Here is a 113,031-nt window from a genome sequence, read left to right as displayed (position 1 = left end):
TGGAGTCCGGCTATGTGGAGCGTGGCGCCCTGACCCTCGAGCAGTTGGACGAGGCGCTGGACGTGTTGCGTATGACGCACCCGTGACCCGATTCGCAGCGACGCGGGCGCCTTCCTCCTAAGATCTGCCCATGACAGGCACGGAACGCATCGCACGCTGGAGGCCGGGGGACCAGATCCTCTGGCGCTATCGCGGCCATGCCCCGGATCTGGACGGCTGCAGCGTGCACATCTGCCGGCCGGTGACGGTCGTACAGGACACCGCGGACCTGCTCGCGGTCTGGATGGCGCCGGGGACGGAGTGCGTGAAACCGGTCCTGGTGGACGGCACGCCCGTCCACCGGGAGCCGCTCGCCACCCGCTACACGGCCCCGCGCACGCTGACCCGGGACCGCTGGTTCGGCTCGGGGGTCCTCAAGCTCGCCCGCCCCGGGGACCCGTGGTCGGTCTGGCTGTTCTGGGAGACGGGCTGGCGGTTCAAGAGCTGGTACGTGAACCTCGAGGAGCCGCGCACCCGTTGGGCGGGCGGGGTCGACTCGGAGGACCACTTTCTCGACATCTCGGTGTATCCGGACCGAAGTTGGCTGTGGCGGGACGAGGACGAGTTCGCCGAGGCACAGCGCGTCGGCCTGATGGACGCCGAGAAGGCGGCGCGGGTACGGGCGGCGGGCCGGGCGGCCGTTGCCTCGATCCGGGCCTGGGAGACGCCGTTCTCGGCCGGCTGGGAGCACTGGCGGCCCGACCCGTCCTGGCCGGTCCCGAAGCTGCCCGCCGACTGGGCCCGCACCCCGTCCGCCCGCCTGGCATCGTGACGGGCACCGGGGGCGGGGCGGGGAAGGATCGATGGGGAGTGAAGCCGGCCGAAACATTGCGCTTCACCGACCACTCCGCCCGATCTCTCCGGCCCTGGGACACCGCGGGTTCCGTCCCGGTGTCCGATTCCGGTCAGTGATCGGGCTCCGGCGTATACGACCTCGTGAGACTCTTGATGCGCCCCCTGGGTGCAAACGTAGGATCGTCGTCCGCGAGGCTGCACCCTACGAGGGAGAGCTGAGCGCAGACCGAGGACCGCACGTCAGCACGAGTCAGTACGAGTCAGTACGAGTCATACAGGGGGTTGAGCTGTGCCGGATGCCCGCCACCCTGTCGACGCCGCCTCCAGAGCGGGTATACCGCCTCACAAGGCGTTCGCACCGCACAACCGGCCCGGACGGACGGAATCCCACGCGTGACGGAGCATCCCACCTCCCACGAAGGCAGGCAGCCCCTGGTTGCCCGGTCGCAGGAACGCACCCGGCCGCGGGCGGAGGCGGCCGGGCCGGCAGCCGTGCCTTCCGGACCGCCGCCGAAGCCGAAGCCCCAGCCCCAGACGCACTCCGTGCAGGCCCAGGCGCAGGACATCGCCGGGACGGCGCGCCGGGAGGGCGACCGGCTGCGCTTCGTGGGGGCCGCGACGCGGCGGATCGCACGCGGCATCGACCTCGACGAGATCGTCCTCGGGCTCTGCCGGGCGACCGTGCCGACGTTCTCCGACGCGATCCTCGTCTATCTGCGCGACCCGCTGCCCGTGGGCGACGAGCGCCCGGTGTCCCCGTTCGTGCTCCGGCTGCGCCGCAGCGACCGGCTGCGTTTAAACGCCGATGACGCCGAGCAGGGCCGGGTCCCCGCCATGCCCCTGCTGGACCCGGGGACCGACCTCGCGCCCGCCTCCGAGCTGTGCGAGGTGCGCTCCGGCGGTGCCCTGTCCGAGGTGCTGCGCGGAGTGCGGCCCGTCTTCGGCGACTCCGCGGCCGCCCGCGCCGCGCTGCCCGAGCTGCTCGGCGACGGACGCAGTGTGCCAGGCGGCCATCGCGCGATACTCGCCCCGCTCCGCGGCAGGCGGCGCGTGATCGGTGCGGCGGTCTTCCTGCGCCGCCCGGACCGCCCGGCCTTCGAGCCCAACGACCTGCTCGTCGCGGCGCAGCTCGCCACGCACACCGCGCTCGGCATCGACAAGGCCGTGCTCTACGGCCGCGAGGCCTACATCGCCGACGAGCTTCAGCGCACGATGCTGCCCGACTCACTGCCCCAGCCGACCGGCGTCAAGCTCGCCTCGCGCTACCTGCCGGCCGCCGAGACCGCCCGGGTCGGCGGCGACTGGTACGACGCGATCCCGCTGCCCGGCAGCCGGGTCGCGCTCGTCGTGGGCGATGTGATGGGCCACTCCATGAAGTCCGCGGCGATCATGGGCCAGCTGCGCACCACCGCGCAGACCCTCGCCGGTCTGGACCTGCCGCCGCAGGAGGTCCTGCACCATCTCGACGAGCAGGCCCAGCGGCTCGGCGCCGACCGGATGGCGACGTGCCTGTACGCGGTCTACGACCCGGTCGCGCACCGCATCACCATCGCCAACGCCGGACACCCGCCGCCCATCCTGCTGCACCTGGGCGGGCGGGCCGAGGTGCTGCGCGTGCCGCCCGGGGCGCCCATCGGTGTCGGCGGTGTGGACTTCGAGGCGGTGGAGCTGGACGCCCCCGCCGGGGCGACGCTACTGCTGTACACCGACGGTCTCGTCGAGTCCCGGCTGCGGGACGTGTGGACGGGCATCGAGCAGCTGCGGGAGCGGCTTGCCGCCACCGCCCAGCTGACCGGCCCCGACCACTCGCCCCCGCTGGAGGCGCTCTGCGACGACGTGCTCGACATGCTGGGGCCCGGCGACCGCGACGACGACATCGCGCTGCTCGCCGCCCGATTCGACGGGATCGCGCCCAGTGATGTCGCGTACTGGTTCCTGGAGCCGGAGGACGCGGCGCCGAGCCGGGCCCGCCGCCTGGCGCGGCGCGCGCTCGCCCGCTGGGGCCTGGAGGAGCTGTCCGACTCGGTGGAGCTGCTGGTCAGCGAGGTCGTGACCAACGCCGTGCGGTACGCGGAGCGCCCCGTGACGCTGCGACTGCTGCGCACGGACGTGCTGCGCTGCGAGGTCGGCGACGACTCCCCGCAGCTGCCGAGACAGCGCCGCGCCCGGGACACCGACGAGGGCGGCCGCGGCCTGTTCCTGGTGAACCGGCTGGCCAGACGGTGGGGGGCGACCCGGCTGTCGACGGGCAAGGTCGTCTGGTTCGAGCTGCCCGCCCGCCCGTAGCGGACCGGCCGTCCACGAGAGCCCCGTCCACCCTCCCGCGACACGTGCCCGGCATCCCGGTGGAGAGCGACGAGCACGTGCTCAGCGTGGATGCCGACGGTCCGACCCTGCTCCAGGACCACTGCCTGGTCGAGAAGATGGCCCGGTTCCCCCCGCGAACGGGTCCCCGAGCGGGTGGTGCACGCCAAGGGTTCGGACGCGTACGGTTTCTCCGAAGTTACCGACGATGTCAGCCGGTTCACCGAGGCCGATCTCTTCCAGCCGGTCAGCGGGAGATCTTGCCGTTCGCGGACGCGGTCGACTACCGCTTCAGCCCGTTCGACTTCGGCGATCCGGCCGGCCGGCACGCCGCGGGCGAGACGGTGCGCGAGGTGTACGAGCTGCACCGCGAGGACGGCGACTTCGGGCAGGCGGGCACCCACCATGGTCCGCGAGGTGCTCGACGACGCCGCCCGTGAACGGCTCCCGTCCGCCAAGACGGTGCCGGAACGGGCCCTGCGGGACCGGAGGTTCGTCGGCAAGCCGCTCGGCGAACGATCGCCACGAAGGTCAACAGCGGCCGACGTCCGCCGTATGTGCACGGCCCGGCGGTACGGGCACGGGCCGCGTCTAGTCGTTGGGCCTCAGCTGATCGTTGCGTCCGCCGTCCGTGCTGTCGCCGGGCTCGACCGGCGGGCTGATCGTCGGGCTGTCCGTCACCGTCTCGGTCTCCGTCGGCGTCGGGTCGCCCGTCGGCGGCGTCGGGTCCTGGGTCTCGGTCTTGGTCGGCGTCGGATCCGGGTCCTCGGTCTCGGTCCGCGTCGGCGTCGGATCCGGGTCCTCGGTCTCGGTCTGCGTCGGCGTCGGATCCGGGTCGGGGACCGCGATCTCGGCCACGTCCAGGTCGAACCGCGCGTCCGAGCCGCCGTTCAGCGCACCCAGGGTGTACTCGCCCCAGATCCTGGCCGGGAAGCCGCCGCCGCTGGCGCGGCCCGAGTTCGCCGTGCCGGTCAGCGAGACCTGGCCGCCACCGTCCTTCGGGGACTCTCCGAACAGGGCCACGACGGTGACCAGTTCGGGCGTGTAGCCCGCGAACCACGCCGAGCGGTTGTTCTCCGAGGTGCCGGTCTTGCCGGCCGCCTCGTAGGCGCTGCTGGCGGCCGCCTGGCCGGAGCCGTTCCTCACCACACCGGTCAGGCCGGCGGTCACGGTGTCGGCCGTCTCCCGGCTGATCACCCGGTCGCCGACCGGGTCCGGCAGGTCGATTTGACGGTCCTTGTGCTCGGCCTCGGCGACGATCGTGGGCGTGACCTTCTTGCCGTGGTTGTCGAGGGTGGCGTACACCCCGGCCATGTCCCACGTGGAGGCGCCCATGGTGCCGAGCGAGATCGCCGGCCGCAGCGGGAAGTTCTTGTCCGGCACGCCCAGGGCGAGCGCCGTCTCCTTCACCTTGTCGAGGCCGACGTCGACCGCCATCTGCGCGAAGGCGGAGTTGATCGACTTGTTCAGGGAGGTCTGGACGGTGACCTGGCCGTGGCTGCGGCCGAGGTCGTTCTGCGGGGCGAACGGGGTGTCGCTGCCGACGACCGGGCGCTTGCTGGTGCCGTCGTAGACGGTGTTGAGGCCGATCGGGACGCCGTCCTGGGTCTCGGAGCCGTTCTCCAGGGCGGAGGCGAAGACGACCGGCTTGAAGGTGGAGGCGGGCTGGTAGTCGTCCCGGGTCGCGTTGTTCCAGTAGTGCTGCACGTAGTCCACACCGCCGTAGAGCGCCAGGACCTTGCCCGTCTTCGGGTCGACGGAGGTGGCGCCGGCCTGCACGGTCGCGTCGACCTTGCTGCCCTTGCGGTCCAGCTCGTCCTCGAGCTGTTCCTTGACCGCCTTCTCCAGTGTCTTCTGCTTCTTGGAGTCGATGTTGAGCGTGATGGTCCAGCCGCCCGCCGTCAGGTCCTCCTCGCTGAGCCCCTGGCGGGCCAGCTCCTTCTTGGCGGCGTCGACGATGTAACCGGCCTGGCCGCTCATGCCGGGCGCGGCCTTCGGCGCCTTGGGTACGGGGAACTTCAGGCCCGCGCGCTCGCCCGCGTCCAGCCAGCCCTCCTCGACCATGTTGTCGAGGACGTAGTGCCAGCGCTCGGTCACCAGGTCCTTGCCGGTCTGCGAGGCGATCGCCCAGTCGTACTGGTTGGGCGCCTGGAGCAGCGCGGCGAGGTACGCGCCCTGGGCGACGGTCAGCTTCTCCGCGTCGACGCCGTAGTACGCCTGCGCGGCGGCCTGGATGCCGTAGGCCCCGCGGCCGTAGAAGCTGGTGTTGATGTAGCCGGCGAGGATCTCCGGCTTGCCCTTCTTCTGGTCCACCTTCAGCGAGATCACCAGCTCCTTGAGCTTGCGGGTGACCGTCTGGTCCTGGTCCAGGTAGTAGTTCTTGACGTACTGCTGGGTGATGGTCGAACCACCCTGCTTGCCCTTTCCGGTGAGGGTGTTCTTCACGCCGCGCAGGGTGCCCTTGAGGTCGACGCCGGAGTCCTCGAAGAAGGTCTTGTTCTCGGCCGCGACGAACGTGTACTGGACGTCCCGGGGTATCTCGTCCAGGGCGACGATCTCCCGGTTGATCTCGCCGGTGCGGGCGAGGATCTTGCCGTCGCTGTACTTGTAGACGTTGCTCTGCATCTTGGCCTGCGCGTTGGCCTCGGGCACCGGGACCATCAGGTAGATCACGAAGAACGCGCCCATGGCCAGCAGACACAGGCCGAAGAAGGTGCCCAGCAGTTTCCGCCAGGTGAAGAAGCGGCGTATGCCCGTGGGCCGCGTTTTCCTCGCCCGGCGCGCACCGCGCTGCCGAGCCTGTCGCTCTTCCGCTCGGCCCATCGCTTCGTCGCTCCGCTCGTCGGTCGTCGGTCGCCGGTCCCGGCCCTTGCCCGCAGCGCGTGCCCGGCCGGAATCAGCTCAGAAAGGTAACACCGGGCGGACAGACAAAGAGGAATTGATCCGCCTTTTCCGGACGTGAGAATCAGCACCCCGCCCGAAGGAACGACTCATCAGGGGGCCGGAAGGTTGCCTGCGCCCGTACGAGATCATCTCGTCGAAGCTGCGGCGCCACCTCGGCAAGGGCCGGGCCCGGCGAGGCGGGGCCGTCCCCCGCGCGGCAGCTATGCACGCCATGTATACACGACATGTACAGTGACGGGCATGTCCATCGGTCACACCCTCCTTGCCCTCCTCGAATCCGGTCCCCGCCACGGCTACGACCTCAAGCGCGCCTTCGACGAGCACTTCGGGCAGGACCGGCCGCTGCACTACGGGCAGGTGTACTCCACCATGTCCCGGCTCCTGAAGAACGGGCTCGTCGAGGTCGATGCGATCGAGGCGGGCGGCGGACCCGAGCGCAAGCGGTACGCGATCACCGACGCGGGGGTCACGGATGTCTCCCGGTGGCTCACCCAGCCCGAGAAGCCGGAGCCGTACCTGCAGTCGACCCTCTACACGAAGGTGATCCTCGCACTCCTCACCGGCCGCGACGCCACCGATCTGCTCGATGCCCAGCGTGCCGAGCACCTGCGGCTGATGCGTGCCCTCACCGAGCGCAAGCGGCACGGCGACCTCGCCGACCAACTGATCTGCGACCACGCGCTGTTCCACCTCGACGCCGACCTGCGCTGGCTGGAACTGACCGCCAAGCGCCTCGACCAGCTCGCCGCGACGGTCACTGTATGACCGTCGCCCCGGGCCCGCCGGCTCTGTCTCCCACCGCTACCGGACCGGCGACGGTCCACGCCGAACTCCCCAACAGCTAATGGCGGGTAGAGCATTTGAGCCATTCTTCGTTGACGATCCATACTGACGCCCGGCCCCTGGGACCACGGGGAGCCGGCCGGACCGGCCCTCACGTCACCACCCGCACGGGCAGTCCCGCCACCGCCCCCCTCAACGCCCCGGCCAGCTCCTCGAACTCATCGCTCCGCGCCGCTCCCGACCGCATCGCCAGGGCGATCCGGCGCGACGGGGCCGGGGAGGAGAACCATCCCGTGCGAAGACGGGGGCCGCGGGACGTCTCGACCTCCACCGCCGTCCGCGGGAGCAGCGTCACCCCCAGGCCGCCCGCCACGAGTTGGACCAGCGTGGACAGGCCCGCCGCCGTGGTCGTCACGGCGGCGCCCTCCGAGCGGCCCGCCTCGCGGCAGACGTCGAGCGCCTGGTCGCGCAGGCAGTGACCCTCGTCCAGCAGCAGCAGATGCAGGTCCCGCAGCGCCTCCCGGGGGATGTCCGTCCGGTCGGCCAGCTCGTGGTCCTCGGGCGCGACGAGCACGAAGTCCTCGTCGAACAGCGGGAGTTCGCTGACGCCCGGCACGCCCAGCGGCACCGCGAGCAGCAGCAGGTCGAGGCGGCCGGCCGCCAGGCCCTCCAGCAGGGAGGACGTCTGCTCCTCGTGGACCTGGAGATCCAGCTCCGGATAGCGCTCATGGACCAGCCGCAGCACCGTCGGCAGCAGGTACGGCGCCACTGTCGGGATCACGCCGAGCCGGAGCACCCCGGTGAACGGGGCCCGCACCGCCTCCGCCTCCTCCATCAGCTCGCCGACCGCGTCGAGGACGGCCTTGGCCCGCACCGCGAGCCGCTCCCCGGCCGGGGAGAGCAGCACCTTGCGCGTCGTACGCTCCAGGAGCTGGACACCCAGTACCTCCTCCAGTGCGGAGACGGCCCCGGACAGCGCCGGCTGGCTCATCCCGATTGCGGCTGCCGCGTCCCGGAAGTGCAGATGTTCCGCCACCGCCGCGAAGGCGCGCAGCTGGGCCAGGCTGGGCTGCTTGGACCGCCCGCCGACGGACCTGGCGCCCGTATTGCCGGGCTGAACGGTATGGGGCATCGACACTGATAGGTACCTCCGATCGGGATGACCGAGTCTAGCTATTTCCGCGATCAATGCACTCTGTGCCACTATCAAGATCCGTCCAACCCCATTGGAAGACCCCAAAAGGGACCTTCCTGCATGCAAGGAGAGCGCGTGCTCACTGTCGGTGACCAGTTCCCCACGTTCGAACTGACTGCCTGCGTCTCGCTGGAGAGTGGCAAGGAGTTCGAGCAGATCAACCACAAGTCCTACGAGGGCAAGTGGAAGGTCGTTTTCGCGTGGCCCAAGGACTTCACCTTCGTCTGCCCGACCGAGATCGCCGCGTTCGGCAAGCTGAACGACGAGTTCGCCGACCGTGACGCCCAGATCCTCGGCTTCTCCGGTGACTCCGAGTTCGTCCACCACGCCTGGCGCAAGGACCACACCGACCTGCGTGACCTGCCCTTCCCGATGATGGCCGACTCCAAGCACGAGCTGATGCGCGACCTCGGCATCGAGGGCGAGGACGGCTTCGCGCAGCGCGCCGTCTTCATCGTCGACCCGAACAACGAGATCCAGTTCACCATGGTGACCGCCGGCTCCGTCGGGCGTAACCCCAAGGAGGTCCTGCGGGTGCTGGACGCCCTGCAGACCGACGAGCTGTGCCCGTGCAACTGGACCAAGGGCGAGAACACCCTCGACGCCGTCGCGCTGCTGTCGGGCGAGTGATCTGACATGTCTCTCGACGAACTCAAGGCCGCCGTACCGGACTACGCCAAGGACCTGAAGCTGAATCTCGGCTCGGTCATCGGCAACAGCGAGCTTCCGCAGCAGCAGCTGTGGGGCACCGTGCTGGCCTGCGCGATCGCCTCGCGTTCGCCCAAGGTGCTGCGCGAGCTGGAGCCGGAGGCCAAGGCGAACCTGAAGCCCGAGGCGTACACGGCCGCCAAGTCCGCCGCCGCGGTCATGGCGATGAACAACGTCTTCTACCGGACCCGGCACCTGCTGTCGGACCCCGAGTACGGGACGCTGCGCGCCGGTCTGCGGATGAACGTCATCGGCAACCCGGGCGTGGAGAAGGTCGACTTCGAGCTGTGGTCGCTCGCCGTCTCCGCCATCAACGGCTGCGGCCAGTGCCTGGACTCCCACGAGCAGGTGCTGCGCAAGGCCGGTGTGGACCGCGAGACGATCCAGGAGGCCGTCAAGATCGCCGCGGTGATCCAGGCCGTGGGGACGACGCTGGACGCGGAAGCCGTCCTCGCCGAGTAGTCCTCGCACACATGACCGCGAAGGGCCCCGCCGACTCCGGTCGGCGGGGCCCTTCGTCACTTCTTCCCGGCGGGGCCTTCCTCAGTCCGTCTCGGGGGCCGTTCGCAGTGCGGCCAGGAGCGCCGTGACGTCCTCCATGAGCAGCGGTTCGAGCTCCTTCAGGTCCCTCGCCGGCCCGTCGCCGCCCTCGTCCCACTCGACGGACGTGGTGATGCCGACCACCGCCTGGCCGTTCAGCGCCTCCACCGTGATGCGGCTCAGGTCCTCCTCCACGATGACGAACGCCTGCTCCCCCACGCCGTCGACGCTCGTGATCACCGCCTCGGAGGCGAACACCTCGGTCGGCCGCGCCCTCACCATTCCCTCGAACTCGGGTCCCGGGTCGGTCTTCTTGTGCAGCGTGTACGTGATCTCGACGCCGGGAAGGGACCACACCTCGTTCCCCTCCTCGTCCGTCTCGGGCTCGTAGTCGATCGGCTTCAGCGACACGAAGCAGGTGGCGCGGTGCACGGACCCGTGGTCGCGGCGCCATGCGTCGCCGGGCCCTTCCCGCTTGCCGACCCCCTTCGCAAGGCCCTTCAACTCCGCGTCGGCGCAGAGATCCTCGCTCGCCCGGTAGCCGCCGAGGTCGACCTCCTGCTGCGCGTACGCGTAGAGCCCGCCCGCCCAGAGCGCGGACGCGACCAGAGCGCCGCCGATCGCCCACGGCCATGCGCGGTACCGCCGCTTCGGCGAGGGGTGATCCCCTGCGCCCGAGTCGGACGGGACCTCTGCGCGCATGATCCCCCGGCCCGCCGTCTCCGGAGCGCCGAAAGGCTGCTCCTCCCCCACCAGCTCCGGCTCGGAGATCACTCCTGCTCCTCGGCGTCGGAAGGCTGCTCCGAACGCTGCTCGGGCTTCGGCGCGGACCCGGGCTCCGCGGGCGGGGGCTCGGGTGCCGGCCCGGCCGAGGGGGCTGCGTCCAGTGCCGTGGAGCCATGTGGCGGCGGGGCGTTGCGCATGGTCTGCTCCTTGCCGTACGCCCGCAGATAGCCGACGACCGTGTTGGTGACCGCGACCAGGGGCACGGCGACGACCGCGCCGCCGATGCCGGCGGTCAGGCCGCCGGCGGCGACGGACAGGACGACGGCGAGCGGGTGGACGCGCACCGCGCGGCCGAGGATGAAGGGCTGGAGCACATGCCCCTCGATCTGCTGGACGGCGAGGACCACGATCAGCACCATCAGCGCCGTGAACACGCCCTGCGTCACGAGCCCGACGACGACTGCGAGGGCGCCCGAGACGACCGCGCCGACGAGCGGGATGAAGGCGAAGAGGAAGATGAACACGGCGAGCGGCACGGCCAACGGGACCTCGAGGAACCAGAGGCCGAGGCCGATGAAGATGGCGTCGATCAGGGCCACCAGGACGGTGCCGCGCACATAGGCGGTGAGCGTGCGCCACGCGCGGGGCCCTGCGCCGGCGACACCCGCGCGTGCCTCGGACGGCACGAGTTTGAGCGTCCACTCCCAGATGCGCTTCCCGTCGTAGAGCAGGAAGAGCGTGGAGAACATCGCGAGCAGTATTCCGGTCAGCACCTCCACCATCACGGTCACACCCTGCAGACCGGCGGAGGTGATCTCCTCGGTGTTGGTGCTGATGGTGTCGCTGAGGTTCTGCGCGATGTCGTTGATCTGGGACTCGGTGACATGGAACGGGCTGTCCAGCAGCCAGCGCTTGAGCTCCTCGATGCCGTCCCTGACGCGGTCCGACAGATTGTCGAGGTTGTCCATGACCTGCCAGACCACGAACCAGCCGACGAGGCCCATGATGACGAAGCCGAGGATCCCCGTGCCCGCGGTCGCGAGCCCGCGCGGCAGGCCCAGCTTCCGCAGCCGTGCGACGGTGGGCTGGAGCATGGCGGTGACGAGCAGCGCGGCGGCGAAGGCGAGCACCACGAGCTGTACGGCGCTGATGACACGCATCAGCACCCACAGCGTGCCCGCGAGGACGAGCAACCGCCAGCCGGCCTCGGCCGCGACACGGATGCCCCACGGGATCGCGGCGACCGGGTCGGGGCGGGCCGCGACGGCGGGCGCGTAGGCGGGCGGTGGGGGGACACTGTCGGGCACCGGCACGACGGCGGGCGGCTCGTCCTCCGCCGCAGCCTCCTTGCGCCGCTCGTCCAGGCGCTCTCCAATCCGGGTCAGCTCGGCGCCCACACGGCCGAGCCACCCTGGAACCTTCGACATGATGCTCCCTTTTGTCCCCACCATTCTCCCCTGCGCCCCAAGGGCGCGGGCGGTGCCCTCACCCGGGAGTAATGGGACACCGACCGTACACGCACGGAGCCCCTCACCGTAGGACGGTGAAGGGCTCCGGAAAGTTGAGCGCCGGGCGAATCTAATACCAGTGGTTCGCCTGCCAGAACGACCACGCGCCACAAGGGCTGCCGTAGCGGCTGTCCATGTAGTTCAGGCCCCACTTTATCTGGGTGGCCGGGTTCGTCTGCCAGTCGTCGCCGGCCGACGCCATCTTGGAGCCCGGCAGCGCCTGGACAAGGCCGAACGCGCCCGAAGACGGGTTGGAGGCCTGGTAGTTCCAGCTCGACTCGTGGTCCACGATGTTGCTGAAGCACTGGAACTGGTCAGCCGGGACCATCTGGCGTGCCATCGCCTGGACTTCGGCGACCGTGTAGGAGGCCTTGGCGGAGAAGCTGGAAGCCGAGCGGACCGCGTCACGGTTGGCGCGTGCCTCCGCCTCCTCACGCTCGCGCTCCGCCTTCTCGTCCGCCGCGGCCTTCTTCGCCTCGGCGGTCCTGGCGGCCTGGATGCGTGCCGATTCCTCAGCGGACTTCTTCGCGGCCGCGTCCGCGGCAGCGGCCTGCGCTTCGGCCTGCTGCGCGAGGGACGAGACCTGGACCTGGGCCTGCTCGCCCATGGGAATGTCCGCGAGAAGCGTCGTGTCGGCTGCCGTCGCCTCGAGGGTGTCCCCCGCAGGCTGGGTGTTGCCCGACGCGACGCCGACGACGGCGCCGACGGTGGTGACCGCAGTTGCCGAGGCGACTGCGAATCCCCGGACCGAGATCCGGCTCACACGGTTTCCTTCCAGCATCGCCCGCATAGGTGACCTCGCGAGCGCAATCGTGCCCCTGGCGCTGGCCTCCGCACTGATTGGGTCACGGGAGGCGCGGGCCCGGCGGGCAACTGCCTGGGGGCAGCTGCCACGTGGTGCTCGCGGGCGGCATGCGGCGGCAGGTCTTGAGTTGTGTGTTGCTGTGCACCACTGACGGTGCGGGTGTGCCGCATGCGGGGCCTGACGGAAGCAAGACTCTGCCGGAAGCCGACACCGCAAGGCAATTCTTCGTTGCGTGTGAAAGCTCACACCCCGTTTACACCAGGGGTTTTGAAGGAATCGCGGACAGCGCGACGCCGCCCGGCTAAGCTCCTGCGCTTCGCCGGGCGGCGTCAACTGGCTTGTCCCTTTTGCCGGACAGGCCCCTTGGGGCGGATCCGGTTAAATGTGCACGTCCTCCAGCATTTCGGTCACGAGCGCCGCGATCTGCGAACGCTCGGAGCGGTTGAGGGTGACATGCGCGAAGAGCGGATGGCCCTTCAGTTTCTCGACGACGGCGACGACTCCGTCGTACCGGCCGACGCGAAGATTGTCCCGCTGCGCCACGTCATGAGTGAGGACGACCCGGGAATTCGCCCCGACACGGGACAGAACAGTCAGCAGGACGTTCCGTTCCAGCGACTGGGCCTCGTCGACGATGACGAACGCGTCGTGCAGGGAGCGGCCCCGGATGTGGGTGAGCGGCAGCACCTCCAGCATGCCGCGGCCGAGCACCTCCTCGATCACCTCGCGTCCCGCCACCGCGGAGAGGGTGTCGAAGACCGCCTGCGCCCAGGGGCTCATCTTCTCGGCCTCGGTGCCCGGCAGATAGCCGAGCTCCTGGCCGCCCACCGCGTACAGCGGCCGGAAGACCATCACCTTCTGGTGCTGCCTGCGCTCCAGCACGGCCTCCAGGCCGGCGCACAGCGCGAGGGCCGATTTGCCGGTGCCCGCACGCCCGCCCAGAGAGACGATGCCGATCTCCTGGTCGAGCAGGAGATCGAGCGCGATGCGCTGCTCAGCGCTGCGGCCGTGGATGCCGAACGCCTCCCGGTCCCCGCGCACCAGCCGCACGCTGCCCTCGGCGGTGATACGGCCGAGGGCCTTTCCGCGCTCGGACTGCAGCACGAGGCCGGTGTGCACGGGCAGCTCGGCCGCTTCGGGGACGTACAGCGTCTCCTGCCCGTACAGCAGGTCCACCTGATCGGCGGACAGGGGCAGTTCGGTCATACCGGTCCAGCCGGTGTCGGTGATGGCCAGCTCCGCGCGGTACTCCTCGGCGAGCAGACCGACGGAGGACGCCTTGATGCGCAGCGGCAGGTCCTTGGAGACGACCGTGACGTCGTACCCCTCGGCCTGGAGATTGCGCGCCACCGCGAGGATGCGGGAGTCGTTGTCCCCCAGCCGGAAGCCGGCCGGAAGCACGCCGGGATCCTGGTGATTGAGCTCCACCCGCAGCGAACCGCCGAGATCGCCGATCGGCAGGGGTGCGTCGAGACGGCCGAACCGGATGCGGAAGTCGTCCAGGAGACGCAGGGCCTGCCGGGCGAAGTAACCGAGCTCCGGATGGTGCCTCTTGGCCTCCAGTTCCGTGATCACCACGATCGGCAGCACGACCTCGTGCTCGTCGAAGCGGCTCATGGCGTGCGGGTCGGCCAGCAGGACGCTGGTGTCGAGAACGTAGGTGCGCCGGTCGGGCATGCGGCGCTTTGTGCTGTTCACCACGGAAGGACGTACCCCCTCGGACGAGGTCGGGGTGCGACGGCGTCGCGGACCATTGCGTCATCCGCCGAAGCGGACGACGGGCCGGGCCGGCCTGCTGCACGGGCCGAGCGCCGGCCCTCCGCGTGGTCCGCACCAGAGGTGCAGTCCTTCGTGTGCAAAGGGCCTCCCGGGTGAGCGGTGTCGGCCGCTCACTGAGATACGACGTTCGTGGATCGGACGTCGACCTGAAGGGGGTATTCCCTCGAACGCGTGCGGCCATGCGTTGGCATATGACGTCGCACCGGTGAACAGGGGATGACGGGAGGCCAGAAGGGGGACCCTGGGCCCCGGAGGATCAGGTGCCGTAACGGCGGTGGCGCGCGGCGTAGTCCCGCAGCGCCCGCAGGAAGTCCACCTTGCGGAACGCCGGCCAGAAGACCTCGCAGAAGTAGTACTCCGAGTGTGCGCTCTGCCAGAGCATGAAGCCGGAGAGCCGCTGCTCCCCGCTCGTACGGATCACCAGGTCCGGGTCCGGCTGCCCGCGCGTGTACAGGTGCTCCGAGATGTGCTCGACGTTCACGATCTCGGCGAGCTCCTCGAAGCTCGTCCCCTTCTCCGCGTGCTCCAGCAGCAGCGAACGGACCGCGTCGGCGATCTCCTGCCGGCCGCCGTAGCCGACCGCGACGTTCACCAGTATTCCGTCGTTGCCGAGCGTCGCCTGCTCGGCCTCCTTCAGCACGGACTGCGTATGGGCCGGCAGCAGGTCGAGGGTGCCGACGTGGTGCACGCGCCAGCGGCCGTCGGCGGCCAGGTTGCGCACGGTGTTCTCGATGATGCGCAGGAGCGGGGTGAGCTCCGCCTCGGGACGGTCGAAGTTGTCCGTCGAGAGCAGCCAGAGGGTGACGACCTCGACGTCGGTCTCGGCGCACCAGCCGAGAAGTTCGGAGATCTTGTCGGCTCCCGCCTGGTGTCCCTGTGCGGCTGTGCCGCCGGACGCCTTCGCCCAGCGGCGGTTGCCGTCGAGGATCACGCCGATGTGCTTGGGCACCTGGGCGTGGTCGAGGCGGCCTTCCACCCGGCGTGCGTAGAGCCCGTACACCAGGTCGCGCAGGTTCACTGTTCTTACACCCTCCATGCGGCAGTCCCCGAAGGCGCCACACTACTGCGGACGGCCCACAGCGGCCCAACCCGGTCTGTCACAAGTACGTGATAAGGAGGGAGACGTGACTGATTCAATCTTCTACCGTGCCGCCGATGACCGTTACGCATCCATGGAATACCGGCGCAGCGGCCGTTCCGGGCTCAAGCTGCCGGCGATCTCGCTCGGCCTGTGGCACAACTTCGGCGACGACCGCTCGCTCCACACTCAGCGCGCGATCCTGCGCCGCGCCTTCGACCTGGGCGTGACGCACTTCGACCTGGCGAACAACTACGGTCCGCCGCCCGGTTCCGCGGAACTGAACTTCGGCAAGATCTTCGCCCAGGACTTCGCCCCTTATCGGGACGAATTGGTCATTTCAACCAAGGCGGGGTATCTGATGCACCCCGGGCCGTACGGAGAGTGGGGCTCCCGCAAATACCTGCTGTCCTCGCTGGACGCGTCCCTGAAGCGGATGGGCCTCGACCACGTCGACATCTTCTACTCGCACCGCTTCGACAAGGACACCCCTCTCGAGGAGACGATGGGTGCGCTGGCCTCGGCGGTGCAGCAGGGCAAGGCCCTGTATGCGGGCGTGTCCTCCTACACCGCCGAGCAGACCGCGGAGGCGGCCCAGCTGCTCAGCGAGATGGGCGTCCCGGCCCTCATCCACCAGCCGTCCTACTCGATGATCAATCGCTGGATCGAAAACGACGACCTGCTCGACACGCTGGAGACCGCCGGCATGGGCTGCATCTCCTTCGCGCCGCTGGCACAGGGGCTGCTCACCGGCAAGTACCTGAAGGGCATCCCGGAGGGCTCGCGCGCCACGCAGGGCAAGTCGCTCGACCCGGGTCTGCTGTCGGGCGAGGTGCCGCGCCGGCTGAACGGTCTGAACGACATCGCGTCCCGGCGCGGCCAGTCGCTCGCCCAGCTGGCGCTCACATGGGTGCTGCGCGATCCCCGGATGACGTCGGCGCTGATCGGCGCGTCCAGCGTGCCGCAGCTGGAGGAGAACGTGGCGGCGCTGGCGGGCCCGCCGCTGACCGACGCGGAGCTGAAGGACATCGACACTTTCGCCGTGGACACGGCGGGGACGAACATCTGGGCGGCACGGAGCTAGGTGTATTGCCCTGTGAGTTTGAGGACGCGGTTGCCGGGTGTAGCCGGTGCGTGACCGGCGCGATGCCCGCGACGCAGCCGGTGCCGTGACCCATCAGGTCCGAACCCGTGACCATCGGGTCCGAACGGTGGCCCGTCGTCGGGCATGAAAAACGGGCCGGTCCGTGGGGGGGGATACGGACCGGCCCGAGGGGGGGTTTCCACCATAACGCTTTGTAAGTGGTGCTGAGTGCCACGCCATGCCGCAGCCGCGCGCCGGATCCGCCGTAGGGCGCGGCGCCGACCGCGCGGAAGGCCGAACCCCGGGTTCATCGGCCCGGCCGGGGCCCGGTCCGCTACTCCGACGGGTGACCCAGGAGGACGGGCGCCGCATTGACGAACACGTGACGCAGCGTCAAGCGGTCCGGCCCGCCAGAGCCGGTTACCGTCGATTCCGCAGGCAGGAGCGCTTCCAAGGCAGCGGATCGGGGCGCACATCGACGCGCCTGGAACACCTGCGGCGGAGCGTCGGGCGATCCACTCGCCGACCACGTGCGGACGACCTCGTCCCGGCCAGTACCGCGCACGAGGTGAGCACGAACACGAGCACGACGACCAGGGCGTGCCGCACTCCGCGCGGATCACGCGGGTCAAAGCCGGTGCATGTCACGTTTCTCGGGTGACCACCGAGTCGGCAGATCGCCACGAACCGGACGTCCTGCGGCGACGCAGAAGCCCTGACCGGAATCCACTGCTGCGTCGACAACGTGACTGGGTGCGCCGAGTGCTGCTCCGGGGTGTGGGCATCGTACGCACGGGCCAACCCAAGCCGCCCTGCCCCACCCACAGAAGCGACTGCCTGCTCAGTTCGGACTTGAGCAGGCCGAGTCCTGCGAGGCATGCCCGAGATCCACGCCACGCAGGTGGCACTCCCTCCACACCCCAGGGCACGAGGGTCAGAAGCGCTGGATCTCCTCACCGTCGGGGATCTGGTAGCAGCCGGAGAGAACGGTGAGGCCGAGACGTGGCGGGTTCTCCTTGGCGTAGTGGACGATGTTGACGCTGTGCTTCTTCCCGTCGTTGTCGGCCGTGAGGCTGACGTTCTTGTTCTTGCTGGTGTCCGGGCCGTAGTCGACGACCTTCCAGCCGTGCTTGGGCAGCTCCTCCTTGAGGCGCTCCATGACCCCGGAGAGGTCCGCTGCCGACGCCGGGACAAGACTCCACGGATGGAAGATCTGGAAGTACTTGTCCCGGTCCTTGTCCTCGCATTCGGTGACCCCGGGTCCGGTCTCGGAGGCCTTCCCCTTGACGCCGATCAGGTCGTACAACTCGCTGGAGACCTTCTCTGCCGTGTCAGCTGCGGCGAGCGAGGTGCTGGTGCCGGCGAGCGGGATGTCCGCGGAGTCATTGGTTTCAGTCATGCTGCATCCGGTGAGGGTGGTGAGGGCGAGGGACAGGAGGAGCGCCGGGGCGCCGGGTTTGACTTTCACGTCGAGGGGCCTCGATGGGTCGGACCGGAACACGGGCCGGTCATGTCGTCTGGTACGTCGTGGTTCGGTCGTCGAAATGGCGCAAACGGCGATCCATGGGGCACGGTCACTTCTATCTCATATGCGCCCAGCGGTCCGGCGGCTCCTCCAGCGTCACGCTGTCACCGTGCCCTGCCACGACAAGGCCTTGGTTCAACAGACTGGTGCTGTTGTCGTTCCAGTACTCGCTGTGGCCCTCGGCCTTGCCGGTCTTCACCCCACCGCGTTCGGCCTCACCTGTCTCCATCTGTTGGGCACCGAACCGTTCGTCACTCGGAATCGTCCAGGGACCGTCCCAGTCGGTCCCGCCGTGACCGAAGCGGCCGACGTCCGGGACGGGGTCCCCGTCCGCCTCCAGGTTCCAGACATGTCCCTTGGGAACATCCAGATCCTCTGCCTTGGGCACTTGCACGCCGGGGCTGCCCGCCAGGATCACATCGTCCGCATTCAGCTCCCCCTGCCGAGCGGCGGAGCCTATGAGGGTTGTTCCGTACGAGTGGCCGATCGCGGTGCGGTGGGGGTCCGACTCGCCCGAGTGCGACGTTTCGAGACCGTCCATGAACCGGTTGAAGGCGGGCGCGCCGTCGTCGGCGTAATGGCTGAACGGCGAGTCCTTGACGATGTTCTGCGGGGCGTCGTAACCGAGCCACGTGATCGTGGAGACGGCCCCGCCCGGGTTGTTCGCTTCGGCCGTACGCCAGACGTTCACCATGCGGTCGATGTCTCCGCCGATGCCGCCCAGATTCGACGTCGTACCCGGTACGTAGACCGCTTGGTGGCTCGCCGTGTCCGGGTTCCCGTTGGCGACGATCGCCCGACCGTTGCCCTCCGCGCTGAATCCGAGCAAGTACGCCTCGGGCAGGCCCTTCACGCCTGTGGCATCGAAGCGGTCCTGGATGCTCTGCATACCCTTCAGGGACTTCGTGAGCTGCTCATACCGGTCCCCGTACTGCCGGTGCCAGTCCATCCATTCGTCGGTGTGCACCTTGGACGGATACATGCCCGCAGTGATCCATGTCCACTCGTTGGCAGGTGGCTTCGGCATCGAGTCCAGTTCCATCTGGAGCTGGCCCCGCTTCTCGTCGAACACGATGCGGTTCGCCTCGTCCCTGATCGTGGACGGCACCCCGTCGAGCGCCCCCACGACTTCGGGACGGGCGGAGAGCCAGGCTGCCTGCTCCTCCGGGCTGAGCCCCTTCCACCAATCGGCGTTGTCCTGCGGGCTTCCCCCCTTGGGCGGCTCCGGCAGCGATTCCAGATAGTTCTTGCCGGCCTCACGCACACCGGCCATGTCCGAGTGCGCGTCGGCCCAATCCCGATTGGAGACCACGAGGTCGTCGTCGGCCTTCAGCGCACGCAGCTTCGGCGCCCACTTCGCGTCGGCCTGCGTCGCCTCCTGAAGCGCGTCGGCGATCCGGTTCGCGTAGCCCAGCGCAGCACCGTAGTACGGGTTGGGGTGGATGTTCACGGCCTGGCGCTCCAGGGCATCGGACGTTTCGCTCCCGCCGGCACTCCCATTCACCGTGCCGCCGTCAGTGTCCTTCTCGGCCCCCGGCTTCCTGCCCGCCGGATAGTTGACCGACCCGTTCGCGTTCACGGTGCAGTTGTTCGCAGCGGCGTCTTCAAGCGCGGCGTCCAGCTTCCGTTTGGCCACGGCCATGTCGAAGGCGAAAGCATTCAACGCGGTACTGATCAGCCCGCACTCGGTCTGCACGTAGTGGAAGTTCTTCGACAACTCGCCCAGCTCCCGCAGGGCCGCCTTCGCGGTCTCGCCCTCGAGCTGGTTACGGATACCGGCACAGACCACATTGTCGATCGTGTCCTTGGCCGCACTGGCCATGTCACCTGTTGCGCGGTACCCGTCAGCGGCGTCTTCGAACTCCGTCGGCTTGAACGCCTTCAGCGTCGCCAGATCCATTCCCGGGTCACTGTCCCTTCGCCTGGCCGCCGACAGCCTCGGTGTCCTTGTACTTGGCCTTGATCGCGTCCAATTCGCTCTTCAGCGACCCATCGGTCTTCGACAGGTCGTGCCCCGACGACTCCAACAGCCCGCCCAGGGACTTGCAGCGCTCTCGCACATCCTTCACGTATTTGTTCCAGGAGTCGTACAACTCCTTCTGCGCCGCCACGCTCTGGCATCCGGCGGATTCGCCCAGCCCCGCCTGCCCGTCCTCGAGTTTGGTCAGCGCCGTGCCGATCGGTTCCTCCAGGCGCTTGGTGCCCTCGCCCGCCTTCACCCAGGCCTTCTTGTCCGACTTCAGCCTGTCCGAAGCCCCTGGCCCGCCCCCATCGGCCGGGTACTGGTTCAACTGCATCTGCGCCGACTGCCGCTGAGTAGCCTCAGCCTTGAGCTGCTCCCACTCGTCCCACGCCACCCCGTTGTCCTCCCCGTTGCCCGTGCCCCCGCCTGTTAGGGGCCCTCAGGTTGAACCGCCATGATTCCCGAGCCCACAGGGCCAAATCAAACGCCTGTCGGATGTCTGCGTTCCACTGGCTGTGCCTCGGCGACGCCGCTCTCAGCTGTATCGGAGGACGTGAGCGCGAGCCTTTGTCGTCCGGCCTGGCCTGTTGCCTCCTCACCCCGAGACCATCACGTCCCCTCGTTCATTCCGTTCCGGTTGTGCTGCGTGGTGTGGGTCGGCATCGGGGGCTGCGCGTCATACGGCCGCCTTGCTCGGTACGGGTGTGGCGTCGCGTCGGCAGCCGGTGCCGGTGGTGCTGTGCGGCGGCGGTTTCGGATCGTGGGTATCGCGATCGCCGCGCCGAGGCGACGGCGGCACCCATGCGGCAGTGATCCAGAGGCGCGCCGCATCGCCATCGTCGCTCGGCGCCGGGGCCGTCGTCGCCTCTTTCGCCGCGTACTTCGCCGCATCGCTCTTGCTCCGCATGCCGCCCGACTTCGCGTACGGCATCTTGGGAGGAGAATTTTTGGTGCCGGGAGCGAGGCCGAATCCTCCAGCGGCCTTGCCCTGCCCCAGTGGTCGCAAATCCGGCGGTACGGCGGCCGACGGGAACCGGGCACCGCTCACGACGTGCCCAGCGCCCCCAGCAGCACCCCGAGAAGCGCGCCGCAGATCATGAACGGGCCGAAGGGGATCGCCGTCTTACGGCCCGCGCGGCGCAGGAGCATCAGGGTCAGTCCGTACAGCGAGCCGAGCAGGAATCCGGCGAAGGCTCCCATGAAGAGCACCACCCAGCCGTACCAGCCGAGCACCACCCCCAGCGCCAGCGCGAGTTTCACGTCGCCGAAGCCCATGCCGTCGGGGTTGATCAGGAACAGCAGGAAGTAGACCGCGCCGAGCACGAGTCCGCCGAGCAGGGCGGCCGGCCAGGAGCCCGCTTCGTGCGGCAGCAGTTCGGCCAGGCCGAGCAGGGCGGCGGATGCCGCCGCGAGCGGCAGGGTGAGCTGGTCGGGCAGCCGGTGGACGTTGCGGTCCACGAGTGCGAGCAGGACCCCGGCCGGGGTGAACAGCAGCCAGACCGCCAGTTCGGGTCGTGGTCCCGTCGAGGCCGCGACCGCCAGGCAGACCAGGGCCGTGACCACGGGCACGAGGACGGACGGGCGGTACGTGACCGGCGGACGGCCCCCGGTGTCCGGCTGGGCCCTGGGCGCGCCCACCACCGCCGGAACCCCCGCGGCGCAGCTCGTGCAGCGGGCCGCCCCCACCCAGCCGCGCAGCGGGCCGCCGATCGGATGCCCGGCCGGGCAGTCGGCGCGCCAGTCGTCCTCCGGCTCGACGGACAGTCGGTACGCGGCCCGCGGCACCAGCACCCCGGCTACGGCCCCCCACACGGTGGCTACGGCGATCAGCGTCACGTCCACGTGCCGACCCTAGGCCCGGTCCGCGCGGTGGTCATGGGTCCAGGGGCCCACAGTCGTTGGGCCGAGGCCCATTGGCGCACGGATGCCGCCCGCCGGGTGCCGGCCGGCGCTACGGTCGGGGCCATGGGCAGATGGCACGACGGAACAGCCGAGTTGACGGTCCCCGGGCAGGACGCCCCGGTGCCTGTGGAGATCGCCGCCTCGTACCGGGCTCGTACCCGGGGCCTGCTCGGCCGGGACGGCATCGACGGCGCGATCATGCTCACCCCGGGCAGCAGCGTGCACACCTTCCGGATGCGTTTCGCGATCGATGTGGCGTACCTGGACAGCGAATTGAGGGTTCTGGACGTGGTCACGATGAGGCCCGGGCGGCTGGGGACGATCCGTTTCCGTTCCCGGCACGTGCTGGAGGCGGAGGCGGGGGCGATGGCGCGGTGGGGGCTGCGGCCGGGCGTACGGCTGGGGATCGCGCCGCGCGCGGGGCGGTAGATCCGGCCTGTCCGGGATCAGGGCAGCTTCGCCGTCTGCTCGCGGATCAGCTCGGCCGGCACGTCCGGGGTCTTCGCGTCGAGGAAGTTGGCCGTGTAGAAGGTGGCGACGCTCGCATCCCGGCGTACGACGTGGAACACGAGCGGCACCTTGGCACCCGTCACCGCACCCGTCACCCGGTAGGCGACGGACTCGTCCCCGGCCTGCGGTGCGGGCAGCTTCTGAACGTCGGAGTAGGTGGAGACCGAGTCCGCGCTGTGGGTGGTGAAGCCCCCGGCACAGGCGTCCACCGCGGTGCGCAGTGAGGCGAGGAGCTGCTCAGCGCCGCCGTCGCTGTGGGAGGTGAGGATCAGGGTGACCACCGTCTGCGTCTCCTTGCCCTCCTCCGTGGAGTCGACCGCCGTGCGGTACACGGTGGCGGCGGCAGCGGGTTCGGGCGCTCCGTTGATCACCGCGGCCAGTGGGGCGCACGCCGGTTTGTCGGCTTTCTCCGTGCCGGGCTCGTCGCCGCCTTGCAGGGGCGTGACCTCGTACCCCGGCACGTCGCCGGTCACCAGCGCCGCCCTGGTCAGCTCGGCCTCGGTGAGGGTCCTGCCGCTGCTCGGCCTCTCGGCCGGTCCCGGTTCGGCGGATGCGGTGGGCGCGTTCGTGGTGGGCGCGTCGGCCGGGGACGCGGACGTGGCGGCATGCTTGCCGTCGGGCGTACCCTCGTCGTCGTCCTCGCAGGCGGTGGCGCCGGCGCAGGTGAGCGCGACGGCTGCCGCGGCGGTCGCGATGCGCCGTGCTGTCCCGCGGGTCCCCGTGTTCATCCCGTTCCCGTCCCCCTCGCCGATGTGCGTCGCACGCTAACAACGCCGGTCCTCACGGCGCATGGGCCCGGGGACCCAATCCGGCCACGGGAACAGGGCCTGCACCCGGCCGCGCCCCCGGCCGGTGGGCGATGAGGCAGGCGCACCTCAGAGGTGAGGCGTCTGCTGGTGCACCGGCGCCGTCGGGCGCAGCGCCTCCAGGACGGTGGCGTTGCCGTGCTTCGCCACCCAGTCGGCCTCGTCCGCCCTGTTGCCCAGGCGGATGCCGAAGGTCCACACCGGGTCGAGGAACAGGCTGTGGCCGCCGGTGAAGTCCAGCGCGAGGCTCCTCATCACCGGGGCCGGGGCCCCGGCCGCCGTGGCGGCGCCGGCTCGGACACCCGACACATACGCACGCACCGCCGTGCAGCTCCACTCGTCGCGCCCGTCGCCGAACAGCTGCTCGCCGCAGGACGCCAGCACGACCTCGTCCTCCGCCTCGGCCAGCAGCTCGACGTCGGACCAGTCGGCCGCCGTGACCTGCCGGGCGGTCAGGTGGTCGTACTGGCCCTCCGACGCGAACCGCACCAGGCCCTCGTCCAGCCGCAGCCACACCACCAGCGGCTGCGGCCGGAACTCGGGGACGTCGTCGTCCCGGTCGATCCACCCCGGGACGAGGACGTCGCGCACACGGCGCCCGGCGACCATCCCGGCGACCTCGCGCGCCCTGCTGCTCATGAGGTCAGCCCTTCTTCTTCGGCACCTTCTTGGTGATCTCGATACTGGTGTCCAGACCCTCGCCCGACGTGAGGGCGGTCCAGAAGTCACCGTTCTCCCGCAGGACGATCGTCACGCCCTTGCCACGATAGATCAGCCCCTCCGGCTCGCCCTTCTTCAACGTGCCCTTGCCGACGAGTTCGAATGTGCCGTCCTTGATCGCGTTCGCGATGTCCTCCCGGAAGCGCGGCCCGTCCTCCTTGAGCTTCTTGTACTTGGTGCCCAGGGCGTCCTCGACGAGCTTCTTGTGGCGCAGGAAGTGGTCCTTGAACTTCTTCGGGTCCCCCTCGCCGACGTCCGGCTTCCTGGCAGCCTCGACCTCCTCGGCCGACATGTCGCAGTCGTTGTTGTGCACCAGGGCGTTCGCGGAGCCGACCCCGACGAAGTAGGTGTGCACGCCGGCCACGGCTAGGTCGTACGTCGTCTGCCGCTGCGCGTAGTGCCGGGCCGCGACCACGGTGAGGCTGCCGCCTGCCTCCGTACGGAGCCGGGCGCCGGGCCGGATGTCACCGGCGTCCTCCCAGCGGCGCTCCCCGGTGAGCCAGAACGGGTGCGTGTCGGTCGCCGTCACGACGGCCGTACCGGACGCCGTCCGCACGCTCAGGCGGGTGAACTCCTTGTCGTCGTACGTCGTGAACGTCCGGGTGACCCGCCGCCCACCGCTTCGCCCCGTACCGGGGTCGGCAGCCGCCACGCGCATCCCGACCCGCACGGTCTCGATCGGCACCCGGCGTCCGTCGGCGAGCAGTACGGGTGTGCCGGGCAGGAAGCTGTGCCGGACGGGGCAGGTGGTCGGTTTGTCGTCGGGCTTGTCCTTGTCGGGTTTCTTCTGGTTCGGGTCGTACTTCTTCTTGGCGTCGTCGAGCGCCTTCTCGGCGTCCTTGACGCGCTTGCGGTTCTTGATGAGACCGGTCAGGCCGTCGTAGAGGTCGCCGCCGTGTTTCTTGAGCTTCTGGATGAGCTCGTACGCCTTCTTCCACTTCCACGGCGCTCCGTACTTGGCGGCGAGTTTGCCGACCGCGCCGCCGACGAGGCTCAGCAGGACATTGACGAGCGTCTCGGTGCAGGCCCCCATGTCGCCCTTGGTGATGCAGTCGAGGGCATCGGTGATCCCGAGCTCCTCGGCGAGGATCTTCGCCAGCTCCTTGGCGGCCTGGATCGCCTTGTCCTGGTCGGCCTTCTCGGCGGCCTGGGCGTCCTGGAGGTCCTTGAGGGCCTTCTCGTAGGCGATCTGATCCGGAGACTTGGGCGTACCGGGATCACCGGCCGGCCGGTCGGCCGGGCCGTCGTCCGCGGGCTTGCCGTCCTGGGCCTCGTTCTGCCGCCCCCCGTCGCCGCAGTCGCCGCCGCCCGAGATCCGGCAGACCTGCGCGCTGATCTTCTGCGTCAGCTCGGCACCGATCCCGGTGGCCACCAGCGAGCCGATGATCGCCACGACGACCAGGCCCAGACCGACGTACTCCAGCGGCGTCTGGCCACGATCGTGCCGCCGGCGCCTGCGCAGGCCGAGCAGCCTCGCATCGGTACGCGGAGTGATTCCCCGCAGCCACCGGCGACCGTGTCGGCGCACATCCCCCAGTACAGACATGACTTCAAGCTACGGATGCCGGGAGTGCCCGTCATGGGCCCACGGGCCCATCGCAGGGCTCAACGAGCATGCGCGGCAGGGCTGATGGGCACAGGCGTGTATCGCTGCCGCCCCTGCCTACGGCACACGAAGGCCGGGCCGCCTCCAGCCACACGGCCCGGCCACCTGTACGACGATCCCGGGCCTCAGCCCTGCGAGCCGCCACTGCGCGGGTAGGAGACCTCCACCCGCCGGTTCTTCTTCCGGCCCTCTTCGTTCGAGTTGTCGGCGATCGGGAACTGCTCGCCGTAGCCCCGGACTTCGTACGTGATCCCCGCATCGCTGAGCGCCTTGGCCAGGACCGAGTGCACGGCGTCCGCGCGCTGCTTCGACAGGACGTCGCCGTGGGCGGAGGAGCCGAGATTGTCGGTGAACCCGAAGATGCGGACCTGCTTCGCGTTCTCCCTCTTGACCTCGTCGGCGATGGCCTGGATGCGGCCGTTCGCCGCGGGGCTGAGCTTGGCGCTGTCCTTGCCGAAGAGGACTTCGGCCTGGAGGGCGTACTTCACGTCGGAGTTGGTGTCCTCCCGGCGCTCCTCACCGCCCTCGGACTCGATGACGGACTTGATGTCCAGCACCTTGGCGGGGGCGAGGGTGGCGCCGTCGACCATCTTGAGACCGGGGTCGTCGGCGTCGACCTCGACGGGTGGCGAGGCGGACGCCTCCGTGCCGGGTGGCACGCTCGGCTTGTCCTCGGCCCGCGCCTCGGCAGCGGACAGGAAGTGGGAGCCGACCAGGACGGCCGCGGCGGCGAAGGCCGTGATCGCGAACCGGACGGAGGGCAGATGCATGCGGCTTCGGGACATGGCGTCACTCACCCGGAGATCTCGACCGAGACGGTTGGGAACGTGGGCAGCTGGAAGTCGATCTCGGTGGTCGACTCCGGAGGTGCCGGGAACTGGAAGAACACCGGAATCGACTTCCCCGGATCGATCTTGTCGAGTCCGGCAGTGCAAAGGCAGCGGCCGTCGGTGTCGCGGAGGATGTAGTAGCGCTTCTTGCCCGCCTTGTCGACGAGGGTCGCACCGGCCACCGAGATGCCTCCGGCGAGAACTTCCTGCTCCGTGCCGCGCCACGGCGACATGTCGTAGAAGGCCTCGGCCCCGTTGTTCTTCATCTGGGCGTTGACCGTGACGAAGCCGCCTGACTCACGCTTGACGGAGTTGATGACGAGATCGATCTCCTTGGGGCCCTTAACGGTCGCAAGAGTCGTACCGGTTTCCGGGACGACCTTTCCGGAGTCGTTGTTCTCCGAGCCGGGCTTCGCCGACGCGGTCTTCTCCTTCTCCGGCTTCTTGTCCGAATCCCCGCCGCAGCCGGCCACGGTGAGGGCCAGGGTGGCGGTGATCACCACCGCTGCCGCCCCCCTGCGGGCCTTCAGGATGCGCCGAATGCTCATGAGTGGAGTTCCTTTTCTCGTCGTTCGCTGTCAGTCGACCAACCGGACGTCGAAGAGGGCCTTCGCGTCAGGCAGATCCGTCGGGTCGTCCTCAAGGTCCCAGCTCTTGGTCTTGCAGGTGAGCCGGGGAAGGATCTCGGCGTCGTCGGGGAGCTCGAAGGTGCAGAGGGGCTTGACTGCCGCCTTTGCGTCGGCTGTGCCGAACTTGCTCTCCGTACCCGGGATGATCGAGTCACCGACGGGCTTCTGCGTCCTGACGCTTGCGGTGAACGTCGGCCACGGCTCGAACGTCCGGTAGCACCGCTCCCCGTCGAGAACGGCGCCGTTCCTCTCGGCGAACTGAGCGGCAGCCCCGCACGACGGGGTGATCTCCACCTTGCCGTCGAAGATGTCCTGCCACTTGGTCGGATCCTTGAGGGAGTCGAGCCAGGCGCCTGCGAGCTTGGCGCGGGCGTCCTGCGCCGCGGCGAGCGCCGCGGCGTCCGCCGCGCCCTGCGCGCTGTTCCGGGTGGCCGACGCCTGACCCACTGCAAAGAAGGCGAACGCGAGGAAGAGCAGGCTCCCCACCATCACCACGTAGATGGGGAATGCCTGCCCTTGGTCCTTCGGACTGCGATCCAGCAAGCGGCTCAGCCGGCCTTGATCTTGTCGATCTGCTCGTTGATCTTGGTGGTGATCTTGCCACCGATGCCCGTACCCACGATCGCTCCGATGATCACGACGACCACCATGATGATGCCCAGGTACTCCAGCGCGGTCTGGCCCTTGGAGCGCTCGCGGTCGGTCATCCGGCTGATGACGGTGTTCTTCCAGCCGTTGACGCGGACCTGCGTGTCGACCGCGGCCTTCAGCAGAGTGTCGTTCGACATGTCGTCCCCCTTCGGGTTCGGCCGACCGATGGCCGGCCGGCTCGTAAGTCTCCTGGCTGTCTTCGGCGTTACCGGCTTCGTACTCGCCGGTCCCGCTGTCGACGCCGGAAACGTACGGCGGACGTACGGCCCCCGCAGAGGGTCCCAGGGCCCAATCCGGGGCCCAATCCCCGTGGTGGGCCCTGTGGCCCAGGCGTGCGTTCCCCCGTTCAGCCACGACCCGTCGTCCCCCTCCCGGAACCGCGATCGGTGCGTGCCGTGCCGATCCACACGGCGATGGCCTCGCTCCTGCTGACACTGTGAAGCTTCGCGAAGATGCGATTGATGTGGTTCTTGACCGTCTTCTCGCTGATGAAGCAGGTGGCGGCGATCTGCTGATTGCTCATGCCCGACGCGATCAGGTCCATCACCTCCACCTCCCTCGCACTCAGGCCGAACGCGTCCTTGTCGCGGGCGGGTTGGGACGCACCGGCAGGCAGGCCCGCGTCACCCCCGTGCCGCACGGACGACTGTCCCACATTCGATTGCAGATGCGAAGCATCTTCGCCCGGATTCCATGAAGTCGAGACAATCGGAGTGGGCGCCTGCGGCCCGGCAGCCGGATGGCCCCCGGTGGGTGGGAGCGCCTGATACGCCGCGCCGAGGCCGTCCGGAAGCGGTCGGCCGACGTCCGTCGCATGCCCGACCCGGAACTCCGCCAGGAGCGCGTTCGCCGCTGTCGCCGTGAAGTGTGCGCGGCCCTCCTTCACGTCCCGTACGGCGGCGACCAGCTGGTCCGCCGTGAACTCGCCGTGCACCAGGTAGCCGCCCGCGCCCAGCCGCAGGGCCTCCTGCACGATCTCGTTCTCACGGCTGTACGTCAGCATCATCACCGGCGCGGCCCGCACCAGATACGGCAGGGCCGAGATGCCGTCGACGCCCGGCATGCGGACGTCCAGCAGGATCACGTCCGGCCGGTGCGCATGGGCCGCTTCCATCGCCTGGCGGCCGTCGGCGGCCTCGGCGACGACGAGGATGTCGTCGCGTCCACCGAGCAGGACCGTCAGTCCGGCTCTGACGACCGGGTTGTCGTCGGCGACGACCACCCGCAGGGGTGAGGCGGGCGGTGGGGGGAAGGGCGGGGCCGACTGGGGGACAGGACCGTGCGCGGCAGGTGGGTCCGAGTGGAGCGGAGTGGCGTGGGACGACGTGTGCTGTGAGGCGTGGGGGGCGATGAACTGCTGACCCGACGTGCGTGAGCTCTCGTCCGGCATCGTGCGGCCTCCTCTCAGGAGTTGGTGCGTCGTGGGGACAGATGCGGGAGATGTCAGGGGGCGGCCCGGTCCGTGGCGGGCGGCCGGCCCGGGCCGGCGGGCAGGATCGCGGCCAGCGGCAGGTCGAGGCGCACCTCGGTCCCCGCGGCCGTCCTGCCGCGTCCGATGCGGATGCGGGCGCCGATGCCCGCGGCGCGCTCGACCATGCCGACCAAGCCGAAGTGGCCTGCCTTGCGCAGTGACTGGAGGGTGGTGCCGGGCGGCAGTCCGCTGCCGTTGTCGAGGACGCTGATGCGCAGCATGCCGTCGACGATCCCGGTCTCCGTCCTCACATGAGTGGCACGGGCGTGGCGGCCGCTGTTCTCCAGCGCCTCGGTGGCGATGGTGAGCATCTGGCGGGCGACGGCGCGGGGCACGGGCGGTACGGGCGGGCCGCCGATCCTGCGGAACTGGGCGGCGATGCCGGTGCGCCGGGCGAAGTCGTCGACCTTGGCGTGCAGCTCTTCGATGACGTCCACCCCGTCCGAGCGGAGGTCGTCGCTGCGGCGCAGGTCGCTGAGCAGTTCCCGGGACTCGGCGGCCGCGCGGCGGGCGGAGCGGGCGACCAGTTCGGCCTGGTGCTTGACGGTGAGCGGGTCCATGCGGTCGGCCGTGGAGGCGAGGCCGTCGGCGGCGAGGGCCAGGCCGTGCAGGGTCTTGGCGACGGAGTCGTGCATCTCGCGGGCCAGTCGTGCCCGTTCGCCGCCGACGGCCTCGTTGACGGCGAGCCGTGCGCGGGCTTCGGTGAGTGCCTGGCTGGCGGTGCCGAAGCGCAGTAACAGGTTCCGCAGCGTGACGCCTACGGCACCGGCGACGACACAGAATCCGGGCAACAGCAGGGAATTGCTCGCGGTGGCGACGGCGTCGGAGTCGGCGCCGTACACGGCGAACAGGATCAGGGCCTGGAGGCAGGCGAAGAAGGCGGCGCCGCGCCACCCGTAGGCGAGGCCGGCGAGCAGCGGCGTGCAGATCGTGACGTAGCCGAGGGGGCTGTCGGGTCCGGCGGTGATGAGCAGGAGGGCGCCGAAGAGGGCGTCCACGGCGAGCAGCGCCGGGTGTTTGAGCAGCAGCGGGCCCCAGCGTTCCCAGTCGCGGAAGAGTCCGTACGAGAACATGAAGGTGACCAGCACGCCGGATGCGACGAGGTAGGTGGGCAGGCCCGCGTTGGCCGCGCCGAGCGCGAGCGGCGCGGAGAGGCCGATCATCGCCAGTCGGAAGCCGAAGACCTGGCGGCACAGCGCCTGGAGGGCGTTGACCTGGATGGCCAGGGTGGGCGTCTGGTCCGGGTCGGCCGCGGCGCGGGCCAGGGAGGTCGGTCCGAGGCCGCCCGTTATCCTCCCGATGTGCAGGGCCACTGCGTCCCCCCCTCTGCCGGCACGGTGTCAGCCTCCGACCGAGCTGAAGTCGGCGTCGGCGCCGAAGACGAAGGCCGCGACGAGGAGGATCATGGTCGCCGGGACCATGATCGACGTGATGGTCAACGTGGCCTTCGGAACCGCCTTGGACGCCCGGCGGCGGGCGTTCTGGGCGTCGGTGCGGCGCATGTCGTTGGCGATCTGGATGAGCGTCTCGGTGATCGGCGCACCCAGTTCCTCGCCCTGCTGGAGGGCGGTGACGAACTGGGCGACCTGTTCGGACTCGTTGCGCCGGCGGAGTTCCTCGAAGGCCTTGCGGCGGCCGACGCCCATGTCCATCTGGCGCAGGGTGATGCGCAGTTCGTCGGCCCAGGGGCCCTCGTACCTGTCGGCCACACGTTCCAGGGCCTCGCGGAAGCCGAGGCCGGCGCTGACGACGACGGCGAGGACGTCGAGGAAGTCGGGCAGGGTGCGTTCGATCTGCTCCTTGCGCTGCCGGATGGCGGCGAAGATGCCGACCTCCACCCAGAACAGCCCGAAGGCGACCATGAACAGGGCGAGGAAGGGCTGGCCACGAAGGATCATGGCTAAGGCCCCGAAGAAGCCGAGGAATCCGTAGACGGCGCGGCGTGCCGCGTACCGGTCGATGGTGAGACCGCCGGGGTTTCCGGCGAGGTCGATCCTGCGGCGGACCTTGTTGACCCGTGCGGGCCCCATCATCCGCAGCACCGCGGGGGCGTAGCGCATGCCGAGGCGGTCGACGGCGGAGCCGACCGCGGTGGTGCGGGTCGCGCCGACCTCCAGGGCGACGGCGAGGTCGCCGGGGAGCTTGGCGTCGGCGCGGTACATGCGGATGCCGTGGAAGGCTCCGGCGACACAGAGTGCGACGGCGAGGGCGAGGCCGAGTCCGGTCATGGCTGTGCGCTCCTCCTCAGACGTCGATCTTGGACAGGCGGCGGATGACGAAGACGCCGAGCCCGTAGAGCACGAGGGCGACGACGACGGCGGCCTGGCCGATGAACGAGTTGGTCATGCGGTCGATGGCGCCCGGCATCACCCGGTCCAGCAGCAGCAACGCGCCCAGGCCCATGGCGGGCACGGCGTAGGCGGTCATGTTCACCTGCGAGAGCTGGGTGCGGACCTCGCGCCGGGTCTCCTTGCGCTCCTCCAGCGTCTCGGTGAGGTTGCGCAGGGAGCCGACCACGGTGCCGCCGGCCCGGTTGGACAGGACCAGGGTGGTGACGAGGACGACCAGCTCGCGGGAGGGCAGGCGGTCGGCGAGCTCGCCGAGGGCGTCGTCGATGGAGTGGCCGACGGCCAGCTTGTCGGCGACCCGGCCGAGCTCCTCGCCGGCCGGCGCCTCCAGTTCCTCCGCGGCCATGGACAGGGCGGTGCGCAGGGCGAGGCCGGCCTGGGTGGCGTTGGCCAGGATGCGGGAGAGCTCGGGCAGCTGGTTGATGAACTTCTCGATGCGCTTGTTGCGCTGCCAGTTGAGGAAGGCGAACGCGCCCCAGATGCCGAGCAGTCCCGCGATGGGCCCGAAGAAGGAGGCGAAGAGCGTCTGCGCGACGATCCAGAGTCCGGCGACGCCCACGACCATGGAGACGAAGAACTCGCCGGGCGTGAGGTCGAGGCCGGTCGCGGCCAGACGCAGCTCGATCTTCTTGCCGAGTCCGGTCCCCCGCAGCCTGCGGTCGACGGCGCGAAAGCGCCGGCGGCGGCCCGCGAACTCCTCCACAGGGCCGGTATGGGCGAGCCGGTCGAGCAGCGCCTGGTGCTGCGAGCGGCCCGAGGACCACGCGTGGACGCCCATCACCCCGAGCACGCCGAACAGCAGCGTGCCGCCGATCGTCAGCATTGCGGTATTCGTCATGCGCGCTACCTACTTGGCCTCTCGGACGGCGAGCTGGTCCTCGTGTGCGGCGACGCCGAAGGCCTGCGGAACGGGCTGACCGGCCATGAAGAGCCGGTCGGCGAGACGCCGCGGGAGCGGGAGGTGCTCGTACTCTCCGTGGACGCGTCCATCCGCACTCATCGGCCGGGCGTCGAAACGAGCCACGGAGGCGAGCCGGTACGGCTCCTGGCCCCGGGAGTCGAGGACGGCGATCTCGCTGATCTTCCGCGCGCCGTCGGCGTGCCGGGTGAGCTGGACGACGCAGTCGACGGCGCTGTTGATCTGGTCGCGCAGCGCCTCGAAGGGAATCTTCACCTCGGACATGGAGGCCAGGGTCTGCAGGCGCATCAGCGCGTCCTCGGCGCTGTTGGCGTGGACGGTGGCGAGCGATCCGTCGTGACCCGTCGACATCGCCTGGAGCATGTCGAGGGTCTCGCCGCCGCGGACCTCGCCGACGACGATGCGGTCGGGGCGCATGCGCAGCGAGTTGCGCACCAGGTCGCGAATGGTGATCCGGCCCTTGCCCTCGACGTTCGCGGGGCGGGACTCCAGGCGGATCACGTGCTGCTGCTGGAGCTGGAGCTCCGCGGAGTCCTCGATGGTGATGACGCGCTCGCCCTCCGGGATGAGCCCGGACAGCGCGTTGAGCAGGGTCGTCTTCCCGGTGCCGGTCGCGCCGGAGACGATGATGTTCAGCCTGGCCTGGACGAGGGCGGAGAGCAGATACAGCATGTGCTCGTCGAGCGAGCCGAAGCCGATCATCTCCGAGAGCGTGAAGGCGCGGGGGAAGCGCCGGATGGTGAGCGTGGCGCCGGACAGGGCCAGCGGCGGGATGATGACGTTGACACGCTCGCCGGAGGGCAGCCGGGCGTCCACCATCGGGTTGGACTCGTCGACCCTGCGGTTGACAGTGGACACGATGCGCTCGATGGTCTGCATCAGCTGTTCGTTGGAGGCGAAGCGCAGCGGCAGCAGTTCGACGCGGCCACCGCGCTCGACGAAGATCTGGTCCGGCCCGTTCACCATGATCTCGGTGATGGACGCGTCCTCCAGCAGCGGTTCCAGTACGCCGAGGCCGAGCGCCTCGTCCACGACGCGGCGGATCAGCTGCGAACGCTCCGACGCCGACAGGACCGGGCCCTCGCGGCTGATGATGTGCCCGAGCACGCGTTCCAGCCGCGCCCGGCGTTCGGCCGCGGCCAGCGCCGACATCTCCGCGAGGTCGATCTCCTCGAGCAGCTTGGTCCGGTACGTGGCCACCAGATGGCCGTCGTCCCGTCCTCCCCCTCGGTCCTCGGGGGCGGTGATGCGTGCCCGCAGGCTCATGTGCGACTCCTTGGCGTACCGCGGCGGTGGGGCTCAGCCCTTGGGCATGGTGGAACTGCGCTCGGCGTGTCCCCAGTCGCCGATGCCGGGAACGACGGAGGGGATCAGGATCCGGACGGTTACGGTCACCTCGCTTCCTCCCGGTCGTGCGCTGTAGTCGAAGTCCCTCGGACCATCGCTCAGCCAGTCGCTGACGGCGCTGCGGCCCGCGTGGCCGCCGTTCGTCTGCCAGTTGTCGTCACTCTCCGCGCGGGCCGCGGCCCGCGCGGCCGTGCCCGCCTGCGCGGTGGCGTAGGCGGCGACGCCGAGCTGTACGGCGGCGAGGGCGAGGATCAGCATCAGGGGCAGGAACCCGGCGAACTCCAGGGCCACCTGCCCCCGGTCGCGCCTGTTGTCCGTGGTCACCGCGCTCACCCCTCCGCCACCGCACTGGCATGGCCCTCGACGTCGAAGGGGAAGTCGATGAAGCCGGGGAAGAGGACGGGCACCTTGAGCGTCACATCCGCCTCGTACATTCCGCCGGACGCCGGGCCGCAGTCGACCCGCGCGGGCTGCCAGGCGCCGAGGTCGTCCTCGGCCGCGGCCCGGCACCGCCCACCCGGATCGGCGGCGTCGGCCGCCCCCTGCCGGGCGCCCTCGTCCGCCGCGTTTCCCGCGCGGACGTAGGTGTAGCCGAGGAGGGCGGACTGCCACAGCAGGACGCAGACGACCGCGATGAGCGGCAGCATGCCGAGGAACTCGACGGCCACCTGCCCCCGGTCCCGCCCGGCATCCCGGGCCCGGCCGACAACCCGGTCGCGCCCGGCATCCCGGGCCCGCCCGGCCTCCCGGTCCCGTAACCGGTGCGGGTCACGGCCCGGCGAGGTACCGGCCCGTCCCGTGATCGGTGGTGCGCTCAGCACGCGCATCGCTCAACTCTCCCCCTTGAGAGCGCCGCCTCGCCGGCGGCGTACGCCGATGGAGCCCCGGTCGCCCCGGAACCTACCGGCCTTGTCATTCCCTTCGGGCGCTTTCACGATTCCCAGTTCGCCCGCGAAGCCCCACAGGGCCTGTTTCACCGTGGACTTGGCCTCCAGGTCCTGCATCCGGCCCGCGTCGACGGCGGACTGCAGCTCCTTGAAGTTCGCCGGGACGAGGGAGCGCGCGACACGGGTCCCGGTGATCCGCGCGATCAGCGCGGGCTGGATCTCGGTGTTGCGGTTGAAGCGGTTGACCAGCATCACCGTCTCCTCCGCCTTGCGGATCTGCAGCCGGTCCCAGAGCCGGACCATGCGCTTGGCCGCCCGAACCGACACCACGTCCGGAGTCGTCACCAGCACGGTCGTGTCGGCCATCTCGACGGCGGCCGCGTTGGCGCTGTTCATCTGGGTCCCGCAGTCGATGACGACGACCTCGTAGCGGTTGCGCAGGGCGCTGACGATCTGGCGCACCGCCCTGTCGTTGACCTCCTCGCCGCGTTCTCCGTCACCGGGTGCGAGCAGCAGGCCGATCCCGGTGTCGTGGCTGAAGACGGCGTCCTGGAGCACGCGCGGCGATATGTCCTGGATGCCGGCGAGATCGACGATCGAGCGCCGGAACTGCACATCCAGGTAGGAGGCCACGTCGCCGGCCTGCAGGTCCATGTCCGCCAGCGCGGTGGTCATCCCGGACGCGCGGGCGGCGAGCGCGAGCTGGACCGAGGCGAGGGTGGTGCCGACGCCGCCCTTGGCCCCGGACACGCTCAGCACGATGCCGCCCGGCCCGGTGAACACGTCCCCGCTGTGGCCGAGATGGCGGCGCACGCCCAGCGACCAGGAGGCCGCGGCCTGCACGCGCTGGGTCAACTCCTCGTACGACAGCGGCAGCGCGACGAGCCCGCGTGCGCCGGAGTCCATGGCCGCCGAGTACAGGCCGGGACTCGCGTCGGCGGTGACCAGGACGACTCCGACCGCGGGGAAGCGCAGGGCCACCTCCCGGATCAGCTCGAGCGCCGGCACCGGGCCGATCCGTTCGTGCACCAGCACGACCTCGGGCAGCTCCTCCAGGGACTCGCCGGCCAGGCGCGCGAGTGTGTCGAGCAGGGAGGTCGAGTCGGCCACCGGCGCGGCCGGTTCCGCCTCGGGCAGCTGGCTGAGCAGGGTGGTGATGGATCGGGCGGCGTCGGCGTCACCGACGGCCGGGAGGATGCGTGTCGTCATCCGGCCCTCACTTGTTCCTGTCCTCGTCGAGGGTGTACTTGCCTTCACCCGGGCGAAGCGTGGTCGGACTGCCCTTGGCGATCAGGGCGAGGCGTACATGGACGGCGAACGACTCGGCGAACGCCACGCGCTGGGCGTCCTGGGTGTTGAGGGCGAACGTGATGGGCACGGCCTGGGTCGCGGCGGCGTTGCGGTCGTCGCCGTTGGGCTCCAGGGCGGTGAGCTTGCCGACGTCGATGACCTTGGCGTTGGGGACGATGATCCGGGACTCGGCGACCTGGCCCTCGTCCTCCCCCTCGTCGTCGAAGGTGGCGAAGATGTTCACCAGGTCGCCGGGGGTGATCTTGCCCGCCACACCGGTGGCGGCGTCGATCATGATGGCGATCTCCTGCTCGCCGTTCTCCAGTGCGGGGCGCTTGACGATCATGTCGTCCTGGAGGAGTGACCCCTTGCGCAGCTGGGTGACGGCGATCTTTCCCTGCACCACGGATATGTCGGTGACCGCGCTTGAGGAGAGCCAGCGCTTGGGCACCGTGATTTTCTCGAACTGGTTCGGCTGAAGTTCCGTATAGGGCGCGATGTCCGACGAGAGCCGGTAGGCCGTCACCTCGGGCCCGACCTTGGAATTCACATCGCTGATCACCGAAAGCACGCCGACGAACGCGCCGAAGGCGCACAGTACGGACAGGAGCAGAAGAATGACACCGCGGCGCTGGCGTGAATTCATGAGCGCGACAACCTCGTGGGGAGACGGGCAGGGACGGAGCGGACGGAGCGGGGGCGGTCGGGGCCGTGCGCGGGCGTCCCCGTCGCCGGACCGAGCGGCCGCCCCACGGCGGCTACGACTCTTGACGCATAGGTGTTCCGTGCTTCAGTACACCGGTGCCGGAGGTTTGGTTCTCCGCCGGCGCGAGCGGCGCCGAACAGAATCCACAGCGGTCGCCGATGATTTCAAGGCCGCACCAGGAGCACTGCTCCCGTTTGACGGACGAGACCAGCTGGTAGATGAGGGCGATGTCGGGGAGATGGGCGGCGAATTCGATCATTTTCGAGGTGCCCCACCACTTCGGCGAATCAGCCGGCAGAGCGGTCTCCTGCATCGCCTGGCAGCGCCAGGCGGGAGCGAGCGTCGCACTCACCCAGTCGCTCTGCAGCTGCCCCTTCGCGACGATCAGCTGGTTGCCGAACTCGGGCCCGGAGAGCTCACCGCTGCCGAGCTTGACCAGTCGCGGGTCCGGGTTGGCCAGCACAGCGAACTGGGAGCCCGGCAGCCAGGACTTGGCGTGGGACGTGAGGTCGACCGGCACCCGGTCGAGCCTGGCAACCGAGTTCAGCAGGGCCCCGGCGTAGATGTAGTGGGCCAGGAGCCGGGCCGCGGAGGCGACGATCCCCGCGCCGAAGTCGCAGATGGACAGCTGGCGCAACTGGCGTACGAGCACGGCGACTCCGAGCGGCGGCAGCGCCGGCTTCATCAGGGCGATGCGGTCGCTCTCCAGGACGGAGCGGACGGTGTGCAGTCTGCGTTCGTGCGCGACAGGAATCGAAGCGGGGTACAGCACCACCACATAGCCGTGCTGATCCAGCAGCAGCTGCATGTCGGCGAGCGCGGCGTCCAGCGGCTGCGCACCGGGCGCCGGCAGCAGCGCTGCCGTGGGCGCGTGTGGGTCGGTGGGCGGTAACACCAGATCAGCACTGGTGACAGCGATAGCGGTCTGCACGCTCAATTCCCCGTTCGAATCCGGCCACCGGAGATACGGCGACGGCTTCTTCCCTGCTCGTGCTGCTGCATCAGCACTCTAACCACGTCCTTCGAGGCAGAGAACACCTTTCAGGACGCCCGCAGGCAACCGGCACGACTCGCGCACCGCCAAACGCGGATGAAGTCGTCAATTGTCAACTGGCGTCACAACGCTGCGAATTGCCCTGGCCAGAGCTCCCTTTGGGCCCCTCATTGGGTCCGCAGGCCCACGCCAGGCAGTCATTGCCGTGCGTACGCTCCGTTTCCGATTGCGCGTACGAATGGTGTGCGTGAGCTGGGAGGGGGACGTCGGATGAGACATGACCGGGGGGCGACCGCGGCCGAGTATCTCGGCGTGGTCGTGGTCGTGGCGACCGTCGTCGGGGCAGTGGCCGGCTCAGGCATGGGAGCCGCGATCACACAGAAGGTGATTTGTGCGATCGACGGCGGCCGGTGCGCCAATGACGGCACCTCTCGGGCGGCTCCCGAAACCGATGCCGACTACGAGCCGCCGCTGTGCCAGATCTCCTCCATCAGCGACAGGGCCGGGGCCAAAGCCAAGATCCTTTTCATCGAGTGGGGCGAGGAATACGGCTTCCAGCAGCAGACCTTCCGTGCGAAGACCGACGTCAACGGGGACGGGAAGGTCGACGACAACGACCAGCAGATCACCATGACCTTCACCGACGCCGCTTCCGTCGCCGCGAAGAAGGACTTCAAGCCCGGTGCCAAGGTCGGGAAGTTCGGCGCGGACAAGGTGGAGCTGGGGGCCGGGATCAAGGTCACCAACGGTGACACCTGGATCTTCGACAGCGAGGCCGACGCCAAGGCCTTCCGGGACGACATCGAGCTGCTCAAGACGTACGAACTCACCAACCGGCACTCGAACGCGCACGGCGGCGGCCTCGGCAACAGCATCCTCTATCTGTTCGGCAAGGGGCCCATGGCCGAGGAGGAGAAGCTGCGCAACCGCATCGAGGAGAAACTGGGCAACCGGCACATCAGCCACGGCAAAGTCGCCATCGAGGCCAGTGCCGCCGGCGGTCTGGGGCTCGGCGCGGGCGACGAGAAGAAGCTCGGCGCCACCCTCGGCGGGAACTTCAAGTTCTCGCCCGAGGCCACCTGGACCGACAACGACCACAAGGGCACCAAGTCCTACACGTACTCCGCCACCATCGAGTACGGCGGCAAGGTCGGCTACGAGGCGGGGCCCATCAGCGGCGAGTCCTCCGCGTCCACCACCAGGACCGGCACCATCACCGTCACGCACGACAAGAAGACCGGCGAGCTCCTGCGTATCGACATGACGCGCACGGTCGAGCACGGCGCCGCCAAGGACGGCGCCAAAGTCGGCGGCGACAACGGCGAGTCGGGTGACGCCAAGCGGGGCGGCAGCGGCGGGGTCAAGGGGTCCGACCAGGCCACGGGCGTCGAGGTCGTCACCCGCTCGATCGTCGTCGAGCCGGGTGCCGAGGGTGCCGGGCAGCGCAGGATCGCGCAGGCATGGCTGGACGGCAACGGCGACCGCGGGGCGCCCTTCGGCTATCTGTTCTCCGACCACGCTCCGACGTCCCGGCCGAGCAGCGACGACCCGTTCGGCCAGTTGCTCTTCGACGAGGGGCTCTCCAGCCGGACGACGTACACCGGGCAGACTGAGGCGGCGGAGTACGGGTTCGAGCTCAATCTGGGTCTGAGCCTCGGCTTCTCGGTGTCGACCGAGAAGAAGGAGGAGACACTCGACAACGCCCACTTCCTCGGAGCCCCGAACGGAAACAGCCGTGACTATGTCCCGTACAGCTACTGTGCGGACTGACCGGGCCGAGGGGAGCGCACACAGCATGATCAGCAACACCTGGCGCAGCAGGACGAGGACCGAGTGGCGTCACGGCGGACGCACGGGCCGGCGGGCGGTCGCGGCCGTGCTGCTCGCAGCGGCGGCCGCCCTCACCACCGCCTGCGGGAACGGTTCGGCCGGGGTCGAGGTCCCCGAGGGCTGGTCCGAACTGCGTACCGAATCCGTCACCGTCGCCCGTCCCCCGGAGTTCAAGGAACAGGAGGCGGCCGATCGCGGCAAGTTCAACGCGGCCGCGGCCACCCTGGAGGAAGGTGGCCGCACGGTCGCCATGATCTCCGTCCAGCTGAACTACACCGACGCCGACTCGGTGGAGGAGGCGGCGATCGGCGCCGAGGCCGGCATCGCCCTCGGCTCCACGCTCAAGGGGCAGGAGGACCTGCGGGTGGCCGGGCCCGCGAAGGCGCGGGACGCGAAGCGGATCGACTTCGAGTTCACCTCGACCGGCGAACAGGGCACACCCGCCAAGGGCACCCGGGTCGCGGGCGTGATCGTCGCGGGCCTCGACGCCGACGAGTCGACGTACGCCGTACGGATCGACGCGGCGAAGGGCCACCTGTCCGACGACGACCTGAAGAAGATCATCGACAGCATCACCGTCCGGTAGAGCCGGCGACCGGCGGCCCGCAGCCACCCGGAACCGTCCGCCCCCGCACCCCACGGAGGCTCACTCATGACCAGGTACGGCTACCCGGGGACCCCCGCCCGGCGGGACGACGGGCCGAGGGCGGGCATCCTGGCACTGATGAAGTGCTGGGCGGCGGGGATCGTGGTGCTGCTGTTCACCGAGTACCTCCAGATCACTGTGGTCTACGACTACATCGACTCCCCTGGCAGCCTGGGCTCGTTCAGCGGGCGGCTGCTGCTGATCCACCTGCCCAACGCGCTGTGCGTGGCGTTGTCCGTCTGGGCCGCCGCCCGGCTGCACCGGCCGCCCTTCCGGCACGGCACATCGCAGCACCTGGCCGCCGCCGTCGCCGTGCCCGTCGCAGCGCAGCTGCTCAACATGGCGGTGCAGTGGCAGGAGCCGACCGCCGAGGGGCTGCTGATGTCCAACGCCGTCCTGGTGGTCGGATGCGTGGCCGGGTGGGCGGCCGACCGGCTCCAGGAAGGGGACTGAGGGGCGGGCGAGGGCCAGCCTTGCGCAGAACCCTTGACAACCACATTGGTCTGGACCAGCTTGTACCTCCACGGTGGCCACCGTTCCGGGACTCGGCTCCGGATGACTCCCCACACCCCAACTCCCCCACCGGAGGCTGCAAGTGGACCGCACCACACGCGCACGCAGATGGCTCGGCGCCGGTCTGGCGCTGGCCGTCGGCACCGGACTCGGCCTCATCGGCACGACGGGCACCGCACAGGCGGCCGACGTCAACGTCGCCAAGAACGCCGGCTTCGAGTCCGGCCTCGCCAACTGGACCTGCACCGCGGGCAGCGGGGCCACGGTGTCCTCCCCGGTGCACGGGGGCGCCTCGGCCCTCAAGGCCACCCCGGCCGGCCAGGACAACGCCAAGTGCACCCAGACCGTGAGCGTGAAGCCCAACTCCACGTACACGCTGAGCGCATGGGTGCAGGGCGGCTACGCCTATCTCGGCGCGAGCGGCACGGGCACGAACGACGTGTCCACCTGGACGCCCGGCACCGGCAACTGGACCAGGCTGTCGACCTCCTTCACCACCGGCGCGGGCACCACCTCGGTGACCGTCTACACCCACGGCTGGTACGGCCAGGCCGCCTACTACGCCGACGACGTGAGTGTCTTCGGCCCCGACGGAGGCGGCGGCTCCGATCCCGACCCGGTCGTCCCCGCGGCCCCGGGCGCCCCGGCGGTCGGCGCCGTGACCTCCTCCTCCGTGGCGCTGAGCTGGGGCGCGGTCTCCGGCGCGACCGGCTACAACGTCTACCGCGACGGGGCCAAGGTCCTGTCGGTGAACGGCAGTTCGGCAACGGTGACGGGCTTGGCGGCGAACACCTCGTACCAATTCCAGGTGACGGCGACGAACTCGGCCGGCGAGTCGGCCAAGTCGGCCGCGGCCACCGGCAAGACCAGCTCCACCGGCGGCAACCCCGGCAACCCGGCCGTGCCGAAGCACGCCCTGACCGGCTACTGGCAGAACTTCAACAACGGCGCGACCGTGCAGAAGCTGCGGGACGTGCAGGCGCAGTACGACATCATCGCGGTGTCGTTCGCGGACTCGACGGCCACGCCCGGCCAGATCACCTTCACCCTGGATCCGGCGGTCGGCTACGCCTCGGTCGCCGACTTCAAGGCGGACATCGCCGCCAAGAAGTCCGCGGGCAAGTCGGTGGTCGTCTCGGTCGGCGGCGAGAAGGGCAACGTCACCATCAACAGTGACGCCTCCGCCACGGCCTTCGCGAACAGCGCCCACGCGCTGATGCAGGAGTACGGCTTCAGCGGTGTCGACATCGACCTGGAGCACGGCATCAATGCGACGTACCTGACGAAGGCGCTGCGCCAGCTGTCCCAGAAGGCCGGCTCCTCGCTGGTCCTGACGATGGCCCCGCAGACCATCGACATGCAGAACACCGGGACGGAGTACTTCAAGACCGCACTCGCCGTGAAGGACATCCTCACGGTGGTCAACATGCAGTACTACAACAGCGGTTCGATGCTGGGCTGCGACGGCAGGGTCTACTCGCAGGGCTCGGTGGACTTCCTCACCGCGCTCGCCTGCATCCAGCTGGAGGGCGGTCTCGACGCCTCCCAGGTCGGCCTCGGCGTCCCCGCCTCCACGCGCGGCGCGGGCAGCGGCTATGTCGACCCGTCCATCGTGAAGAACGCGCTGGACTGCCTGGCCCGCGGCACCAACTGCGGTTCCTTCAAGCCCGCCAAGACCTACCCGGCCCTGCGCGGCGCGATGACCTGGTCCACCAACTGGGACGCGACGGCCGGCAACGCCTGGTCGAATGCGGTCGGCCCGCACGTCCACAACCTGCCCTAGGAAGTCCCCGACCCGGCCACCGGACGCCCCACCGGGCCCGTACCGCCGCTCCCCCGGCGGTACGGGCCCGGTCGTTCGCTTCTCGATGCGGCCGTGGCCGGTCGCTCCTCACGGGCCCCGCGATCACCAGGGCAGGTCGCGCACCTGCTGCACGCACAGCACCACGAACAGCAGTCCCGCGCCGGCCAGCATCACATTGCTGAGGGCGCCGTTGCGCCACTCGGTGGGCGTACGGGAGGAGTTGAGCAGCCAGACCAGGGTGAGCGCCAGGAACGGCATGAAGAACGCGCCGATCACGCCGTAGACGATCACCAGTCCGAACGGCTGGTCCAGGAAGAGCAGCGCGATCGGGGGGAACGTCAGCCACAGCAGGTACGCGCGGAACGGCAGCGACTTCTCACGGCTGCCGGACGCCACCTCCGCGCCCGTCGTCCCCTCTCCCTTCTTGCGGTAGTTGGTGACGAAGTCCGCGAACATCAGGCTCACGCCGTGCCAGACACCGATGAGCGAGGTGAAGGACGTGGCGAAGAAGCCGATCAGGAACAGCTTCGCGGTCGTCGCGCCGTAGCGGTCCTCCAGGACCACGCCCAGGTCGATCAGGCCCTTGTCGCCCTTGGCGATCGCGACTCCGGAGGAGTGCAGCAGCTCCGCGCCGACGAAGAGCATGGCGACGACGAAGATGCCGGTCGTGATGTAGGCGACCCGGTTGTCGAGCCGCATCACTTTCATCCAGCCGGTGTTCGTCCATCCCTTGGCGTTGACCCAGTACCCGTAGGCGGCCAGGGTGATCGTGCCGCCGACGCCGCCGATCAGGCCCAGGGTGTAGATCAGCGAGCCGTCCGGGAGGACCGGCGCGAGTCCCGCGAAGGCGTCGCCGAGGTTGGGCGTCACCCGGATCGCCAGGTAGACGGTGACGACGAACATCACGCCGACCAGGACCGTCATGACCTTCTCGAAGACGGCGTAGTGGTTGAACCAGACGAACGCCAGCCCGGCCAGACCGCACAGCACGGCCCACCACTTGAGGTCCATGACGTCCGGGAAAAGGGCGTCGAGGGGCAGCGCACTGGAGGACATGGCGGCCGCGCCGTAGACGAAGCCCCAGACGATGACGTAGCCGACGAAGTAGATCGTCGTCCAGGAGCCGAGGCTGCGCCAGCCGTCGAAGAGCGTCCGGCCGGTGGCCAGATGCCAGCGGCCGGCGGCCTCCGCGAGGGCGATCTTCACGAGGCACCCGATGACCGCGGCCCACAGGAGGGTGTAGCCGAACTTGCTTCCGGCGATGAGCGTCGCGACCAGGTCACCGGCCCCGACACCGGTCGCCGCGACGACGATGCCCGGTCCGATGTAGCGCCAGCTCGACTTGCGCGGCGGGGAGATGGCCTCGCCGGTGTTCTCCTCGGTGGTGCCTGTCATGCGCAGCCCGCCTTCCCACTCGTCCCACGATGTGACTGGGTTACCCAAGCCGGACGCCGTTGATCCCACAAGAGATCCGGCACACAGCGGACGCGGGCGTATGGCCGGGAGTGCTATTGACCGGAGCATGCCAGAGTCGCACGATGAGCCCGCGAGCCCGCTCAGGCGTCCGCCGCTCCGCCGCGACGGCCGCCGTACCCGCCATGACCCGTGCCACACCCCGCACACCCCGCACACCCCGCACGCACCCCGCATACGCACGCAGCAACCCCCCACACCCCAGGAGCACTTGTATGCGAATACGCCGACTGGGAGGACGATCCGCCGCGCTGGCGGCCGTCGTCGCCCTCGCCGTGGCAGCGCCCCTCACCGCCAACGCCTCCTCGCCCCCTGACCGGCCCGCGCTGTCGAGCGCGGACGAGGATGAGCAGATCAGGCAGTACCGGATCCACGGCCCGGACAGCGCCGCCGACCGCACCGCCGTCGCCGCCACCGGGGTCTCCATCGACGAGGTCGACGACCACACGATCGTCGTCAGCGCCAACGCGGCCCAGGCGAAACGGCTGCGCGCCCTCGGGCACACCCTCAAGGCGCTGCCCGCCCCGCCCGATCGGCGGACCACGGCCGACGTCGGGCCGTCCGACTTCCCCTCGGCCGACGCGAGGTACCACAACTACGCCGAGATGAACGCCGAGATCAACCAGCGCATCGCCCAGTACCCGGGCATCATGAGCAAGCGCGTCATCGGCAAGAGCTACCAGGGCCGGGACATCGTCGCCATCAAGATCAGCGACAACGTGGCGACGGACGAGAACGAGCCCGAGGTTCTCTTCACCCACCACCAGCACGCCCGCGAGCACCTCACCGTCGAGATGGCGCTCTACCTGCTGCGCGAGTTCGGAGAGGACTACGGCAGCGACTCCCGGATCACCAGCGCCGTCAACAACCGCGAGATCTGGATCGTGCCCGACCTCAACCCGGACGGCGGCGAGTACGACATCGCGACCGGCTCCTACCGCAGCTGGCGCAAGAACCGGCAGCCCAACTCGGGGTCGTCGTCGATCGGTACGGACATGAACCGCAACTGGAACTTCAAGTGGGGCTGCTGCGGCGGCTCCTCCGGATCCGCGGGCTCGGACACCTACCGGGGCGCGTCGGCCGAGTCCGCTCCCGAGGTGAAGGTCGTCGCCGACTTCGTCCGCTCACGGGTCGTCGGCGGAAAGCAGCAGATCAGGTCGGCCATCGACTTCCACACCTACAGCGAGCTGGTGCTCTGGCCGTTCGGCTACACCTACGACGACACGGCGCCGGGCATGACGGCCGACGACCGCAACGCCTTCGCGGCGGTGGGCCGGAAGATGGCCGCGAGCAACGGCTACACGGCCGAGCAGTCGAGCGACCTGTACATCACGGACGGATCGATCGACGACTGGCTGTGGGGCGCGCAGAAGATCTTCGGGTACACCTTCGAGATGTATCCGAGCGGCTTCGGCGGCGGCGGCTTCTACCCGCCCGACGAGGTGATCGAGCGCGAGACCAGCCGCAACCGGGACGCGGTGCTCCAGCTGGTGGAGAACTCCGACTGCATGTACCGGTCGATCGGCAAGGAACAGCAGTACTGCACCGGCTGACCGGCCCTCGGAACGGGCGTCCGCGACCTGTGGTCCCGGGCGCCCTTCGGGACCGACGAGCCGACCTCAGTGGAAGGGGATCCTCGACGACGGCCGGTCCGGGTCCCACTGCGGCATGATCCGCGCCATCGCCCGGCGGAACTCCTCCTCCGTACGGGCCTCGTACAGCGGCATGAAGATCGGGTCGGAGCCGAACCCCCAGACCGCGCCGTCGCGCTTGACGACGATCAGCGGCCCGCCGCCGTACGTCATCGCGGAGGCATCGCCGTCGAGGTACGCCTCGGGCTGTGTGTTCACCACATACGCGTAGCCGATGTCCGTGATCCGCCGCTCGGGCCGTGCCGTGCCGTACGCCGCGCCGACCCATGCGGACACCTGCGGGTACGGCAGCGCCGCCGCCTGGGCCGGGTGGACGGCTGCGGGCATGCCACCGCCGGTGTAGTGGCCGAGCACCGGCTCGAGTCGTGCGCACCACTCGCGCAGTCGGGACGTGCGCCGGACGCCGACCCGGCACTCGTACCGCATGCCGGTGCGGTGGACGACGGTGACGACGAGGCACAGGCCGATGACGGCGTGGTGGACGCCGCCCACCTCGTGCCAGGCGAACTCGGCGTGGTGGGGACCCTGGTCGAAGGAGATCCCGTGCGCGTCCACGAGCACGGCGTTGTGCGCGTCGGCCGCGATGAACTCGGGACCGACGACCTGGGTTTGGAAGGGTGTCACCACACGGCGACCCTAGCCGAGGAGAGGGGCGGGGCACGCGCCCCGCCCCTCTTCGCCGTGCGACGGGCCCGCTGGACATATGGACCTGAAGCGTTGTTCACGCGGCTGATCGGCGGCTGGCCTCCGAGTGCGGTGCGGCACCGGTGATGGTTGTAGCTGTGCAGGAAGAAGTCCGGTGCGGCCGACTGGAACGATCACTGAGGCCCGCCTCCCCCTCAGCCCTGAAGCGGCGCACCCACTTGTGAGCCGCGGCCCGTGAAACCCCCATCTCAGCGGCCACGTGTGCCACCGGACAGCCGGACCGGACACGCTCGATGAGCAACCGCCTGCCATGAACCATCGCCGGGCATGACGGTGGGACACGAAGACCTCCGTTGCGCGGCGAAGCCTGGACACCTCCACCACACCGGAGGTCTTCGCCGTGGTCGGCGCCGTTCTCGACCAGCGGCAGCACGATGCCCGCGGTGGTGACGATCGCGACCGTCGCCGAGCCATGCGCTTCGGGGATGCGCGCCGTGCCGTACAGCCGGTGATGCAGAGGGGTCAGTCCAGGACTGCCAGGGCGTCCATCTCGATGAGCAGGCCGGCGGGGAGGCCGACGTAGACCGTCGTACGGGCGGCGGGGGCCACCGTCAGGTCCTTGAAGTGCTCGTTGTAGATCTCGTTCATCTCGGCGAAGTGGGCCGTGTCCGTGAGATAGACGCGGATCATCATCACGTCGTCCCAGGACGCGCCGCCCTCTTCGAGGATCGCCTCGACGTTGGCCAGGGTCTGGAGCGTCTGCTCGCGCAGGGTGGACCCGGCGGGAGTGGGCGCCTCGCCCCCGACGGCCGGGAGGAAGCCGACCTGGCCGGCGACCTGGAGGATGTTGCCCTTCCGCACGCCGTGGGAGAACTTCGCGGGCGGCGCGGTGTGGGTGCTCGGGGTGATCGCGATCTTCTCGCTCATGCGTGTGAGTCCTTCTGCGGGGTGTGTCCTGAGTACTCCCGCGTGATGGTGTCGGCGGTGCGCCGCACCAGCGGGAGAAGGGTGAGGAGTTCGTCGGCGGTGACGACGACGTTCGGCGCGGACACCGACATGGCGGCGACGGCCCGGCCGTCCGCACCGCGGATGGGGGCCGCTACGCAGTTGATGGACTCCTCGTGGCCGCCGAGGTCGGTGGCCCAGCCCTGTTCGCGTACGGTCGCCAGCTCCTTGAGGAAGGCGTCGGCGTTCGGGATCGAACGGGACGTGTACATGGGGTAGTCGAGCTTCTCCGCGACGGCGCGCCGCTCGGGCTCGGGCAGGTCGGCGAGCAGCAGCTTGGCGACGGCCGCGACGGTGATGGCGACGGGCTTGCCGATGCGGGAGTACATCCGGACCGGGTAGCGGCTCTCGACCTTGTCGATGTAGAGGACTTCGCTCTCCTCGTACACCGCGAGGTGGACGGTGTGCCCGATCTGCTCGTTGAGCGCGACCAGATGGGGGTGGGCGATCTCGCGTACGTCGAGGTTCTCGACGGCTTCCTGCGCGAGCGCGATCAGCCGGGCACCGAGGCGGTAACGCTGGTCCTGCTGGCGGTAGACGAGGCCGTGCTCGTGCAGCGTGCGCAGCAGGCGCAGCGCGGTGGACTTGTGGACGCCGAGCCTCTCGGCGACCTGTCCGAGGTCGGCGGGTCCCTGCGCGAGAAGGGGCAGGATGCTCAGTGCGCGGTCGACGGTCTGGCTCATGGTGTACGTACCTCCTGGTCGTCCCCCGTCCACCCGGGGCCGAGGTGCAGTGTCCCCCAGGCGTCGTCGTCCAGGGCGACGAGCCGGTCGGCGCGGTCGGCGGTCGGCGGCGCCGCGAGGTCGCCGTGAACGGTGAGGGCGGCAGCGGCCCACAGATGCCCGTGCCGCAGCCGGTCCCTGGCGGGCAGTCGCCTCAGGGTGGCGGCCAGAAACCCGGCGGCGAAGGCGTCGCCGGCCCCGACGGGGGCGGCGACGGTGACACGGGGGGCGGTGGCGGTGGCGGTGGTGTCGCTTGCGCTGCGCGGGGAGGGGAACAGCGCGTCGCGCGTGAACGACACCGCCCCCGCCGCCCCCCGCTTCACCACCACCGTCGACGGCTCCGGCAGCGCCTCCCGGATCGCGGACGCGCCCCGCAGACCCCAGGCCCCCTCCGCCTCGTCCTCCCCGACGAACACCAGGTCCGCCCCGCGCGCCAGGTCCAGCAGCACCTCCGGGTCAGTGCCGGAACGCCACAGGCCGGGGCGGTGGTTCACGTCGAAGGAGACCAGCGGCCGGTCCTCCCGCCGGGCGGTGAGGTCGCGCATCAGGGCGAGGCAGTCGGGCGAGAGGGCCGCGGTGATGCCGGAGACGTGCAGGACGCGGGCGGACCGGACGGCGCCGGCCGGCACGGTGTGCGGCGACATCGCCGAGGCCGCGGACCCGGCGCGGTAGTAGAGGACCTCGTGCGCGTCCGTCGCCCGGTCGGTCGCCGTGCGGAAGTAGATGCCCGTCGGGCGTTCCGGGTCGCGGACCACCGCCGAGGTGTCCACCCCGTAGGCCGCGATCGTCTCCACGAGGTGGTCGCCGAAGCCGTCCGCGCCCACGCGCCCGACCCAGCGGGTCCGGTGGCCGGCCGCCGCCAGCGCGCACGCCACGTTGGACTCCGCGCCGCCGATGCCGCGGACGAACGACGGCACATCGGCGAGGCGGCCCTCGTGCGTGGGCAGGAACGTGACCATGGACTCGCCGAGGCAGACGACGTCCACGGGGGCGTGCACGCTCGCGGTCATGATCGCGGAGGCTCCTCGCTGGTCGGCCGCAGGGCACCATTGACCTTGCGTTGGCTCGGATGTTAGACAGCGCTCAGTGAAATACGCAATGGTCGTTGCATATAATGCAACGACATGGAGGAGGGCCCATGGCTGCCGACAACCCCGTCGCACGACTCGCCGACGAACCGGCCGACCACCGCTTCAAGGCGCTCCCGCCCGACGTCGACGGCCGGACCGTCGGCGAGCTGGCCGCAGCCCGGCTCAACCTCTTCACCGATGGCTTCACCACCCCCGTCCTCGCGCTCTCCGCCGAGTCCGTGGCGCACAACCTCTCGCTCCTTCAGGCATACGCCGAGCACCACGGCCTCGCCTTCGCCCCGCACGGCAAGACCTGCATGGCGCCGCAGCTCTTCGCCCGCCAGCTGGAGCACGGCGCCTGGGGCATCACCGCCGCCATGCCGCACCAGGTCCGTGTCTACCGCGCGTTCGGGTTCCAGCGGATCTTCCTGGCCAACGAGGTTGTCGACGCCGCCGCGCTGCGCTGGATCGGGCAGGAGCTCGACACCGACCCGGACTTCCACCTGGTCTGCTATGTCGACTCCGTGCGCGGTGCCGAGCTGATGGACAAGGCGCTGCGCGGCACCTCACGCCCGCTGGACGTCGTCGTCGAGCTGGGCGCGGGCGAGGGCGCGCGCACGGGAGCCCGCACGGAGGCGGACTGCGCGGCGGTCGCGGACGCGGTGGCCGCCACTGGCACGCTGCGGCTGGTCGGCGTCGCCGGGTACGAGGGCGAGGTCCCGCAGGACGACGGCGAGCGCAGCGAGATGGGGGTCCCCCCGGGCGAAGCCTGGGGGAGGGTGCACGCATGGCTGCGCAGGCTCGTTGCGCTGGCCGCGGAGTTCGACAAGGCGGGCCGGTTCGAGGGCGCCGGAGAGATCGTGATCAGCGCGGGCGGCAGCGCGTGGTTCGACGCGGTCGCCGATGTCTTCGCCGAGATCCCCGAGCTGTCCCTGCCGGTCCTCAAGCTGCTGCGCTCCGGTGCGTACGTTTCGCACGACGACGGCCACTACCGCCGTCTGACCCCCTTCAACCGGGTTCCCGACGAGGGCGCGCTCCAGCCGGCCTTCCGCCTGTGGGCCCAGGTCGTCTCGCGCCCCTCGCCCGAGCAGGCGTTCGTGAACGCGGGCAAGCGGGACGCGGCGTACGACCTCCACCTGCCGCAGGTACAGGTCGTACGCGACGCCGGCACGGGCGAGATCCGCCCGGCCACCGGCGTCACGCTCACGGCCCTGTCCGACCAGCACGGCTGGCTGCGGACGGAGCCGGGAGCGCGCCTGGAGGTCGGGGACTGGGTGGGGCTGGGGCTGTCGCACCCGTGTACCAGCTTCGACAAGTGGCAGCTCATTCCGCTGGTGGAGGCGGACGGCACGGTCACGGACTACATCCGCACGTTCTTCTGACCCTGCCGAACGTCCGCTCCCCGAGAGGACCGTCATGGACCTGGTCATCCGCGACGCCCGCGTCATCGACGGCACCGGCGGCGCCTCCTACCGCGCCGATGTCGCCCTGACCGGCGGTCGTATCACCGCGATACGCCGGGAGGGCGAGCCCGCCCTGTCCGGCGTCCGCACGCTCGACGCGCACGGCCTCGCCCTGGCCCCCGGCTTCATCGACATGCACGCCCACAGCGACCTGGCCCTGCTGCGCGACCCCGACCACAGTGCCAAGGCGGCCCAGGGCGTCACCCTCGAAGTGCTCGGGCAGGACGGGTTGTCGTACGCACCGGTCGACGACGCCACCCTCGCCGCGGTCCGCACGGCCATCACCGGCTGGAACGGCGGCGCGCCCGGAGACACGACCGTCGACTTCGACTGGCGCACGGTCGGCGAGTACCTCGACCGGCTCGACCGCGGCATCGCCGTCAACGCCGCCTACCTCGTCCCGCAAGGCACGGTACGGATGTACGCGGTGGGCTGGGAGGACCGCCCCGCCACCGACGCCGAGCTGACCGGGATGAAGCGCCTCGTCGCCGAGGGGCTGGAGCAGGGCGCGGTCGGCATGTCGTCGGGCCTGACGTACACCCCGGGCATGTACGCGAACGGCTCCGAACTCGCCGAGCTGTGCCGCGTCGTCGCGGCGTACGACGGTTACTACTGTCCGCATCACCGTTCCTACGGCGCGGGCGCCCTGGCTGCGTACCAGGAGATGGTGGAGCTCACGCGCGAGGCGGGCTGCGCACTCCATCTCGCGCACGCCACCATGAACTTCGGCGTGAACAAGGGCCGGGCCCCGGAGCTGCTGGCCCTCCTCGACGACGCGCTGGACGCGGGTGCCGACATCACGCTCGACACCTACCCCTACACCCCCGGCTGCACGACGCTCGTCGCCGTGCTCCCCAGCTGGGCGAGCGAGGGCGGCCCTGATTCGGTGCTCGCCAGGCTCCGGGACCAGGAGACGGCGGAGCGTATCCGCCACCACCTGGAGGAGATCGGCTCGGACGGCTGCCACGGGGTGCCGGTCGAGTGGGACACGATCGAGATCTCCGGCGTCAGCGACCCGGCCCTGACGGACCACATCGGCCGGACGGTCCGGCAGTCCGCGGACGCGCGGGGCGAAGCCGCCTGGGAGACCGCCCGGCGCCTGCTGATCGAGGACCGGCTGGGCTCGACGATCCTCCAGCACGTCGGCCACGAGGAGAACGTGCGCGCGATCATGCGCCACCGCGTCCACACCGGCGGCAGCGACGGCATCCTCCAGGGCCTCAAACCGCACCCCCGGGCGTACGGCACCTTCCCGCACTACCTCGGCCGGTACGCCCGCGACCTGGGCATCCTGTCCCTGGAGGAGACGGTGGCCCATCTGACCTCGCGCCCGGCGGCCCGGCTGCGCCTGCCCGACCGCGGCCTGGTGCGCGAGGGCTACCGCGCCGACCTCGTCCTCTTCGATCCGGAAACGGTGGCGGCGGGCTCGACGTTCGAGGAGCCGCGCACGCTTCCGGTCGGCATCCCGTACGTGCTGATCGACGGCCGGTTCGTCATCGAGGAGGGGGCCCGTACGGACGTGCTCGCGGGCCGGGCCGTACGGCGCACGGCCAGGATCGGGTCGTAGGGGCGCGTCCGACTTGAGGGCGGCGGTCGCGGGGTGGAGCCGTGCTGCTGGTGGGACCGTCTTCCGTCCAGGGGCACAACCACACCGCTGACCACCGACCATGACAGATCCTCAGCACAGGAAACCGCCTAGGCGCTCGCGCCCTCGTCCGGGCGCAGGGCGTCGAGGATGAGGGTGAGGCCGAAGGTGAACTCGTCGGCGTAGTCGTAGCCGGGCTTGAGGGCGTGCTCGGTGACGAGCTCGGTGAGGTGGGGGTAGGCGTCGGCGGGCATCTCGCGCAGGATGGCGCCCGCGACCTCGTCCAGCTCCGCCGAGCCGCTGAACGGCAGGCTCAACTCCTGGATCACGAAGCCGTACAGGTAGCTGTCGATCACCGAGAAGGCGTGCGCGGCCATCGGGACGGAAAAACCCCCGGCGCGCAACGCGCCGATGACGGCGTCGTGGTGGCGCAGGGTCGCGGGGCCGGGCCGGCTGCGGGAGTCCATCAGGGCTACGGCCCACGGGTGGCGCCGGAGCACCGCGCGGGCGGAGGCCGCGCGGTGGCGCATGGCGCTCTTCCAGTCCGCGTCGCGCGGCGGCAGGTCGATCTCGCCGAACACCGCGTCCACCATGCCGTCGAGGACGTCCTCCCTGCCTGCGACGTGGTGGTAGAGCGACATCGCCTCGACGCCCAGCGGTTCGGCGATGGCCCGCATGGTGAGCGCGGCCGAGCCCTTCTCGTCCGCCACCGCCACCGCCGTACGGATCACGCGCTCGCGACTGAGCGGGGTGCGCGCCGGCGCCCTGCGCCGGCCCTTGCCTCCCTCGCGCATCCGCCCCTCCTTTCGCTCCTCTTGACCGCCTTACAACATAAGGTTAGCGTACCTTACAAGATAAGGTCGGCATTCCGGCGAAAGGCTGAACGATGGGCACGGATCGTGCGAAGAAGGTCTGCATCGTCGGGGCTTCGGGGAAGCTCGGGCAGTACATGGTCCGGCACGCGCTGGAACGCGGCTACGAGGTGGTCGGTGTGTGCCGGGAGCGCAGCGTGCCGAAGCTGGCCGCGTTCGAAGGCCGGATGACCGTCGTCCCCGGACCCACGAACGACCCGGAAGTGATCAGGCGGGCGGTCGCCGGGTGCGACGGGGTGCTGACGGTGCTGGCGCCCTGGCGCGTGCAGCAGTACGCGTCGGGCACGGCGCAGGCGGTGCTCGACCACGCACGGCCGGGCGCTCGCCTGGTCTTCTCCTGCGGCTGGCACATCACGCGCGACGGCAAGGACACGTACTCGCGGACGTTTGTGACGGTCCTCCGGATCGCCGCACGGCTGGCCAAGCTCGTCCGCTTCGCCGAGATCGACGACCAAGTGGAGGCGTGCCGCCGCGTGTTCGCCAGTGGCTCCCGGTGGACCGTGGTGCGCGGCAGCAACCTGGAGGAGGGCGAGAGCCAGGGCCTGCCGGTGTGGAGCCGGCACGTGGGCGACCCGGTACTGGCCAGCAACCTGACGCGCCGTGTGGATTTCGCGCTGTTCATGGTGGAGGCACTCACCGACGACGCGCTCGTCCAGGAGGCCCCGGCGATCGTGGGTCGCCTCACCCCCAGCGCCCTCGCCCACACCGGCGTCCCCCAGGAACACGCCTAGCCAGAGCACGTCTCACGGATCAGGCCGGGCCCGCGCCCCTGGCCCGCATGCTCGCTGCGTTGACCCGATGACGTACGACATCACAACCAAGGGAATGCTCTCTCGCCGGCTTCACGCCTGCACACGCCACGGGTTTCACACTCAGAGCTTTCATTGGCAATTCATCTATGGTGATGCCATGCGAGGAATTCTGCTGGCCGGCGGCACCGGCTCGCGACTGTGGCCATTGACGCGGGCTGTGTCCAAACAATTGCTGCCGGTCTTCGACAAGCCCATGGTCTACTACCCGCTTTCCACATTGGTGATGGCGGGGGTCAGAGAAATCCTGATCATCACCACCCCCGAGGACCAGTACCAGTTCCGTCGGTTGCTCGGCGACGGCACTCAACTGGGGTTGCGGCTGGAATACGCCACGCAAGAGCGCCCGGAGGGCATCGCTCAAGCTTTCGTACTGGGCGCCGACTTCATCGAAGGCGAGTCGGTCGCCCTGATCCTGGGCGACAACATCTTCCACGGCAGCGGCCTCGGCACCCAGCTGGCCAACCATGACGGCATGAAGGGCGGCCGGGTATTCGCCTATCAGGTTGCCAACCCCGCGGCCTACGGCGTGGTGGAGTTCGACGAGCTGGGCCGAGCACTGTCCATCGAGGAGAAACCGGCCCGCCCCAGGTCCCGGTACGCCGTGCCGGGACTGTACTTCTATGACAACCACGTCGTGGACATCGCGCGGCGCCTGCGGCCCAGTCCCCGTGGGGAGTTGGAGATCACGGACGTCAACCGCGTGTATCTGGACTCCGGTGCGCTGCGCGTTACCCGGCTCGACCGAGGCACCGCCTGGCTGGACACCGGAACCTTCGGCTCCATGGTTCAGGCATCAGAGTTCGTCCGGGTGATCGAAGAGCGTCAGGGCTTCAAGATCGGCTGCATCGAGGAGGCGGTCTGGCGGGCCGGCCTGATCGACGACAACCGGCTCCGCGCCCTGGCCGAGCCGCTGCTCAAGAGCGGGTACGGCCACTATCTGCTGGGACTCCTGGAAGATGCCCGACATGGCGTCACGCGCCAAAGGGGAAGCGAATCACTTCGAGACGAACTGCTGCGAACAGGACCGACCACTCCCGTGTGAATCCCCGAACGCGGGCGGGAGGCACAGAGGTTCCGCGAGGTGACCGGCCAGGGGCTCCCTCTCGCGCAGGCCCGCCATCGACGCCGTCGACGAGCAGATCCGCACGTACGCCGAGCGCCACGCCTCACCCGCCCCGCGCGAGGCAGCCGAGCAGGTTGCTCGCCGAGACCCGGCATCGCGCGCCGGAGCAACGACGTGCTGACCACCCCTGTTGAACGCCTGTCGGCCGGTCTGCTCGCCTCGGCCCTTTTTTTCGGCCTCCGGTTGAGGCATCCCGACGTCAACCGCAGCGACCGGCATCAGCAGTTTCGGCACTGCGGCGCTCGGTCTCGCCGAGTACCGCGCGGCGCACATGCGCCCAATGACCCTAGTTGGAAGAGACATACATCGCGGGTGACCGCACGAGCAGCATCGTGCGGGCCGCCAAGGGACGGGTGGTCCGCCTGGAGCACGATGCGGCCGCTCCGCATCCCTTCGACGTCTACGCCGCGGCGACCTGGACGGCCCCGTGCCGCTGAGCCATCTCCCGGCGAAGGCGGCCGCATCAGGTCCCGGACTTCCCGCGGGGTGAATGGCGCAAGACCAGGTCAGGAATGGACTCGCAGAAGCCACAACCCCAGTAGTCCGCTGAGGCGGCCCCGTCCGGTCGGGCAGAGATTCAGTTCCGTGTGGGTCCATTCCCCGGGCTGCGTGATTGAGCTCTTTCAGCGTTGCCTCTCCAAAGTGAGGATGGCTGCGGCGATTGACGACATGCGATTCGGGTCGCACCGGGACCTTCGGAAGACCGGCCAGGACTTCAGCCTGGCCACGCCCACGCTCGACCCGGGCCGCGCCTGGCAGAGCGCGCGGTTGACCGCCCGTTGGGTCGGCGGCCGTTCCCAGCCGGTGGGCGTTTGACTGGTGTGGGCACCCACGGGACGGCCGCCCTGGTAGGCCAGGTCGCCCGGGATGGGAACGCCTGGCGGCGCGGCCGTCGCCGACGCGGTCGCATTCTGCGAGGGTGCCGTCGAGAGGACGTGGTCGGGGTCTGCCTCACGCAGGGCGCGCAGCAGGCCGGACGCGCGGTCGGCCGGCAAGCCGATGTGTAGGCGTGGGCGGTGCCGACGGAGACACCGAAGTCGGCGGCGATCTGCGAGGGCGTCATGTTTGCGCAGGTACACGAAGGCGACCAGCGCACGCTGGTGCGGCAGGACGGGGAACCAACGGAGCTCCCGTGCGGATGAGTTGAAACGTCGAGCACCTCCCTCAACGGCACGGGAGCCTCGTGCGCCGCGCACACCACCGCAGCCACCCGATCGGTGACCACGCTGAACCCTCATCCGCATGGTCGGCGCAGGCCTGGCCGAGCAGAACGAGGAAATGGACCGAAGCCCGCCGCTCCATCACCTGGAAATGCTCACCAAGGCCCGTCTCCGCCCGATCGACGGAGAAACCGACGATCCCGGCCTGCCGACTGAGCTCACCACCCAGCCTGAAAACGGATCACCGAGTGGACTTCGCCGCACCACTCCCACGGACGTGAACTGCGTTGACAATTACCTCGGTATGCATGCCAGTGGGGGCGAGATCGCGGCCGCTTGGGTGATCCTCATCTGCGACACGGGCGGGCTCGCGATCATTCGGTCACCGCGGGTTAAGGATGGTTTTGTCCGTGGCCGTGGGCGACGTGACACGCAGGCGAATCAAGCGCATTTATGGAGTGCGCGCGCTTGCGGTGTGGTCACTCCAGTTCCGTGAGGAAGGTTCTCTTGTGAGCCGTAAAACGATCCGAAGTTCCCGTATGAAAACCGCAACGCTGGTTTCGGCGGGAACCCTTGCCGTTGCGCTCAATGTGGTCCCGTGCGCAACGGCCGTCGCCGACGCGATCCAGCGAGCCGGCACCGAGCACAGCATGGGGCTGCCGGGGCCCAGTGGCGCCACCAGTGCCGACCGCGACAAGGACAAGGACAGGGGCAAGGAAGGCAAGCGGGGCCCGCGGGGCCCGCAGGGCTTCCAGGGCTTCCAGGGCTTCCAGGGTGCGCCGGGTGTGCAGGGCCCGCAGGGTGTGCCGGGCGTGGACGGCGTTGATGGCGCGCAGGGCCCGCAGGGCGCGCAGGGCGCGCAGGGTGACCCCGGTGGCCCGCAAGGCGCCCAGGGCGCACAGGGCGCGCAGGGTGACGCCGGTGCACAGGGCGCGCAGGGTGACGCCGGTGCACAGGGCGCGCAGGGTGACGCCGGTGCACAGGGCGCGCAGGGTGACGCCGGTGCACAGGGCGCGCAGGGCGCGCAGGGTGCCGATGGTGCGCAGGGCGCGCAGGGTGACGCCGGTGCGCAGGGCCCGCAGGGTGACGCCGGTGCGCAGGGCCCGCAGGGCGTCCAGGGTGCCGCGGAGCTCGAGACCTACGTCGTGACGGGTGCCCAGGGCGCCACGTCGACTGCCCTGTGCGGCATTGGCGACGTCGCCACCGGCGGCGGATACCAAGGCACCATCACCGGGATCACGGTCGACCAGGATGCGCCGATCTTCACTGGCACCGGCCCTGCCACTGGGTGGCAGGTCAGCACCCCCACCCCCGCCGGCGAGGTCATCGCCTTCGCAATCTGCCACGATGCGTAACGATTCCTATGTGAGCGGTGGCGCGGTACCGGCCTGACGCTTCACCTGGGAATGAGTGACGGTGCCCCGAGGCTTCGGCCTCGGGGCACCGTTTGCGTCTGCACGCGCGCGGTCTCAAGGCCGCGCCGGATCGCCGCTCCACGCCCCGGGCATCCGCAAGAAATCAAGCAGCACGCGACGCTTGTTCGAGAACACGTCGAATCGACAACAGCAGCGTGAATGCCCGGGAGGCGCCGCGACCCTGAGCAGCGCAGGTGGTGCACGTGACCGGGTGACCAGGCCCGCCCAGTTCTGAATTCCCCCCATCGCACCTTCGCCGCTCTGGCCGCTCTGGCCTCTCTGGCCGCTGTGGCGCGGACGAGTAGCGGACGCCCGTTGACCTGAGGCAACGCAAGGCCCCGACCGCGGCCGACGGACCTTGACGCACGAGGCGCCCGGCGGGAACTGAGTTCCGCCGGACGCCTCGCTCGGACGTGCCTAGACCAGCAGCGCTCCGCCGCACCGCGCGGCGCCGTCCTTCACCGCGATGAGGTTGGCGACCACGTAGGAGATGTTGTTCCTGGTGTGCCAGTCGGTCGGGAAGTAGGTGACCAGCCGTGACTTCTGGAAACGGGCCTCGATCTCGGGCACGAAGGCGCGGTACTGGTTGTCCGTGTAGTACCAGAACGAGTTCTCGTTGTAGAAGGCGACGTGTGTCGGGTCCTGGTACGCGCCGCGGCCGTCGGAGCTCGGCGTCATGGTGAGGAGCATGCCGCCGGGTGCAAGCAGCCGGTACAGCTCGTTGATCAGCGGCACCTTCGCGGGCACGTGCTCGAGGAAGTCCACCGCCCGCATCAGGCCGACGGAGTTGTCGGGCAGGTCCAGCTTCCCGGGCAGGGTCGCGACGATGTCGACGCCCTCTCCCGGATACTGGTCCACGCCCAGGTAGCCGGGCGGCTTCCGGTGGGCTGCGCCGAGGTCCAGCGCGGCCAGTCCGCGGCGCTGGGTCCAGGCGAGGGCGTTGGCCTCGATGTACTTGTCGTACAGGGCGACCGTCTCACGCTGGATGTGTGCGTTGATCTCCGGGTCGCGCTGGGTGTTCGCGCGGTGGATCCGCTGGAGGTACAGGCACCGGGGGATGTGGTGGAAGTCTCCGGCATGGAAGAGACGGCACATCAGGTCCTGGTCGTCCAGGACCGTACGGGTGGCGTCGTATCCGCCGACCTTTTCGTAGGCGTCCTTGCGGAACGCCCGCACGTGGTTGGGCGCGTACCAGATGTACGAGACGTTGTGCGGCGTCGGAGCCATGGACAGAGCCTGCATCAGCCGGCGGCCGTCGACGTTCACATCTTCGTACTGCCAGCCGTGCGTCTCGTTGAAGCGGGTCTCGTCGCGCTGCCCGTCCTCGGTGATCTGCGCGGTGTTGCTGTAGACGAACACGGCCTCGGGATGAGCGTCGAATGCCTCGGCGAGCTCGGCCAGGCACGCCTTCGCCAGCAGATCGTCGTGGTCGAGTTCTACGAGGATCTCTCCGCGCGCCAGTTCACAGGCCCTGCGTTTGGCCGCCCCGACGCCATGGATTTCGTCCGCGATCTCCACGCGGACACGCTCGTCGGGGCGCTCCGGCCGCCACCGGGCGCCGTTGTTGAGAAGGACGATCCACTCCCAGTCCGTGCAGGTCTGCGCCTGCAGGGTCGCCAGGCACTCATCAAGGAAACGCGGCCTGTGGCTGGGAGTGAAGACGGAGAACCTCGGTGTCGCAGTCGACGTCATCTGGCAATACCTGCTTGGCTCGTTGACGGTGATGGGCTTACGGAATCCTGGAACGGTTCCGGGACGAGAGAGTGCATCTTGGGATCGGTCGCAACGGCACGACGGAATGCGTCCTGGGCCTCGTCGTCGCGACCCTTCTTCGCCAGGACCCGCCCGAGATGCAAGTAGGCCGTGGAGGCCTTCGGGTTGGCGGCGACAGCACGCTTCAGGAGCGCGACAGCCCGGTCGGGATCACTCGACTCGAGCAGCACCGCCTCATTGAAGAGGGCAGCCGCAAAAGTCGGATCGATCTTCAACGCCTTGTCATAGGCCGCACGGGCATCAGCCGCCCTGCCGTCACGCTGCGCGATGACACCCAGGTTGTACCAGGCCACTTTGTTGTCCGGATCCAGCTCCAGCACACGCCTGAAGGTGCGGGCCGCCCCAGCGAAGTCCTGGTACTGCGACTGCAAAGCGCCGGCCTGTACAAGTGCCTTCGCCTCCGAAACGGCCCGGGCCGCTGACTTGGCCTCGGATTCCGGGGTCGCGTCCGGCTGGGACAGAATCGCCCAGGCCGTTACCCCAACGGCGACCATCGCCATTACGGCGAACCCTGTCCACAATCGCCTACGTTTCACTTGGTCACATCTCATTGGAGTTGGTGCGGGAAGGATGGATCCGGTCGATGCCGGATGGCTGACACGAGGAGACACGAAAGCGGTGCCGACGAGGCCCGAGTCCGAACCCCCGCCATTCTCACCGAAGTTACGAGGCGACCGATATGACATCACCCGTTGTCGGGCACTTGGGGCACACATACCACCCGAACGTACGCATCGAGGCACGGCCCAAAGAGGCTGATCTCGCGAATCGCGGCGAAACACAAGCGCCTTGGGCGGGCCTGTTGCACATTCGTCCGCTGATAATCCACCCTCGTGGTCGCTCGGGTCGATGTGGTCGTGTCGAATGCCAATCCGATGAGCCCACGGTGAAAGCGGCCGGTGCCATGGACAGTTCACCGACCCAGGCGTCGGCGCGTTTCACAAGCCGTCGGATGTGCTGTCCCCGACGTTGCAGGATCGCTTGCTCTTCCTCCAACCAGGCTGCCGCCGAGGCAATTTGACGAGCACACCAGCGCACTCGCCACCTCCCCGCCCGACGGACCGCCGGGCTCGCCGGCAACCGCGACGACGAGAGGGGCGCCGAGGCACCTGCTCGGTCTCGTCCGGCACATGGTCGAGGAGGGAGTCGACAAAACCGTTGGGGTCTGACTTTGCGGTGATCCGTTACCGGTGTCCGCTTTCCGCGTTGAACGGGGAGTGAAGGCCGCAACCCCTGCGGCCGCCTCTCGTCCTGCAAGGAGAAGTTGATGTCGCGTATCGCGAAGGCCGCCGCCATTGTCGCCGGCACGGGTGCCATCCTCGCCGGCGGTGCCGGCATGGCTGCCGCCGACGCCGGAGCGCTCGGTACGGCCACCGGTTCCCCGGGTATCGCCTCGGGCAACTCCGTCCAGGTTCCCGTCCACCTGCCGACCAACCTCTGCGGCAACACGGTGGACGCCATCGGGCTGCTCAACCCGGCCTTCGGCATTGGGTGCGCCATCAGCGACGGCGCCTGAGCACCGCACAACCGATGAATGCTGCGGCCTCCCCTGCACCACGCGGGGGAGGCCGCAGTTCGTAGGGGCGCGGGCCGCACAGCAAAGGGCCGGCCGGGATTCCCGGCCGGCCCTTGTCATGGCGATCAGCGCGGCCTGCCGCGGTGTGGTCGCGGGTCGGCCGTACGGCTCGGGCTGTCAGCGTCGCAGCTGGGACACCGGCAGCAGGACGTGGGCCATGTCGTTGAGCGCCTCTTCGTTCCCGAGGTGGGCCTGCAGGGTCTCCTCGGCGAGGGGCACGCCGGGCCTCGCCTCGGGCCACGCGCGTCCTGAGATCATGAAGTGCACATGGCCTCGCCGTTCGGCGGCTGCCAGCCATTCGACGGGGACGGGGCACTGGGCGTTCATATAGGGCATGTTGACGACGGCCTGGCCACCCTGGACGAGCAGCTGGATCGGGGAGACGCCTTCGCCGGTGTGGTCCTGCATGACGTCGCCCGTGGTGAGCCCGAGCTTTTCGATCAACGCCAGGGAGGCGGCGGCCGCCGCCTCACCGCCGCCGGTGCCGTCGCCGAGGGAGTATGCGATCAGATACGGCGTGTCGTGGCCCTGGGCCGGGTCACCGGTCCAGGCGAGCAGGGCGAGGGTGCCCAACTCGGCTCGGTCGACGGTTGCTTTGGGGGTGCTGGCAGTGGTCATGGCTCGGCACCCTAGTGCCCTGCCGCCCCCCGGCCGCTGCCCCGTTCACCTGCCCGGGTGAACGGGCTCCGGACCGGACCGTCACTGGATCCAACGGCGTTCGGCGGTTCCGACGGTGCAGTGCAGCCGTACGGGACGGGGGTCCTGAGGGATCTCGAACACCAGTCGGCTGTAGCGGTGTTCGCCGACTGCCAAAGCCGAGCGGCGAGCGGCGAGCGGCGAACCGAAGATGTTCGCCGAAGCGGGCGCCGCCGACGTCGCCGTGTCGCCGATGCAGCCTGCGGCGGGCATCGCCGCCAGCGCGGAGGGGAACGCCGACGGCACGCCGCGTCTCACGGGGTGCGTATCACTACGCTGAGCGACGGGCTCGAAAGGCCGTTCCTCCCGTACCCCAGTGTCCCCGCGTGGCAGTGACCTCGGATACCGCGTGCGCGTTGGCCGCGGTATGGCAAGGACTACCGCTCCGGCTCATTGGCAGCGCGTGCAGACGAGAACGGATCCGGCACCAGCGGCACCGCCGCCAGCCAGCAGCCCGATCTACGACCAGCTGGCGCGCGAGTGGGCGGCCGCGGGCCGGACCATGCCGGGTCGGCCGGACGGGGAGTGGACACGTCTCACCCTGTTCCCGCCCTCGTCGGCGGAGGAACAACAGGTCCGTCCCACTCCCCCGCCGCCGCGCCGGGGCTGGCTCCACGACCGGCACACCGCGTGGCCCGCGCCCGACCCCGGGGGCCGCCCTCCGGCAGCAACTGCCGGTGTCTCCAGCGCCACTGGGCCATGGAGGGGCAAGGCCTGACGCTACCCGTCAACGATCAAGGGCGGTCAGCGTCACGCCCGTCGGGGCGCCGCGGAGTGCGGCACCTGAATATGGTGCCCTACCTGCGGCGCAGCCGTCCGCGGACCCGGCGACAAGCCGCCGCGCTCGTTTGCGCGCGTGGGACCGAATCACGCGAGCGACAGGGTTTCCCGTACGGGCACGGCTCGTTACGCCTGTCGACGGCGGAGGACTCCGCCGGGAAGAGGGATGCGAAACATGAAGTACTCGAGGGCCGCTGCCGTCCTTGCCGGTTCCGTGGCGGCGCTGGGGGCGGCCACTCCCGCGTTCGCCGCCCACTCGGCGGGCATGCCCCCCATGAGCCTGAACGGCGGTCTCGGCCAGGTCGCCGCCGCCGTCCCACAGTTGGCGGATGCCACCCGCGCCGGAGCCGCCCTCGGCCAGGTGGGCGACGTCGCCACCGACCTGAACACCATCAGGGGCAATGCGCCCGAGCAGGTGCTGAAGACTGCCGCCGCGACCACCCCCATGTTGGGCGGTGTCTCGCTCGGCGGCTGATCCGCCGCTGCGGGCAACGCACCGCTATCGGCCCACCGATACGGGGGTACGACGCAGGGCCGTTGGCGTGAACCGGGACAACCGAGCCAGCCGGCTCCCCGTTGGGCCAGGCGCCTCCATCGGCGGACATTCGAGAAACAGAAGGACGGAACATGTTCAAGAAGGTTATGGCCACGGCGGCGCTCTCGCTTTCCGTGGCGGCCACGGGTGCCACAGTGGCTCCGCAGGCCATGGCCGTCGGGGACGACCAGAGCACCCTGTCCGCGAGCGGCAACAACTCCGCTCAGGAGTACGGCAGCGCCGAGACGCACGGCACCACGAGCCCGCAGTTCGGCGTCGTCCAGGATTCGCTCAACAAGCCGTGTGTGGCACTGCCGGCCAAGGCCAACGTCGGCTCCCTCGTCGGTGTCGTTCCGGTCGGCGTCGAGGACGTCCCGGTCCTGTCGGCCCCGCAGGACCAGCAGTGCGTCGAGAACTCCACCCAGGCCAAGGGCGACGAGCCCCTGTCGCACGTCCTCAGCGACATCCCGGTCCTCTCGGGGAACGGCGCCTCCGCCCGCTGATCCCCGCAGGAGCCCCGGCGGCGTGAGGCTGCCGGGGCCCCTGTGCGTCGGGCTCCCGTACGGATGCGACGGTGCTCACGTACGCGAGGGTCAGCTGGTCCAGAAGTCCCACCAGCGGGTCAGGATCAGCATCCCGATGATTCCGATGTGCAGCACGGGCAGCACCCAGGCGAACTCGCCGAAGAAGCCGCGCAGCGCGGCCGGGGCCGGCAGGATGCCGTTGCGTACGTTGTTCGAGGTCACGTACCAGAACATGACGATCGTGGCGACCCACGCCAGCGAGCACCACAGGCACAGCGCGTTGATCTCGTACAGCGACTGATATTGCAGCCAGGTGCAGAAGACGACGCCGAACGCCGTGCCGGCGTTCACGCCCAGCCAGAACCACTTTCGGTACCGCGCTCCCGCGAGCAGCGCCACCCCGATCGCGATCACCATGCCGTAGGCGACGAGCCCCAGCATCGGGTTGGGGAAGCCGAAGACGGCCGCCTGTTCGCTCTTCATGATGTTGCCGCACGACACCACGGGATTGAGGCTGCAACCCGGCGTGAAGCCCGGGTCCTCCAACAGCTTGAACTTGTCGATCGTGATGACCCACGCCGCCAGTAGCCCGGCCGCACCGGTGACCACCAGCAGCCAGGCGAAGGCCCGGCTCGCGCCGGCCGTGCCCCGGCCGGGTTCCTTGGCGGCCCGCCGCCGCCCTCCCCGTTCGACGGACAGATATCCGGTAGACGTAATTGTCATATTGAATTCACCGCTCGTTCGGCCCGATGGATTCGCCCATTGTGCCGCAACCGAAAGCGGCACTCGGGGCGGAGAATCCATTCGGCAGAACGGGTGACACGATACCGCCATTGGTGCACATCGAGCCGTGTGCGGCATTCGGGTGAACACCCGAAACCAAACGTGTCGGCTTCAGTTGACCAGGCTGTACCGCGTTCGCGCGTTCAAACGAAAAAGGACAAGTAAGTGATCAAGAAGATTCTGACGACGGCCATGGTCACCGCTTCGATGGTGGGCGCCGGCGCGGCGATGGCCCCGCAGGCTCTGGCCGTCGGCGACGACCAGAGCTCCGCCACCTCCAGTGGAGTCGGCGCCACGCAGCACTACGGCAACTCCGCCACCTACGGCAGCATGAGCCCGCAGATGAGCCTGATCGCGGGCTCGCTCAACAAGCCCTGCGTCGGCCTGCCGGCCAAGGCCAACCTCGGCTCCCTCGTCGGCGTCGTTCCGGTCGGCGTCGAGGACGTCCCGGTCCTGTCTGCCCCGCAGAACCAGCAGTGCGTCGAGAACTCCACCCAGGCCAAGGGCGACGAGCCCCTGTCGCACATCCTCAGCGACATCCCGGTCCTCTCGGGGAACGGCGACTCCCTCCGCTGATCACCGCGGGCCGAAGAGCTGCCCCCGTGCGCGATGCGCACGGGGGCAGCTCTTGTGCCGCACGGAACTCCCGCAGAATCGGGGGTTTTCTCCGCGGATTCCATGCATCGGTTCGACACGTTATCCGTGAGGCATACGAGTGACTTTTCGAATCGGCAGTCGCGCGGCGGTTTCCCGGCGGGAACCGATTCGTTACTAGTTCTGCGGAGGCGCATGTCTGCATGGCTGAATTGCAGCTGCGCGACACGAAGGCCGTACCGCGTACGCCCCTGCTGAAAGGATCGAAATGAAGTACACAAAGGCTGCAGCCGTTGCCGCTGGTCTGCTCATGGCGCTCGGCAGCGCCGCGCCCGCCATGGCCGACGCGGGTGCCGAGGGTATCGCTGCCGGCTCCGCGGGCCTCCTGTCCGGCAACGTCGTCCAGGTTCCGGTCCACGTTCCGCTGAACCTCACCGGCAACTCGATCAACGTGCTGGGCCTGCTGAATCCGGTGAGCGGCAACACCTCCATCATCGGCTGACACTCCACGCGCGCCCCCTTGGGCGCGATGGCGGAACGGCCCCGAGGAGCAACCGCGCTCCTCGGGGCCGTTCCGCTGTTCGCCTTCTCCCCTTATACGGGCCTGGTCCCGATCACCACGGTGGCGTCCAGCTCCTCGCGAACGGCGACGCGGGGGCAGAGACCGTGATCGGCGAACGCGGCAACCGTACGCGGGGCCTGCCGCGCGCTCGTTTCGACGAGCAGCACCCCGCCGGGAGCCAGCCATCGTGCCGCACTGGCGCTCACCCGCCGCTGGATGTCCAGCCCGTCGGCCCCGCCGTCGAGCGCGACCCGCGGCTCATGATCCCTCGCCTCGGGCGGCAGGAACTCGATCTCGGCGGTCGGCACGTAGGGGGCGTTGACGAGCAGCACGTCGCAACGGCCCATGAGCGCCGTGGGCAGGGGGTCGTAGAGGTCGCCCTCGTACACCCGCCCCCCGACCGCCCCGACGTTGCGGCGCGCGCAGCGCACGGCAGTCGGCTCGATGTCGGCGGAGTGCAGTTCGCCGCCGCCGAGCGCCCGCAGCACGGCAGCGCCGAGCGCACCCGAACCGCAGCACAGGTCGACGACGACCGCCGAGGGCGGGGCGAGGGCGACGGCGCACTCGACGAGGAACTCGGTACGGCGCCGGGGCACGAAGACGCCGGGGTCGACTGCCATCCGCGTACCGAGGAACTCCGCCCAGCCGAGGACGTGTTCAAGGGGCATGCCCGCGACACGGCGGTCGGCCATCACAGCGAGCTCGCCGGCGTCGCGGGCCGCGGCGAAAAGCAGCTCCGCCTCGTCCTCGGCGAAGACGCAGCCGGCGGAGCGAAGGGTGGTGACGAGGGAGGGGAAGGAGAAGTCGGTCGGTGAAACCGGCATGAAGAGCCTTTCGGGTACTGAAGGGCACCCTCGCGGTCACCTAGACCCGGTCGACCGCACAGCCGAGAGATGAGGGCACCCGGCCTGCTGCTGCGGAAATGGGGCTCACCTCCCGAGTCGGTCCGTGCACTGCTGGTCGTGCACTGCGTGAACGCACACACTAACGCGTCCCCGACCACCGGCGGGTCCCCTGGGTGACGAGCGCAACAATTGGTGGCCCCCCAACTGATTCAGAGGTTGCGCGCCTGCTCACCCAGCGCATTCCAAGGGTTCCGGACCCCTCTGCCACCGGAAGCAACAAACCAGACATTCGTGTCATGCGTTCATGGGCCAAAAAACGAAGCGATCACTTCCCGGCCCCCGTAAGCTCGCGTCATGCAGGTGATCCAGTCCACGAAGCTCGCAAACGTCTGTTACGAAATCCGGGGCCCGGTCCTCGAGGAGGCGATGCGGCTGGAGGCAGCAGGTCATCGCATCCTCAAGCTGAACACCGGCAATCCCGCGGCCTTCGGCTTCGAGTGCCCGCCGGAGATCCTCGAGGACGTCCTGCGCAACATCGGCGGCGCGCACGGATACGGCGATGCGAAGGGGCTGCTCTCCGCCCGCCGTGCCGTCATGCAGCACTACCAGACCAAGGGCATCGACCTCGACGTCGAGGACATCTATCTCGGCAACGGCGTCTCCGAGCTGATCCAGATGTCGATGCAGGCGCTGCTCGACGACGGCGACGAGGTACTCGTGCCCGCGCCCGACTATCCGCTGTGGACAGCCTCCGTGTCGCTGTCCGGCGGTACCGCCGTGCACTACCGCTGCGACGAGCAGTCGGACTGGATGCCCGACCTCGCGGACATCGAGCGCAAGATCACCGATCGCACCAAGGCGATCGTGATCATCAACCCGAACAACCCCACCGGCGCGGTCTACGACGACGAGATGCTGCGCAGCCTCACCGAGATCGCCCGGCGCCACAATCTGGTCGTCTGCTCCGACGAGATCTACGACAAGATCCTCTACGACGGCGCCACGCACACCCCGACGGCCGCGATCGCCCCCGATCTGATGGTCCTCACCTTCAACGGGCTCTCCAAGAACTACCGCGTCGCCGGCTACCGCTCCGGCTGGCTCGCGGTGTGCGGGCCGAAGGCGCACGCCTCCTCGTACATCGAGGGGCTGACGATCCTGGCCAACATGCGGCTGTGCGCCAACATGCCCTCGCAGCACGCGGTGGCCACGGCGCTCGGCGGCCGGCAGTCGATCGAGCAGCTGGTCCTGCCGGGCGGGCGGCTGCTGGAGCAGCGTGACGCGGCGTACGACCTGCTGACGCGGATCCCCGGCATCACCTGCGTGAAGCCGAAGGGCGCGTTGTATCTCTTCCCGCGCCTGGACGCCTCGGTCTACAAGATCAAGGACGACCGGCAGATGGTGCTCGATCTGCTGCGTGCCGAGAAGATCATGGTCGTGCACGGAACGGGCTTCAACTGGCCGGAACCGGACCACTTCCGCATCGTCACGCTGCCGCCGACGAAGGACCTCGTGGACGCGGTCACCCGGATCGGCAACTTCCTGGACGGTTACAGCCAGCACTGAGCGGTGCACGACCTGACAGAGTTCCGACCCCACTCAACTTTAGACTGAATCCAATGTAGGATGGTCTCCTGACCGTGAGCAGGAGGCCATCCCCATGTACGAGCCGATCCGCACCAAGTCGGTCCACTCGATGGCCGACGAGCCGCAGTACCCCCACCGCACCCGCGAGGAGGAGCTGGACATCCAGCTCGCCGGGCACCTCGCCGCGCTCCTCGCCGTCACCGACGAGCTCGGCCTCGACGGGCCGGCCGAGGAGATCGCCTCGCAGGTGTCCAGGCTTCGCGGCGCACCGCCCGCCCGCCATGCCGCGCTGACCCACGCCGACGCCGACGCCCTGCACCGGCGGGCTCTCGCCCTCGCCGGCCGCGCACTGGTCGTCGCCGCGTCCCGCGCCGACACGGCCGCCGCGATCCTGTCGGCCGAGCGGATCGATGCCCATACGGCCGCCCTGAAGAGCCGCGATCTCGTCGGCGCCCCCTGAGCGGCCCCGGTCCGCGGCCGGGGAGGCGCGCGGACCGGGTGCCACCCATCACCGCAGTACGTGCCGTGTCCGGGAGAGTCCGGACACGGCACCTGTGCGTGCGGCTCAGCGCGTGACGTTCACCGTCGCCGAGGCGCTGCTGCCCGTGTGCAGGTCGTCGCCGTCGGCGACGACGAGGCCGGCACCGCCGATGACAGTGGCCGCCACCATGGCGGCGAGACGTCGCCCCGTGTACGGAAACGTGCTCAACTATGCCCCCCACAGGCTCAGTTCAAGTTCATCGTTGAACATGAAGTTCCCATGGAACTGTGGACACAAGGCGCCACACCCGGATTTCGCGAAGAGTTCGGCCCCCGGAGTCTGAGGGGACTCCGGGGGCCGTTCACACGTGACGGGTCGTTCGTGACCCCCACTGGTCAGGGCGGATGTCGGGGCGCCCCGCCACGTGGCTCGGAAGGCCCGGCGGGTCAGCCGAGGCGGGCGACCAGCGCGCGGTACTCGTCCCACAGCTCCTTGGGCGTGTGGTCGCCGAAGGTGTTGAGGTGCTCGGGGACCAGGGCGGCCTCCTCGCGCCACACCTCGGCGTCGACCTTGAGCAGGAAGTCGAGGTCTTCCTCGGGCAGGTCCAGACCGTCGGTGTCGAGCGCGTCACGCGTCGGCAGGATGCCGATCGGGGTTTCGATACCCCCGGCCTTGCCCTCCAGGCGCTCCACGATCCACTTCAGCACGCGGCTGTTCTCGCCGAAGCCGGGCCACACGAACTTGCCCGCGTCGTTCTTGCGGAACCAGTTCACGTAGTAGATCTTGGGCAGCTTCGCCTGGTCCGCGGTCCTGCCGACCTTGATCCAGTGGGCCATGTAGTCGCCCATGTTGTAACCGCAGAACGGCAGCATGGCGAACGGGTCGCGGCGCAGCTCGCCGACCTTGCCCTCGGCGGCGGCGGTCTTCTCGGAGGCGACGTTCGCGCCGAGGAAGACGCCGTGGTTCCAGTCGAAGGACTCGGTCACCAGCGGAACGGCGGAGGCGCGGCGGCCGCCGAAGAGGATCGCCGAGATCGGCACGCCCTTCGGGTCCTCCCACTCGGGCGCGATGATCGGGCACTGCGAGGCAGGGACGGTGAAGCGGGCGTTGGGGTGGGCGGCCGGAGTCTCGGAGTCCGGCGTCCAGTCGTTGCCCTTCCAGTCCGTGAGGTGCTTGGGCGACTCCTCGGTCATGCCCTCCCACCAGATGTCGTTGTCGTCGGTGAGCGCGACGTTGGTGAAGACGGCGTTGCCCCACAGGGTCTTCATGGCGTTGGCGTTGGTGTGCTCGCCGGTGCCGGGCGCGACGCCGAAGAAGCCGGCCTCGGGGTTGATCGCGTAGAGGCGGCCGTCCTCGCCGAAGCGCATCCAGGCGATGTCGTCACCGATGGTCTCGACGGTCCAGCCGGAGATCGTGGGCTCCAGCATGGCGAGGTTGGTCTTGCCACAGGCGGACGGGAACGCGGCGGCGACGTACTTGGACTCGCCCTGCGGCGGCGTCAGCTTCAGGATCAGCATGTGCTCGGCGAGCCAGCCCTCGTCGCGCGCCATGACGGACGCGATGCGCAGGGCGTAGCACTTCTTGCCGAGCAGGGCGTTGCCGCCGTAGCCCGAGCCGTAGGACCAGATCTCACGGGTCTCGGGGAAGTGCGAGATGTACTTGGTGGAGTTGCACGGCCACGGCACGTCGGCCTCGCCCTCGGCCAGGGGCGCACCCAGCGTGTGGACGGCCCTGACGAAGAATCCGTCGGTGCCGAGCTCGTCGAGGACCGGCTGTCCCATGCGGGTCATGGTGCGCATGGAGACGGCGACGTAGGCGGAGTCGGTGATCTCGACGCCGATCGCGGACAGGGGCGAGCCGAGCGGGCCCATGCAGAACGGGACGACGTACATCGTCCGGCCCTTCATCGAGCCGCGGAAGATGCCCTTCTCTCCGGCGAAGATCTCCTTCATCTCCGCCGGGGCCTTCCAGTGGTTCGTCGGGCCGGCGTCCTCCTCCTTCTCGGAGCAGATGAAGGTCCGGTCCTCGACGCGTGCGACGTCGGTCGGGTCGGAGGCGGCGTAGTACGAGTTCGGGCGCTTGATCGGGTCCAGTTTCCGGAAGGTGCCCTTGGCCACCAGCTCCTCGCACAGCCGCTCGTACTCGGCTTCTGAGCCGTCGCACCAGACGATCTCGTCGGGCTGCGTGATCGCCGCGATCTCGTCGACCCAGGCGATCAGTTCCTGGTGGGTGGTGGGCAGGGGAGCCGCGATGTCGCGCGCCACGATCGCTCCTAAGTGAGGGGTCCATTGGTTGTTGCCCCGTGGGGGCTGCGACCCGGATGCTTCGACCTACTTGTGGCTGGCGCTCATCCGGTGCCGACCGCACTCATCTGATCATCGATGCCGAATGCCCATATGTCCAGAGGACCCCTCACGTGAGCATGGCCACTCGCGCGTGAGCATAGCCACTCACGCCCGTCACCTACGGTCGCGTAGGTAACATGCCAGGCATGACTGCAGCCGTCCCCGAAGTGACCGAGACAGCCGCGCAGCCGGTGAAGCCGAGACTGCGCGGCTGGCTGCATGCCGGGATGTTCCCGGCCGCCCTGATCTCGGGAGTCGTGCTCACGGCGCTGGCGAACTCCACGCGCGGGCGGATCGCCTGCGCCGTCTATGGCCTGACCGCCTGCCTGTTGTTCGGCGTCAGCGCGCTCTACCACCGGGGCACCTGGGGCCCGCGGGCCACGGCCGTGCTCCGCCGGCTCGATCACGCGAACATCTTCCTGATCATCGCGGGCACCTACACTCCGCTGACCCTGCTCCTGCTCCCCGACTCCACCGGCCGGGTGCTGCTGTGGGCCGTGTGGGCGGCGGCGCTGGCGGGCATCGCCTTCCGGGTGTTCTGGGTCGGCGCCCCGCGCTGGCTGTACACGCCCTGCTACATCGCGATGGGCTGGGCCGCCGTCTTCTTCCTGCCCGACTTCCTGCGCGAGGGCGGGATCGCCGTCCTGGTGCTGGTCATCGCCGGCGGGCTGCTCTACAGCGCGGGCGGCGTGATCTACGGGATGAAGCGGCCGAACCCGTCACCGCGCTGGTTCGGCTTCCACGAGGTCTTCCACTCCCTCACGCTCGCGGCGTTCATCGTGCACTACGTGGGGATCTCGCTGGTGGCGTACCAGCACTCCTGACCCGCGCCAAAGCCCCGGCGGCGATCTCCACCGGACGGCCCTGGCCCGCGCCACGGGCCGTCCGCCGCTGCCGTCCGCACCCACGGCCGGCCTGTGCCCATGCACGACAATGAGAGTCATGGCCGCCAGCACACGCACCACCGCGCGCACCTCGCCGCGGGCCGCCTCGCGCGACGGTGTCGCCGAGGACCGGCCGCGTCCCGGGCTGCGGGAGCGCAAGAAGATCAAGACCCGAATCGCGATCCGTACGGCCGCCTACCGGTTGATCGCCGAGCAGGGCTACGACGCGACCACCGTCGAGCAGATCGCCGCGGCCGCCGAGGTGTCGCCCTCCACCGTCTTCCGCTACTTCCCCGCCAAGGAAGACATCGTCCTCACCGACGAACACGACGCGGCGATGGTGGCCGCGCTGAACGCCCGGCCCGCTGGCGAGCCGCCCCTCGCCTCCCTGCGGGCCGTCCTCACCGAGGCGGTCGCCTCGGTCGCCGAGCAGGAGCCCGGGGAACTGCGCCTGCGGACCCGGCTCATGTCCGAGGTCCCGGCGCTGCGCGCCCGGATCACCGCGACGATGGCCGAGACCTCCCAGGCGCTCGCCGCGCCGATCGCCGCGCGGGCCGGGCGTGCGCCGGACGACCTGGAGGTGCGGATCTTCACCGCGGCGGTGATGGGTGCGCTGCGCGAGGCGATGCTGCACTGGGCCGAGCGTGGCCAGAAGGACGACCTGGCCGTGCTCGTCGACCGCACGATGGACGTGCTTGAGGGCGGCCTGCGCCTCTAGGGAAGTCCTGGCCTCCGACAGCAGGCCGGGCCTCAGCGCCGCTGCAGCGCCTTGACGTTGTCGCCGAAGGTCCAGTCCTTCGACCCGTCCCAGTTCGCTGACCAGGTCATCAGCCCCTTGAGCGCGCCGTTGCAGTGGTTCCACGCCTGCGCCACCGTGCCGGGCGCCATGTACCCGCCACCGGCGCCCGGTTGGGCCGGCAGGCCCGGGACCTGCTTGTCGTACGGGACCCTGATCGTGGTGCCCTGGATCACCAGGCCTTTGTTCAGGCAGTCCGTCTGGGCGGTGAACCCGGCGACGGTGCCCGCGTTGTACGCGTCGCCGGAGCAGCCGTACATGCTGCCGTTGTAGTACTGCATGTTGAGCCACCACAGGCGGCCGTTGTCCGCGTACTTCTTGACGATCGGCAGATACGCGCCCCAGATCGAGCCGTAGGCGGCGCTGCCGCCGGTGACGTACGCCGTCTCGGGGGCCATCGTCAGGCCGAAGCCGGCCGGCATCCGGGCCAGGACGCCGTCGATGATGCGGATCAGGTTCGCCTGGGAGGGCGAGGGCCGGCTGATGTCCCCGCTGCCGACGAGCCCGGTCTCGATGTCGATGTCGATGCCGTCGAAGTTGTTACGCCTTGAGGATCGGCACGATGGTCTCGACGAACCGGTCGGCGACCGCGGCGGAGCCGAGGTCGACGCCGGCGGTCGCGCCGCCGATGGAGATCAGGATCGTGGCACCGGCCGCCTTGGCCGCGCACATCTCGGCCGGGGTCGGGACCTTCACCGTGTTGTCCATGCCGTCCTCCCACAGCACGGTCCCGTCGGAGCGGATGACGGGGAACGCGGCGTTGAGGACGTTGTAGCCGTGGGCACGGAAGCGCTCGTCGGTGATCGGGGTCCAGCCGAGCGGCGGGTGCACACCGTTGGCCGCGCCGTCCCAGTTCTCCCAGTAGCCCTGCAACACCTTGCCGACGGGCCGGGACTTGACCGCGCAGGTGTCGTCGGGGGGCGGGGCGGCGTGGGCCGGGGTGGTGGCCGCGGCGGCGAGGAGCAGCGTGAGACCGGGGGCGAGGAGACGTGCGAGCCGGAGTGACATGCGGGCTCCTTCGGGCGGGTGCGGGTTCCGCTGCCTGGGAACGTAAGTTGGTCCAGACCTGCCGTCAAGAGGTCTGGACCAACTCCGGCAGCGGGCCCGCTACCGCCTCACGTCACCCTTCGCGCACGCCATTCCGTCGCGGTTGGGGTCCAGGCGCAACGGGTCGTCCCCGCCGTTCACCTTCAACCGGCCGTAGTCGTGCGCCCTCAGCCACTCGCATCGAGCCGCCGTCGTCCGCTTCACCGTCTTCGGGAAGACGGTCGGCACGCACACGCCCGCGTTCCCGTAGTGGCGGTCGCATCCGGCGATCTGCGGACTCACCGGCGCCGAACTCCGCTTCTTCAGCGGCTTCTTCGGCTGCTTGGCCGGATCGTCGGCGAAGGAGTGCACATGCGCCGAGGGCGCGTCCGCGGCCGTCGCCGCCGGACCCCCGAGGCGCACCCACTTCGCCACCGACGGCACGCCGTTCACGTCGACCGCGAAGAGCATGTACCAGCCCGGCGGCGCCAGGTTCGGGTTGCTGGTGACATTGAGGTCCACGTTGTTGCCGTCGACCGTCATCGGCAGGTCCACGAACCGCTGGTTCGGGTCGGAGGAATGCGTCACAGCCGCCGGGCGGATCAGCTCCGCCTTGGCGATCGGCCGGTCGACCGTGATCCGCTGCGTGTCGCCGTACGTCCACTCCCCGTCGATCACCGAGGTGATCTGCGGGCGCGCGCCTTTGAGCAGATACGGCGGCGTGTAGATCGACACGTTGTGGTTGTACGTGCCGTTGCCCGGGTTGTCGCCGACCGACATCACCCGCCCGTCCGGCAGCAAGAACGACGAGGAGTGGTAGCCGCGCGGGATCGGGTCCGTCGCGAGCCCCGCCTCGTAGGTGTTGGTCACCGGGTCGAAGAAGGACGCCTCGTACACCGGGTCGGCCCGGTCGTGCAGCGCGCCGCCGGTCTCGAAGACCTTGCCGTCCGGAAGCAGCACCGCGGACACGTACATCTTGCCCTCCGCGCCGGTCTGCGGACGGCGGCCCTGCCCCTGGTCGACCTCGCCCTGCGGCAGCAAAGGGCCGTGCACATAGGCGGGGTCCGGCTGCTTGAGGTCGATGATGTCCGTGTAGCGGTTGGCGGCCGGGTTGCTCTCGTTGTTGCCGCCGCCGATGGTCAGCACCCGCTGGTCCTGCGCGGGCGGCAGCAGGACGCTCGCCGACTCGTCGCGCTCGTCCTTGGCCTGCAGGCCGGGGACGTCGGTGATCGTGTTGGCGGTGGAGTCGTAGATGGACGCGCCCGTGCCCGGGGTGCCGTTGCCGAACGTGTGGCTGCCGGAGTAGAAGAGCCGGCCGTCCTGCATCAGGATCATCGACGGGTACAGACCCCAGTACGACCAGGTCTGGTTGACCTCGTTGACGGGCAGCCACTTGTTCTGCGCGGCGGAGAACTTCTCCGCGGTCACATTGCCGGTGGAGTCCTCCTTCAGACCGCCGAAGGAGATGACGTCACCGTTGCCGAGGATGGTCGCCGACGGGTACCAGTGGCCGTCGTGCATGTCGTTCGTGCGGGTGTAGGTCTCGGTCCGCGGGTCGAAGACGAAGGAGTCCTTCAGTCCCTGGTAACCGATCGAACCGTCCTGCGACGGATAGCCCTTGGTGCCGCTCATGATCAGGATCTTGCCGTCCTGGAGCTGCACATGGCCCGAGCAGAACATGTCGACCGGCGTCGGGATCGTACGGAACGTGCCCTTCGCCGGGTCGTACACCGCCGAGGTGAACGTGCCCGCCGCGAACTGCGCCGGGTCGTTGCCCGAGCCAGCGATCACCAGCACCTTGCCGTTGTGCATCACCACCGAGTGCATCGAGCGCACCGGATTCTGCACCGGCAGGACGTCCCAGCGACCCTTGGCGCACTCCTCGGGCGTGCCCGTGCACTGCGGTTCGGGAGCGGGGGCGGACACCTCCTCCATGGTGTAGTCGTCGGTGGTGACCGAGCCGGTGCCGTACACCGACACACCCCACGCGATCTTGTCGGTGCCGGGCGGGACGGCAGGGGTACGGACCTCGGCGCGCTGGTAACCGGCGCTCATGTCGAGGGACTTGAGGTCCGTCCAGTACTGCCAGCCGGCTGTGGTGTCGCGCCGGAAGAGAGTGATGGCCGTATCGGGGGTCGTGGACTTGTACCAGAGGGAGAGGTCGTACTGCCGCTCCGGCGTCACGGTCGGGGCGCAGGCCGTGTTCTCGGTGATCAGCGCCTTGCGGTCGCCGTCGACCCGGCGCGTGAGCGAGACCTTCATCGCCGTGGAACCGGAGTGGGCGTCGGCGACGGTCTCGAAGGTGAAGTCGTTGTCGCCCCACCCGGACCTGGACCAGCAGGCCGGCATGTCCCCGGTACCGGCGGTCTCGAAACCGGGGTTGGAGATCAGGTTGGGCGGGCCTGCCTGTGCGGCCTGCGGCGCGGAGACCAGCAGCGCCGTGGTCATGACGCCGACCGCGAGCAGCGCGGTACGGCGTCTGCTGCGGGTGCCCCGGGGCGGGTGCGGACGGATGGGTGGAGACATGGCGGTTCCCTTCGTGCGCTCGCTTCGTGCGACTCACCAGGTGATGGCTGGTGAACGTCCTTACGGCGCCGGGCTGTACGGCGCAGGGCGGTACGGGGCGGGCTGTACGGGCGGGTCCTGCTGGACCCCGGGGCCCCGGGCCCGGCCCGGCGGCTCAGGGGCTGACACGTTCCTCGGCGACGGCACGCGCTCCGGCCCGGCGGGCGCGCGGCGCGCTTCCTCTGCCCGGCAGGTAGACCAGCGCCTCCGTCGCCGCGAACCGCAGCACGAACGTGGTCAGCAGCGCCAGCGCCGTCGCGGGCAGCACCGCCATCCCCAGCCGGCCCACGAACAGCGCGATGAGCGGGATGCGCAGCAGCAGATCGGCGTTGGCCAGCAGCGCGAACCGGCCCACCCGGTCCGCCCAGTGCCGGTGGCGGCGGCGGTCGCGGAAGAGCAGCACTTCGATGAGGAGGAAGTTCCACACGACACCGAACTGGTTGGCCACGATCTCGGCCGGCAGGTAGTGCATCCCGGCGGCGGTCAGCAGATGCAGCCCCGCGAGGTTCGGCACGAAACCGGTGAGCCCGATCAGGCCGAACCCGATCATCCGCGCCACCGGCGAGGCCGTGCGCAGCCCCGCGAGATGCCCGAGGAACCGCATCCCTTCCCGGGCCGTCGACTTGGACTCCCCCGCGAACCGGTCCTGGAAGACGAACGGAACCTCCGCGACCGTCTCCGGGCGGCAGCGCACCGCCAGCTCCAGCAGGATTTTGTAGCCGAGCGGCCGCAGCACGTCGGCGGTGACCACACTGCGACGGATGGCGAAGAACCCGCTCATCGGGTCGCTGACACCACGCAGCCGACGCGGGAAGAGGGCTTTGGTCAGCCAGGTCGCCCCACGGGAGACGGCGATGCGGTAGCCGCCGGCGAGGCCTTCCCGGCTGCCGCCCCTGATGTACCGGCTGGCCACGACGAGGTCCGCCGATGCGCGCTCCCCTGCCGCCACCAACTCCGGCACGAGCGCGGGAGGATGCTGGAGATCGGCGTCCATGACGACGATCCAGTCGGAGCCCGCCTGCTTCATGCCCTCCACGACAGCTCCGCCGAGCCCGCCGACCGCCTCGCCGCGGTGCAGTACCGAGACCGGGAAGGGGCAGTCCTGCGCGGCACTGCGGATCACGTCAGGGGTGTCGTCGGTGGAGTCGTCGACGAAGACGACCTCGCAGGGAAGCCGGGCGGGCACGGACTCGCTGAGCCGGCGCAGCAGTTCGCGGATGTTCCCCGACTCGTTGAAGGTAGGGATCACGAGGGTGACGGCACCGGGCTCGGCGACCTGGGTGGCACACGACTCCGGATCGCCGAGTTCCTCGGCGCCCGTACGGGGGGTGGTCACAGTTCGCCTCCATCGGTCCGGCTGACACGGCGGATCTCGATGCGGTCCTCGCCCTCGCCGAACACGGCGACCGGCGTCGAATGCTCCAGAGCGGCCTTGACGTTGGGCAGATCGACCGCGTCGCGCCGCACGGTCGGGGACGAGACGACGTAGTCGATGTCGCGCCAGCCGCGGGGCATGGTCTTCGTGACGGCCGGGTCGAGGTCGGCCTTGTAGAACCAGATGGCACCGGTGCCGGGCGTGAAGCCGTCGTGCACGAGATCCAGCCACAGGGCGTCGTCGACGAGCACCCGCGTGCCGGCGGGGTCGTCGACCTCCTCCTGGAGCCAGGTGGCGGCGGCGCGGTAGGGAGCGTTGGCGTCGACGGTGAGGGCGGCCCGGTTGCCCTCGTACCAGTGGGGCGCGATGTACGCGGTGGCGGCGAGCGCGAGCAGGGTGGCCACGGTGATGCGCGTGGGACGCTGCCGACCGGTCCCGGACGTCAGGATTGCGCCCCCCGCCCGGCGGGGCCGGCCGTGCCCTGTCGGGGCGGCGCGGCCCAGTGGTTTGCGCAGCACCGCGTGCGCCACGCTCGCCGTGCCGCCCGCCAGCACCAGCGCCAGGAACGGGAGCGCCTGGATCACATACATCGCCGGGAGGTAGCCCGACGGGCGCATCGCCACCGCCGCGAGGATCGCGACCGCCAGCGACGGGCCCGCGAGCGCGCGTGCCGTAACCGACCAGCGCAGGGTGCACAGCAGCAGACCGGCGCCCGCCAGGCCGCCGAGCGGCAGCACCATGTCGTAGTAGAGCCACGAGCGCAGCACCCCGTGCGAGCCGGAGCCGTCCTGGAGGATGAATCCGGAACCGGGCCGGCTCATCTGGTACGTGATGCCGTCGATCAGCGACACATGCCCCGGGCCGGGGAACAGCTCGTCGTTGAGGAGCGCGTACAGCGGATACGCCAGGCCGATCAGCACGCACGCGGTGATCGCGCCGGTCACCGCGAACTTGCGGGTGTCGCGGTGGCTGTGCCTCCACATGGTCACCAGCAGTGCGGGCAGCACCAGCAGCATCGTCTCCTTGGTGAGCACCGAGGTCGCCGCCGCCAGTCCCGCGGCGAAGTGGTGCCACAGATGGCGGCTCGGGGACGCGGCGAGGCAGAACGCCAGCAGCATCCACATCACCGCGATGTTGTCGAGGAAGATCTCCCGCTGGAGGACCACCGACAGCGGCGACAGGCCGAACAGCAGCATCGCGAGCCCCGCCGCCCAGGTCGGCAGGAACAGCCGGCGCGCCAGGACGTACAGCAGCACCGCACACGCCGCGCTGACCACGAGCATCGCGCAGCGCATCGAGGCGACGGTCATCGACTCGGGTGCGACGAGGGCGGGCAGCCAGGTCAGGAACGCGATCTGGATCCAGCCGAGCGGCGGGTGGTCGTACCAGTACGTGTAGTGGGCGAGCCCGTCGCCCTGCTGGACCGCCCACGCCTGGGCGAGGTAGGTGCCCTCGTCGTCGCTGAGGGTGGGGAAGTTCGTGATGTTCCAGCCCTGGACCAGCAGGATCACGCACAGCAGCCCGGCGCAGAGCAGCAGATCGGGCCGTGAGCTGCGGAAACGTACGACCGGCCGGACGAAGCCGGGCACGGCCTGCGACGCGCTGCCCGGGCCGGGCGGGGTGACGGCGGCGGCGTCTCGGGTCGCCTCGGGCACGGGAGGAAGCATGGTGGTCACCGGCCGGCCTCCTGACGGGTGTCGCTCAGGTCCGTCAGATGCGCGCCGACATGGCTGGTCAGCTCCCATTCGTTGCGGCCGCGGTGTTCGCGCCAGACCGCGCGCACGGCGGCGCCGGCCAGCAGCACCTGGTAGAACGGGCCGCCGACGATGAGCTTGATGTAGTGGACGAGGCGGACCCGCAGGCCGTACTGCACGCCGAAGTCGTGCAGTCCGACAACCTCGAACACGAACGTGACCATGGCCGTGATCAGCGGCAGGAAGCTCACGATGGCGATCCCCACGGGGACGTCGAGGAAGAGCGCTATCCCGACGTTCACCGGAATGATCAGGCCGGAGAACGCCTGCAGGAACGGCGTCATCAGCGTGTAGCGGGCGAGCATCCGCTGCCCGCGGCCCGGGAGCTGTTTCCAGTCCTTCTTGCGGTAGACCTGAAGAAAGCCCTGGTTCCAGCGAGTGCGCTGCTTGAGCAGGCTCATCAGCGTGCCGGGGGTCTCCTCGCGGGTGACCATGTCGCTGTCGTAGGCGACGACGACCTTCTTGCCGACGGACGACAGCCGTACGCCGAGATCGCAGTCCTCGGCCAGGCAGTCCGGGTCCCAGCCGCCGGCCTCGCGCAGCACCGTGGTGCGGACGAAGACGGTGTTGCCGCCGAGCGGGATGAAGCCCTTCTGGGCGTGCAGATGCAGCCGGCTGCGGAACCAGAAGAAGTACTCCAGGCAGTTGCGCAGGCTGTACCAGCTCGAATGGAAGTTGATCAGCTGCACGCCACCCTGGACGACGTCCGCGCCGGTGGTGGTGAAGGCGTGGTCGACGTGCGCGAGGAGCTCCGGGTGCACCTGGTCCTCGGCGTCGAAGACCCCGACGATGTCGCCGCGGCAGTGCGGCAGCGCGGTGTTGAGCGCCTTTGGCTTGTTCTTTGCCTCATGGGTGTCGGTGACGACCCGGACCCGGACCGGGTCGCGGGCGGCGGCCCGCTCGGCCACGGCGGCGGTCTCGGGGTCGTCGTGGCCGACGATGACGATGACCTCGAAGTTCGAGTGGCTGGACTCCAGCAGCCGCTCGATGGTGTGCTCCAGCACCGCCTGCTCGTGGCGGGCGGGCAGGAGCAGCGAGAACGACAGCCCGACACCGCCGTCAGGCCGGTCGAATCTGGTCGAAGCCAGCGTCTCCGGCGTACGCCAGGCATGCATCTGCCACCACAGCGTGAACGCCGCCATCCAGAAAAGCGCAACGGAAATGGCAACAACGAACACCGATATGAGCACAAGCCCCCCTAGGCCCGTGCGCCGCGGCAAGTTTCCCCTGGCCGTACGACGACGCACGCAACTGCCCCGCGCGCGTCACTCCCCAGTGCGCACGCCTCCAGCTGGTCTGACTGGTCGTACGGACCCTAAAGGCGGAACGTTTCATTCCGCTGCCGGTCCGATAATATGACTGACAACGTTCAGTTGGTGAGCTTGCGTACCAGTTCTGATGCCTCTGTGGTAGGTGCATCGCACACAAAGGCGCGACAGACGTACGCCGCCGAACTCCCGTTCACCAGCGGGCGGTCCCTCAGCAACGGGAACTCCTCGCCGTCCGCCTCACCCACCGCCACGACCGCCCCCGGGGCCGTCGAAAGCAGCGCCGCCCGGTGCAGCTCGCCCCGGTGCGGATCGCCCGGCTCCCCCACGACCGCCACCTCGCGCGGCCCGTCCAGCAGCGCCTCGGCCACCGCGAGCCCCCAGCCGATGAACCGCGGAGCGCGCGGCCCCAGCGCCTTGACCACGCCCAACCCGCCCTCGGCGGCGGTGCGGTGGACGTCGGACCCGGTGTGCGCGGCGTACGACAGCAGGGCTCCGGCCGCCGCCGACCAGCCCGAGGGGACCGCGCTGTCGGTGGGGTCCTGGGGACGGCGGATCAGCGGCTCGGCGTCGTGAGCTGTGTCGAAGAACGCTCCGCCCTCGACCCTGAACCGGTCGATGACCATGTCCAGCAGGAACCCGGCGAACTCCAGCCAGGTGCCCTCACCGCTGACCGCGGCGAGCGTGAGGAAGCCCTCGGCGACGTCCGCGTAGTCCTCCAGGACGCCCGCGTTCGCCCCGGCCCGGCCGTCCTTGGACGTGCGGTGCATCCGCAGGCCACCGGCCGAGAAGTCCATGTGCACCCGGACCAGCAGATCGGCGGCCTCCGTGGCGCGCTCCACCAGATCGGGGCGGTCGAAGTACGCGCCCGCCTCGGCAAGAGCGGCGATCGCCAGCCCGTTCCAGGCGGCCACCACCTTGTCGTCCCGGCCCGGCCTCGGCCGCTCCTCCCGCGCCGCCAGCAGCCTCGCCCGCAGCTCGAAGTCCGCCTCGGCGCCCGGCAGTTGCAGCACGGAGGCTCCCTCCTCGAAGGTGCCCTCCTCGGTGACCACGAACAGCTCCGCGGCCCGCGCCCCGTCCTCGTCGCCGAGCACCCCACGCAGCTGAGCGGGCGTCCACACATAGAAAGCGCCTTCGGCGTGCCCGCCCTCGGGGGTGTCGCTGTCCGCGTCGAGCGCGGAGGCGAAACCGCCCTCGGCCGTGCGCAGTTCGCGCACCATGAAGTCGGCGGTCTCCAGCGCGACGCGACGCGCCAGGTCACTGCCGGTGGCCCGCCAGAGGTGGGCGTACACGCGGCAGAGCAGCGCGTTGTCGTAGAGCATCTTCTCGAAGTGGGGCACCAGGGGTCCGCCGGCCTGCTGTCGAAGGACGTACCGATGGAAGCCCCCGCCCAACTGGTCGTAGAGGCTGGAGCGCACCATGGCGTCGCAGACCCCCTCTGCCATCTCCAGCGCCCCCTCGGACTTCGTCCGGGCGTGGTGCCGCAACAGGAACTCGATCACCATGCTCGGCGGGAACTTGGTGTCGCCGGCACCGAGCCAACCGCTCACCGGGTCGTACTCCCGCGTGAGCCCGAGCAGCGCCTGAGCAAGCTCCTGCTCACCGGGCAGGCCGCCCACACCATGGTCGAGCTGCTGCCCTGCCAGCTCGCGAGTGATCCTCCCCGCGACCTCTCCGACCTCTTCGCGTCGGCCGCTCCACGCGCCCCCGACGCCCTCGAGCACCTGCCGGAAGGACGGCATCCCACCCCGGGAGGCGGGCGGGAAGTACGTGCCGAAGTAGAAGGGCTCCCCGTCCGGCGTCATGAAGACCGACATGGGCCAGCCGCCCTGCCCGGTCGCGGCCTGCACCGCCTCCATGTACACGGCGTCGACGTCGGGGCGCTCCTCACGGTCCACCTTGACATTGACGAAGTGATCGTTCATGTACGCGGCGGTCGCATCGTCCTCGAACGACTCGTGCGCCATGACGTGACACCAGTGGCAGGCGCTGTATCCCACGCTCAGGAAGACGGGGACATTGCGCCGACGAGCCTCCTCGAAGGCGGCGGGCTCCCACGGCCACCAGTCGACGGGGTTGTCCGCGTGCTGGAGGAGGTACGGGGACGTGGCGTGCGCAAGTCGGTTCGGCATACCTCAATCCTTGCGCACGGCGCGGGGACGCGCGCATGCGGCACGAGTGGGTGCGCGCGTACGCACCGTGGCGGGTTGTTCACGCCGGGAGAACGGGTTCTTCACGCCGAGGAAGCGGTGCGGGGGCGCCGGCGGCCCGCTTGTGGACGGCCGCGCTGCCACTCCCCGGCGGCCCGTGTTCACTGCCCCGTACCGCCGGCCTCCGGCACGCGGCACACTGGCCGAATGACGACTCGGAAGGCGACCGGAAGCCGCCTCCTCCCGTTACGCGGCGCGGCCGCATGAACATCGAGACCGGCCTGGCCGTGTCCGCCGTCGTGATCTCCCTCGTGGCGACCCGCATGGCGATGGTGCAGACCCGGATCGGCCACACGACCGCCGCCATCGCGGCGAACGAGGCCGCGCTCGCGGGACTGCGCGAGCTGGAGCTGCACCTGCTGGACCGCAAGCTGCTGCACTACTTCTACCAGGGCGCCGAGTGTCCGCCCGGACACGTGGACCGGGACGCGGCGGTCACCATGGCCGGGCTGCTCGCGGATGTCATGTGCACCGGCTTGCGCATGCACAACCGACATGTGGCGAGCGGTAGTTACCTGCCATGGCGGAGCTACTGCCTCCAGACCCTGAACACCAGCCCCGTCCTGCGGGAACGGGTCGCAGCGCACGGCGCCACGTGGTGGCCGGACCTGTGGCACCTGCTCCCGCCGGGCGATTGCCTCCCGCTTCCACGTCCGACGCGGGGGACATGACGGCGCGACGGCCGGTACGGGGCATGCGCCGGATCACGTCCCCAGGTCAGCCCACCCCTGCAGACGCCCCGCATCCCCCGATAGCGGCGCGCCGACCGCGCCCCGGGATGGAACGCTACGCTGGCCCAAGCGCACGCAGCCCGTCGAGCGGGCTCAGGAAGGTACCCCATGGGCGCGGAGTTGATCGCCCCCGAGTGGATGCACACCCAGGTCACCGCGGAGCAGTACGACTCCTGGACCGAAGAGCAGTGCGCCGGCATCGAGATCGTGGACGGGATGATCGTCGTGAGCCCCAGCGCGTCCAAGCGGCACAACCGCCTGGCCAGGATCCTCGCCAACGCACTGGACACGGCTGCCGGTGACGACTGGAACGCCGACACGGACTTCGACGTACGGCTTCAGGACGTACCTCTCACCAACCGTCGGTCCGATGTCGTCGTCTACCGCGCGGACACGAGGTCGACCAGTACGCGAAGGCCGGCATCCCGTTCTACTGGCGCGTCGAGCAGGCGGCGACGGGTGTCCCTCTCGTCTACACGTACGTCCTCGACCCGGCCGCCCGCGTCTACCGGGACGGTGACGTGTTCACGGGCGCGGTGAAGGCCGTGGCGCCCTTCGCCGTCCACGTCGACCTCTGAGTCCCTGAACCCCAGCGCCCGCCCCGCTCGCCCCTCGCCATGTGCCTTCTCACGCAGGACACTTGACGCCGCAACGACTGGGTATGCGAACGGAATTGACGCACGTCGAGGGGGACGCACATGCGAGACAGCCACCGGGCGGAAGTGGAGCGGCTGTTGGGCCGCGCCGTGGAGGAAGAGGTACGGCGCAGCGGCGGGCGGACGGACGGCCAGGTCCTGCTCGCCCGCGGGCGGGCGGCGCTGGACGGCATGGCCGCGAGCGCCGCCGAGGAGTACGCCGCTTACGAGCGTGCGCTCGACGAGGCGGAGGCGGGCGCGCTGCCGTTGTCCGAGCGGTTCCGCAGGGGAAATCTGTCCACACCGGCCCTGGTGACGGCCGTCGCGGCCGTCGCCGCGATCGGCGCGGACGTCGCGCTGGGCACCGCGGCCGGCACGGCGCTCGGCGCGGGAGCCGTCGTCGCGGTCGCGGGGGCCGCGACCACGGTTGCCAAGGTGACCGCGTCGCACTGGCCGGCGGCGCACCGCAGGGCGGGTGCGGCGGCCCAGCCGGGCGGTGTGGAGCAGCTGCGGCTGGAGTGGCTGACGGCGCTGGAGGTACGGGCCATCCGCCCGTTCATGGACCAGCAGCGGATGCTGGCCTCGGCGGGGCGGCCCGCGAAGAAGTCCGCGGCGGCACCGCAGCTGCGCGGCGCGGACCGCAGCGCTGCAGCGCGCCGCAGGTCGGTGCTGGAGCAGTCGTTCGCTCATCTGCCGCAGACCGAGGGCCCCTTCGCCGGCCGGCGCGATGAGCTCACGCAGATCTCCCAATGGGTGCACGCGGCCCGCGCCTCGACGCAGACCCGGCCGACGGTGGTCGTCCTCCACGGCGACGCCGGATCGGGCCGGACGACGCTGGCGGTGCGTGCCGCGCACCACCTCAAAGACCAGTTCCGGGGCGCGTGCGTAGTCGATCTGCGCGGCGAGAGCGGGCATCCGCTGTCCACCCGGGACGCGCTGCTGCACCTGCTGAACCGGCTGGGGGCGCCGCGCGAGCAGCTGCTGTTCCGGGAGCGGTCGTCGCCCGAGCAGCAGGTGCGGCGGCTCGGCGAGCTGTACCACCAGCATCTGACCGGACTGCCGGTGACGGTCGTGCTGGACGACGCGGGCGACGCCGAGCAGGTGCGGACGCTGCTGCCGGAGCGCTCGGACAGCCTGTTGCTGGTGACGGCACGCCGCCCGCTGGAGCTGCCCGACGACACCCCCGCCTGGATCCATCAGCTGCCGGTGCGGGCCCTGGACGCGGCGGGCGCAGACGAGCTGCTGCGGGCCGCCGCCGCGGAGCGCTCGGGGGAGCCGTACGACGCCCAGTCGGCGGATGCGGTGCGGGAGCTGTGCGGCGGGCTGCCGCTGGCGCTGCGGATCGCCGGGTCGTCGCTCGGGGAGCGCAGCGCGGACCGGCTGGCGGCGGACCTGGGGGCCTATGGGCCGGTTGACCCGGTGGAGCGTGCCCTGTGGCTGCGCTACACGGACCAGCCCGAGCAGGCGCGGCGGCTGCTGCGCCGCCTGGCACTGGCCGGGCGCGCCTCGCTGGGGACGGCGGCCGCGGCCGCGCTGCTGGGCGCGGACGAGCAGGAGGCGCAGCGGCTGCTCGCGACGCTGGCGCGGGCGGGGCTCATCGACCACGTGCGGGCGAGCCGGTACCGGCTGCACGATGTCGTACGGGACTTCGCGCGGGCCCGGCTGCTGGACGAGGAGGACGCGAAGGACCGCACGGCCGCGCAGGAACGGCTGATCGGGAACTACGCGGACCTGGCCGGGGCGGTGATCCGCATGGTCGACGGGAAGATGTCGACCCGGGCCGGCCAGTTCGGCGCCCATGGCTTCCCGTCGCTGGACGCGGCACTGCGCTGGCTGGACGACGAGTCGAGCTTCATCACGTCCGCGCTCCGCCACGCCGAGGGCGTGGACCAGCAGGCCGTGCTCGGGCTGCTGGGCGCGCTGTGCGACTACTGCCTGCTGCGCGGCGACCTGTACCGCCTGGGTGAGCTGACGGAGCTGTCGCAGGCGGTGGACCAGGGACTGCTGGAGCGCTCGGTGCGGTGGCGTACCGGTATCGCGGCCCGCCAGCTCGGTGAGCTGGACAAGGCGAGGACGACCCTGTCGTCCGTCGTCGGCCTGTACCGGGAGGCGCAGCACGACGCCGGCGCGGCACTCGCCCTCTGCTCGCTCGGCATCACGCTGCACCATCAGGGCAACCTGACGGAGGCGGCGGCGAAGCTGCACGAGGCGATCGAGCTGCAGTCCTCGCCCGAGCAGGCCGAGGACCGGGCGTGGTCACTGCACGCCCTGGCGGCGGTGGAACGGGACCGGGCCGATCTTGCGGAGGCGCTGCGGCTGCTGGAGACGGCACTGCGGCTGCACCGCGAGGGCGAGTCGCTGCACGGCGAGGCGTGGACGCAGTTCCAGCTGGGGCAGGTGTGTCTGCGGATGGGGGACGTGGCGGACGCCGAGGCGGCGCTGCGCACGGCCCTCGATCTGTACGGCCGCACCCGCGACGACCGCGGCGAGGCGTGGGCGCTGACCCAGCTGGCGCGGGCCCGGCTGGTGGACGGCGATCCGGGCACGGCGGTGGAGGAACTGCGGGCGGCCCTGGCCCGCCACCGGGAGAACGAGGACGCCCGCGGCGAGGCGTGGACCCTGTACTACCTGGGGCAGGCGCTGGAGGAGCGCGGCGACCGGGACGAGGCGGTCCGCGAGCTGGAACGGTCGCGGACGATGTTCTCGCGGATGCGGGACGTGTACGGGCTGGCCTGCGCCCGCCACCACTCGGGCCGAGTCACCCGCGACCAGCGCGCGGCCCAGACGGGCAACCTGCGCAACTCCGGTTTCGCCCGGCAGCTGCTGATGGACGCCCGCGCGGACTTCGCGCGCATCAAGGTCGCGCACGGCGAGGCGTGGACGTGCCTGGAGCTGGCCCTGATCGACGCGGGCAACAACCGCGCCCCGCAGGCGCTGGCGCTGTGCGACGAGGCGGCGGAGCTGTTCGCGTCGTACGAGGACCGCCGCGGCGCGGACTGGGCGGCGTTCCTGCGCTGCACGCTGCTGCCGTACGCCTCTCCGGGCGGAACGGACGTCGGCACGGTGGTGGCGCAGGAGGAGCTGGCGGAACTGATGGCCTCCCCGCACCCGTTCCGGGACGCGAAGCTGGAGGACTGCGCGGAAGCGCTGGCCGTGATCCTGGACCGCGGGGTGCGCCTGGAGGACGGCTGGCAGGCGTGGCACCTGGGCCTGGTGCCGAACCGGCACGCGCGGGAGGTGATGGGGGTGCCGGTGGCGGCGCCGAAGTAGGGCGGGGACGCCTGCGGGCCCGGGGCCGTATGCGCACCGGCGACGCCCACCGTGCACCAGGCTCCGAGCGCCGCTGCCGAGGGCGCTGGGCAGGGCCGTCGGCATGCACCGGCCACACGCGCCGCCCCGGGCCGGCAACTCCAGCCCGTCCGGCGCTTGAGGACACGCCCGCAGGACGTGCCGCACCCCACGGCGGAAAGCCGCCGACGCACCGGCACCGGCCCGGGGCTCAGCCGCGCCCGGCGTGGCGGCACCGGTCCCGGCCGCAGCCCCGCCCAGGCGAACCGACGCCGCGCCCGTGCCGGGCGCGCGGGGCGTCAGGCCGAGCCGCCCGCCGGCTTCCGCGTCGCGGTCTTCGCCGTCGCAGACGGCTCGGACTCCGGCTCCTCCTCGAAGTTCACACGGCCCATGTGCCGGTTCATCGACTTCATCAGGGCCCACACGCCGACCGCCAGCGCCGCGAATACGAGAAAGCCCAGGACACCCGGGGTGACCTTGTTCTCGTCGAGCTCCTTGGCGAGGGTGGCGACGTGCGTCATGGCGAGGTTTGCGCTTGCGCTCATGTCAGGCATTGTCGCGGATGCCCGCGAAGAGGTCGTCCTCGGGGAGGGACGTATCGACGAGCGACTTCGCCAGCTCGTACTCCTCCGTCGGCCAGACCTTCTTCTGGATCTCCATGGGCACCCGGAACCAGCCGCCGTCCGGATCGATCTGCGTGGCGTGCGCGATCAGTGCCCTGTCGCGGGTCTCGAAGAAGTCGGCGCACGGCACATGCGTGGTCAGCGTGCGCTCGGCGCGCTGGAACTCCTTCCAGCGCTCCAGCCACTCCCCGTACGGGGACTCCAGGCCCCGCTCGAGCAGCGCCTCGTGCAGGGCGACCGTGCGCGGGCGGTTGAAGCCCTGGTTGTAGTAGAGCTTCTGCGGCTGGTACGCCGGGCCGTACTCGGACTCGGGGAATGTCTCGGCGTCCGCCGCGCCGTCGAAGGCCACCATCGTGATCTTGTGGGTCATGATGTGGTCGGGGTGCGGGTAGCCGCCGTTCTCGTCGTAGGTCGTGATGACCTGGGGACGGAAGGCGCGGATCTTGCGCACCAGTTCGCCGGCGGCCTTGTCGATGTCCTCCAGCGCGAAGCAGCCCTCGGGCAGCGGGGGCAGCGGGTCGCCCTCCGGCAGGCCGGAGTCGACGAAGCCGAGCCACTCCTGCTTGACGCCGAGGATCTCCCGGGCCTCGTCCATCTCCTTCTTGCGGACCTCGTGAATGTGCTCCTCGATGTAGGCATCGCCCTGGAGCTTGGGGTTGAGGATGGAGCCGCGCTCGCCTCCCGTGCAGGTCACGACCAGCACGTCCACCCCCTCGGACACATACTTGGCCATCGTGGCCGCGCCCTTGCTCGACTCGTCGTCGGGGTGGGCGTGCACGGCCATCAGTCGAAGCTGCTCAGTCAAGACTCGATCCTCAATGATTCGTCGCGTCGTGCGGCTTCTATAGTGACCGAATCGGCGGACGGAAAATTCCTGCCTCCGGCACGCGAGAGGAAAGATCATGGCGGCTGTACGCGAGGAGCTACCGCAGGGGCGTTACGGCCGCTCCGCGGACGAGCGCGCGGACCGCAGGCTGCGCATGATCGGCGCGGTGCTCGGCGCCGGCCTGCTCGCGATGGTCGGCTGGTTCGGCTACGACTACATCGCCGGCCAGAAGATCAGCGGCGAAGTGATCAAGTTCGATGTCGTCGAGGGTGCGAACGAGGTCCAGGTGCACCTGGAGGTCCGCAAGGACGAGGACGCCACCGGCACCTGCACCCTGCGCTCGCTGTCGGAGGCCGGCAGCGAGGTGGGCCGCCTCGACGTGCCGATCGACCGTACGGGCGAGAGCCGGATCGACCAGGTCGTGAGGATCCGTACCACCGAGCAGGCGACGAGCGCGGAGCTGCTGGGCTGCAGCGCCTCCTGACCGGGCGGTTTCATCGGCGGGTCACGGGCCTGACCAGGGACTTTTACAACCTGAGCATTTTTGTCCTCCCCCTTTCGCCCCGGAATTGTTAGGCTCGTGGTTTCGCCCGCTCGGGACGGACAATCCTTCTGAGTAGGGCGATGCTTTGTATTCCCAGTACCTACGAGGAGCACCTGTGACCCAGACCAGCGACAACGTCACCTGGCTCACCCAGGAGGCGTACAACCAGCTCAAGGCCGAGCTGGAGTACCTGTCTGGTCCCGCGCGCACGGAGATCGCCAAGAAGATCGAGGCGGCCCGTGAGGAGGGCGACCTGCGGGAGAACGGCGGGTACCACGCGGCCAAGGAGGAGCAGGGCAAGCAGGAGCTCCGGGTGCGCCAGCTGACCCAGCTACTTGACAACGCGAAGGTCGGCGAGGCCCCCGCGGACGACGGTGTCGTCGAGCCCGGCATGGTCGTGACGATCGCCTTCGACGGCGACGAGAGCGACACCCTGACCTTCCTGATGGCATCGCGGGAGTACGCGAGCTCGGACATCGAGACGTACTCGCCGCAGTCCCCGCTGGGCTCCGGCGTGAACGGCAAGAAGGTCGGCGAGGACGCCGAGTACGAGCTGCCGAACGGCAACAAGGCGTCGGTGACGATCCTCGCGGCCAAGCCCTACACGGGCTGAGCCCGACCCCACCGCAGGCCAAAGGGGCCGGACCGCGCGGTCCGGCCCCTGGTGTGTCCGTGTTCAGACGGAAGCGGAGCGGTACTTGCGGACCGCGAGCGTCCTGAAGACCACGATGATGACCAGCGACCAGATGACCGAGGCCAGAACCGGGTGCTGCATCGGCCAGGCGTCGGGCGCCCGGTAACCCGGCGGGAAGTTCCCGAACAGCTCACGCGCCGCCTGAACGGTCGCGCTGAAGGGGTTCCACTCGGCAATGTGCCGGAGAAACGCCGGCATGTTGACGGAGGGAACGAACGCGTTCGAGATGAACGTCAGCGGGAAGAGCCAGATGAGCCCGCCGGACGTGGCCGCCTCGGGTGTGCGTACCGACAGTCCGATCAGCGCGCCGATCCAGGAGAAGGCGTAGCCGAGCAGGAGCAGCAGGAGGAAACCGGCCAGCACCTTGGCGCCGTTCTCATGCGTGCGCCAGCCGACGAGCAGGGCGACGACCGCGAGCACGACCAAAGTGAGCGCGGTCTGCACCAGATCCGCGAGTGTGCGGCCGGTGAGCACCGCGCCGCGCGCCATCGGCAGGGAACGGAAGCGGTCCACGAGGCCCTTGTGCATGTCGTCGGCGATCCCCGCGCCCGCTCCGGCGGTGGCGAACGTGACGGTCTGCGCGAAGATGCCCGCCATCAGGAACTCCCGGTAGCCGGCCGGGGAGAGACTGCCCCCGACCGAGATGGAGCCGCCGAAGACGTAGCTGAAGAGCACCACGAACATGACCGGCTGGATCATGCCAAAGATGATCATCTCGGGGATGCGGGTCATGCGGATGAGGTTGCGCTTGGCGACGACGAGCGAGTCGCCGACCGCCTGTCCGATGCCGCCGCGCGGCCGCGGGGCCACGACGGGTGCGGCGTCCGCTGAGGTGCTCACTTCGTGCTCTCCTTCCGGTTCTTGCGGCCGTGGCCGTGCTTCTGTTCGGCGTCCTGCTCCACGCCGTTGCTCTCGTCGGCGACCTCGGCCGCGTGGCCGGTCAGCGAGATGAAGACGTCGTCGAGGGTGGGCCGGCGCAGGCCGATGTCGTCGATCTCCACGCCACGGGTGTCGAGGTCGCGGATGACCTCGGCGAGCAGCTTGGCGCCACCCGTGACCGGGACGGTGAGCTTGCGGGTGTGCTCGGCGACCGTGACCTCGCCCTTGCCGTAGGCGGTGAGGGCCTCGCGGGCCGGGGCTATCTCGTCGGGGTGGTGCACGACGACCTCGACGCGTTCGCCGCCGGTGCGGGCCTTGAGCTGGTCGGCGGTGCCCCGGGCGATGACCTTGCCGTGGTCGACGACGCAGATGTTGTCCGCGAGGTGGTCGGCCTCCTCCAGGTACTGCGTCGTGAGCAGCAGGGTCGTGCCGCCGCGGACCAGTTCCTGGATGACCTCCCACAGCTGCTGGCGGTTGCGCGGGTCGAGGCCGGTCGTCGGCTCGTCCATGAACATCACGGGCGGGGAGACGACCAGGGCCGCGGCCAGGTCCAGCCGGCGGCGCATACCGCCGGAGTAGGTCTTGGCGGGGCGGTCGGCGGCGTCGGCGAGGTTGAACCGCTCCAGCAGCTCGCCCGCGCGGATCTTCGCCTCCCGCGCGTTCATCTGGTAGAGCCGCCCGACCATCTGGAGGTTCTCCCGGCCGGTCAGGTACTCGTCGACGGCGGCGAACTGGCCGGACAGACCGATGGACCTGCGCACCTCGTTGGGGTGCTGGAGCACATCGATCCCGGCGACGACGGCGCGACCGCTGTCGGGCCGGAGCAGGGTGGTCAGTACGCGCACGGTGGTGGTCTTGCCGGCGCCGTTCGGGCCGAGAAGTCCGAGGACCGTGCCTTCGGGGACGTCGAGATCGACGCCGTCGAGTGCCCTGACGGCGCCGAAGGTCTTCACCAGACCTTCGGCATGGATGGCGCCTGGCATGGGGGTCTCCCAGGATGACGGGTTGATGGGTCGTTTCTGAACGAACATGTGCACAGGCCGCGGATCCGCACAGGCGGATGCGACGACGTCGGCACAGTATCGCGATACATCGCGTCTCTCAAGCGAATTGCGTCCCGCATAGCGGCCTCCCGTATGCACGGGCGCCTCGCGAGTGCCGGGGAGCGGGAGCGGGTGCCGCCGGCGCACCGCCGTGCCCGTGCGCGCGGATGTCGCGTGTGCCGCTGCGGGGCGGATCGGCCCCCCGGAGCGCCGACGGGCACAGCCGTCGCGTGACCTTGCCGGACAGGTCGGCCTCCCGCGGCCGCCGGCCGGCACAGCCCTCGCATGCCCTGCGGCCGGACGTGCCCGGCCGCCGGGGCCGCCGGCGCACCGCCGTGCGGACCTCAGTCGAGGATCGTGTAGCCCTTGGCGCGCAACGCCGCCGCGACCTCCTCGCAGTGTTCCGGCCCCTTCGTCTCCAGGTGCAGTTCCACCTCGACCTCCGTGAGCCCGAGCCGGGGATCGGTCCGTACATGGCTCACATCGAGGACGTTGGCGTCCGCGACCGACAACGCCCCCAGCAGCCCGGCCAGGGCGCCCGGGCGGTCCGTCAGCCGCAACCGCAGCGACAGGTACCGGCCCGCCGCCGCCATGCCGTGGCGCAGGATGCGCTGCATGAGCAGCGGATCCACATTGCCGCCCGACAGCAGCGCGACCACCGGTCCTTCGAACGACCGCGGATCGCTCAGCAGCGCCGCCACCGTGCTCGCACCGGCCGGCTCGACGACCATCTTGGCCCGCTCCAGGCACAGCAGCAGCGCGCTGGAGAGTTCGTCCTCGGAAACCGTACGGACATCGTCCACGAGATCGCCAATGATTTTGAACGGCACGTCCCCGGGCCGCCCGACCTTGATCCCGTCCGCCATCGTCGTCGGCGCGTCGATCGACACCGGCCGCCCCGCCGCCAGCGAGGGCGGATACGCCGCCGCACCCTGCGCCTGGACGCCGATCACCTTCACATCCGGCCGCAGCGCCTTGACCGCCACCGCGATACCGGCGACCAGTCCGCCGCCGCCGACGCCGACGAGGATCGTCCGCACCTCGGGGCACTGCTCCAGGATCTCCAGCCCCACCGTGCCCTGCCCGGCCACGATGTCGGGGTGGTCGAAGGGGTGGATGAACACCGCGCCCGTCTCGCGGGCGTACTGCTCGGCCGCCGCCAGCGTCTCGTCGACCACCTGCCCCACGAGCCGCACATCCGCGCCGTACTCCCGCGTCGCGGCCACCTTCGGCAGCGGCGCCCCGACCGGCATGAAGACGGTGGAGCGGACCCCGAGCAGCGACGACGCCAGCGCGACGCCCTGCGCGTGGTTGCCCGCGGAGGCCGCGACCACGCCGGCCGCGCGCTCCTCCGGCCGCAGGCCGGCGATGCGCACATAGGCGCCGCGCAGCTTGAAGGACCCGGTGCGCTGCAGGTTCTCGCACTTCAGATGCACCGGGGACCCCACGAGCCGCGAGAGGTGCCGGCTGCCCTCCATGGGCGTCATCCGCGCGACCCCCGCCAGCATCTTCTGTGCGCCGCGGATGTCGTCGAGGATGACGGAACGCAGGATCTCGGGCGTGCGGAAGCTCATGCCACAAGTCTCGCAGTTCGCCCAGCCCAGCGGGCCGCCGTCCGAATCCCGGGCGTCCGGTCACGGGATTGTGCAGCGCCCGTACGCACCGCGTCGTTGCCGCGTACTCTGTCCCCCACCAACCGACCACCGCACGAGAGAGCCCCCCACTGCCATGCCCACTTCACAGGACATGACGACAGATCTCGCTCCCGGCCTCCTCGATGCCCTCCAGCACCAGGTGGCCGTCTTCGCCCGGCGCGCGGAACAGACCCGGCTCGGTGGCGTGGGCCAGGTCCGCAACTCCATGGACCGCGCCGCCTACCTGCTGCTCAACCGCCTCGACCAGGAAGGCCCGATGGGCGTCAAGGCGCTCGCCGCGGGCATGGGCATCGACTCGTCGACCGTGACCCGCCAGGTCGCGCCGCTCGTCGACTCCGGCCTGGTCAAGCGCACCTCGCATCCGGAGGACGGCCGCGCGGTCGTGCTCCAGCTCTCGCCCCGCGGCCAGGCCCGTCTCGACGAGGTCCGCGCCTCGCGCCGCGAGCTGATGCGGCAGGTGACGGACGGTTGGACGGAGAGCGAGCGCGAGTCGTTCTGCACCCTGCTCACCCGCTTCAACACCGCCCTGTCCGCCCGCCAGGCCGGCCTGCCGCAGGCGGAAGCGGAGACTCCGCCGGCCTCCTGACCAGGGCGGCACGGCTGCCCTGGGCCGACCCCTTGACCGGGGACGCGGCCAGGGCCCTATATGAGGACGTGAGCGAGCGGCTTTCGTCCCGGGACCGCCGCCGTGCCAAGGAGTTCGACGCCTTCGTGGCAGGCGCGGCCGGCCGGCTGCTGCACGCCGCGACCCTGCTCACCGCCGAGGCTGCGGGCGCCAACCCGCACGCCCAGCAGCTGCTCACCGCCGCGCTCGCCCGGACGTACGCCGACTGGGACCGGCTGCGCGGCGAGGACCCGTACGACCGCACCCGCCAGGAGCTCGCCACCCGCTTCGCGCGCGGTGCCTGGCGCCATCACCGGCCCTGCGGCGGCGTGCTCGCCCGGCTCACCGCGCAGGAACGCCTGATCCTGGTCCTGCGGCTGTACGAAGGGGTCGCCGAGGAGCAGACCGCGGCGCTGCTCGGCATCCCGGCGGACCGGGTCCGCGCGATCTGCACCCGGGCCGTCGCCGTCATGCGCGGCACCGCGCCGAAGCCGTCGCGGCCCCGGCTTCGGGAGATGTCATGAGCGGCACCCCACCCAAGCCGTCGCGGCCCCGGCTACAGGCGTCGTCATGAGCGGCGCCGACCGCAAGGAGAACGAGGTCCGCCGGATGATGGAGGGCCCCCAGCCCGTCGTGCCCGCCGATCTCGCGGTGCGGGCGGCGGCCCACGGCAGCCGACTGGTGCGCCGGCACCGCGCACTGCGCCGGGCGGCGTGGCTGCTGATCGTCGCCGCGGCCCTCGCCTTCGTGGTGTGGGCGACGGTGAGCCAGCCGTGGCTGGTGCCGCCGTCGCAGACCACACCGCCGCTCGAGGGTTTCTGACGCCCGGAGCTCGTCCTGCGGCCGTACGTCACCAGGCCGTCATATTCACCCGACCCGTCCTGATCTATCCTGGAATGAGCGGCTTCAGAGCACGTCGAGGAGGCCCTCATGACCAGGAAAGTCGCCGATTGCCGCAACAGTCCGAGCGTCTCGGGATGCACCCTCACCATCTCCGGTGAGGAAGAGGAAGTCGTCCGTGCCGCCGTCGAGCACGCCATGTCCGTCCACGGGCACACCGACAACCCCGAGCTGCGGCAGATGGTCCGTGACTCCCTCGAGGACGAGAAGGTGACCGCCTGAGCAGGCACCCGCACAGCGGGCCCCGGCCGTACCCGGCCGGGGCCCGATGCCGTCCGGCAGGAGTCAACTCCCTCAGCCGAGCGCCTGCTTGAGGTCCGCGATCAGGTCGTCGACAGCCTCGATGCCCACCGACAGGCGCACGAGGTCGCCCGGCACCTCCAGCGCCGAACCGACCACCGACGCGTGCGTCATCCGCCCGGGGTGCTCGATCAGCGACTCCACACCGCCCAGCGACTCGCCCAGTGTGAACAGCCCGGCCCGGTTGCAGACCTCGACCGCCGCGGCCTCTCCACCCTCGACGCGGAACGACACCATGCCGCCGAAGGCCCTCATCTGCTTCGCCGCGACCTCGTGGCCCGGGTGCTCCGGCAGGCCCGGGTACAAGACCTTGGTGACCTTCGGGTGCGTGGTCAGCATCTCCGCGATGCGCGTCGCGTTCTCGCTGTGCCGGTCCATGCGCACCGGGAGCGTCTTGATGCCCCGCAGCACCAGCCACGCGTCGAACGGGCCGGCCACGGCGCCCATCGCGTTCTGGTGGAACGCCAGCTCCTCGCCCAGGTCCGCGTCGGCCGCGATCAGCGCACCGCCCACGACGTCCGAGTGCCCGCCCATGTACTTGGTCAGGGAGTGCACGACGACATCCGCGCCGAGAGCGATCGGCTGCTGGAGGTAGGGGCTCGCGAACGTGTTGTCGACGACGAGCTTCGCGCCCGCCGTACGCGCCACCTCGGCGACCGCAGCGATGTCGGTGATGCCGAGCAGCGGGTTCGACGGGGTCTCGGCCCAGATCACCTTCGTACGGTCGTTGACCGCGTCCCGCACCGCCGCCGGGTCCGAGGTGTCCGCCACCGAGAAGTCCACACCCCAGCGCTCGACGACCTTGGCGAACAGCCGGAACGTGCCGCCGTAGGCGTCGTTCGGGATCACCACATGCGCGCCGGGGTTCAGCAGCGTGCGCAGCAGGCAGTCCTCCGCCGCGAGCCCGGACGCGAAGGCGAGACCGCGCCGGCCGCCCTCGATCGCCGCGAGGTTCTCCTCCAGCGCGGTACGGGTCGGGTTCGCGCTGCGGCTGTACTCGTAACCGCCGCGCAGGCCGCCCACGCCGTCCTGCTTGTAGGTGGAGACCTGGTAGATCGGCGGCACGACGGCGCCGGTCAGCGGGTCGGCGGTGTTGCCCGCATGGATGGCGCGGGTCTCGAAGCTGTGCAAGGTGTGGTCGTCGCTCATGAGGACCGAGCGTAGTCCCGCGACGGGCGGTACGCGGCCCGGGGCGTACGGACTCCTGCGCGACCGGCCGGAGCCCACCCTGGCCGGTCGGCACGGCCGGCGCGTCCGGGACAATGAAGCCATGGAGATTCTCTGGTTCCTGATCGCGATGTGCATGCTGGCCGCGGTCATCGGCCCCGTCCTCAGGCGCCGCAGCGCAGGCATCCGGCTCGCCCGCCCCGGCTCGCCCGACGCCGCCGACCCGGACAACTACGGCTTCCTGCGCCAGGAGCAGCTGGACGTGCGCCTGCCCGGACCGGACCAGGACCTCCTCGACGTACTCGACGTCGTCCAGCGCACCCAGGACTGGCGGGCCGCCGCCCAGCTGCTCGCCGGCACGCCCAAGGAAGGCGAGGTGCGCTGGCAGCGCGTCCAGGCGTTCGCCGGCGCCGCGTCCCTGGAGCTCCAGCAGCAGCCCGGCACGGGCGGCGCGTGGCTGCGCGCCTGGCGTGCGGAGTCGCCCAAGGACGCGGGCGGCGCACAGGTGCACGCCGAGTTCCTCGTCCAGCAGGCGTGGCGCTCGTCGGCCGCGGGCACGGACGACTTCCGGATCATCCTGGAGGAGGCCAGGTCCGTGTGCGCCGGGGCCGCGCTGCTTGCCCCCGGCGACCCGGTCCCGTACATCGTCGATCTGGCCGTCGCCCGCGGTCTGGGCGACTCGCAGGAACAGTTCGACCAGTTGTGGGCGAAGGTCATCGACCGCGCGCCGAACCACATGGGCGCGCACCTCGCCGCGCTGCACTACCTGTGCGAGAAGTGGCACGGCTCCCGCGAGGAGGCCGACCACTTCGCGATGACCGCGGCGGCCCGCGCCCCGCAGGGCTCGCTGCTGGCGGCGCTGCCGCTGTTCGCGGTGTACGAGCACCTGCCCGAGCTCAACCTGGTCAGCGGCTTCTACCAGAGCGCGGTCGTCACCAAGGCGGTGGAAGGCGCGCTCTACGCGGTGCACTCGGCCCGCCCCGACGACCCGATGCTCGCGCACGTACGCCACCTGCTCGTGATGTTCCTGGTCCGCTCCGAGCGCTGGGCCGAGGCGATGAACCAGCTGGTCCACGTGGACGGCCACGTGGGCGCCCTGCCGTGGACGCACAGCAGCGACCCGGCGGCCGAGTACACGGTCTACCGCGCCCTCGCGGTGGCCGGCTACGAGGCGAACGGCGGCAGCCCGGCGACGCTTCCGCACTGAGGTCGGGGCGCGACGGAATTCCCGGTGGCACCGGGACGTTGTCCCCGGTGCCGTCACCGTGAAGGAGAACCAGCCATGCTCTTCGGCCGTACGCCCGTGCTGCCCACTCCGGAGCAGGCCCTCAAGGGCCGCCCCGACCCGTCCTTCACCGTCCCCGACCGCCACACGGTCCTCGGCAACCCCCTCCTCGGCCCCTACCCCGAGGGCCTGGAGGTCGCGGACTTCGCCCTGGGCTGCTTCTGGGGCGCGGAGCGCAAGTTCTGGCAGACGAAGGGCGTGTGGACGACCCTCGTCGGCTACCAGGGCGGATTCACGCCGAACCCGACGTACGAAGAGGCCTGCTCGGGCCTGACGGGCCACACGGAGGCGGTCCGGGTCGTGTTCGACCCGTCGGTCGTCTCGTACGAGCAGCTGCTGAAGCTGTTCTGGGAGTCCCACAACCCGACCCAGGGCTTCCGCCAGGGCAACGACGTCGGCACGCAGTACCGCTCGGCGATCTACACCCACTCCCCTGCCCAGGAGGCCACGGCCAAGGCGTCGCGCGAGGCGTACCAGAAGGTCCTGACGGGCTCGGGCCACGGCACGATCACGACGGAACTGCTCCCGGCCGAGGGCCGCCCGTTCTACCCGGCCGAGGCGTACCACCAGCAGTATCTCGACAAGAACCCGGGCGGCTACTGCGGCATCGGCGGGACGGGGGTCTCGTGCCCGATCGGAATCGCTCCGACCCCCGGAGCGCACTGACAAGTAGTGCGCGGCAGGACAACGCACCGTGGTGCTGATCCCGTGGACAGGCGCCGCGGCGAGCCGCCGCGCGGACGCCTGGGCCTTGGGCGTTCACTCGACACCAAGTCCCGGGCACATCACGCAGTTCCGCGAGAGCCGCGACGCACGCATCGCCCATCTCCACGTACGCCGTGCTGGTGGGCAGGGCAAGGTGTCGCCGCCTGGGAGGCTGCGGCCATCTGGGGCGACCGCGCCGTGACCGGCGCCGAGAAGGTGAGCACATGACACAGACACCCGTCTCGCCGTTTGGGACGTCACCGCTCGCAGAGGTGTGGGGAGAGAACGGTCCGACCCACTGTCTCACTCGAAACGGAGTGAGAAGTCGCGGCTTTCCGCACCGCATGTGAGGCTGAGTTCTGATCAGCGATCACCTCGGCCCGGCGTCTGCCGAGCGGGACCCTCGAAAGGAGTTGTGCCTCCATGATTCCCGTCACCGCGTCAGACGTGCGATTCGAGGCGTCTCTCGATCCGGGGCTGTCCCGATGGATGTGGCTCGTGAAATGGTTGCTCGCCATTCCGCACTACATCGTGCTGTTTTTCCTGTGGATCGGCTTCGTGCTGGTCACCGTCGTCGCGTTCTTCGCCATTCTGATAACCGGCCGGTATCCGCGGCCCCTCTTCGACTTCAATGTCGGCGTACTGCGCTGGAACTGGCGTGTCAGCTATTACGCCCATACGGCACTCGGCACCGACCGATACCCGCCGTTCACGCTCGCGGACGTGCCCGATTATCCGGCGCACTTCGACATCGCCTATCCCGAGCGTCTCTCCCGCGGTCTGGTCCTGGTGAAGTGGTGGCTGCTGGCGATTCCGCAGTATGTCGTCGTCGGAATTCTTGCCGGAGGCTGGGGAAATGACGAAGGCTGGCGCTACAGCGGACTGATTCCCTTTCTGTCGCTGGTCGCCGTGATCATCTTGGCGGTCAAGGCTCGTTATCCGGTGCACCTCTTCGACCTCCTGCTCGGTCTGGCCCGTTGGGTCGCCCGGGTCACCGCCTATGCCGCATTGCTGACCGACCAGTACCCGCCTTTCCGGCTCGACATGGGCGGCCGGGAGGCGGCACCGGCGACGACGGCCTGACTGGCCACCCAACCGCTGGGACGGGCCAAGAGCGGGGAGGTTCAGGCCGGAGCATGCCTGGTCCGGGCGCGGTCGTCCCAGCTCCGCTGTGTCGTACACGCCCGTGAGCGATTTCGGCCAAGCCTTGGCGGGACGGGCGTCTCGTGTCCGATCGTCCGGCGCGAAGGCCGAGGGGTGAGCCCCTCGCGCCGGACGTGAGGGCAAGGCTGGAGGCGACGCTGCTCCCGTGAGCGGAGCCCCGTGAGCAGTCGCCTGCGTGGCTGGAGTCCCGCTTCCTGAAGCGTTTCGCGGCAGTTCGCTACAGCGCGCCGTCCGGTCCGACGGCGGAGTGACACCCGGTACAGAGGGTCCGTTCGATCGGCCGGCTGTCGCGCAACGCTCCCTCGTTTCCGCAGCGCTCACAGACACGCTCACTGACAGCCGTGTGCTCGTGCACGAGCGCGTCGAGCCTGCCGGCCTCGTCAGCCGTCCAGTTCCCGCCTCGCTTCCACGATCACGGAAAGGCCTGAAAAACAAGAACTGCCCACTTCTGCTTCACAGCCAGCAGCTCGTACTCGGGAAACTCCGCAACAACGGCTTCATGACATCGGAGCACAAGGGGCCGCCACCCTGGCCCGACGTCGAAGCCGGCCGACGGCTCGCGAAAGTGTCGCCGCAGGGGTTCCAGTTCAGTCCGGCTTCACGCATGCCCTCTCTCCGTTGCCACCGGGCAGGGCGCCTGCCCCGCCCTTCCTTCCGTTGCCCGACCCAACGCCGCACAACTCACGAGCTGAAGTGGTGCTCACGCCGCCAGGCGGACCTCACCCTGGCGCGGCGCGGTGCTGGTGGTGCCGGGTGTGCGTCGCGTCGAGCTCGTCGGGCGGGTCAGCTCGGACTGCGTCAGTGTCAGCAGCTCCGCCAGCGTGAGACCGAGCGCTTTCGCCGCGGCCGCGAGGACCTCCGAGGAGGCCTCTTTGCGGCCGCGTTCCAGTTCGGAGAGGTACGGCATCGAGATCCGGGCGGCCTCGGCCACGTCCTTGAGGGTGCGCTCCTGGGCGAGGCGTTCGCGGCGCAGGGCGTCGCCGACGACGTGGCGCCACAGCGGCTCCTTGGGCGCGGGGGCCTGCGGGCGCGGGCGCAGGGGGATGACGCGGGCTCGGTTCGGCGTGTGGCTGCTCACCGGCCCAGGGTAGGAGCGGCCTGCGGGACGGGTCCGGCGTTGCGCCCCCTGCGAAATCCGGTGCCCACAGATGGGACGGGCGCCCGGCTCACGCGCTGTCGGTGCGCGGCTGAAACGCCGACTGGGCGTGGAAGGCGGGCGTCTGCTCTATGACGGGACGGCGGCGGCTGCCGCGGACCGGAAGCAGCCGGACCGCCAGGCGGTCCACAGGAGCGAGTGCACGTCTCCAGGCCGGGGTGCCCGGATGCCGCTCGGCGCGGATCGTGCCCGGCCGTCTACCCGGCCTCGGCCTTTCGGCAGCGCATCATGCCACGGCCTGGTTTTCCCGCAGCAGGGCCGCGGTGCGGGCGGCGTCGCAGCCGGGGGCGACGCCGTCGACGAGGACCACCTCGCCCGCCATGTGGCGCGTGCGCAGCGGGATGAGGCCCTGGTAGGCGGCGGACTCGTACCAGTCGTGTGCCTCGTTCATGCCCGGGAAGCCGATGATGACGAGAACGCCGGGCCAGGCGCCCTCGCGGATCTCGTCGGTCGCGCCGTGGAGGAGGAAACGGCCACCGAAGGGGTCGAGGGTCGACTGGATGCGCTCCATGCAGGCGAACACGTCGTTGTCGAGACGGGCGGCGGGGAGCAGGTGGCCGGCGGCGTAAGCGGTCATGGTGCCCTCGCGGGTTCGGGGCGGTGCGGCGCGGTGCAGTTCCTCGATCCTGCCGGGGGCGGCGGCGCCTGGCGATTACCTGCGAGGTGACCGCCAGGCCCTGCCCCGCGCCCGACCAGCGGGCACGTGCGCTGTGCGTCAGATCGTCGCCGTGTCGATCACGAACCGGTAGCGCACGTCGCTCGCGAGTACCCGTTCGTACGCCTCGTTGATCTGGTCCGCCCTGATCAGTTCGATCTCCGCGCCGAACCCGTGCTCCGCGCAGAAGTCGAGCATTTCCTGAGTCTCGCGGATGCCGCCGATCATGGAGCCCGCGAGCGTCTTGCGGCCGCCGATGACGGAGAACAGGTTGAGGGAGATCGGCTCCTCGGGCGCTCCGACGTTCACCATCGCGCCGTCGGTCTTCAGCAGGCCCAGGTACTTGCCGAACGGCAGCGGCGCGGACACGGTCGACACGATGAGGTCGAAGGTGCCGGCCAGCGCCTCGAACGTCGCGTCGTCGCTGGTGGCGTAGTAGTGATCGGCACCCAGCCTGAGGCCGTCGTCCTTCTTGCGCAGCGTCTGGGACAGCACGGTCACCTCGGCGCCGAGCGCGTTCGCGATCTTGACGCCCATGTGGCCGAGGCCGCCGAGGCCGACGATGGCGACCTTCTTGCCGGGTCCCGCGTTCCAGTGGCGCAGCGGCGAGTAGAGGGTGATGCCGGCGCAGAGCAGCGGCGCGGCCTCGTCGAGCGCCAGACCGTCGGGGATGCGGACGGTGTAGTTCTCGTCGACGACGATACGGGTGGAGTAGCCGCCGTAGGTGGGCTCCCCGTTCTTGTCGAGGGCGTTGTACGTGCCGGTCCCACCCCGGGTGCAGTACTGCTCCAGACCCTGCCGGCAGTATTCGCACTCGCGGCAGGAATCGACGAAGCAGCCGACTCCGACCCGGTCGCCCACCGCGAACTTGGTGACCCCGGGCCCGACCTCGGTGACGATGCCGGCGATCTCGTGGCCGGGCACCATCGGGTAGATGCCCTGGCCCCAGCCGTCGCGGGCCTGGTGGATGTCGGAGTGGCAGATGCCCGCGTACATGATGTCGATCAGGACGTCGTGCTTACCGACGGCGCGGCGGGGGACGGTCGTGCGCTCCAGCGGGGCGCCCGCTGCGGGAGCGGCGTATGCGGGGACGGTGGAAGCGTTCGTGGTCATGGCGTCGAGCCTGGCCGACGGGAGGCTTTCCACCCAGCCCCCTGGTGTGCCTACGTCCGCTGTACCTACCACTGGCAGGGACAGGCTCGTCCCTCCGGGCTCTCCGTGCGACCCGGAATACTTGCTGTATGGATCAGCGTGCCGAGCTCAGTGAATTCCTCCGGTCCAGGCGGGCCCGCCTGAAGCCGGCGGACGTCGGGCTGCCCGATTTCGGGCGCCATCGGCGGGTGCCGGGGCTGCGCCGCGAGGAGCTGGCGCAGCTGGCCGGGGTGTCCGTCGCGTACTACACGCGTCTGGAACAGGGCAACGGCCAGAACGTGTCCACCGAGGTACTGGACTCGATCGCCCGCGCGCTGCGCCTGACGGACACGGAGCACGCGCATCTGACCCATCTGGCCAAGCCGAAGGCGAAGAAGAAGCGGGCGGCCGCGGCCCGGCCGCAGAAGGTCCGGCCTCAGCTCCAGCATCTGATCGACGCGATGGAGACGGTGCCCGCGCTGTTCCTCGGGCGGCGGCTGGAGATCCTCGCGTGGAACCGCATGGCCCGCGCGCTGCTCGGCGACTTCGCCGCGATGGAGCCGGAGGAGCGCAACATGGCCCGGCTCATCTTCCTCGACCCCAACGCACGTGCGCTGTACCTCGACTGGGAGTGCAAGGCGATCGAGGTGGTGAGCGTGCTGCGACTGTGCGCCGGCTGCTATCCGGACGATCCGCAGCTGTCGGCGCTGGTGGGCGAGCTGTCGGTCAAGAGCGATGATTTCCGCTCGCTGTGGGCGGCGCACACGGTGCAGGACAAGGGCCACGGCAGCAAGCGGCTGCACCATCCGCTGGTCGGTGAGATGACGCTGGCGTTCGAGACGCTGAGGTTCCCCGACGACCACGACCTGTCGCTGGTCACGTACCACGCCGAGCCGGGCAGCCGCTCCGCGGAGTCGTTGCGGCTGCTGTCCGGCTGGGGCGTGGACGAGGTGGCGAACGCGGACGTGCGGTGAGTCGCGGCAGGCCGGCTACAGCGTTGCCTGGAAGTACGCGACGGTCCGTTCGCGCCGGTAGCCGAGGCGTTCGTTGACGGCCAGCATGGGGCCGTTCTCGTCCGCGACGGTCGTGCCGATCTCCCGTACGCCGGGACGCGCGGCGGCCAGCACCCCCATCATGTGGCGCTTGACGGCGATGCCGAGACCGCGGCCGCGGTGGGCGGGGACGACGACGGTGTCGTACTGCAGCGCCCGGGTGTCCGAGGGATCGCGCAGGACGAGCTCGGTGTAGGCGGCGACGGTCTGCTCGGCGGGCGGGCCGTGGAGGACCGCCGCGGACAGGATGACGCCGCCGCGGTCCTCGACCACCTGCGCCGCGGCGCGGACCCGTGCGGCGTCCCAGGCGGGGGCGGCCTGGTCCATGTCGCCGGTCGGCGCGTCCTGCATGGCGTTGTGGGCCTCGGCGAACGCGTCGGCCAGCGCGTCGGGCACCACGCCGGTCCAGTGGGCGAGGGCGTAGCCGTCGGGCAGGGCGGGCGGGAGGGGGCGGGCGGCGAGCGCGTCGGGGACGTTCTGCACGTACCAGGCGAGCTGGAGGGCGTTGTCGAAGCCGAGGCGGCGGGCGAACGTCTCGCCGTGACCGCCGAGTTCCACGGCGGCGGACACGGACGTCCGCTTGTCCGCGGCGAGTTCGGCGTGCGCGGCCTTCCACAGCCGTGCGCCGGTGCCGCGGTTCCTGGCGCGTGGGTGCACGGCGAGGACGTCGAGGAAGGCGGTGTGCCGGTTGACGGCGTCGTCGAACAGGACGAGGGTAGCCACGCCGTCGTACGAGCCGTCGGCGGCCACGGCGGCGAGATGGACGGCACGGGTGCGTGGGCCGGGGAAGCGGAGCTTGCCCGCGCTCTCCGCCCGGCCGGGCGGGGGCACGGCGGCGGGCAGGTCATGCGAGTGGGCGGTGCGGACGACCTCGTACCACGCGTCGACGACATGGTCGGCGGGCGCGGAGGGCAGGCGTGTGACGGTCATCCGTCGGACGCTATGGTCCGGGGCGGCTCGCCGCAGGTGAATTTACATCGGACGCCGGAGGGGGCGCGCGGAGGCGCGGGAGCACCGGGAGCCCCGGGAGCGCTGGAGACAAGCGCGCCGAGCGCCGGCCAGGCACCGGACCCCGGCCGCGAACCGAGGCGCGCCCGCTGCCGGCCAGGCGTCAGAGCGGCCAGGCGCGCAGGCGCCGGAGGCCCGCCGGAGGCCCGCCGGAGGCCCGCCGGAGGCCCGCCGGAGGCCCGCCGGATACTGCGGCCGTCGCGTACCGGCCACGGGCCGAGAACCGGAGCACACGCTTCCGGGCCAGCCTCCGCCCTCGCCACGCATCACGGCTCCGGCCCAGGCGCGGCCCCGCCGGATAGCGGCCGCCGCCAGGCAGCGGCACCCAGCCGCGAGCCGGAGCACACGCTGCCGGCCAAGCACCAGGACCCGCCATGCACCGGAGCCACCAGGCGTGCAGGCGACGCCCGGGGTCTGCCGCCGCCAGGCACCAACCCGGCCACGAACCGGAGCGCCGACCACCGGGCCAGGCACCGGACCGGGTCGCGAACCGAAGCACCCACCGCCGCCAGGCCCGCCCCGCGAACCGAAGCGCGGGCCGCCCGGGCCAGGCACCCCCCGCCGCAGCCCACGCGAAAGCGGCGGCCCCCGTCTCCGGGTGCCGCCGCTTGTCGGGCTTGCGCGGGGTGGATCAGACGGCGGAGCCGGCCTTCCACTGCGCCCAGTCCAGGTTCCAGCCGTTCAGACCGTTGTCCGGCTTGATGGTGGTGTCCTTGGAGTTCTTCACGATCACGACGTCGCCGATGAGCGAGTTGTTGTAGAACCAGGCGGCGGGCTGCTTGGGGTCCTTCGCGCCCTTGACGTCGTTCAGACCCACGCAGCCGTGACTGGTGTTGGCGCTGCCGAAGACGGAGTCGGCGCCCCAGTAGTTGCCGTGGATGAACGTGCCCGACGTGGACAGCCGCATGGCGTGCGGGACGTCCTTGATGTCGTACTCGCCCTTGCCGTCGTCGTCGGTGAAGCCGACCGTTGCGCCGTTCATCCGGGTCTCCTTGAACTTCTCGGAGATCACCATCTGACCGTTGTACGTCGGGTTCTCCGGCGAGCCGGCGGAGATCGGGATGGTCTTGACGGTTTTGCCGTCCTGCGTGACCGTCATGGTCTTGCTGGCGGCGTCGACCGTGGAGACCTGGTTGCGGCCGATCGTGAAGGTGACCGTCTTCTGCTGGACACCGAAGACGCCGTCGGCGCCCTCGACGCCGTCCAGCTCGAGCTTCAGGGTGACGGTCGAGCCCTCGGCCCAGTACTGCTCGGGGCGGAAGTCCAGACGCTGGCTGTTGAACCAGTGGCCGACGACCTCCTGGCCGCTGCTGGAGGTGACGGTGATGCCGGACTGAACGGCCTTGCGGTCGGTGATCGCCTTGTTGAAGTTGATCGAGACCGGCATGCCGACGCCGACGGTGGAGCCGTCCTCGGGCGTGAAGTTCCCGATGAAGCTGTTGGCCGGCGAGACGGTGGTGAAGGAGGAGTTCTCGTGGGCCTCCAGGCCCGCGGCGTCCTTCGCCGTCGCGGCGATCTTGTACGTGGTGGAGCGCTCCAGCTGGCCGTCCGGCTGCCAGCTCTTGCCGTCGGAGGAGAGGGTGCCCGCGACCGCCGTGCCGTCCGCGGTGGTCATGGTGACCGCGGTCAGGGTGCCGTCGCTGACGGTGACCTTCGCGGCGTTGTTGATGCTGGCGTTCGTCGAGCCGTTCTTCGGCGAGATCGTTATTCGGGCCTTGGAGACTTCCTTGGCCGCCGCCTCGTCGACCTCGGCCTGTGACGCCTTCGAGCGCTCGGCGCTGCCCGCTCCCTTGTCCCCGCCCCCGTCATTGCACGCGGAAAGCACCAGCACGCCGCCGAGCACAGCGGATACGGCCATCAGGCCCTTGCGCCGCTTGCTGTCCGTCATCACACGCTTCTCCATCGTTCCCGATTCCCCTGACCCTCTTCCATGGAAACCCCCATCTCGGGGCATCCGGTTCCCCATCCCAAGAGATGTGGGAAATACCACTGCCTGGCGGCGTGGCCCCCTGCGCCCACCTCACCGAAGTGATCGACGCTCCATCCGCCCCGACGGTTGCAGCGTTCCCACCGATTCGGCACGGAAATTTCGGGCTCCCGGTTCGCCTGCCCGGCGAACCGGGAGCCGAAGCGCGTCATCCCACCGAAGTCGGCGGCCGTGCCCTCCATGACAGGTCTCCGCTCCCTCTCCCATCATCCCTCGCTCCGGAGCCCGCCCCGTACACGCCCTGCCCGTTCCGGCCACCCGCGCCTACTCCCCCCTGCCGCCGCCGTCGCCCCCGCCTTCGTCCCCGTCCGCGTCGTCATCGCCGTCATCGTCGTCCTCGTCATCGTCGCCCTCGTACTCGTCGCGGATGCCGTCGAAGTCGTCGTCGAGGTCCCACTCCTGCGCCTCGGGGTCGTACTCGACCTGCTCGCTGCTCCAGGACGCCTGCGCCAGCTCCACGCCGGGCACCTCGGCGACGAGGTCGAACGGGTCGACGAGGTACGCCAGGGCCTCCGCCTCGTCCTCGCGCACCGCGGACTGCGCGTGCGAACGCTCCTCGTCCGGCATGAACTCGTCGGCCGCGATCCGCTCCAGGGCCGCTCCGGTCAGGGCTTCGGTGTCCTCGATCTCCAGCACCAGTTCCACCCGCAGCCGCACAAACCGTGATGTCTCAGAAGTCGTCATGGAGCGGAGCGTAGGGTGCCCGGCCCCTCGGCTTTCCCGCGACCCGCTGCTTTCACTAGCATCAGCCCACCCGGCCAATTCGAGGATGCCTCAAGGGGGATCGAGTCCGTGTCCGTCGCACGTCGACCGCTGCTGACCGCCACTGCCGCAGGGACTTTGCTGTGTGCGCTGTGGTTCGTCCCCTCGGCGAACGCCACCGCCGAGAAACAGGCCGCACAGCAGTCCGGCGCCGCGTCGCAAACCGCCCAGGCGACCCTGGGCGGGCTGGAGACCTCGGGCGGCCAGGAACTCCGGCTCGCGGAGACAGGCAGTGTGGACACCACGCCGTATGTGATCGGCGGGACGGCCTTCCTGGCGATCGGCGCCGGTTTCGTGGCGTACTCGATACGCAGGCGCGGCGAGTACGCCGTCTGAGACCCGGTCCTCGCCGAAGGGGCCGCCCCGCCGTCATCGGCGGGGCGGCCCCTTGGCGTGGGTGTCGAGCCCGCGGCTCGCGTGGCGTCAGGCCAGCGGCCCCGTGACGGGCTCCACGGCCGCGACCAGCTTGCCCTCCCGTACGAACGCCTCCGCGGCCTCCAGGTCAGGTGCCAGGAAGCGGTCCGGGCCGGGTCCTTCGACGCCGGCCGCGCGAAGCGCTTCGATGGCCGCCTGCGAGGCGGGGGCCGGGGTGAGGCCGCGGCGCAGCTCGATGGCGCGGGTCGCCGCGTACAGCTCGACGGCGATGATGCGCGTCAGATTGCCGACGGCGGTACGCAGCTTGCGGGCGGCGGACCAGCCCATCGAGACGTGGTCCTCCTGCATGGCGGAGGACGGGATGGAGTCGGCGGACGCCGGGACGGCGAGCCGCTTCATCTCGCTGACCAGTGCGGCCTGCGTGTACTGGGCGATCATCAGGCCCGAGTCGACGCCCGCGTCGTCGGCGAGGAACGGCGGCAGGCCGTGGGAGCGGTTCTTGTCGAGGAGCCGGTCGGTGCGGCGCTCGGCGATGGAGCCGAGGTCGGCGGCGGCGACGGCGAGGAAGTCCAGGACATAGGCGACGGGCGCGCCGTGGAAGTTGCCGTTGGACTCCACGCGGCCATCGGGCAGGACGACCGGGTTGTCGACGGCCGAGGCCAGCTCGCGGTCGGCGACGAGGCGGGCGTGCGTCATGGTGTCGCGGCCCGCGCCCGCGACCTGCGGGGCGCAGCGCACCGAGTACGCGTCCTGGACGCGGGGCGCCTCCTCCTCCTGGAAGTGGCCGGTGAGGCCGGATCCCTTGAGGACGGCCAGCATGTTCGCCGCGGCGGCGCCCTGGCCGGGATGGGGGCGGATGGCGTGCAGCTCGGGCGCGAGGACCTTCTCGGTGCCGAGCAGGGCCTCCAGCGTCAGCGCTGCGGTGATGTCGGCGGACTTGTAGAGGCGGTCGAGGTCGGCGAGGGCCATGATCAGCATGCCGAGCATGCCGTCGGTGCCGTTGAGGAGGGCGAGGCCCTCCTTCTCGCGGAGCTCGACGGGCGCGATGCCGTGCTCGGCGAGCAGTTCTCCGGCGGGGCGCACAGTGCCGTCGGGGCCCTCCGCGTCACCCTCGCCCATCAAGGTGAGCGCGCAGTGGGACAGTGGCGCGAGGTCGCCGGAGCAGCCGAGGGAGCCGTATTCGTGGACGACGGGGGTGATGCCCGCGTTCAGCACGTCCGCCATGGTCTGCGCGACTTCGGGGCGAACGCCGGTGCGGCCGGAGCAGACGGTCTTCAGTCGCAGGAACATCAGTGCCCGCACGACCTCGCGCTCGACCCGGGGACCCATACCGGCGGCGTGCGAGCGGACGATGTTGCGCTGCAGCTGGGCGCGGAGCTCGGGGCTGATGTGCCGGGTGGCGAGGGCACCGAATCCGGTGGAGACCCCGTAGACGGGCTCGGGCTTCGCGGCCAGGGCGTCCACGATGGAGCGGGCCTCGGCGAGGGCGGCGCGGGCTTCGTCGGAGAGCTCGATGCGGGCACCCTCGCGGGCCACGGCGATGACGTCATCGGCGGTGGTACCGGACATCCCCACCACGACTGTTTGCATATCCATATTCAGCAGCGTACGGACTGAATCCCAACCTGTCACCCGTCCGGCCCCGGCCCGCCCCTTACCGCCCTCACCCGCTCATGGCTCGCTCCAGGGCTCCTGCGCCTCCGCGTCCTCCTCCGGGCGCGCGTCGCGGAAGCGGCGGCGGTCCCGCGGGGAGCGCGGCGGGCTGTCGGCGAGCCGCATGACGACGCCGTCCCGGCCCGCGACCACGGGCCGCGGCGACCGGGCCGCCTTCGCCCGGTACTGGGCGGCGTCCGCCAGCCGGAACAGCCGGCGGCCCGAGCGCACCTGACCGATCGGATCGCCGGTGGACGCAACCCCGCACGCGACCCCCGCCCCGAGCTCCAACTCGGCTGCCCTCACGCACAGTTCGTCGGCGGCCTTGACGACCTCGTCGGCCGAGGGGCCCACGGTCACCAGACAGAACTCGTCACCGCCCAGGCGCGCAGCGAGGGCGCCCGGCAGCATCGCCCCGCAACGGGAGAGCACCGAGCCGAAGCGCTCCAGCAAACGGTCGCCGACCTCGTGCCCGAGTGTGTCGTTGACCTGCTTGAGGCCATTGAGGTCACAGACCACGAGACTGACGACCGAGCCGTCCGTGCGGTGGCTCTCCAGCGCCTCGTCCAAGCGGGTGTCGACGGCGCGCCGGTTGGCGAGACCGGTCAGCGGATCCGTGAAGGCGAGCCTGCGCACCTCCTCCAGCCGCTCGGTCTGCGCGATGCCGGCGGCCACGACCGAGGCGAGCACGGTCGCGAAGTCGGCGTCCTCGCGGTCGAAGACGGGCGCGTCGAGCGGCCGCGCCACATACAGCTCGCCCCAGGCGCGGCCGTGCAGCACGATCGGGGCCACGACGCAACAGCCGCGCCGCCGCCGGCGCAGGGCGGCGACCCTCTGGTGGCAGTAGCCGTGCCCGTTGGTCGCGGGGCCCTCGGCGGTCTCCACCCAGGCGTCGGGCTCACCGCCGCCCGCCCACTGCTCGTGCAGGAACTCGGTGATCTCCGGGAAGCGGTTCACCGGATACGTCTCCGACTCCGGGAACTCCTCCTCCCCCTCGGCCCGTTGCCCGGCGTTGACCAGCACCTTGAGCCGGCCCCGCTCGCGCTCCCACACGGAGAGCGCGGCGAAGGTGCCGTCCAGTGCGACGCAGGCGCCCAGGGCCGCCGCCCGCCAGGACTCGCGCGGTGTGTGGGCGGCCGCCATCGCCTGCGCCAGCGCCACCACGGAACGCAACCGCCGATCCTCAGCCATCTCCCCAGCTTAGGGAGGTTTCGACCGATTCGATCCGTTGGCGCGGGGTCACTCACCGGGCCAGACCGGTCACTCGCCGGGCCGGGTGGAGTCCCCCGCGGGCCAGACCGATCACTCGCCGGGCCAGGCGGGCTTCCGCTTCTCGTTGAACGCGGCGACGCCCTCGGCCCGGTCACCGGAGAAGGCCGTCGCCCGCCAGGCGGCGTCCTCGACCTCCAGCCCGGCCCGCAGGTCGAGCCCCTGCCCGAGCCGCATGACCTTCTTGGCGTTGCGCAGGCCCACCGGCGAGTTGACGGCGATCCGCGCGGCGAGCGCGAGGGCCTCGGTGCGGGCGTCCTCCGCGAGCACGTCCACGAGCCCCAACTCCCGTGCCTCCCCGGCCTCCACGCGCCGCGCGGTGAACACCAGCTCGGCGGCCCGCGCGGCCCCGACCCGGCGAGGCAGCAGCTGGGTCCCGCCGCCGCCGGGGATGACGCCCACGGAGACCTCGGGCAGACCCACCACGGCGGTCGCGTCGGCCACGATCACGTCGCAGGAGAGCGCGAGCTCGAAACCGCCGCCGAGGGCGAAGCCGTGCACGGCGGCGACGGTGGGCATGGGCAGCTCCAGCACGCCGGTGTACGCCCCGCGGGCGGTGGGACGCTGGCGCACGAGGTCGGCGTCCGAGAAGGAGTTGCGCTCCTTGAGGTCGGCGCCGACGCAGAAGGCGCGGTCGTTGCTGGAGGTCAGCACGGTGACCCGGACCCCCCGGTCGGCCGCCAGCGCCTCACAGGCGGCGCCGAGGGAGACGGCCATGTCGGTGGACACGGCGTTCATGGCCTTCGGCCGGTCGAGAACGAGCTCGGCGACGTGCCCCTGCTCGTGCCTGCGGACGACGACGTACTCCCCGAAGCGCTGCTCGGACTCCGACATGACAGCCACCCTCCCGGTTAACGATGGTTCACGTGGCCCTCACTCTACGGGCGGCCCACGCGGCCCCGACCCCGGGTCGCAGGACAGCGGTCAGGTCGCCGGACAGCGGTCAAGCGCGCCGGGAGAGGAGCCAGGGCTCGACCACGCCCAGGCCGCGGACCGGCCGCTGCCACATCGGCTGCAGCCCGTACCGGTACGGCAGCGGCTCCTCGCTCTCCTTCTCCGCCTCTGCCGCCTCGGCTTCCGACTGCGGCGCGTCCCCCGTCCTGATCAGCTCCTCGGCGAAGGCCCCGTCCACGAGCACCGCGTCCTTCGGCGCTATCGACGTCAGCCGGCTCGCCAGGTTCACCGTCGTACCGAAGACGTCGCCCATCCGGGTCGTGACCGTCCCGAAGGCGATGCCCACCCGCAGGGCCGGCATCGTCTCGTCCTGGGTCATGGCGTCGATGAGCCGCAGAGCGATCTCGGCCGCCGTGCGCGCCTCGTCCGCCGCGTACAGGACCTCGTCGCCGAGGGTCTTGATGAGGCGACCGCCGTGCGCCGCGACCAGGTCGGCGCAGGTGGTCTCGAAGGACTCGACGAGCTCGCCCAGTTCCTCCTCCTCCAGCCGGCGGGTCAGCCGGGTGAAGCCGACGAGGTCCGCGAAGCCGACGGCCAGGCGGCGGTCGACCATCTCCTCGTCGTCGGCCGCCTGCACGACCCGGCCGGTGGCCGCGGCGAGCTGGCGCCGCCAGACGTAGACGAGGAACTCCTCCAGTTCGGGCAGGAGCAGCTCGACGAGCGGATAGGTGACCTCGGTGCGGGTCATGCCGGGCTCGGGGGGCTCGGTCAGGCCCTCCAGAAAGGAGTCGATCTGCCATTCGGCCAGCCGGGCGGTGGTCTGCCCGGTGGACCGGGCCACCTGCACGGCCATCGGCTCGCTGAGCAGGCCCGCCTCGACGAGACCGGCCAGCCGCCGCAGGGCCAGTACGTCGGCCTCGGTGAGCGCCTTGGCCTGACCGATGTCGGCGAAGCCCATCGCCCGCCAGAATCGGGAGGCCAGCTCCATGGAGACACCCGCGGTCCGGGCGGCCTGGAAGGCCGTGTAGCGCCGCTCCGCGCCGAGAATCAGCTGTTCGAGGCGGATCGCCAGCGGGTCGTCGGTCGGCTCCGCGGTGTGGTCGACCTCGTGGTGCGGCGTCGGATGCACCGAGCCGGAGCCCGTACCCGAGCCCGTTTCACCATCGCCCGCGCCGCGATCGCCCGCGCCGGAAGTGGTGTCGTCGACGGTCACCACCCGCCTCCTGCCCGTTCCCTGCGCACTGCCCTGCCGATCTGTCGCTCGATCGCCTCAACGATACGGCAGGTGTGCCCCAGCTCACGTCCCGACGACGGACCCGATGCACGGCCGCGCCCGCTCCGGCGGGGCCGCCGATACGCGACCGCGGCCGCGGGCGCGGGGCCGCCTGGTCCGCGTGACCGGTACCGGAGCCGCGCGTGCACCCGGCCCGCCCGGCCTCGGGCGGGCCGCCGGACGGGGAGCAGCCGTTTTCAGTCGGACCACCGCACGGCCCGCCGGAGTGCCAGGGCCCGCGTAACCGGTCCACCGGGCCCCGCGCAGGCCGCCCGGCCGGGCCCGCTCGGGCACCGTGGACACCGCTCGGACCCGCAGCGCCGGCCGCCGGGGCGTCGGATCCGTTGACCGGGCCGCCGGGCCGCCGGGCCCCATGACCCGGGTACCCGGGGCCGCGTCACCGGGGTACGTGGCCCCATAAGGGGCTGGACCGCGTACCGGTCCGCCGGGGCACCGCGGCACGCCGCTCGGCCCGCCGGGGTCGGCCGAGCCCGCCCCCGCCCGGGGTCGGGCGACCGCCGCCCCACCCGCGGGGCACCCGTTCCGGTCCCGCCGTCCCACGTCCTGGACGCGGTGCCGCCGGAGCTCGACGGCCTGGTGATGCGCTCGCTCGCGAAGGACCCGGACGACCGGTTCCAGAGCGCCGAGGACATGCGCGGACTCGTCCAGTAC

The 113,031-nt window shown here is 70.3% G+C and carries 106 protein-coding genes and 6 pseudogenes (1 of these 112 only partly in view); 44 read left to right on the top strand and 68 right to left on the bottom strand.

Annotated elements, in window-relative coordinates; genetic code table 11:
* The 5 genes and pseudogenes from J7E88_RS07190 to J7E88_RS07170 form a co-directional block, all read left to right on the top strand.
* Window positions 1–86, top strand: partial view of an aspartate ammonia-lyase gene (locus J7E88_RS07190; RefSeq protein ID WP_215178478.1) — the final stretch only. The gene continues 1,315 nt to the left of window position 1, outside the view; 86 of the gene's 1,401 nt are visible here — the last part of the coding sequence; its start codon lies off the left edge, out of view; the stop codon is at window positions 84–86.
* Window positions 87–130: 44 nt separating this feature from the next.
* Entirely contained in the window at window positions 131–811 is a 681-nt protein-coding gene (locus J7E88_RS07185; protein ID WP_215178476.1) for a DUF402 domain-containing protein, read from the top strand.
* A gap of 416 nt (window positions 812–1,227) precedes the next feature.
* Window positions 1,228–3,120, top strand: coding sequence for a SpoIIE family protein phosphatase (locus J7E88_RS07180; protein ID WP_215178474.1), 1,893 nt, complete (start codon window positions 1,228–1,230; stop codon window positions 3,118–3,120).
* A gap of 44 nt (window positions 3,121–3,164) precedes the next feature.
* Window positions 3,165–3,384: pseudogene (locus J7E88_RS07175) on the top strand (catalase); the annotation flags it as partial.
* Between the two features lie 14 nt (window positions 3,385–3,398).
* Window positions 3,399–3,578, top strand: a complete 180-nt coding sequence (locus J7E88_RS07170; RefSeq protein WP_215178472.1) for a hypothetical protein — start codon at window positions 3,399–3,401, stop codon at window positions 3,576–3,578.
* 151 nt (window positions 3,579–3,729) lie between these two features.
* Here the strand turns inward: J7E88_RS07170 and J7E88_RS07165 are convergent, their stop codons facing one another.
* Window positions 3,730–5,961 carry a transglycosylase domain-containing protein gene (locus J7E88_RS07165; protein WP_215178470.1) on the bottom strand — a complete coding sequence of 744 codons (2,232 nt, stop codon included), beginning with the start codon at window positions 5,959–5,961 and terminating at the stop codon, window positions 3,730–3,732.
* Between the two features lie 321 nt (window positions 5,962–6,282).
* Between J7E88_RS07165 and J7E88_RS07160 the strand changes: the two genes are divergently transcribed.
* Window positions 6,283–6,807, top strand: coding sequence for a PadR family transcriptional regulator (locus J7E88_RS07160; protein ID WP_215178469.1), 525 nt, complete (start codon window positions 6,283–6,285; stop codon window positions 6,805–6,807).
* A gap of 169 nt (window positions 6,808–6,976) precedes the next feature.
* Here the strand turns inward: J7E88_RS07160 and J7E88_RS07155 are convergent, their stop codons facing one another.
* The gene (locus J7E88_RS07155; protein WP_215178969.1) at window positions 6,977–7,957 is read right to left on the bottom strand and encodes a hydrogen peroxide-inducible genes activator; all 981 of its coding nucleotides are present in this window, start codon (window positions 7,955–7,957) and stop codon (window positions 6,977–6,979) included.
* Between the two features lie 138 nt (window positions 7,958–8,095).
* On the opposite strand from J7E88_RS07155, the gene J7E88_RS07150 reads away from it, so the two are divergent.
* Together J7E88_RS07150 and J7E88_RS07145 are read left to right on the top strand one after the other, a co-directional pair.
* Window positions 8,096–8,650 carry a peroxiredoxin gene (locus tag J7E88_RS07150; RefSeq protein ID WP_215178466.1) on the top strand — a complete coding sequence of 185 codons (555 nt, stop codon included), beginning with the start codon at window positions 8,096–8,098 and terminating at the stop codon, window positions 8,648–8,650.
* Window positions 8,651–8,656: 6 nt separating this feature from the next.
* A complete protein-coding gene (locus tag J7E88_RS07145; protein ID WP_215178464.1) occupies window positions 8,657–9,190 on the top strand; it encodes an alkyl hydroperoxide reductase in 534 nt (177 codons plus the stop codon).
* An 81-nt stretch (window positions 9,191–9,271) separates the two neighbouring features.
* Here the strand turns inward: J7E88_RS07145 and J7E88_RS07140 are convergent, their stop codons facing one another.
* The 5 genes from J7E88_RS07140 to J7E88_RS07120 all read right to left on the bottom strand — a co-directional run bounded on the left by J7E88_RS07140 (window position 9,272) and on the right by J7E88_RS07120 (window position 15,104).
* On the bottom strand, window positions 9,272–10,042 hold the full coding sequence (locus J7E88_RS07140; RefSeq protein WP_215178463.1) for a hypothetical protein: 771 nt from the start codon (window positions 10,040–10,042) through the stop codon (window positions 9,272–9,274).
* Window positions 10,039–11,421, bottom strand: a complete 1,383-nt coding sequence (locus J7E88_RS07135; RefSeq protein WP_215178461.1) for an AI-2E family transporter — start codon at window positions 11,419–11,421, stop codon at window positions 10,039–10,041. Before J7E88_RS07135 ends, J7E88_RS07140 begins: the two co-directional genes overlap by 4 nt.
* Before the next feature lie 151 nt (window positions 11,422–11,572).
* Entirely contained in the window at window positions 11,573–12,265 is a 693-nt protein-coding gene (locus J7E88_RS07130) for a transglycosylase SLT domain-containing protein (RefSeq protein WP_215178459.1), read from the bottom strand.
* Window positions 12,266–12,685: 420 nt separating this feature from the next.
* Complete coding sequence (locus J7E88_RS07125; protein ID WP_215178457.1) at window positions 12,686–14,008, bottom strand: PhoH family protein; 1,323 nt, start codon at window positions 14,006–14,008, stop codon at window positions 12,686–12,688.
* A gap of 334 nt (window positions 14,009–14,342) precedes the next feature.
* Complete coding sequence (locus J7E88_RS07120) at window positions 14,343–15,104, bottom strand: isoprenyl transferase (RefSeq protein ID WP_215178967.1); 762 nt, start codon at window positions 15,102–15,104, stop codon at window positions 14,343–14,345.
* 106 nt (window positions 15,105–15,210) lie between these two features.
* On the opposite strand from J7E88_RS07120, the gene mgrA reads away from it, so the two are divergent.
* Window positions 15,211–16,248: an L-glyceraldehyde 3-phosphate reductase gene (mgrA, locus tag J7E88_RS07115; RefSeq protein WP_215178455.1), complete on the top strand. Its 1,038-nt coding sequence runs from the start codon at window positions 15,211–15,213 to the stop codon at window positions 16,246–16,248.
* 934 nt (window positions 16,249–17,182) lie between these two features.
* Here mgrA and J7E88_RS07110 read toward each other — a convergent pair.
* The 5 genes from J7E88_RS07110 to J7E88_RS07090 all read right to left on the bottom strand — a co-directional run bounded on the left by J7E88_RS07110 (window position 17,183) and on the right by J7E88_RS07090 (window position 21,578).
* A complete protein-coding gene (locus J7E88_RS07110) occupies window positions 17,183–17,647 on the bottom strand; it encodes a hypothetical protein (RefSeq protein ID WP_251022257.1) in 465 nt (154 codons plus the stop codon).
* Between the two features lie 181 nt (window positions 17,648–17,828).
* On the bottom strand, window positions 17,829–19,673 hold the full coding sequence (locus J7E88_RS07105) for an alpha/beta hydrolase (RefSeq protein WP_215178451.1): 1,845 nt from the start codon (window positions 19,671–19,673) through the stop codon (window positions 17,829–17,831).
* 7 nt (window positions 19,674–19,680) lie between these two features.
* Window positions 19,681–20,130 (bottom strand): hypothetical protein, encoded by a 450-nt coding sequence (locus tag J7E88_RS07100; protein WP_215178449.1) that lies wholly within the window; start codon window positions 20,128–20,130, stop codon window positions 19,681–19,683.
* Between the two features lie 282 nt (window positions 20,131–20,412).
* Entirely contained in the window at window positions 20,413–20,667 is a 255-nt protein-coding gene (locus tag J7E88_RS07095) for a hypothetical protein (protein ID WP_215178447.1), read from the bottom strand.
* A gap of 113 nt (window positions 20,668–20,780) precedes the next feature.
* Entirely contained in the window at window positions 20,781–21,578 is a 798-nt protein-coding gene (locus J7E88_RS07090; RefSeq protein ID WP_215178445.1) for an A24 family peptidase, read from the bottom strand.
* A gap of 123 nt (window positions 21,579–21,701) precedes the next feature.
* On the opposite strand from J7E88_RS07090, the gene J7E88_RS07085 reads away from it, so the two are divergent.
* The gene (locus J7E88_RS07085) at window positions 21,702–22,067 is read left to right on the top strand and encodes a DUF192 domain-containing protein (protein ID WP_215178443.1); all 366 of its coding nucleotides are present in this window, start codon (window positions 21,702–21,704) and stop codon (window positions 22,065–22,067) included.
* A gap of 17 nt (window positions 22,068–22,084) precedes the next feature.
* Here the strand turns inward: J7E88_RS07085 and J7E88_RS07080 are convergent, their stop codons facing one another.
* From J7E88_RS07080 to J7E88_RS07000, 17 genes are all read right to left on the bottom strand, one after another.
* Complete coding sequence (locus tag J7E88_RS07080; RefSeq protein WP_215178441.1) at window positions 22,085–22,876, bottom strand: hypothetical protein; 792 nt, start codon at window positions 22,874–22,876, stop codon at window positions 22,085–22,087.
* A gap of 147 nt (window positions 22,877–23,023) precedes the next feature.
* Window positions 23,024–23,593: a hypothetical protein gene (locus J7E88_RS07075; RefSeq protein WP_215178439.1), complete on the bottom strand. Its 570-nt coding sequence runs from the start codon at window positions 23,591–23,593 to the stop codon at window positions 23,024–23,026.
* A gap of 4 nt (window positions 23,594–23,597) precedes the next feature.
* A complete protein-coding gene (locus J7E88_RS07070) occupies window positions 23,598–25,220 on the bottom strand; it encodes a Hint domain-containing protein (RefSeq protein WP_215178437.1) in 1,623 nt (540 codons plus the stop codon).
* A gap of 185 nt (window positions 25,221–25,405) precedes the next feature.
* Window positions 25,406–26,065 carry an OmpA family protein gene (locus tag J7E88_RS07065; protein WP_251022256.1) on the bottom strand — a complete coding sequence of 220 codons (660 nt, stop codon included), beginning with the start codon at window positions 26,063–26,065 and terminating at the stop codon, window positions 25,406–25,408.
* Window positions 26,066–26,073: 8 nt separating this feature from the next.
* The gene (locus J7E88_RS07060) at window positions 26,074–26,658 is read right to left on the bottom strand and encodes a hypothetical protein (protein WP_215178436.1); all 585 of its coding nucleotides are present in this window, start codon (window positions 26,656–26,658) and stop codon (window positions 26,074–26,076) included.
* Window positions 26,659–26,688: 30 nt separating this feature from the next.
* Window positions 26,689–27,282, bottom strand: coding sequence for a pilus assembly protein TadG-related protein (locus tag J7E88_RS07055; RefSeq protein WP_308307390.1), 594 nt, complete (start codon window positions 27,280–27,282; stop codon window positions 26,689–26,691).
* A gap of 5 nt (window positions 27,283–27,287) precedes the next feature.
* Window positions 27,288–27,527, bottom strand: a complete 240-nt coding sequence (locus J7E88_RS07050; RefSeq protein ID WP_215178435.1) for a hypothetical protein — start codon at window positions 27,525–27,527, stop codon at window positions 27,288–27,290.
* 209 nt (window positions 27,528–27,736) lie between these two features.
* A complete protein-coding gene (locus tag J7E88_RS07045; RefSeq protein WP_215178434.1) occupies window positions 27,737–28,780 on the bottom strand; it encodes a response regulator transcription factor in 1,044 nt (347 codons plus the stop codon).
* A gap of 53 nt (window positions 28,781–28,833) precedes the next feature.
* Window positions 28,834–30,174, bottom strand: a complete 1,341-nt coding sequence (locus J7E88_RS07040) for a sensor histidine kinase (protein ID WP_374196242.1) — start codon at window positions 30,172–30,174, stop codon at window positions 28,834–28,836.
* Between the two features lie 27 nt (window positions 30,175–30,201).
* Complete coding sequence (locus J7E88_RS07035; protein ID WP_215178433.1) at window positions 30,202–31,089, bottom strand: DUF5936 domain-containing protein; 888 nt, start codon at window positions 31,087–31,089, stop codon at window positions 30,202–30,204.
* A 16-nt stretch (window positions 31,090–31,105) separates the two neighbouring features.
* Window positions 31,106–32,047, bottom strand: coding sequence for a type II secretion system F family protein (locus J7E88_RS07030; RefSeq protein ID WP_215178432.1), 942 nt, complete (start codon window positions 32,045–32,047; stop codon window positions 31,106–31,108).
* A gap of 9 nt (window positions 32,048–32,056) precedes the next feature.
* Window positions 32,057–33,394, bottom strand: a complete 1,338-nt coding sequence (locus J7E88_RS07025; protein ID WP_215178430.1) for a CpaF family protein — start codon at window positions 33,392–33,394, stop codon at window positions 32,057–32,059.
* A 33-nt stretch (window positions 33,395–33,427) separates the two neighbouring features.
* Entirely contained in the window at window positions 33,428–33,799 is a 372-nt protein-coding gene (locus tag J7E88_RS07020; RefSeq protein ID WP_308307385.1) for a TadE/TadG family type IV pilus assembly protein, read from the bottom strand.
* Between the two features lie 5 nt (window positions 33,800–33,804).
* Window positions 33,805–34,143, bottom strand: coding sequence for a TadE/TadG family type IV pilus assembly protein (locus J7E88_RS35605; protein WP_308307383.1), 339 nt, complete (start codon window positions 34,141–34,143; stop codon window positions 33,805–33,807).
* Window positions 34,144–34,305: 162 nt separating this feature from the next.
* A complete protein-coding gene (locus tag J7E88_RS07010) occupies window positions 34,306–35,571 on the bottom strand; it encodes an AAA family ATPase (protein ID WP_215178428.1) in 1,266 nt (421 codons plus the stop codon).
* A 7-nt stretch (window positions 35,572–35,578) separates the two neighbouring features.
* Window positions 35,579–36,298 (bottom strand): Flp pilus assembly protein CpaB, encoded by a 720-nt coding sequence (gene cpaB / locus J7E88_RS07005; RefSeq protein ID WP_215178427.1) that lies wholly within the window; start codon window positions 36,296–36,298, stop codon window positions 35,579–35,581.
* Window positions 36,299–36,410: 112 nt separating this feature from the next.
* Window positions 36,411–37,289: a hypothetical protein gene (locus tag J7E88_RS07000; RefSeq protein ID WP_215178426.1), complete on the bottom strand. Its 879-nt coding sequence runs from the start codon at window positions 37,287–37,289 to the stop codon at window positions 36,411–36,413.
* 333 nt (window positions 37,290–37,622) lie between these two features.
* Between J7E88_RS07000 and J7E88_RS06995 the strand changes: the two genes are divergently transcribed.
* The 4 genes from J7E88_RS06995 to J7E88_RS06980 all read left to right on the top strand — a co-directional run bounded on the left by J7E88_RS06995 (window position 37,623) and on the right by J7E88_RS06980 (window position 42,124).
* Window positions 37,623–39,122, top strand: a complete 1,500-nt coding sequence (locus tag J7E88_RS06995; RefSeq protein ID WP_251022254.1) for a hypothetical protein — start codon at window positions 37,623–37,625, stop codon at window positions 39,120–39,122.
* Window positions 39,123–39,147: 25 nt separating this feature from the next.
* Window positions 39,148–39,768 carry a hypothetical protein gene (locus tag J7E88_RS06990; protein WP_215178424.1) on the top strand — a complete coding sequence of 207 codons (621 nt, stop codon included), beginning with the start codon at window positions 39,148–39,150 and terminating at the stop codon, window positions 39,766–39,768.
* 66 nt (window positions 39,769–39,834) lie between these two features.
* Window positions 39,835–40,281, top strand: coding sequence for a hypothetical protein (locus J7E88_RS06985; protein WP_215178422.1), 447 nt, complete (start codon window positions 39,835–39,837; stop codon window positions 40,279–40,281).
* A 142-nt stretch (window positions 40,282–40,423) separates the two neighbouring features.
* Window positions 40,424–42,124, top strand: coding sequence for a chitinase (locus J7E88_RS06980; protein WP_215178421.1), 1,701 nt, complete (start codon window positions 40,424–40,426; stop codon window positions 42,122–42,124).
* 123 nt (window positions 42,125–42,247) lie between these two features.
* On the opposite strand, the gene J7E88_RS06975 is transcribed toward J7E88_RS06980, so the two are convergent.
* Window positions 42,248–43,540: an Nramp family divalent metal transporter gene (locus J7E88_RS06975; RefSeq protein WP_215178419.1), complete on the bottom strand. Its 1,293-nt coding sequence runs from the start codon at window positions 43,538–43,540 to the stop codon at window positions 42,248–42,250.
* Between the two features lie 293 nt (window positions 43,541–43,833).
* On the opposite strand from J7E88_RS06975, the gene J7E88_RS06970 reads away from it, so the two are divergent.
* Entirely contained in the window at window positions 43,834–45,171 is a 1,338-nt protein-coding gene (locus tag J7E88_RS06970) for a M14 family metallopeptidase (protein WP_215178417.1), read from the top strand.
* Window positions 45,172–45,237: 66 nt separating this feature from the next.
* On the opposite strand, the gene J7E88_RS06965 is transcribed toward J7E88_RS06970, so the two are convergent.
* From J7E88_RS06965 to J7E88_RS06945, 5 genes and pseudogenes are all read right to left on the bottom strand, one after another.
* Window positions 45,238–45,897: a hypothetical protein gene (locus J7E88_RS06965; RefSeq protein ID WP_215178415.1), complete on the bottom strand. Its 660-nt coding sequence runs from the start codon at window positions 45,895–45,897 to the stop codon at window positions 45,238–45,240.
* Window positions 45,898–46,063: 166 nt separating this feature from the next.
* A pseudogene (locus J7E88_RS06960) lies at window positions 46,064–46,257 on the bottom strand (leucine zipper domain-containing protein); the annotation flags it as partial.
* A gap of 180 nt (window positions 46,258–46,437) precedes the next feature.
* Window positions 46,438–46,842 carry a RidA family protein gene (locus J7E88_RS06955; protein ID WP_215178413.1) on the bottom strand — a complete coding sequence of 135 codons (405 nt, stop codon included), beginning with the start codon at window positions 46,840–46,842 and terminating at the stop codon, window positions 46,438–46,440.
* Complete coding sequence (locus J7E88_RS06950; RefSeq protein ID WP_215178411.1) at window positions 46,839–47,603, bottom strand: IclR family transcriptional regulator; 765 nt, start codon at window positions 47,601–47,603, stop codon at window positions 46,839–46,841. Before J7E88_RS06950 ends, J7E88_RS06955 begins: the two co-directional genes overlap by 4 nt.
* Complete coding sequence (locus tag J7E88_RS06945) at window positions 47,600–48,652, bottom strand: sugar kinase (protein ID WP_215178409.1); 1,053 nt, start codon at window positions 48,650–48,652, stop codon at window positions 47,600–47,602. Before J7E88_RS06945 ends, J7E88_RS06950 begins: the two co-directional genes overlap by 4 nt.
* A 128-nt stretch (window positions 48,653–48,780) precedes the next feature.
* Between J7E88_RS06945 and J7E88_RS06940 the strand changes: the two genes are divergently transcribed.
* Together J7E88_RS06940 and J7E88_RS06935 are read left to right on the top strand one after the other, a co-directional pair.
* Window positions 48,781–50,094, top strand: coding sequence for an amino acid deaminase (locus J7E88_RS06940; RefSeq protein WP_215178408.1), 1,314 nt, complete (start codon window positions 48,781–48,783; stop codon window positions 50,092–50,094).
* Window positions 50,095–50,128: 34 nt separating this feature from the next.
* Window positions 50,129–51,742 (top strand): amidohydrolase family protein, encoded by a 1,614-nt coding sequence (locus J7E88_RS06935; RefSeq protein WP_215178406.1) that lies wholly within the window; start codon window positions 50,129–50,131, stop codon window positions 51,740–51,742.
* 128 nt (window positions 51,743–51,870) lie between these two features.
* Here J7E88_RS06935 and J7E88_RS06930 read toward each other — a convergent pair whose 3' ends face one another.
* A complete protein-coding gene (locus tag J7E88_RS06930; RefSeq protein WP_215178404.1) occupies window positions 51,871–52,554 on the bottom strand; it encodes a TetR/AcrR family transcriptional regulator in 684 nt (227 codons plus the stop codon).
* Window positions 52,555–52,646: 92 nt separating this feature from the next.
* Here J7E88_RS06930 and J7E88_RS06925 point away from each other — a divergent pair, with 92 nt between their 5' ends.
* The 3 genes and pseudogenes from J7E88_RS06925 to J7E88_RS35600 form a co-directional block, all read left to right on the top strand.
* Window positions 52,647–53,363: an NAD(P)-dependent oxidoreductase gene (locus J7E88_RS06925; protein ID WP_215178403.1), complete on the top strand. Its 717-nt coding sequence runs from the start codon at window positions 52,647–52,649 to the stop codon at window positions 53,361–53,363.
* Between the two features lie 178 nt (window positions 53,364–53,541).
* Window positions 53,542–54,486 carry a glucose-1-phosphate thymidylyltransferase RfbA gene (gene rfbA, locus J7E88_RS06920; protein WP_215178958.1) on the top strand — a complete coding sequence of 315 codons (945 nt, stop codon included), beginning with the start codon at window positions 53,542–53,544 and terminating at the stop codon, window positions 54,484–54,486.
* A gap of 289 nt (window positions 54,487–54,775) precedes the next feature.
* Window positions 54,776–55,109, top strand: a pseudogene (locus tag J7E88_RS35600) (hypothetical protein); the annotation flags it as partial.
* A gap of 81 nt (window positions 55,110–55,190) precedes the next feature.
* On the opposite strand, the pseudogene J7E88_RS35595 reads toward J7E88_RS35600, so the two are convergent.
* A pseudogene (locus J7E88_RS35595) lies at window positions 55,191–55,673 on the bottom strand (transposase family protein); the annotation flags it as partial.
* 136 nt (window positions 55,674–55,809) lie between these two features.
* On the opposite strand from J7E88_RS35595, the gene J7E88_RS06910 reads away from it, so the two are divergent.
* Window positions 55,810–56,223: a hypothetical protein gene (locus tag J7E88_RS06910; protein ID WP_215178401.1), complete on the top strand. Its 414-nt coding sequence runs from the start codon at window positions 55,810–55,812 to the stop codon at window positions 56,221–56,223.
* Here J7E88_RS06910 and J7E88_RS06905 read toward each other — a convergent pair.
* The 3 genes from J7E88_RS06905 to J7E88_RS06895 form a co-directional block, all read right to left on the bottom strand.
* On the bottom strand, window positions 56,207–56,947 hold the full coding sequence (locus J7E88_RS06905; RefSeq protein WP_215178400.1) for a hypothetical protein: 741 nt from the start codon (window positions 56,945–56,947) through the stop codon (window positions 56,207–56,209). The two genes, J7E88_RS06910 and J7E88_RS06905, sit on opposite strands and share 17 nt — an antisense overlap.
* A gap of 612 nt (window positions 56,948–57,559) precedes the next feature.
* Window positions 57,560–58,834, bottom strand: coding sequence for a glycosyltransferase (locus tag J7E88_RS06900; RefSeq protein WP_215178398.1), 1,275 nt, complete (start codon window positions 58,832–58,834; stop codon window positions 57,560–57,562).
* Window positions 58,831–59,415, bottom strand: a complete 585-nt coding sequence (locus J7E88_RS06895; RefSeq protein WP_215178396.1) for a tetratricopeptide repeat protein — start codon at window positions 59,413–59,415, stop codon at window positions 58,831–58,833. The genes J7E88_RS06900 and J7E88_RS06895 overlap by 4 nt, the downstream gene beginning before the upstream one ends.
* Window positions 59,416–60,182: 767 nt before the next feature.
* Here J7E88_RS06895 and J7E88_RS06890 point away from each other — a divergent pair.
* Complete coding sequence (locus tag J7E88_RS06890) at window positions 60,183–60,431, top strand: chaplin (protein WP_215178395.1); 249 nt, start codon at window positions 60,183–60,185, stop codon at window positions 60,429–60,431.
* Window positions 60,432–60,608: 177 nt separating this feature from the next.
* Here J7E88_RS06890 and J7E88_RS06885 read toward each other — a convergent pair whose 3' ends face one another.
* Window positions 60,609–61,109 (bottom strand): DUF5949 family protein, encoded by a 501-nt coding sequence (locus tag J7E88_RS06885; protein ID WP_215178394.1) that lies wholly within the window; start codon window positions 61,107–61,109, stop codon window positions 60,609–60,611.
* Window positions 61,110–61,190: 81 nt separating this feature from the next.
* On the bottom strand, window positions 61,191–61,445 hold the full coding sequence (locus J7E88_RS06880) for a hypothetical protein (protein ID WP_215178393.1): 255 nt from the start codon (window positions 61,443–61,445) through the stop codon (window positions 61,191–61,193).
* Window positions 61,446–62,142: 697 nt separating this feature from the next.
* On the opposite strand from J7E88_RS06880, the gene J7E88_RS06875 reads away from it, so the two are divergent.
* Together J7E88_RS06875 and J7E88_RS06870 are read left to right on the top strand one after the other, a co-directional pair.
* Entirely contained in the window at window positions 62,143–62,442 is a 300-nt protein-coding gene (locus J7E88_RS06875; protein WP_215178392.1) for a hypothetical protein, read from the top strand.
* Window positions 62,443–62,594: 152 nt separating this feature from the next.
* Entirely contained in the window at window positions 62,595–63,005 is a 411-nt protein-coding gene (locus J7E88_RS06870) for a rodlin (RefSeq protein WP_215178391.1), read from the top strand.
* A 90-nt stretch (window positions 63,006–63,095) separates the two neighbouring features.
* Here J7E88_RS06870 and J7E88_RS06865 read toward each other — a convergent pair whose 3' ends face one another.
* Window positions 63,096–63,749, bottom strand: a complete 654-nt coding sequence (locus J7E88_RS06865) for a vitamin K epoxide reductase family protein (protein WP_215178390.1) — start codon at window positions 63,747–63,749, stop codon at window positions 63,096–63,098.
* A 225-nt stretch (window positions 63,750–63,974) separates the two neighbouring features.
* Here J7E88_RS06865 and J7E88_RS06860 point away from each other — a divergent pair, with 225 nt between their 5' ends.
* Together J7E88_RS06860 and J7E88_RS06855 are read left to right on the top strand one after the other, a co-directional pair.
* On the top strand, window positions 63,975–64,385 hold the full coding sequence (locus tag J7E88_RS06860; protein ID WP_215178388.1) for a rodlin: 411 nt from the start codon (window positions 63,975–63,977) through the stop codon (window positions 64,383–64,385).
* Window positions 64,386–64,671: 286 nt separating this feature from the next.
* Complete coding sequence (locus J7E88_RS06855) at window positions 64,672–64,905, top strand: chaplin (protein WP_215178386.1); 234 nt, start codon at window positions 64,672–64,674, stop codon at window positions 64,903–64,905.
* A gap of 92 nt (window positions 64,906–64,997) precedes the next feature.
* Here the strand turns inward: J7E88_RS06855 and J7E88_RS06850 are convergent, their stop codons facing one another.
* Complete coding sequence (locus tag J7E88_RS06850) at window positions 64,998–65,789, bottom strand: putative protein N(5)-glutamine methyltransferase (RefSeq protein ID WP_215178384.1); 792 nt, start codon at window positions 65,787–65,789, stop codon at window positions 64,998–65,000.
* A gap of 375 nt (window positions 65,790–66,164) precedes the next feature.
* Between J7E88_RS06850 and J7E88_RS06845 the strand changes: the two genes are divergently transcribed.
* Entirely contained in the window at window positions 66,165–67,376 is a 1,212-nt protein-coding gene (locus J7E88_RS06845) for a pyridoxal phosphate-dependent aminotransferase (protein ID WP_215178382.1), read from the top strand.
* A 94-nt stretch (window positions 67,377–67,470) separates the two neighbouring features.
* Window positions 67,471–67,857: a hypothetical protein gene (locus J7E88_RS06840; protein ID WP_215178380.1), complete on the top strand. Its 387-nt coding sequence runs from the start codon at window positions 67,471–67,473 to the stop codon at window positions 67,855–67,857.
* Between the two features lie 105 nt (window positions 67,858–67,962).
* On the opposite strand, the gene J7E88_RS06835 is transcribed toward J7E88_RS06840, so the two are convergent.
* Entirely contained in the window at window positions 67,963–68,106 is a 144-nt protein-coding gene (locus tag J7E88_RS06835) for a hypothetical protein (RefSeq protein ID WP_215178379.1), read from the bottom strand.
* A 218-nt stretch (window positions 68,107–68,324) separates the two neighbouring features.
* Window positions 68,325–70,142, bottom strand: coding sequence for a phosphoenolpyruvate carboxykinase (GTP) (locus J7E88_RS06830; protein WP_215178377.1), 1,818 nt, complete (start codon window positions 70,140–70,142; stop codon window positions 68,325–68,327).
* 227 nt (window positions 70,143–70,369) lie between these two features.
* Between J7E88_RS06830 and J7E88_RS06825 the strand changes: the two genes are divergently transcribed.
* A complete protein-coding gene (locus tag J7E88_RS06825; RefSeq protein ID WP_215178375.1) occupies window positions 70,370–71,047 on the top strand; it encodes a hemolysin III family protein in 678 nt (225 codons plus the stop codon).
* Between the two features lie 118 nt (window positions 71,048–71,165).
* Window positions 71,166–71,825, top strand: a complete 660-nt coding sequence (locus J7E88_RS06820; RefSeq protein WP_215178373.1) for a TetR/AcrR family transcriptional regulator — start codon at window positions 71,166–71,168, stop codon at window positions 71,823–71,825.
* A 32-nt stretch (window positions 71,826–71,857) separates the two neighbouring features.
* Here J7E88_RS06820 and J7E88_RS06815 read toward each other — a convergent pair.
* The 6 genes and pseudogenes from J7E88_RS06815 to J7E88_RS06790 form a co-directional block, all read right to left on the bottom strand.
* Window positions 71,858–72,911, bottom strand: a pseudogene (locus J7E88_RS06815) (chitinase).
* A gap of 99 nt (window positions 72,912–73,010) precedes the next feature.
* Window positions 73,011–75,377 carry a galactose oxidase early set domain-containing protein gene (locus J7E88_RS06810; RefSeq protein WP_215178957.1) on the bottom strand — a complete coding sequence of 789 codons (2,367 nt, stop codon included), beginning with the start codon at window positions 75,375–75,377 and terminating at the stop codon, window positions 73,011–73,013.
* A 232-nt stretch (window positions 75,378–75,609) separates the two neighbouring features.
* The gene (locus J7E88_RS06805) at window positions 75,610–76,830 is read right to left on the bottom strand and encodes a glycosyltransferase family 2 protein (protein WP_215178372.1); all 1,221 of its coding nucleotides are present in this window, start codon (window positions 76,828–76,830) and stop codon (window positions 75,610–75,612) included.
* Window positions 76,827–78,536: a glycosyltransferase family 39 protein gene (locus J7E88_RS06800; protein WP_215178956.1), complete on the bottom strand. Its 1,710-nt coding sequence runs from the start codon at window positions 78,534–78,536 to the stop codon at window positions 76,827–76,829. Before J7E88_RS06800 ends, J7E88_RS06805 begins: the two co-directional genes overlap by 4 nt.
* Window positions 78,537–78,541: 5 nt before the next feature.
* On the bottom strand, window positions 78,542–79,765 hold the full coding sequence (locus J7E88_RS06795; protein ID WP_251022253.1) for a glycosyltransferase: 1,224 nt from the start codon (window positions 79,763–79,765) through the stop codon (window positions 78,542–78,544).
* A 227-nt stretch (window positions 79,766–79,992) separates the two neighbouring features.
* Entirely contained in the window at window positions 79,993–82,023 is a 2,031-nt protein-coding gene (locus tag J7E88_RS06790; RefSeq protein ID WP_215178370.1) for a thioredoxin domain-containing protein, read from the bottom strand.
* Between the two features lie 281 nt (window positions 82,024–82,304).
* Here J7E88_RS06790 and J7E88_RS06785 point away from each other — a divergent pair, with 281 nt between their 5' ends.
* From J7E88_RS06785 to J7E88_RS06775, 3 genes and pseudogenes are all read left to right on the top strand, one after another.
* Window positions 82,305–82,772 (top strand): hypothetical protein, encoded by a 468-nt coding sequence (locus tag J7E88_RS06785; RefSeq protein WP_215178369.1) that lies wholly within the window; start codon window positions 82,305–82,307, stop codon window positions 82,770–82,772.
* A 168-nt stretch (window positions 82,773–82,940) separates the two neighbouring features.
* Window positions 82,941–83,410, top strand: a pseudogene (locus J7E88_RS06780) (Uma2 family endonuclease).
* A 120-nt stretch (window positions 83,411–83,530) separates the two neighbouring features.
* Window positions 83,531–86,737 carry a tetratricopeptide repeat protein gene (locus J7E88_RS06775; RefSeq protein WP_215178368.1) on the top strand — a complete coding sequence of 1,069 codons (3,207 nt, stop codon included), beginning with the start codon at window positions 83,531–83,533 and terminating at the stop codon, window positions 86,735–86,737.
* Between the two features lie 317 nt (window positions 86,738–87,054).
* Here J7E88_RS06775 and J7E88_RS06770 read toward each other — a convergent pair whose 3' ends face one another.
* Entirely contained in the window at window positions 87,055–87,309 is a 255-nt protein-coding gene (locus J7E88_RS06770) for a hypothetical protein (protein WP_215178366.1), read from the bottom strand.
* Window positions 87,302–88,183: a mycothiol conjugate amidase Mca gene (mca, locus tag J7E88_RS06765; protein WP_215178364.1), complete on the bottom strand. Its 882-nt coding sequence runs from the start codon at window positions 88,181–88,183 to the stop codon at window positions 87,302–87,304. The genes J7E88_RS06770 and mca overlap by 8 nt, the downstream gene beginning before the upstream one ends.
* A gap of 97 nt (window positions 88,184–88,280) precedes the next feature.
* Here mca and J7E88_RS06760 point away from each other — a divergent pair, with 97 nt between their 5' ends.
* Together J7E88_RS06760 and greA are read left to right on the top strand one after the other, a co-directional pair.
* The gene (locus tag J7E88_RS06760) at window positions 88,281–88,688 is read left to right on the top strand and encodes a DUF4307 domain-containing protein (protein ID WP_215178362.1); all 408 of its coding nucleotides are present in this window, start codon (window positions 88,281–88,283) and stop codon (window positions 88,686–88,688) included.
* A gap of 175 nt (window positions 88,689–88,863) precedes the next feature.
* Entirely contained in the window at window positions 88,864–89,361 is a 498-nt protein-coding gene (gene greA / locus J7E88_RS06755; RefSeq protein WP_215178360.1) for a transcription elongation factor GreA, read from the top strand.
* 63 nt (window positions 89,362–89,424) lie between these two features.
* Here greA and J7E88_RS06750 read toward each other — a convergent pair whose 3' ends face one another.
* The 3 genes from J7E88_RS06750 to ilvA form a co-directional block, all read right to left on the bottom strand.
* Window positions 89,425–90,282: an ABC transporter permease gene (locus J7E88_RS06750; RefSeq protein WP_215178358.1), complete on the bottom strand. Its 858-nt coding sequence runs from the start codon at window positions 90,280–90,282 to the stop codon at window positions 89,425–89,427.
* Window positions 90,279–91,304: an ATP-binding cassette domain-containing protein gene (locus tag J7E88_RS06745; RefSeq protein ID WP_215178356.1), complete on the bottom strand. Its 1,026-nt coding sequence runs from the start codon at window positions 91,302–91,304 to the stop codon at window positions 90,279–90,281. The genes J7E88_RS06750 and J7E88_RS06745 overlap by 4 nt, the downstream gene beginning before the upstream one ends.
* A 404-nt stretch (window positions 91,305–91,708) precedes the next feature.
* Window positions 91,709–92,938 carry a threonine ammonia-lyase gene (gene ilvA / locus J7E88_RS06740; protein WP_215178354.1) on the bottom strand — a complete coding sequence of 410 codons (1,230 nt, stop codon included), beginning with the start codon at window positions 92,936–92,938 and terminating at the stop codon, window positions 91,709–91,711.
* Window positions 92,939–93,092: 154 nt separating this feature from the next.
* Here ilvA and J7E88_RS06735 point away from each other — a divergent pair, with 154 nt between their 5' ends.
* From J7E88_RS06735 to J7E88_RS06720, 4 genes are all read left to right on the top strand, one after another.
* Window positions 93,093–93,605, top strand: a complete 513-nt coding sequence (locus J7E88_RS06735) for a MarR family winged helix-turn-helix transcriptional regulator (RefSeq protein ID WP_215178352.1) — start codon at window positions 93,093–93,095, stop codon at window positions 93,603–93,605.
* Window positions 93,606–93,673: 68 nt separating this feature from the next.
* Entirely contained in the window at window positions 93,674–94,147 is a 474-nt protein-coding gene (locus J7E88_RS06730) for a sigma factor-like helix-turn-helix DNA-binding protein (RefSeq protein WP_215178351.1), read from the top strand.
* A 46-nt stretch (window positions 94,148–94,193) separates the two neighbouring features.
* Window positions 94,194–94,445 carry a hypothetical protein gene (locus tag J7E88_RS06725; protein ID WP_215178350.1) on the top strand — a complete coding sequence of 84 codons (252 nt, stop codon included), beginning with the start codon at window positions 94,194–94,196 and terminating at the stop codon, window positions 94,443–94,445.
* Between the two features lie 108 nt (window positions 94,446–94,553).
* Window positions 94,554–94,745, top strand: coding sequence for a DUF1059 domain-containing protein (locus J7E88_RS06720; RefSeq protein ID WP_215178349.1), 192 nt, complete (start codon window positions 94,554–94,556; stop codon window positions 94,743–94,745).
* 72 nt (window positions 94,746–94,817) lie between these two features.
* Here the strand turns inward: J7E88_RS06720 and J7E88_RS06715 are convergent, their stop codons facing one another.
* Window positions 94,818–95,972: a cystathionine gamma-synthase gene (locus tag J7E88_RS06715; RefSeq protein ID WP_215178348.1), complete on the bottom strand. Its 1,155-nt coding sequence runs from the start codon at window positions 95,970–95,972 to the stop codon at window positions 94,818–94,820.
* 121 nt (window positions 95,973–96,093) lie between these two features.
* Between J7E88_RS06715 and J7E88_RS06710 the strand changes: the two genes are divergently transcribed.
* The 3 genes from J7E88_RS06710 to J7E88_RS06700 all read left to right on the top strand — a co-directional run bounded on the left by J7E88_RS06710 (window position 96,094) and on the right by J7E88_RS06700 (window position 99,063).
* Window positions 96,094–97,197, top strand: a complete 1,104-nt coding sequence (locus tag J7E88_RS06710; protein WP_215178347.1) for a hypothetical protein — start codon at window positions 96,094–96,096, stop codon at window positions 97,195–97,197.
* A 75-nt stretch (window positions 97,198–97,272) separates the two neighbouring features.
* A complete protein-coding gene (gene msrA / locus J7E88_RS06705; protein ID WP_215178345.1) occupies window positions 97,273–97,941 on the top strand; it encodes a peptide-methionine (S)-S-oxide reductase MsrA in 669 nt (222 codons plus the stop codon).
* Between the two features lie 462 nt (window positions 97,942–98,403).
* Window positions 98,404–99,063, top strand: coding sequence for a DUF4389 domain-containing protein (locus tag J7E88_RS06700; RefSeq protein WP_215178343.1), 660 nt, complete (start codon window positions 98,404–98,406; stop codon window positions 99,061–99,063).
* Window positions 99,064–99,844: 781 nt separating this feature from the next.
* Here the strand turns inward: J7E88_RS06700 and J7E88_RS06695 are convergent.
* The 3 genes from J7E88_RS06695 to J7E88_RS06685 all read right to left on the bottom strand — a co-directional run bounded on the left by J7E88_RS06695 (window position 99,845) and on the right by J7E88_RS06685 (window position 102,068).
* Complete coding sequence (locus J7E88_RS06695; RefSeq protein WP_215178341.1) at window positions 99,845–100,222, bottom strand: RodZ family helix-turn-helix domain-containing protein; 378 nt, start codon at window positions 100,220–100,222, stop codon at window positions 99,845–99,847.
* 304 nt (window positions 100,223–100,526) lie between these two features.
* Window positions 100,527–100,877 carry a DUF1330 domain-containing protein gene (locus tag J7E88_RS06690; RefSeq protein ID WP_215178339.1) on the bottom strand — a complete coding sequence of 117 codons (351 nt, stop codon included), beginning with the start codon at window positions 100,875–100,877 and terminating at the stop codon, window positions 100,527–100,529.
* Window positions 100,878–101,015: 138 nt separating this feature from the next.
* Window positions 101,016–102,068 carry an NAD(P)-dependent alcohol dehydrogenase gene (locus J7E88_RS06685; protein WP_215178337.1) on the bottom strand — a complete coding sequence of 351 codons (1,053 nt, stop codon included), beginning with the start codon at window positions 102,066–102,068 and terminating at the stop codon, window positions 101,016–101,018.
* A 128-nt stretch (window positions 102,069–102,196) separates the two neighbouring features.
* Between J7E88_RS06685 and J7E88_RS06680 the strand changes: the two genes are divergently transcribed.
* Window positions 102,197–103,060 (top strand): helix-turn-helix transcriptional regulator, encoded by an 864-nt coding sequence (locus J7E88_RS06680; RefSeq protein ID WP_215178336.1) that lies wholly within the window; start codon window positions 102,197–102,199, stop codon window positions 103,058–103,060.
* Window positions 103,061–103,075: 15 nt separating this feature from the next.
* Here J7E88_RS06680 and J7E88_RS06675 read toward each other — a convergent pair whose 3' ends face one another.
* The 3 genes from J7E88_RS06675 to J7E88_RS06665 all read right to left on the bottom strand — a co-directional run bounded on the left by J7E88_RS06675 (window position 103,076) and on the right by J7E88_RS06665 (window position 106,817).
* Window positions 103,076–104,068: a GNAT family N-acetyltransferase gene (locus J7E88_RS06675; RefSeq protein WP_215178335.1), complete on the bottom strand. Its 993-nt coding sequence runs from the start codon at window positions 104,066–104,068 to the stop codon at window positions 103,076–103,078.
* A 709-nt stretch (window positions 104,069–104,777) separates the two neighbouring features.
* The gene (locus J7E88_RS06670) at window positions 104,778–106,049 is read right to left on the bottom strand and encodes an Ig-like domain-containing protein (protein WP_215178334.1); all 1,272 of its coding nucleotides are present in this window, start codon (window positions 106,047–106,049) and stop codon (window positions 104,778–104,780) included.
* A gap of 348 nt (window positions 106,050–106,397) precedes the next feature.
* Window positions 106,398–106,817, bottom strand: coding sequence for a hypothetical protein (locus J7E88_RS06665; protein ID WP_251022251.1), 420 nt, complete (start codon window positions 106,815–106,817; stop codon window positions 106,398–106,400).
* A gap of 108 nt (window positions 106,818–106,925) precedes the next feature.
* On the opposite strand from J7E88_RS06665, the gene J7E88_RS06660 reads away from it, so the two are divergent.
* Window positions 106,926–107,231 (top strand): LAETG motif-containing sortase-dependent surface protein, encoded by a 306-nt coding sequence (locus J7E88_RS06660; RefSeq protein WP_215178333.1) that lies wholly within the window; start codon window positions 106,926–106,928, stop codon window positions 107,229–107,231.
* Window positions 107,232–107,318: 87 nt separating this feature from the next.
* Here J7E88_RS06660 and hutH read toward each other — a convergent pair whose 3' ends face one another.
* The 4 genes from hutH to J7E88_RS06640 all read right to left on the bottom strand — a co-directional run bounded on the left by hutH (window position 107,319) and on the right by J7E88_RS06640 (window position 112,299).
* The gene (hutH, locus tag J7E88_RS06655; protein ID WP_215178953.1) at window positions 107,319–108,860 is read right to left on the bottom strand and encodes a histidine ammonia-lyase; all 1,542 of its coding nucleotides are present in this window, start codon (window positions 108,858–108,860) and stop codon (window positions 107,319–107,321) included.
* An 81-nt stretch (window positions 108,861–108,941) separates the two neighbouring features.
* Window positions 108,942–110,114: a diguanylate cyclase domain-containing protein gene (locus J7E88_RS06650; RefSeq protein ID WP_215178331.1), complete on the bottom strand. Its 1,173-nt coding sequence runs from the start codon at window positions 110,112–110,114 to the stop codon at window positions 108,942–108,944.
* Window positions 110,115–110,225: 111 nt separating this feature from the next.
* Window positions 110,226–111,026 (bottom strand): enoyl-CoA hydratase/isomerase family protein, encoded by an 801-nt coding sequence (locus J7E88_RS06645; RefSeq protein ID WP_215178329.1) that lies wholly within the window; start codon window positions 111,024–111,026, stop codon window positions 110,226–110,228.
* A 109-nt stretch (window positions 111,027–111,135) separates the two neighbouring features.
* Window positions 111,136–112,299: an adenylate/guanylate cyclase domain-containing protein gene (locus tag J7E88_RS06640; protein ID WP_215178327.1), complete on the bottom strand. Its 1,164-nt coding sequence runs from the start codon at window positions 112,297–112,299 to the stop codon at window positions 111,136–111,138.
* Between the last annotated feature and the right edge of the window lie 732 nt (window positions 112,300–113,031).

Source organism: Streptomyces sp. ISL-10 (assembly GCF_018614575.1).
Classification (GTDB): Bacteria; Actinomycetota; Actinomycetes; order Streptomycetales; family Streptomycetaceae; genus Streptomyces.
This window is presented reverse-complemented; position numbering and strand designations above follow the sequence as displayed.

Bases quoted from the DNA above. Each gene is read 5' to 3' on its own strand.
- J7E88_RS07185 (WP_215178476.1), top strand. From the start codon at position 131: ATGACAGGCACGGAACGCATCGCACGCTGGAGGCCGGGGGACCAGATC.
- J7E88_RS07165 (WP_215178470.1), bottom strand. From the start codon at position 5,961: ATGGGCCGAGCGGAAGAGCGACAGGCTCGGCAGCGCGGTGCGCGCCGG.
- J7E88_RS07160 (WP_215178469.1), top strand. From the start codon at position 6,283: ATGTCCATCGGTCACACCCTCCTTGCCCTCCTCGAATCCGGTCCCCGC.
- J7E88_RS07155 (WP_215178969.1), bottom strand. From the start codon at position 7,957: ATGCCCCATACCGTTCAGCCCGGCAATACGGGCGCCAGGTCCGTCGGC.
- J7E88_RS07145 (WP_215178464.1), top strand. From the start codon at position 8,657: ATGTCTCTCGACGAACTCAAGGCCGCCGTACCGGACTACGCCAAGGAC.
- J7E88_RS07135 (WP_215178461.1), bottom strand. From the start codon at position 11,421: ATGTCGAAGGTTCCAGGGTGGCTCGGCCGTGTGGGCGCCGAGCTGACC.
- J7E88_RS07110 (WP_251022257.1), bottom strand. From the start codon at position 17,647: ATGACTGAAACCAATGACTCCGCGGACATCCCGCTCGCCGGCACCAGC.
- J7E88_RS07105 (WP_215178451.1), bottom strand. From the start codon at position 19,673: ATGGATCTGGCGACGCTGAAGGCGTTCAAGCCGACGGAGTTCGAAGAC.
- J7E88_RS07095 (WP_215178447.1), bottom strand. From the start codon at position 20,667: ATGCCGTACGCGAAGTCGGGCGGCATGCGGAGCAAGAGCGATGCGGCG.
- J7E88_RS07085 (WP_215178443.1), top strand. From the start codon at position 21,702: ATGGGCAGATGGCACGACGGAACAGCCGAGTTGACGGTCCCCGGGCAG.
- J7E88_RS07080 (WP_215178441.1), bottom strand. From the start codon at position 22,876: ATGAACACGGGGACCCGCGGGACAGCACGGCGCATCGCGACCGCCGCG.
- J7E88_RS07075 (WP_215178439.1), bottom strand. From the start codon at position 23,593: ATGAGCAGCAGGGCGCGCGAGGTCGCCGGGATGGTCGCCGGGCGCCGT.
- J7E88_RS07070 (WP_215178437.1), bottom strand. From the start codon at position 25,220: ATGTCTGTACTGGGGGATGTGCGCCGACACGGTCGCCGGTGGCTGCGG.
- J7E88_RS07065 (WP_251022256.1), bottom strand. From the start codon at position 26,065: ATGTCCCGAAGCCGCATGCATCTGCCCTCCGTCCGGTTCGCGATCACG.
- J7E88_RS07060 (WP_215178436.1), bottom strand. From the start codon at position 26,658: ATGAGCATTCGGCGCATCCTGAAGGCCCGCAGGGGGGCGGCAGCGGTG.
- J7E88_RS07050 (WP_215178435.1), bottom strand. From the start codon at position 27,527: ATGTCGAACGACACTCTGCTGAAGGCCGCGGTCGACACGCAGGTCCGC.
- J7E88_RS07045 (WP_215178434.1), bottom strand. From the start codon at position 28,780: ATGCCGGACGAGAGCTCACGCACGTCGGGTCAGCAGTTCATCGCCCCC.
- J7E88_RS07035 (WP_215178433.1), bottom strand. From the start codon at position 31,089: ATGACCGGACTCGGCCTCGCCCTCGCCGTCGCACTCTGTGTCGCCGGA.
- J7E88_RS07030 (WP_215178432.1), bottom strand. From the start codon at position 32,047: ATGACGAATACCGCAATGCTGACGATCGGCGGCACGCTGCTGTTCGGC.
- J7E88_RS07025 (WP_215178430.1), bottom strand. From the start codon at position 33,394: ATGAGCCTGCGGGCACGCATCACCGCCCCCGAGGACCGAGGGGGAGGA.
- J7E88_RS07010 (WP_215178428.1), bottom strand. From the start codon at position 35,571: ATGACGACACGCATCCTCCCGGCCGTCGGTGACGCCGACGCCGCCCGA.
- cpaB (WP_215178427.1), bottom strand. From the start codon at position 36,298: ATGAATTCACGCCAGCGCCGCGGTGTCATTCTTCTGCTCCTGTCCGTA.
- J7E88_RS06995 (WP_251022254.1), top strand. From the start codon at position 37,623: ATGAGACATGACCGGGGGGCGACCGCGGCCGAGTATCTCGGCGTGGTC.
- J7E88_RS06990 (WP_215178424.1), top strand. From the start codon at position 39,148: ATGATCAGCAACACCTGGCGCAGCAGGACGAGGACCGAGTGGCGTCAC.
- J7E88_RS06985 (WP_215178422.1), top strand. From the start codon at position 39,835: ATGACCAGGTACGGCTACCCGGGGACCCCCGCCCGGCGGGACGACGGG.
- J7E88_RS06975 (WP_215178419.1), bottom strand. From the start codon at position 43,540: ATGACAGGCACCACCGAGGAGAACACCGGCGAGGCCATCTCCCCGCCG.
- J7E88_RS06970 (WP_215178417.1), top strand. From the start codon at position 43,834: ATGCGAATACGCCGACTGGGAGGACGATCCGCCGCGCTGGCGGCCGTC.
- J7E88_RS06955 (WP_215178413.1), bottom strand. From the start codon at position 46,842: ATGAGCGAGAAGATCGCGATCACCCCGAGCACCCACACCGCGCCGCCC.
- J7E88_RS06950 (WP_215178411.1), bottom strand. From the start codon at position 47,603: ATGAGCCAGACCGTCGACCGCGCACTGAGCATCCTGCCCCTTCTCGCG.
- J7E88_RS06945 (WP_215178409.1), bottom strand. From the start codon at position 48,652: ATGACCGCGAGCGTGCACGCCCCCGTGGACGTCGTCTGCCTCGGCGAG.
- J7E88_RS06940 (WP_215178408.1), top strand. From the start codon at position 48,781: ATGGCTGCCGACAACCCCGTCGCACGACTCGCCGACGAACCGGCCGAC.
- J7E88_RS06935 (WP_215178406.1), top strand. From the start codon at position 50,129: ATGGACCTGGTCATCCGCGACGCCCGCGTCATCGACGGCACCGGCGGC.
- J7E88_RS06930 (WP_215178404.1), bottom strand. From the start codon at position 52,554: ATGCGCGAGGGAGGCAAGGGCCGGCGCAGGGCGCCGGCGCGCACCCCG.
- J7E88_RS06925 (WP_215178403.1), top strand. From the start codon at position 52,647: ATGGGCACGGATCGTGCGAAGAAGGTCTGCATCGTCGGGGCTTCGGGG.
- rfbA (WP_215178958.1), top strand. From the start codon at position 53,542: ATGCGAGGAATTCTGCTGGCCGGCGGCACCGGCTCGCGACTGTGGCCA.
- J7E88_RS06910 (WP_215178401.1), top strand. From the start codon at position 55,810: ATGGTCGGCGCAGGCCTGGCCGAGCAGAACGAGGAAATGGACCGAAGC.
- J7E88_RS06900 (WP_215178398.1), bottom strand. From the start codon at position 58,834: ATGACGTCGACTGCGACACCGAGGTTCTCCGTCTTCACTCCCAGCCAC.
- J7E88_RS06895 (WP_215178396.1), bottom strand. From the start codon at position 59,415: ATGGCGATGGTCGCCGTTGGGGTAACGGCCTGGGCGATTCTGTCCCAG.
- J7E88_RS06890 (WP_215178395.1), top strand. From the start codon at position 60,183: ATGTCGCGTATCGCGAAGGCCGCCGCCATTGTCGCCGGCACGGGTGCC.
- J7E88_RS06885 (WP_215178394.1), bottom strand. From the start codon at position 61,109: ATGACCACTGCCAGCACCCCCAAAGCAACCGTCGACCGAGCCGAGTTG.
- J7E88_RS06875 (WP_215178392.1), top strand. From the start codon at position 62,143: ATGAAGTACTCGAGGGCCGCTGCCGTCCTTGCCGGTTCCGTGGCGGCG.
- J7E88_RS06870 (WP_215178391.1), top strand. From the start codon at position 62,595: ATGTTCAAGAAGGTTATGGCCACGGCGGCGCTCTCGCTTTCCGTGGCG.
- J7E88_RS06865 (WP_215178390.1), bottom strand. From the start codon at position 63,749: ATGACAATTACGTCTACCGGATATCTGTCCGTCGAACGGGGAGGGCGG.
- J7E88_RS06855 (WP_215178386.1), top strand. From the start codon at position 64,672: ATGAAGTACACAAAGGCTGCAGCCGTTGCCGCTGGTCTGCTCATGGCG.
- J7E88_RS06850 (WP_215178384.1), bottom strand. From the start codon at position 65,789: ATGCCGGTTTCACCGACCGACTTCTCCTTCCCCTCCCTCGTCACCACC.
- J7E88_RS06845 (WP_215178382.1), top strand. From the start codon at position 66,165: ATGCAGGTGATCCAGTCCACGAAGCTCGCAAACGTCTGTTACGAAATC.
- J7E88_RS06840 (WP_215178380.1), top strand. From the start codon at position 67,471: ATGTACGAGCCGATCCGCACCAAGTCGGTCCACTCGATGGCCGACGAG.
- J7E88_RS06825 (WP_215178375.1), top strand. From the start codon at position 70,370: ATGACTGCAGCCGTCCCCGAAGTGACCGAGACAGCCGCGCAGCCGGTG.
- J7E88_RS06820 (WP_215178373.1), top strand. From the start codon at position 71,166: ATGGCCGCCAGCACACGCACCACCGCGCGCACCTCGCCGCGGGCCGCC.
- J7E88_RS06810 (WP_215178957.1), bottom strand. From the start codon at position 75,377: ATGACCACGGCGCTGCTGGTCTCCGCGCCGCAGGCCGCACAGGCAGGC.
- J7E88_RS06800 (WP_215178956.1), bottom strand. From the start codon at position 78,536: ATGCTTCCTCCCGTGCCCGAGGCGACCCGAGACGCCGCCGCCGTCACC.
- J7E88_RS06795 (WP_251022253.1), bottom strand. From the start codon at position 79,765: ATGGCGGCGTTCACGCTGTGGTGGCAGATGCATGCCTGGCGTACGCCG.
- J7E88_RS06790 (WP_215178370.1), bottom strand. From the start codon at position 82,023: ATGCCGAACCGACTTGCGCACGCCACGTCCCCGTACCTCCTCCAGCAC.
- J7E88_RS06785 (WP_215178369.1), top strand. From the start codon at position 82,305: ATGAACATCGAGACCGGCCTGGCCGTGTCCGCCGTCGTGATCTCCCTC.
- J7E88_RS06775 (WP_215178368.1), top strand. From the start codon at position 83,531: ATGCGAGACAGCCACCGGGCGGAAGTGGAGCGGCTGTTGGGCCGCGCC.
- J7E88_RS06770 (WP_215178366.1), bottom strand. From the start codon at position 87,309: ATGCCTGACATGAGCGCAAGCGCAAACCTCGCCATGACGCACGTCGCC.
- J7E88_RS06760 (WP_215178362.1), top strand. From the start codon at position 88,281: ATGGCGGCTGTACGCGAGGAGCTACCGCAGGGGCGTTACGGCCGCTCC.
- J7E88_RS06745 (WP_215178356.1), bottom strand. From the start codon at position 91,304: ATGCCAGGCGCCATCCATGCCGAAGGTCTGGTGAAGACCTTCGGCGCC.
- ilvA (WP_215178354.1), bottom strand. From the start codon at position 92,938: ATGAGCTTCCGCACGCCCGAGATCCTGCGTTCCGTCATCCTCGACGAC.
- J7E88_RS06735 (WP_215178352.1), top strand. From the start codon at position 93,093: ATGCCCACTTCACAGGACATGACGACAGATCTCGCTCCCGGCCTCCTC.
- J7E88_RS06725 (WP_215178350.1), top strand. From the start codon at position 94,194: ATGAGCGGCGCCGACCGCAAGGAGAACGAGGTCCGCCGGATGATGGAG.
- J7E88_RS06720 (WP_215178349.1), top strand. From the start codon at position 94,554: ATGACCAGGAAAGTCGCCGATTGCCGCAACAGTCCGAGCGTCTCGGGA.
- J7E88_RS06715 (WP_215178348.1), bottom strand. From the start codon at position 95,972: ATGAGCGACGACCACACCTTGCACAGCTTCGAGACCCGCGCCATCCAT.
- J7E88_RS06710 (WP_215178347.1), top strand. From the start codon at position 96,094: ATGGAGATTCTCTGGTTCCTGATCGCGATGTGCATGCTGGCCGCGGTC.
- msrA (WP_215178345.1), top strand. From the start codon at position 97,273: ATGCTCTTCGGCCGTACGCCCGTGCTGCCCACTCCGGAGCAGGCCCTC.
- J7E88_RS06700 (WP_215178343.1), top strand. From the start codon at position 98,404: ATGATTCCCGTCACCGCGTCAGACGTGCGATTCGAGGCGTCTCTCGAT.
- J7E88_RS06690 (WP_215178339.1), bottom strand. From the start codon at position 100,877: ATGACCGCTTACGCCGCCGGCCACCTGCTCCCCGCCGCCCGTCTCGAC.
- J7E88_RS06685 (WP_215178337.1), bottom strand. From the start codon at position 102,068: ATGACCACGAACGCTTCCACCGTCCCCGCATACGCCGCTCCCGCAGCG.
- J7E88_RS06680 (WP_215178336.1), top strand. From the start codon at position 102,197: ATGGATCAGCGTGCCGAGCTCAGTGAATTCCTCCGGTCCAGGCGGGCC.
- J7E88_RS06675 (WP_215178335.1), bottom strand. From the start codon at position 104,068: ATGACCGTCACACGCCTGCCCTCCGCGCCCGCCGACCATGTCGTCGAC.
- J7E88_RS06670 (WP_215178334.1), bottom strand. From the start codon at position 106,049: ATGGAGAAGCGTGTGATGACGGACAGCAAGCGGCGCAAGGGCCTGATG.
- J7E88_RS06665 (WP_251022251.1), bottom strand. From the start codon at position 106,817: ATGACGACTTCTGAGACATCACGGTTTGTGCGGCTGCGGGTGGAACTG.
- hutH (WP_215178953.1), bottom strand. From the start codon at position 108,860: ATGCAAACAGTCGTGGTGGGGATGTCCGGTACCACCGCCGATGACGTC.
- J7E88_RS06650 (WP_215178331.1), bottom strand. From the start codon at position 110,114: ATGGCTGAGGATCGGCGGTTGCGTTCCGTGGTGGCGCTGGCGCAGGCG.
- J7E88_RS06645 (WP_215178329.1), bottom strand. From the start codon at position 111,026: ATGTCGGAGTCCGAGCAGCGCTTCGGGGAGTACGTCGTCGTCCGCAGG.